Origin of the sequence: Bradyrhizobium sp. HKCCYLR20261 (genome assembly GCF_051168435.1) — a bacterium.
GTDB lineage: Bacteria > Pseudomonadota > Alphaproteobacteria > Rhizobiales > Xanthobacteraceae > Bradyrhizobium.
This window is the reverse complement of record NZ_JBNPUZ010000007.1, coordinates 1-103,849: the sequence shown is the minus strand read 5'-3', so window position 1 is coordinate 103,849 and position 103,849 is coordinate 1. Positions and strand designations below refer to the sequence as shown.

Sequence of the window (103,849 nt, the reverse complement as noted above, 5' to 3'; positions counted from 1 at the left end):
AGCTGGAGGCGCATGGACGTCAGCATAGTCGGAGAACCAAGGAGAGATCCTGGACGCGAATGGCTCGCTGCCGGCCGAATGTCCCGCATAAGGCACGGGCCGCTCAGCGCCGCGCTGAATTCGGATCGGCAGACTCTGGGGCATGTGGCCAGGCGCCGCGGACTGATCTGTCAACCCCATGATCGGGGTCAGCACGTATTTCCTGATGAAAGCGGCGATCTGCTCCGGTGTCGCCGTAAAATTCGCGCTGACACCGGGAAGTCCAGCTCCTACTCCGATCGACGATACTTTCGCCTTCCAGGGCAGCGGAACGCCGGATGCGTCCGGAATGGTTGCGTTGAGATTGAACGATGGCACGTTGACCGACGCTCCGTACCTGAGAGTATCTTCGGAGGACATGCCTCGTCTCAGGTGGATGAGGTGCACCCCGCCTCCTCCCTTGCCTACTCCTCCTGTCACCGTGATCCTCGGCGCGGACGGCGCCCCCGGATTCCAATAGTATGTCGCTCCAAGCCCGGACGGCAGCTCCAAGGAGATGCCGTCCGGCCGAAGATTGCCTTTCTCATTGACCGACATTAGACTACCTATCATCTATGACAACAACTCGATCAGGTTTGATCGACACCTCATCAGCTCCGCAGACATGTCCTACACGGCAATCGGCATCCTCTGTGTTTGGGCGATCGCAGGCCTGCCGCTGGGGGGACTATGGCTGAATGATATCCGCGTCATCCACAACCATATTGCCCCGAGCGCCTCGGATATGCGCTACCAAAAGCCGGGCTCTTGGTTTTGGACGTGGGCCGGCTTTTACTTCACGGCAATGGATCCCGCGAAGCTGACCGAGCCCGGTCGAGAACATCTGAGACTCGCGATCCGGCACGAGTGGATGCTGTGGGGATGGATTGTCGGATCCGCGCCGATTATCGTCGCTATAGCCATGCTGGGCTGATGCATTCGAACAAATGCGATGCGATAAGCCCTGCGACTTCCTGACGATACTAAAACAGTTGTTCGTCCCGAGGTCCGGTGAGCCTTGCGCAGTCCGGCTTGCGGGCATCGCTGCCCTCATCGGATGAGCATGCTCGCTGTCGGCTCAGCGCGGCCCTCGAGGCCGCCGTCCGACTTGATCCGGCGCGTTCGAGACGATCGTCGCACTCACCCGCGTCAGCTACTGTGGCGGGCTGCCGCATCGTTGTCGGCTCCGCGCAGATTGACGCTCTGCTCCGGGCCACGCATCGTATGCGCCACGATCCGCATCGCGCCGTCCGACTCCATGACGGACTGCGCCAGCAGCGCGAACTGGTCTTCGGTGAGATCATAGTAGGTCTCCCGGCTTTCCTCCTCGCGCTCTTCCCACCACACCTTGACGATGCCGACCTTGGAGAGAAGCGCATCCTTGATGAACGAGTAGAGGATCATGAAGCCCGGGTTCTGCTGCATGAAGACGTGGTTGACGTAGTCGGTTTCCTGCGACGCGGCGGCCTCGTCCTCGGGACCGACCGGCTCGAACCGCACGACCTCGTCCGAGCCCGCGAAGATGTCCATCAGATGCGGCATCAGGCCCTCGACCGTATCGGCGACGTCGGTCGAGACGGCGCGCGAGCGCCCCTCCTGCGCCGGCATGTCCTTCTTCATGTTTCCGAGATAGTAGTCCATGGCATCGGCGCGCTCCTCGGCGAGCCGCGCCGCCGAGATGGCAGCGAGCGCATCGGCCTTCTCGGCGGCGAGCATCGTCTTGAGATCGGCATCGGACATTTTGGGCATGATCGGAACCATATCGTTGGCAAATGGCGTTCACTGAAACAGGATTTGAATGCTGACGTTGACGGTGACCCGGACCGACGATGGGCTCACCACCGCAAACAGGCACCGGTGACGACTATCAGCGCGATAGATTCCACGGCAAGCGGGCCCCCCAAGATCCGGGCCACTCTTCATCAGCGGGCCCTGAGTCTCCGAACTCCGGAAGCGCGAACGGATCTCCCTGCATCTCGGCTCCAGTGGGCCGCCCGATCGGATCCGCAGACCAAGGCATCGGCGTGAGTTGCTGATGACGCCAGAGTGGCGCGCTCGCACCGTCCGTCGATCCCCAGCGGCCGAAACGGTCGTCAAACAACGGCGCCTGATCCGCGGCGGACGATTGCACGGGCATCGCCTGAACGGGCATCGTTGCTGTCGACCCTGGCGTCACCAGAGGTAACGGCTGGTCTGCACGACGGGAGCGCAGAACACGGATAGGCGCCCTGACCGCATCGGGCACTGCTGCGCCGCCATCTGTCGCGGCCAACGACGACCGCTGTCCAGCCACAAGCTCGCCAGGCGACGAAGAGCCGTCGGGCAAGACGGTGCGCGTTGCAGTCACCCCGCCACCGCGAAGGCGAGCGAGTTCGCGCAAGAGCGGCGCCTGCGGCATCTCGGCGTTGCCTGCCGCCGACGGCCAATGGCCGAAGCGCTCCGCCCACCCAGCAGGAACGCCATCAGCGATGGTCGTGTCTCGCTGTCCAGCCCGATCCCCTCGCTTGCCCGGCACCGACTGTCCGCCCTCGGCCGGATCGTCGGTGACCTCAGGCGCCGACCAATCATCCTTTTCCCATGCCTTCGCCTCGAACGCGCGCTTGGCATAATACGGCGTCGACTTGGTCTCCTTGTTCACATAGGTTCGATCGTGCGACAGGCCATTGTAGAGCGCGTAGATGTTCTCCACGCTTGGATCATCCAGCCGCTTGGCGATGGCCGCGATGAGCCTGGCCGTGAGCTCGATGTTGTCTCGCGGCTTGTGAACGTCGGAACCGGGAATGAGCTTTTCCCAGCTCGGATCGAGGTTGCCCGGAAGAATGGTCTTGGACAGCAAATCCTTAGGGAGCGGCAGCGACCATCGGATCACCCGATCCACCGCTTCAGCGGCGTAGCCGTATGCACCCCGCGAGATTTCGGTGTAGATGACGGCTCTCACCAGATCGGGATCGAGAGCATTGCGCTTGGCAGCGTCCTCGATCAGCGCATTGTATTTCTGGATCTCCCGAGCTGCGACACCGTGCGGCTGATAACGATTGTTGACCGGCGGTCGCCTCTCCTTCGGAATGTCCGAAAACTTCTGACTTTCGAACTCGAATTTGGTGTCCGGAAGATCTTTCAGGATGGCCTGCCTGCGGTCCTCAGCACGTCGCAAATATGTCGGCATGGAACTCCTCTACGAACGTCCATTCATGAACTTGATGGAAAGACTCGAAACAATCAGGATGGCGTAATACACTGCGGCGACGAAACCAGTTCCGACCCACATCCTCTCCCAGCCGTAATTTGGAATGTAGTTCAACATTGGAACGACCAGCAGATCCCACCCGCAGGTCCGGCACTGATAATACGTATTGTGCTGAAGTCCCCTGACCACCATATAAAAATTGACAGGCGCAGCAATCAGCGCCGGCACGAGCACCCAGAACCATCGGCTCAGACTCGATGTCAGTTCGACTCCAAGCCTCGCCCCTACAGCCGTCAACAGCAGAAGAAACACCGCAAGCAGAAATCCGGTCGTCACGACGGCCAGCACGAATTGCGCGACGCCCACCACGAATAGATATTGAACAGGAAACCAAACGGCGAGTAGGACGATCACGGAGATATATTTCAGGCGGTTCAGCAGATCACGCATCGTGCGAGCCATTCCAGAGCGGGTTGAGGCAACAGCAAAGTCCGCGGCCATCTACAAACCGCATCGTCGCTTCATGCAACGGCACCCTGTGCGGTCATGTGGGTTGACAACAATGTACACGATTTGTTCTGGTTTCGCCATCGCCTTCCGGTTGCAGAGCCCACCGAGTTTCGCCATCGCCGCCGCTGGTCACCGCCAACCTGCGTCCTGATATCGGATCGGTCGGTTGAAGCTCATGATGCGCCCCGGCGCTTCATAGCAGACCGCCATCATTCCGAGCGCGTCGGCGGCGTGTGACGACCAGTCGTGCTCGGGGCCGAGCCCGACGTTGCGCGTCTCGTCCTTTCGCTCATGATAGAAGCCGAGCGCTTCGCGTCCGGCCTCGGTCGTTGCGGCGTTGAACCACAGTTGTGGCCCGAGGCGGCGCAGCGCCTCGATCCGCATCATGGCGGCTCCCCTGCCCTGGTTCTTGAGCGGCGGCTCGACCGCGAAGCCGGCATCGCGCAGATGATCGGCGTAGCGCTTGCCCGTCACGGAGTTGGTCGCCAGCCCGTCATGCGGAAGATGGATGATGGCGCTCTGATAGCCCCGCTCGCGCAGCCAGTTGACATGGAAGGCCAGCACCTGGCCGACAGCCTCGTAGTAGTCCAGCACGCGGATCTCGTTGCCGACCCACTGCACGATCCAGATCGTGAAGGCATCGGCGGTCGCGCCGGCGCCGCCGATGTCGATGAAAGCGCGCAGCGGTAGCAACGGATCGGCGGCCACTTTGCCGATGCGCCCGTCACGTTTCGCCTGCGCCAGCAGATCAGCGTAATAGGCTCCTTCGAACGCGCGCACGTAGTCGCCCTCCCAGATGTGCTCGTAGCGGTCCGGATAGAGCGAAAGGTCGAGTCGCCGCTCTTCGTCGAGCACCGCCGGAAACCACGGATTGTCCCGCCAGCTCGCCTTGATCACGACGGCACCGTCCGGCTTGCGGCCGCGCAGAAAATCGTCGACGGCATCCGACTTGCGGCGCGGATTCCAGCTCGCCCACAGCTCCGAGCGCGGCGCACGGATCGTCGGCCGCAGCAACGACAACGACCGCGCGCTCAAGGTCTGCGCTTCGTCGACCCAGGCAATCCGAAACCCCTCGAGCGACTTGATCGATTCCGCCGTATGGTCCTGCATGCCGCGAAAGATGATCAGCCCGTCACCGGGGGTGGCGATGCGATCGCTGAAGGAGCGAAACCCCTGACCGAGGCCGAGGCCTGCAATCTTGGCCTCGATCAGCCGCTTGGACGATTGAGCCAGCGTGCGTTGCGCCTCGCGAATGCAGACCGCGAGCGTGCCACGCTCGGACTGGCAGGTCTCGACCAGGAGCTCGCCGAAAAAGTGCGACTTGCCCGAGCCGCGGCCACCGAACGCGCCCTTGTAGCGTGCGGGGGCAAGCAGCGGCTCGAACACTTTCGCGGTGGGGATCCTGAGGGTGGACAATGACGGCCCTCGCTAAGGTCGGGTCCGGGAAGCTGCTTCAGCGTGAAAGATTTCGCTTCGACGGAAGACTGTTTTCAGAGCTATCACGCCAGCCGTGTTGATCCATTGCGGACACAATCGTGCGTCCGGGCAGGACGCGCCCCTTTGCCACGTCAACGACTACAGCTATTGGATGGAGATTGGCCGGTAGTTGCCGGTTCCGGGCGCCCTTGCCGGATACATTGCTTCCGGATATCTGCGATGCAGCCGCGTCCTGCTTAGCAATGACTCGCGCGGGACTCTTATCCTGGTCGAACGACCTTTGCCTGGTCAAACGGTCGGACGGCTTCGCAGGTACCGCAGAGGCACGCCATCGCGCTGCAGTCGGAAGGTGGCCAGAGTCGTCGATGGGGCTCGGGACGCACTCTGCCCGGCACCGTTATTGCTCGCTTCTGGCCGGCCAACTTCCGCCGAGACATTGAGGTCCTTTTTCGGCTCTCTCCACGGCATACGCGGCGCGAACGGGCCACCAAACGGATCGATCTCTATGTTGTTCTGATCCAGCGTCTTCGGAGCAAGCTCGGGTGGCAGTTCGATTGCCTTGTCCCTTTGCATGCTCGGATCACTCCATTTCGCCATCGGAGCGAACGCGCCATTGAATTTCCTGAGTTCGTCTAGCACGTCCCCCATAATATTTGTCGGATCATTCAACTGCCGGCCCAGTTGCTCGACAGAGCTATAGAACCCCGTCAGATCATCCAACAAGGCATCCGGCTCCTTCTTGGTTCCGTCGGGATAGTACGATTCAGGCCCATTTAAGATAGCATCGAGCTGCTTCCCAATGATCCCGAAGATGCGCGATCTGTCGCCATGCTCAACAGTCGGAGCACCCGGCGGGGGGAGCGGAGCCCTTTCGATGAAGCTTCTTTCGTTTGCCATGTCCGATCTTTCCTCTCAATCTATTGCTCGACTGCTTCGCCTAATTGGTCTTCAGAAAGCGAAGGTGGATCGTCCCCTCTCGTTCGTACTGAACGAATGCGCTCCTTACAAACTCGTCCCTCCCTATCTCGACACGCCGATAGATCGCGAACCGCACTGAACCGGCGTCAAGGAATGCATGAAATTGCTGATCACCATCAACGCTGAAGCAACATCCGAGCGCCCCTCGAGCCCTCATGTCTATCGTCGAAAGGCTCCTTGCTCCTCGATGGAAAATCAACTCGATAATCAGATCGGCAGCTTGGATTTCGCAAATGCGCTCGTAGTCGCATGTCGTCAGCTTTCCTGTATCGATCGTTCCCTTGGCCTCGACCGCATAGGTGAGGACGAAATCGCTCGCGGAGGCCTCGTTCCATGGAAGAATGAGCAGCAAAATCATAACCGCCACGGCCGCCGGGACGAGGTGTAACGCGCGCTCCGTCTGAAGGCGTAACTCTGCTATCATGTGGACCAACCTGCAATTCGTGAGTCTGTGGCCAATGCGCCTCTTCCATTCATTTGCCGCTAGGGCACTTCGAAGCTCCTCCCGCGCCGCCTTCTCTGCATCAAGAGTGGGCCTGTCGCGGAATCTGCGGTTTCACCGACTAAGCGAATAGACGAGAGCGAAACTCACTGGTCAGATAGACGGCAGAGGATCAGATCACCACTTCCACTATTGCATGGAATTGGAACAAATCAAGAACTTTGTTCTGGGGCGTTTCTCATTTGCAGACGCCAGTCGTCCGATCAAACCATGCGCTCACAGCACACTCGCATCCAGGATCATTCATCCTCCTGCGCCTGGTCCTCTTCATCCGGATGCACGATGACGCGCTCGATGCGATGGATCAGCTCCAAAGCGCCGTCCTCGCCGTTCTGCAGCGCTTGCGGCGCCTTGCCCCAGCCGCGATCGAGGATGGCGTTGGCAGCCGACACGCGCGCCGCGTGGGTCGCCTTCGGCGAGCGCATCACGCCGACCAGCGTGTTGATCGCCGTCCGGGTATGTCCGCGGGCGATCGAGCGGATTTCAGTGATGGTCTTCGACATGGCCGTCTCCGGAAGAATGCGAGATCACGACAGCGCGTCGGCAGACGCCACCGCGATGAGAGCCAGCAAGGCGAGCGAGATCAGATAAGCGGTCATCCTGGCTCCAGATCAGATGAAGGAAAAGGCGCGGCAGATCGCGGCCAACGCGATCGTTTCGGGCGCGAACCCTATCCCCTCCACGAGGGACCGCAGCAAGCGCGGCGACGGTCGCCGCGCGCGCGGACCGTCCCGTTCGCGCGGGACGGCCGATATCCGGAAGACGGCAACGACGCGCGCGGTCCCGCAGGCTGGCGATCGACGGCGTCAGGCAAGAGTGCAGCTTTAACAACAGCCGTCAAACACCCGCGTGCGAAGCGCCGCGGACTGCCGATGCTGCGATTTCGGAAATTTCGATACTGGCAATATGCCGGTGATTTGCCCGACGTGTCAAATTTGATCAAAAGGTGGCAGTCGCAACCTTCGACTTCGCTAACCGCGCGAACAAGTCCCGCCGAGGACCAACAAAAAGCCCGCTGCCGATTTCGCGGCGCGGGCTCTATGATTTCTTCGATGGTGGCAGAATGAGGCTGATTTGCCCGACGTGTCAAGAGTCGCGGCGAATGGCGATTGTCACCGATCGAGAGCTCATCGGACCAGCTGAGAAGGAGGTTCCTCCGATGTACGTCGTCGCGGCCGTTCTGGCTGTCTTGTCCGCATTGTTCTATGCCGCCGGGCAGCATGAGCTCGGTGCCGTCAGCAGCGATGTCTGTCAGGTCGGCAGCCTGTTCTGCGACAAGCCGCATTACGTGATGGCGGGGGCCGTGCTGGCAGGACTATGGGGCAAGTTCGTCAGCATCCGCTGACCGTAGATGGCGCGCGCTCGATCAGTTCCTGATCGCGTAGAGTGGCGTTCTCACGGTCAACTGATAGACCGGCTTCGGAGCCCACGCGATCTGCGCGGTGATGCCGAACAGCCGGTTGTCGTCATCGTCCATGCGATCGAGATCGAACCGGACCAGGGGCTGTGTGTAGGACGGGATCGGCGTGGCGACGAGCAGCTGCGCGCCGGCGAACGACTGGAGCCCGACGCGCGCGGAGAGCTTCCAATTGTTGTCCCACTGATAGAAGCCGCCGACATAGCCCGCCGTCGTGCCCCCGACCCGCGCCAGCGTGGAGTCGACCTCGACATGGGTGTACTGGACGCCCGCGAGCCAGCCTCGCGTCTCCTCAGGATCGAGCGCGTATTTGGCCTCCACGACCGTGTTGAAGGAGGTGGTCGCCAGCGGCGAGGCCGGTACCGATCGCGTCATCGTCGACTGCAAGGTCAGCGTCGGAAACAGCCCGCCGTTCTGCTGGTAGACGTCCGCCTGGAAACCGAGAAACCAGCTCGTGACGGCCACGTCGGACCATCCGGAAAGGCCGTTGTAGGAGGCGCTTCCGGTGAAGCCGGCATAGAGCGACAGGGCTTCGCCAAGATCCACCGTCAGCGGAATATCGACGCCGACGCCCTGGTTGGTGGGCACCGAAAGCTGCGGCCGTCCCGGCAGGACGGGACGCTCCAGCAGCCGCCGCAACGTCGCGATCTGCGACAATGTCCCGAACAGCGACGTGTCGCCAAGGCCGGTCGATAGCGCTCCACCGGGCACATAGGCGTAGTTCGTGCGGAAATCGATGTAGACGTTGGCGAGGCCCGGCTCGGGCTGGTCATCATCCTCGTCCTTGGCAAGCGCGCTGCCCGCCGCGACCAATGCTGCCCCGACCACCAGAACGAACAGGCTTCGCAGCCCGCGCCGGCAGCCCGGCAACCATTCCTCGTCCGTCATCACGCGCCCCCCGCGCCCGAAACTACGCCGGACGGGCCTGCCCCTTCAAGGGCGGATCAGGACGGGAGCGGCATCGTCAGGGGACAGCTGCGATGAGCATCATGGCGACGCCGGCCGCGTGGCCGCGCCGCGTGCGGCCATGACCTGGCGCAGCACGCGTGACAGCTCGTCGACCGAATACGGCTTCTGGATCAGACTGAAGCCATGACGGTCGCCCTCAGCGAGCACGTGGCTATAGCCGCTGTTGAGCACGATCGGGATCATCGGCAGGCGGCGGCGGATCTCCTGGCCGAGCGTCACCCCATCCATGCCCGGCATGACGACGTCGCTCAGCACGAGATCGAAGCTGTCGGGCTTCTCCTCGATCATGCGCAGCGCGTCCGTTCCGCTGCGCGCCAGCACCGTGCGGTAGCCGAGGTCCTCGAGCAACTGGGTGGAGAATTCACCGACCTCGGGGTTGTCCTCGACGACGAGCACGTTCCAGCGCGCGTCGGGCGCTTCCGCCCTGCGCTCGCTTCTTTCCCCGGGACCAAGCGGCTTGTGGGTCAGTGGCAGGAGCAAGGTCAGGGTCGTCCCCCGGCCGAGCTCGCTCTCCGCCAGCACGCGACCACCGGACTGATGAACGAAGCCGTACACCTGGGACAGGCCAAGGCCCGTGCCGCGCCCGACCCCTTTGGTCGTAAAGAACGGCTCGAAGATCCGGTCGATCCGTTCGGGCGCGATGCCGCATCCGGTGTCGCTGACGGAGATCGAAACGAATTGCTGAGACCCGTCATCGGGTAGCATCTCGCCCCGGATGGTCAGCACGCCCTGGCCTTCCATCGCATCCCGCGCATTGGCGACGAGGTTCACGAGCGCAGTCTCGAACTGGTTGATGTCGACGTCGACGGGAAGCGGCCGCGAGCGGAGGTCGAGGTCGATCATGGCCGGCGCTCCGAGCACCGTCTGCAGCATTTCCGCAATCTGCTCGATATGCGCTGCCGCATCGAAGACGCGGCGCTCCATCGGCGTGCGGCGCGCGAAGGCGAGCAATTGGCCGGTCAGCTTGGCGGCACGATCGGCCGTGTCGGAGATCGCGTCCACGTAGCGTCGCATCCGCTCGGGCGGCAATTGCCGGCGGCGCAACAGGTCGGCCGATGATCGGATCACGGTCAGCAGATTGTTGAAGTCGTGCGCGACGCCGCCGGTGAGCTGGCCGATCGCCTCCATCTTCTGTGCCTGCCGAAAGGCCTCCTCGGCCTTGCGCCGCTCGGTCAGTTCGACCGCCTCCGGAACGATCGCGACCACCTGCCCGTACTCGTCGCGCACGGGACGCATCTGGAAGTCGAACAGGCGCAGGCCGCCGACCGGAAGCTCGAGCTGAAGTTCCTGCCGCGCCTCGTCACCGCGAGCCACGGCCTCCACCAGAGATCTGATCGTGTCGGGCATCTCGGGGGTGCTGGCAAACCACGGCGTCTCCCAGAATGCCATCCCCGCGACCTCGTGCAACGGCGCCGCGATCGCCTCGAGCGAGGTCGCGTTGGCGTCGAGCAGCGTGCCGTCCGCCGACAACAGCGCCTGGAACGTGTAGCTCGCCTCGAAGATGGTGCGCAGCCGCGCCTCCTTGGCCCGCAGCTCCGCCGTCCGCGCCGTGACCTGCTCTTCCAGCCGTTCATTCAATCCACGCAGCGCCATCTCGGCCTCGCGCCGCATCCGCGACATGTCGATGTTGGCACGCACCCGCGCCAGCAGCTCCCGCGCGCTGAACGGTTTGCTGAGATAGTCACTGGCCCCGGCGTCGAGTCCTTCGACCTTCGCCTCCTCGCCGGCGCGCGCCGACAGCATCACGACCGGAATGTCGTGCAGCTTCGGATCGGCCCGCAGCGCCTGCAGCAAACCAAAGCCGTCGAGCTGCGGCATCATCACGTCGGTGAGAACCAGATCCGGCCGGCTCCGCCGGATCGCTTGCAGCGCGGCGCGACCGTCGGCGACCGCCTCGACGTCATAGGTGTCCCCGAGCAAGCGCCGGACGTAGTCGCGCATGTCGGGATTGTCGTCGGCGAGCACGATGCGATCGCGACCGGGCACGGCCGCGATCGGCACATCGAGATCATCGGAGGATGATGGGTGGGGCAGATCCTCGAGATCGTCGCCGCTCAACCAGCCCAGCGCCTCGTCGACATAGGCCTGCGCTCGCGTGGTCGCGACAGCCTGCCCCCGCGGCCTCCCAAGCTGATCGGCAGGCAGGTGAGCCGATCCGAGCGGCAGCCGCACGGTGAACGCCGAGCCGTGTCCGAGCTCGCTCTCGGCCGTGATCTCACCACGATGCAGCTTCACGAGCTCCTGCACCAATGCGAGGCCGATGCCGCTGCCTTCGAAGGAGCGGCCACGCGCGCCTTCGATGCGGCGAAAGCGCTCGAACAGGTGCGGCAGTTCATCGGCGGGAATTCCCGTGCCCGTGTCGCGGACGGTGAGCTCGGCGTGGCGCCGATCGGCTGACAAGCCGATGGAGACCGTGATCTCGCCCTCGAACGTGAACTTGAAGGCATTGGAGACGAGATTGAGAACGATCTTCTCCCAGAGGTCGAGATCGACGTAGACGGGCTCGGGCAGATCGCCCGCGCGGATGACGAGCCCGAGACCGGCGCGGTTCGTCGCCGAACGAAAGTTGGAGACCAGCTCCGTCGTGAACGAGGCCAGGTCGACCGGCGCAAATCGCGCGGTCATCCGTCCGGCCTCGATCCGAGAGAAGTCCAGCAGCGTGTTCACGAGCTTCAGCAGACGAATGCCGTTGCGATGCACGAGGTCAAGAACCGATCGCGTGTCGCCGGGCAATTGGGTGGCGTCGCGACCGAGCAGGTCTTCGAGCGGGCTCAGCATCAACGTCAACGGGGTGCGAAACTCGTGGCTGATGTTGGAGAAGAACGCCGTCTTGGCGCGATCGATCTCCGCCAGCGCCTCGGCCCGACGCCGCTCCGCTTGATAGGCACCGCCATTGCTCACCGCCGCAGCGATCTGCCCGGCGACGAGGTCGAGGAAGCGGGCATAGCTCTCGTCATACAGCCGAAACGGATTAAGCCCCGCGATGACGAAACCACCCTGTCCCGCTTCACCGGACGAGGGTATCGGCAACACCACCGCTTGCGTCGGTGGTTGCCGCCAGCCCCCGGTCGGAAAGGGCACCCCGAACAGATTCGCCAGATCGCGAACAAGTACCGCGCCCTGCCGCCGCAACGCCTCCGCAAGCGGCCACGCTCCTTGAGGCCCGATGTGCAGCGTCCCCTGCACGGCCGGATGCTCGCGCCCGATGCCGGTCACGGACTCGAGATGTGCCGTCTCGCCGCCAGGTTCGATCATGTAGATCATGACGAAGGGGAGATCGAGCGAGTGCTGCGCCAAGGCGGAGGCGCAGCTCGCGCAGGCCTGCTCGATGCTGCGCGCCTCCGCGCCGGCATTCGCAAGCGCACGCAGCAGCGACAGCTGGCGCTCGCTGATCACCCGCAGCGTATCGTCCGTGTTCGCACAGAAGATGCCGCCGGGCGATCCGTCGTCATCGGGAATGGGGCTGTAGGAGAACGTGTAGTAGGTCTCCTCGGGAAACCCGTTGCGCTCCATGATGAGGAGCTGCGCCTCGACATAGGTGCCCTGATCGCCGCGGCTGGCCTTGGCCAGCAGCGGTCCGATGTCCTCCCAGATCTCGTGCCAGACCACCGACGTCGGGCGGCCCAGCGCCTGCGGATGCTTGCCGCCGATGATCGCCTTGTAGGGATCGTTGTAGAGATAGGTCAGCTCCTTTCCCCAGCCAATCCAGATCGGCTGCTGCGACGTGAGCATGATCCTGACCGCCGTCTTCAGACTTTGCGGCCAGCGCTCCGGCGGCCCGATGGGCGTCGCGTCCCAGTCCAACCGCAGCATCAAGCCGGCGAGCTCGCTGCCTCCGGAAAAGAGCCGTTCACGCTCGGCAACCGCCTCTCCCTGATCGTGCCCTGCTGGCACCTCGTCCGGCACGCGCTCCCCCCCTGGTCAAAACACGACGTGATCGTCAACGCCGGTACTCTCCTACGGTTCCAGAGACCGGAACAAAAGCGGCCCGTTTCGACTTCGAATGAGATACGTCCGCCTAGGACTGCTCGCCATGACCATCGCCGTCGAATCTGAGCCGAACAAGCCGAAGAAATCGGCAAGGAGCATCCTTCGACTCCTCGGGCCGGGCCTCGTGACCGGTGCGGCGGACGATGATCCCTCGGGAATAGCGACCTACTCCCAGGCCGGCGCACAGTTCGGCTACGGGCTGTTGTGGACGGTCTTCCTCACCGCGCCCTTCATGATCGCGATCCAATTGGTCAGCGCGCGCATCGGCCGCGTCACCGGCCAGGGCCTTGCCGCAAACATCTCGAAGCTGGCGCCGCGATGGATCGTCTTCGGGCTTGTTGCGCTGCTGGTCGGCGCGAACACGTTCAACATCGCGGCCGACATCGCGGCCATGGCCGAGTCGCTGTCGCTGGTGATCGGCGGCCTCAATCATGAGCATGCGCTGATCTTCGCGGCGCTGTCGACGCTGCTCCAGGTCTTTCTGCCCTACCGCCGCTACTCGCCCGTGATCAAGGTGCTCACGCTGAGCCTGTTCGCCTATGTGGCGACGGCGCTGCTGGTCAAGGTGCCCTGGGGCACGGCGCTCCTCGCAGCGGTCTGGCCGAGCCCCTCCACCGATGCGGACTACCTGTTGACGGTGGTCGCCGTCCTGGGCACGACCATCAGTCCCTATCTGTTCTTCTGGCAGGCGTCACAGGAAGTGGAGGAGATGAACCAGGGCAAGGTGGATCGCCCGCTGCGCGAGCTCTCGAAGCAGGACCATCCAGACCTCCGGCGGATCAGGATCGACACCACCATCGGCATGATCTTCTCGAATGCGATCGCCTTCTTCATCATCGTCACGACAGCCACCGTCCTGCACGCGAATGGTGTCACCAGGATCGACTCCGCCACCCAGGCGGCCGAGGCCCTGCGCCCCCTCGCTGGCGACTTCACCTTCCTGCTGTTTGCGCTCGGCATCATCGGCACCGGCATGCTGGCCATCCCGGTGCTGGCGGGATCGGCGGCCTATGGCGTCGCGGAGATCTTCGGCTGGCACGCGACGCTGGAGGCCAAGCCGGACGAAGCGGTCGGGTTCTACAGCATCATCGCCGCAGCCACGATCATCGGCTTCGGGCTCGGCTTCACCGGGATCGACTCGATCCACATGCTGGTCTGGAGCGCCGTGCTGAACGGCATCGCCGCGGTCCCGATCATGGCGATGATGATGGTCATCGTCTCCAATCACGGACTGATGGGGCGCTTCCGCGGCCGCTCATGGCTGATCGCCTTGGGGTGGATCGGCACAGGGATTATGGCGGTCGCCGTGCTGGCATTGCTGTGGTCATTCGTCACAGGGCGCGGCTAGCGCCCCTCGCTGTCCCGCAAGGTCCGCAACGCAGTTGCACAACGTCATTGCTGCAACGCGGAACGTAAACTGTGTTAACAGTCCGTTCCCGCCAATCCGCCGCGGTTGATCCCGATCAACGCCGATGCGCTCCGGTATGGCGAGGCTCGAATGAAGGACCTTGGAGACCGCCTTGACCCAACCGCAACGCATGAGCGCACCGACGCTGTCCACCTACTCCCCGCGCGGGCTCGCGCTGCTGCGCGATCCGCTGCTCAACAAGGGGACCGGCTTCACCGAGCAGGAGCGTGATGCGCTGGGACTGCGCGGCTTCCTGCCTGCCGGCGTGCTGTCGATGCAGGCCCAGGCCGAGCGGATCCTGGTCAACCTGCGCAGCCTGTCCAACGATCTCGAGAAGTATGTCGCGCTGAACGCGCTGCACGATCGCAACGAGGCGCTGTTCTTCCGCGTGGTCTGCGACAACATCGACGAGATCCAGCCGCTGATCTACACGCCGACTGTCGGCCTGGCCTGCCAGAAATACGGCCTGATCTTCCAGCGGCCGCGCGGCCTGTTCATTTCGGCCAATGACCGCGGACGGATCGCGGAGATCCTCGCCAACTGGCCGTATCGCGCCAAGCTGATCGTCGTCACCGATGGCGAGCGCATCCTCGGCCTCGGCGATCTCGGCGCCAACGGCATGGGCATCCCGGTCGGCAAGCTGTCGCTGTACTCGGCCTGCGCCGGCATCCACCCCGAAGAATGCCTGCCCGTCATGCTCGACGTCGGCACCAACAATGAAGAGCTGCTGGCAGATCCCTATTACATCGGTCTGCGCCAGAAGCGGCTCACCGGCGAGGCCTACGACTCGTTCGTCGACGAGTTCATGACGGCTGCCCGCGCGGCGTTCCCCGGCGTGCTGATCCAGTTCGAGGACTTCGCCAATCACGCGGCCTTCAAGCTGCTGCACAAATATCGCGACGAGGCCTGTGTCTTCAACGACGACATCCAGGGCACCGCGGCCGTGGCGCTCGCCGGCCTGTTCTCGGCGCTCCGCATCACCGGCGGCAAGCTGCGCGACCAGACCGTGCTGTTCCTCGGCGCCGGTGAGGCGGCGACCGGCATCGCCGATCTCGTGGTCTCCGCCATGATGGCCGAAGGCCTGCCGGAAGCGGAAGCCCTGCGGCGCAACTGGCTCACGGACTCGCGCGGCCTGGTCATCAAGGGACGCGACAATTTGCACGGCCATAAGCTGCGCTATGCGCATGAGCAGGCGCCGATCGGCGACTTCCTGACCGCGATCAAGACGCTCAAGCCGACGGCGATCATCGGCGTGGCTGCGGTCGGCGGCGCCTTCACCCCTGAGGTGTTGCAGACCATGGCAGAGCTCAACGAGCGCCCGATCATCTTCGCGCTCTCCAACCCGACGTCGAAGGCCGAGTGCTCTGCCGAGGCCGCCTATCGCCATACGCAGGGGCGCGCGCTGTTCGCCTGCGGCAGCCCCTACGATCCGGTCAAGCTCGACGGCAAGACCTTCGTGCCGCGCCAGGGCAACAACTCCTACATCTTCCCCGGCGTTGGCCTCGGCGCCATCGCAACCGGCGCGCGGCTGGTGACCGATGAGATGTTCATGGCCGCCGCGCACACGCTGGCGAACTGCGTCACCGGCGCCGATCTCGAGCAGGGCAGTCTGTACCCTGCCCTGCCGCGCATCCGCGAGGTGTCGGCGCAGATCGGCGCAGCCGTTGCCGGCGTGGCCTATCAGAACGGACTCGCCGCCGGACCGGCCCCGAACGACCTGCTCGGCTTCGTCGAAGCCAAGATGTACGACGCGCGCTACTGATCACGCGCGCTACTGATCATGATGGTCCGGATGCCTCGCGTGACGCGAGGCATCCGCGCTAGGGCTCCGGAACGATCGCGTTGGTCGGCGTCGGCCGATCCGTGATCTGCTGACCGAACAGGCTGGCGATCAGTTCGACCGCGACCCGCGCGGTCTTGCCGCGTTCGTCGAGGAACGGGTTGAGCTCGACGATATCGACAGAACGTACCAAGCCGGAATCGTGCAGCAGCTCCATGATGAGATGCGCCTCGCGATAGGTGGCGCCGCCCGGCACGGTAGTGCCGACTCCCGGAGCCACCTCCGGATCGAGAAAGTCGACATCGAAGCTCAGATGCAGGACGCCGTTGCGGGCCCGGACCTTCTCGATCAACCGCCGCATCAGCACGCCGACGCCGAACTCATCGATGGCGCGCATGTCGGCGATGCTGACGCGCCGCAGCCGCAGCAGCTCCTTCTCGGCCTTGTCGACCGAGCGGATTCCGAACAGCTCCAACTGGTCGGGGCTGATGCTCGCGCGCGCTTCGTCGCCGAGCAAACCGTCAAGTCCGGCCTCGCCGCACAGAAATGCGGCGGACATTCCGTGCATGTTGGCGGTGATCGTGGTTGCCGGCGTATTGTAGTCGGCATGCGCATCGAGCCAGAGCACGAACAGCTCCCGGCCGCTGTCGCGACAATGACGCGCGACGCCGTTCACCGATCCCATCGACAGCGAATGGTCTCCCCCTAAGAACACCGGAATGGCGCCGGTCTGCGCCAGCTCATAGCTGCGGCGCGCCAGGATCCGTGACCAGCGCTGGATCTGCCGATAATGCTTGGCGTTTCCCGGAGGCTCGTCGTTGAGCTCGCCGATCTCGGCAATGCCGACATCGCCATGGTCGATGACGTCGAGGCCCAGGCTCTCCAGCACGGTGAGGAGGCCCGCCGTGCGCAAGGCCGCCGGCCCCATCAGCGTGCCGCGCACGGACGCACCGAGATCAATCGGAGCGCCGAGGATGGCGATGCGTTGCGGCGGGGCCGGGTTTGAGCGATTCATGAGCGATCCTTTTTGATCGGGCCGACTCTAGCGGGTTCGGCGCGCGAATGCCGTGCGCGACAACACCGATCCACCGGATTCCGCACCATGCACCTCCGGCCGAGGGAACCAATCGCCCGAGCCAGCATTTTCCGGAGCGTCACGTCTCCCATTGGCCGGAGCGAGACTGGTGAATCAATCCGGCCGATCAGCGTCGAGAAGGCTACCAAAGTGAGCAGCGAAACGTTCGAAACTCCTCCGCAGCCGGGCGTCGCCGAACGCGCGCTCGATACCGCGACGGACATGTCACGCACCCTCGGCGAGGTGGTCGGCACCTTGAGTGCGGCCGTGGACCGGCTGAGCGAAGTCGCCAGGGACGCGCGACGACCCGGGACCGTGCTGTCGACCGTCAGCGCGGTCACGCGCGAAGCGCCGCTCGCGAGCCTGTTCGTCGCCTTCCTGTTCGGTGTCGCCGTCGCCCGCCGGCGCTGACGTGCTCAGAACAGCCGCGGCCCGCGCCGATCGAGCTGGGATTCCCAGGTCAGCAGCGTGGCTACGGCGATCATCATCGCAATTCCGACCACGCTGATCGCGCATTGCATGGCAAAGCCGCTCGCCACGTCGGCCAAGATGACTTGCCCGAGAAAAGCCAGCAGGACTCCCAGACAGTAGATCGAAAGCGAGTTCTCGCCGCATCTGATCATCGCGGTCATCAGCGGCCGGATCGGACCTCGCCATTCCGGCGGCGCCAGACGCGACACCACCAAGGCCAGCGCCAGAAAGTGCAGCAGCCGGACCGGCGCGAGGTGGCTCTTGTAGATTGGATAGATCAGACCGCTTACGGCCGACGGAATCAGGCTCTCCAGCACCTTGAACTCCCAACTCAGGGCCATGAAGAGGCTGAAGGCGAGATAGGCGAGCGCGGCAACGAGCAGCGTCCGCGAGTCGAGGATCGGACGCAGGCTCCTGGTCCCGACAAAGCCGTACCAGGCGCCGATCACGAACAGGAACTGCCACGCGAATGGATTGAAATAGAGCTCGCCGCTCGGCCACGCCGGGACCTGCCAGCTGAACAATTGCACCATCATGTACACGACGAACGAGAGGGCGAGCGTCAGCGTCGCGCTGCTCATCATCGCGAACAGCACGATGGGAAAGCAGATGTGCAGGATGGCGAACGTCAGGAGAATATCCGTGTTCACCGGCGCGAACTGCAGCATCGCGACGTGCAGCAGGGTCGGCCCGGGCTCGCGAAAGAAGAAGCCCGTGTTGGTCTCGTCGACGAAGCGCGTGCCGCCGCCGACCGCCCAGACCAGCGCGGCATAGGCGAGCAGCAGCACCAGGAACGCCGCGTAGATCTCCCAGGCGCGCCGCAGCGCGCGCACCACCGTCGTCGCCCAGCCCTGCGTCGGCAGCGCCCCCCCATAGGCCAGCATGCAGGTATAGCCGGAGATGAAGACGAACACTTCGGACGTGTCGCTGAAGCCGTAGTTGCGCAGCGTCAGCCAGGCCAGCGAATTATCGGGCACGTGGTCGATGAAAATGAACCACAGCGCGAGCCCGCGACACGCGTCGAGCCTGAGGTCGCGATGCACCTTGCCGGTTTCAGAGACGCGATCCGCGGTCGACGGCTCTCGATGCGCGACACTCAACAGCGGCCTCTTCCCGTCGAGCGAACCGGCTTTGCAAAGCTCATCCTAGACCCCTCGTGAGCGACGGCCATCCTGCACACTGCATCGGCAGCATACGTCGTTCAACCGTCGGGCCCGCTGCGCAGCGCGCGCCCGCCAGCGCGGCGCATCCTGCAATCCTCCAGCACAATCCGACCTGGTATTCCACCGGTGCACAGAACCGCGAATCCAGGAATGACGCACGTCATCCGCGCAACGGCGGAACATTACCGGGACGGCGGTGTTAACCAATTTGCCTTTGCGGCTCTGGCAATTGTTCCAGTCCCGTAGTTGCCCGGATTGATTGTAGGTTCGGAAGACGTTGACTTGGAGTGGAAGTATGAACAGGGGGGTTCCGTGATCCACCGAGGTGTCCAATATACGGTCGTGGCGACTGCTGAACCGGACATTTGGGAATGGCGGTACGAGTTCGGTGACCAGATCAAAACCGGACGCACCCAAACCAGGCTCGCCGCGCTCGCCGCACGCCGCGTGAAATCGAAGATCGATGCCGCCCTCCGCGCGGCCCAGACCGGTTCCGTTACGCCGGTCAATGTGGCGGAACGTTTGGATCTCGCCAAAGCGTCGCACGGGCTGACCTGACACATCCCTCTCCGCCTCTTTAGGGCCAGCGCACCCGCGCCGGCCCCATTCGTCTGTTGAGACAGATCAAGGCGTGAACGCCCGGGTTTGTCATGTTCAGGCGATGGAAACTCTCGTTTTTCGCTGCTCCCAGACGGGATCGAACGTGCAGATCGGACTGGCCGTCCCGGCCATGGCCGACGAGTTCGACGCCTATGAGGCGGTCGCGTGCCCCGCGTGCGGCCGCATGCACCTCGTCAACAGGCTGAGCGGAAAGACGCTGAGCGACAGGGAGGGCCGGACATGTCCTACATTGCCGAAGAACTGACGGTCGCCCCCGTGCCGGACTCATCCTGGCTTCGCCGGCTCCGCATGCTCCTGAAAGCGATCGTCAGCAAGATCGACCTGTCGCACTTTCCTAAGTCGTGCTGCAACTGACGTCGATACGCTCCTCGGCGGGGCGAACGTCCGCCCCCATGAGATGCCCGCGTGCGCAGCCGACACGATGTCCATCATCCAACAGCCCAATGATCGGAGTGTCTTGATGCGCGCCCTGGTGACGAGAGTTATGGCGATCGCGGTCGCAACCGCAGTGACGACATCGGCAAGAGCCGCCGATGCAGATCACGGGGCCGATCTCGCCCGTCGCTGGTGCGCCTCGTGCCACCTGATCGAGGGAACGCAGAAGCAGGCCAGCGCCGACGTCCCGTCCTTCGCCCAGATCGCGCAGAAGGCCGACTTCACCCCGGAGAAGGTTGCCTTCTTCCTGCTCGATCCGCATCCGAAAATGCCGAGCTTCCCGCTCAATCGGCTGGAGGCGGCCGACATCGCCGCCTACATCGGCACGCTGCGAAAATAGCGCGGCTCATACCTGTCGTCGTGCCGGCGGCTGGCTCGCCGCCGATCTCCATCGCTGCGGGTCCCGGTTTCGAGACGGGCGCTTGAGAATCAGCTCTTCGGCTCGGTCGCCTTGGTCGCGGCCGACATGATGCTCGACGTGATCGTCTTCATGTGCTCGCCGGCGTTGGTGAACTGACTGCGCAGGAACTCGGACTGGATCCGTATCGCCTCTTCGAGCTCAGTGGCGTGCACCAGCTTCCGGGCGTGCTCGAATGCCGTCTTGATGTTCTGCTCGGTCAGGGTAAGCGCCTGCTTGGACATGTCGGCGGCGGGTCCCGGAACCGTACCGATCGACTTGCCGGCGGCATCGAAGAACATCTCGAAGGCCCTCTCGGCCTGGGCAATCGTCTTCTCCGCAAGGTCTCGCAGCTCCGCGGGCACTTCCAGTTTGGTTTGGGTCATCGTTGCGTCCTCCACGAGCGACCCAACTACCACATTCGGCTTTCGGCGTCCCCGTGCAAATGCACAGGTCGGGCACACGGCAAAGGACCTCAGAGCGCCGACAGGCGCTCACGCGCAATCTGCAGCGAATACTCGATCGAGGCGAGATGACGGTCATAGATCCGGCGCATGCGCTCGTCCGTGACCATGTCGGACAGTTCTCGCGCATGTTGCAGAGCAAGGTCGAGCAGGATCACCGTCTTCCTGATATCTTCTCGACACTCCGATGTGCCAGAGTGAACGACCTCGAGCCGAACGGTGCTGGCAACCGCGACCGCAAGCTCCCGACGAGGTACCGCGACGTGTGGCGACGGCACGATCTTCTTGCGGAAGGGAACGATGTTCGTCATTGGCCTCTCCCCGCTTCACGCAAGGATTTGCATCTAATTTTCCACTTTCATACGCGCAGCATTTTACGGAAGCCTTAGAGCGATTGCAGACGGCACGGCCGTTCCGGTCCGACCGTGGGCACCTCGATTAACCGCAATGCAAGCCGAAAGCCGCGAACCGCGGCGAAACGGCTGAGATATCCCGGAATCGGGGACGACGCCCTCAGCTCGAGAACCGCCGCCGATACTCCGACGGCGACACACCGAGATGCCGCAGGAACGCCCGCCGCATGCGCTCGTCGTCGCCGAAACCGGCCCGCTTGGCCACCTCGACCACGCTATCGACCTGGCGGCTTTCCAGCAGAAGGCGCGCCGTCTCGACCCTGAGCGCCTCGACGCCCTGGGCGGGCGTCATGCCGGTTCGCCCGACATAGGTGCGGGCAAAGGTCCGGGGCGTCATGCCGGCCTTCGCCGCCAGCGTCTCGACGCGGAGGTCGCTGGCGATGTTCTCGATGATCCAGGCATGCAGCGCACTGAACCGCCCCTCGACGTCGGACGCCTGCGCGGCGAGCACGGTCGAGAACTGGCTCTGACCGCCGGGACGCTTGAGAAACACGACGAGGCGGCGCGCCACGTCGAGCGCGATGGTGTGACCGAAATCCTCCTCGATCATCGCCAGCGCGAGGTCAATGCCGGCACTGACGCCGGCTGACGACCAGATTCGGCCGTCCTGGACGAAGATGGCGTCCGGCTCGACCTTGACGTTGGGGAAGCTGTCCTGCAGCCGCGGACAGTAGCGCCAATGTGTCGCAGCCCGCTTGCCTTCGAGCGCCCCCACCCACGCGAGGGCAAAGGCGCCGAGGCAGACTGAGGCGATCCGCCGCGCACCCGGGAGCACTTCGCCGATCCAATGCATAGCGGCTGTATCCTGCCGCAGCTTCCAGATGCCAGGGCCGCCCGGAATGAGCAACGTATCCACCTCGGTCGGCTTCAGCGACGAGATCGGCGCAGTGTCGATCATCAAGCCGACATCGGTCGGCACCAGCCCGCCATCCCTGGACACGTAGGTCAGCGCGTAGCCGGGCGCCGGCAGCTCGATCTCGCTGAGTTCGGCGAAGACCTGCGCGGGACCGGAGACATCGAGCAGAGTCACGCCGGGAAACGCGAAGATGGCGAGCCGCCGCTCCGCGCCGTCGCGGCGCACCGCAAAACGCCGAGCTGAGTTGGCAGATTTCGAGGGCATATTGTCCTTTAAGCCATCGAATAGCGGCCTGTATAGCTCGACGTGCAGTGCTGGAGTTCACGCGATGTCGCGAAACCTGGATGGCCGCTATCCGACCATCGCCTCGCCCTGGGACGACTACACCGTCTACAGCTTTCACGACGCGTCGCAGATCCAGGCGCCGGATCGGCAGCCGATCATGGATGCGATGAATTCGATCATTGCTATTAACTGGAAAGCAATCGAACCGCACTGGACCGCCGCCTCTTCGCCATTCGACAGCAAATACAGCCTCGTTCTCGTCTACGATCATATCGGCTTGGTCGCCTTCTCCGTCTATCGCGTGATGACCGTCGCGGGACGGCTGGCGATCTATCGCAGCGGGACCGAAGTGCTGCCGGCGCATCAGGGGCGTGGCCTGTATGGATTCTTTACGTCGCAGATCCTCAAGCATCCCGGTGCTGTGAGCGATGAAGGCATTCTGTACGGTTGGCGCACACGCAATCCGATCGTGTGGGCCGCCAACGCCAAGATCTGCGAGAAGGTCGCCCCGTCGCTGCTCGGCGAACCGGCCGATGCCGCGTTGCAGGCAGCCTGCGTCGAGATGTGCGCCACGATCTATCCGGGCAAGCCGCTCGAGGTGCCCGGCATGATCATGCGCGGCGCCTACGGGCACATCCAGCATATCAAGCAGGACTATCACGGCAGAGCCTCCCTGGTGGAGACGGCGATGTCCCAGATCATCCCGAACTCGGCCGACGCGCTGTTCTCCGTCGGCTATGCGAGGCTGTGATGGCGGTTCTCGGACATCAGGCGGTCGCAGCGTCACAACCGAGATTTGCCGATCGCGCCTATATCGCGTGGGGGACGGTGGCGTTCGCCTACGCCATCGCCTTCCTGCAGCGGATGTCGCCGCAGACCGTGGGCCTCGGCTTCGTCCGTGATTTCGGCACCGACGCATCCGGCGTCGCGATGCTCGCCTCGAGCTACTTCTGGGGCTACACCCTGATGCAGATTCCTGCGGGCGTGCTGGTCGATCGCTACGGCGTCAAGCGTGTCGTCCTTTGCAGCATGGCCGCGTCCGCGCTCGGCAGCGCCGCCTTCGCGCTGTCGCCGACGCTGTTCGATGTCTTCATCGCGCGCGTCGTCGTCGCCTGCGGCGACGCGCTGGTGTTCACGGCGCTGTTGAAGCTCGTGGCTCAAAGCTTCTCCGATCAGCGCTTCGGCCTGATGTCCGGCATCTCCCAGGTGTCAGGCTATGCCGGCGGCGTCATCGCGACCACGCCGCTCGCGGCTGCGATCAGCGGCTTCGGCTGGCGCGCCTGCTTCCTGTTCATCGCCTGCGTCGGTGTCGCCAATCTTGCCTGCGCATCCACGGTGCTCAAGGCTGCGCCGGCGAACAATGCCGCCAGGACGCTCAAGAGCGTGCTGATCGCGAGTTGGCACGCGCTCGGATCGGCGGCGAACTGGGGCTGCGCCATGAGCTTCGCGGCGCATTTCGCGGTCGTCACGACGCTGGCCGGCGTGTGGGGCATCCCGATGGTCGCCCATTACTTCGGCCTCTCGTCCTCGGCGGCCGGGGGCCCGCTGCTCGCCTTCATGGTCGGCAATGCGGTCGGATCGATCTTTCTCGGTCACGCGGCAGACCGGACGCGGTCGCTGCACGGAGCGCTGATCGCCATCACCCTGTTGCGCATGCTGCTCGTCGCACTCCTCCTGCCGGCCTTCGCGCATGCGCTCGGCTTCTTCTATGTCGGCGCGGTGTTCGCGGTGCTGGGCCTGGTGGCCGGCGGCACCGTGCCGCTGATCCTGAAATGCACCAAGTCGCTCTATACGGCGGAGCGCATCGGCGTAGGCGCGTCGATCAACACGACCACCGCCGGCGTGTTCGCCGGTCTGGCGCAGCCGGTGATCGCGCTTGCGATGGTGGCGGCGAGCGGCCTCGGCGCGGACGCCGGCGGCAGCCTGCGCACGGTGGCCAGCGACGGCAGCTACGCCGCGCTGATCGAGATCCTTCTTTTGATGTCGCTTCCTGGACTGCTCGGGCCGCTGATGATGAGGCACAAGTTGATACTTCGTACTTAAATCATAAGAAAACAGAGAGGGTCAGTATGTCGCGTTTGTACTTGAGAAAGGACGAAGTCCGATCCGGCCATGCAGCCGGGAGCTGGCAAAGCGTCCTGTTTTCTGAATTCGAAGCTCAGATGAGCAGCGAAGCAAGACCCTTTCCTTGCGTATTCGGCGTCGCGGGCTATCGCCACGATCAGTTGCGCTATCTGTTTCTCGACCCGATCGACATCGACGTTCTCGGCCAGCAACTCGCTCTATTCGTATCCGAGAGCAGATCTCACGGGCCCAACACGTCGCTGATCCTCTTCACCCGGCCGCGTCCCGTGCAGACGATGGACGCCTACTACAAGAAGTTCTGGCAGATCCTCGATCAGCTCGCTCAGATCGACAAGCAGGCCTGGCCTGCAGAGATTCCGGAGACGGTCGACCATCCGATGTGGGAATTCTCGTTTGCGGGCGAACCGATCTTCGTCGTCTGCAGCACGCCGGCGCACGTGATGCGGCAGAGCCGACGCTCGAGCGCTTTCATGCTCACCTTCCAGCCGCGCTGGGTGTTCGAGCGCATGCTCGGCACGGACGAAGCCGCGGCCAAGGCCTTCGACGAGGTGCGCAAGCGGCTGATCCCGTTCGACACGACGAGGCCTTCTCCCCTGCTCGGCCGCTACGGCAATCCGGAGGGCCGGGAGTTCAAGCAATACTTCCTCTACGACGACAACCAGCCGCCGCCGGCCTGTCCCTTCCACAAGCTGGCCCAGGGCAAGCCATCGTCCATCGGAGATAAGGAGCAAGCCGCATGACCCAGATCATCGCTGCAACGAAAACCGATTTCGCGATCGATCCCGACATCCTCGCGCTTCTGCCGAGCCAGGGCTGCATCGAGTTGCAGCACGATGCGGCCGGAAAGGTTCACGCCTTCCACACCCACCCGGTCGACGAAATCCTCGTCGTGATCAAGGGACGGCTGACGTTTCGCTGGGAGGGCGGCGAGCGCGTCTGCACCGCCGGTGACAAGATCCTCTTGCCGGCTGGGACGCTGCACGAATCGGAAGCGCTTGACGATGCAATCTACGCGATTGCTACGCGGCCACCCGCATCTCTTGCTTGCAGTCAGGAGACATAGCTTCAGGAGAGAGGACAGTCCGTTTCCGGACGAGGGGCGGAATTCAACCGCTCGACCATTTCGATCACTTCGATGCGCTGGCCCGGAGCCAGCTTCAGGAAAGCCTTCAATAGACGAAGGCTCTCCACGGCTTCGCTCGATGGGGCTCCGAGCTTGGTGTGCAGCTCCGCGATGAATGTGGGATTCTTCATCTCGCACCTTTGGCAGGAAACAGTAATGCCAGTCCTTAGCAAACGTGAAGGCCTTGCACGCAAGGTAGATACTGCAGCAATCGAGGCGGAGAGTCTCGGTCTGACGACTGCGACGCTGATCCTCAGGATGGCCCGGCTGGAAATCGACCGCGCGGAACCCGAAGAGGTAGAAAGTATGCCAGTGAACAACTCCTGCAGCAAGCCGAACTGACCGATAGGTTGAATTCGGCGGCGCAATTTGAGCTTTGTGGCAGTTTCCGGCTAACGACGCCAGGGGAAACGGTCATTTACCGAACGCAACAGGGGAATTCCGGCAGCGGTAAGCTTGTCCTCCACATTAGAGGTCTTCTATAGTTTGGCCCTGGGGGAGCATGGGGGCGGGTCCTGCGTCGGGTCCGCCCCCGCTCCCGCACGACAGCGGCTGCGGGAAGACCATGCGCACTTACTATTTCGATATGAAGGATGGCATTCCAACCCGGGACCGGACCGGCCTGGAATTCGCGACAAGTGCGGGGGCCATCGAGCACAGCCGGGATTTGGCCCGGCGGTTGCGGCACGATCCCCGCATTACAGACCGCAGGCTTTCGATCGTCGTGGTCGACGAGTCCGGCGCGGAAATTCACCGCGAGCCGGTCTATCCAGCAGCGGTGAAGGCGAGCCTGTCCTGATTTTTCCGGGCCCGTCGGCGCGCAAGAGCATCCGGCAGAAGTCACAACCTTTCGTAGAATTTGGCGCCACGGCCGCAACTTATCAGAGCATCTCGGCGGCCTCGAATCCGCAATCACCGCCACTGCTGGTCATCGCGCTGCACGTGGCACCGAAGAGATCGAGCAGCCGATCGCGAGCATCTATTGCTGCTTTTCCCAGAACGACAGCAGTCCCTGCGAGGCTGAGCCGCCGATCACGCAGGGAATGCCGACCGCGACCTGCCCCAGCGCAGCGGCCGAGACGCATCCGAGCGCCAGGGCCCCGACCCCAAGTTGTCCCCAGAAATCCATGTTGCGCCGGGCATCGGAGCCCTTGGTCTTGAGCTCTTCGACGGCGGCGACGGCATCCTTGCGCACCGCACCCAACTGCACCGTGTCGGCAGCCTCCACGACTTCCCTCAACGGCTCCTTGACGGGTCCTGACTGACGCGCCAGTTCCTCGCGCAGATAGTCGCGCAGACCGGCGTCACGCACCGAGTAGCTGGCGAGCGTGTAGCGCGCCATGCTGCCGACGGTGAGCTTGTCGACGGTGTCGCGGCTCTTCGCCCAGGGCAGCATCTGCACGATGCGCTGGATCGGGATGCGCGAGCCGGTTGCGAAGTAATAGCCCCAGAGGATGTCGAGCAGATCCTGGTGCGTCGCGTAGCTCAGCCTTGTGTCGAGCTTGCGCTCCTCCTTCTTGAACGGATTCTGCGTGAACGCGCCGCGCAGCTTGTCCATCATTCCCGGCTTCGCCTCCTCCAGCGGAATCTCCATCAGCGTCGGCTGCGTGCCGCTGAGATAGCCGTCGATCATCACGCGGCGCCCAGGCATCCGCGGCGCCACTTTGCGCAGGAGGTTGCGCCATTCCGGCACGCCTGAATAGGCGATGGCCCGGACGATCACCCACTCCTCCTCCGGAGGCACAGGAAAGAAGCTGTTGATCAGTTGCTCGGCCTTGGCCGGATTGGAGCCGATCGCCCCAGCGATGAAGCCGAGATAGATTCCCGAGTTTTCCGGCTCCTTGAAGGTCTGCGAGTGGAACAGCACGCGCACGGCAGCCGGCACGTGAGCATAGTCCGGCTTTGTCCGATAATTGTAGATCCACTGCTGCACGACGCCGAGCGAGGCGCGCGGGTCGATCTCCGGAACGATCGCCGCAGCCAGGGCCGATTGTACGAAGGTACAAACAATGAGGGCCAGAGCGATCGCACGCATGGTCTGTTCCCACCTGGTTTGCGACGCCAGCGCCTTGCCGGCGCCAGCAGATGTCGAACGATGTTGACTGGCGTTTGAATCGACTCTGCGTCGATTCTGCGGCCTCCATCGGTTCCGATCCCCTGGCGCTTTCGCAGGCGTGATTCATGGCCCGCAAGTCTCCATGGCCCTGACATGATTTGGCCGTCCGCCCGCTCTTGCATCCTGCCGATGACGAGCAGGCAGGACGTAGAGACATGACCGCCCGGGACGATCGTCTCCCTGCCTTCGGCAGATCGCGCAGCAGCAGAATGCTGTTGGCGGCACTGGCGGCAACAGCGTTTCAGTGCGGAACGGCATCAGCGGAAACCCTTGTCGTAGAAGGCAATCGACGCGTCGATGCCGACACGGTGCGCGCCTATTTCCATGCCGATGCCAAAGGACGCTACGACGCCGCCGCGCTCGACGCGGGATTGAAGTCGCTGATTGCCACGGGACTGGTGGACGACGTGAAGCTCGCCCGTACCGGCGGCCGGATCGTCGTCCGCCTCCGGGAAGCAAAAGTGCTCGATCGCGTCGTCTTCGAAGGTAACAAGAAGGTGAAGGACGCCGACCTGACAGCGGCCGTGCTATCGAAGCCGCGCGCAGGTCTGCGAGGCGCGACCGTGCAGGACGACGTCGTCCGCATCATTCAGGCCTACCATCGCGTCGGCCGTGACGACGTCCGTGTCGTGCCGGAAATCATCGATCGCGGCAACGATCGCGTCGATCTGGTCTTCACCATCACCGAAGGCAAGAAGACGCCGGTCCGCGCCATCAGCTTCGTCGGCAATCATGCCTATGGCGCGCGTCAACTGCATGCCGTGATCAAGACCTCGGCGACCCACGTGCTGAGCTTCGTGACCGGCGGCAACGTCTATGACGCCGATCGGGTCAATGAAGATCGCGAGCTGCTGCGGCAATACTATCGTAGCCACGGTTATGCCGACGCCGAGGTGACGAATGTGAGCGTCGACTACGATGCGGCGAACAGCGGTTACAATCTCGTGTTCTCGATCGAGGAAGGCGGGCTCTACAAGTTTGGAGCAATCGACGTCGCATGCAACGTGCAGGGTCTGTCCTGCGACAGCCTGCGGGCGCTGGTGCCGGCGCAGCAAGGCGACGTGTTCGACGAGAGCAAGCTCGACAAGACCTCGGAGGTGCTGACGGCCGAACTCGGCAGGCTCGGCTTTCCATTCGCGCAAATCGAGCCCAAGATCACCCGAAATGCTCCGGCAGGCCTGGCCGACATCACCATCCAGGTCGAGCAGGGACGGCGCAGCTACGTCGAGCGCATCGAGATTCACGGCAATACGAACACCCGGGACGACGTCATCCGCCGCGAATTCGATATCGGTGAAGGCGACGCCTACAACAGGACGCTGGTCGATCGCGCCGAGCGGCGTCTGCGCAGCCTGAACTATTTCAAGACCGTCAAAATCACCACGCGGCCGGGATCGACGCGGGATCGTATCGTGCTGGACGTCGAAGCCGTTGACCAGGCCACCGGCGACTTCAACGTGTCCGGCGGCTATTCCTCGACGGACGGACTGCTCGCCGAGGTCAAGATCGGCGACCGCAACGTGCTTGGCACAGGCAACACGGCGCAGGCGAAATTCACCTACGGCCAGTTCGCGCGCGGCGCCACCCTGTCCTTCACGTCGCCCTATGCGCTCGGCCGGACAACACCCGGCCTGGAGTTGTTCGCACGCCAGAACATGGTGAGCAACTTCCAGGCGTTCGGCAGCAATACCTATGGCGGCGCTCTCACTCTGGGCATGCCGGTCAGCGAGCAGACCGCCATGCTGTGGCGCTACTCGCTCTACGACCAGAAGGTGGTGCTCGCGCCTGGGATCTCGCCGGCGGCGGCTTCGTTGCCGGTGCGACAGGCGGTCAATGCGGGACGGCAGACCGTGTCCTCGCTCGGCAATACGATCACCACCAGCACGCTCGACAACAACAAGTTCCCAACCAGCGGCATCCGGTCACAACTGACGCAGAATCTCGCTGGCCTCGGCGGCGACGTGCGCTTTCTGCGGACGACCGGAGACGTCCGCTACTACCGCGCCGTCAATCGGGACCTGACCGCGATGGTGCGCGCCCAGGGCGGCTACATCACCGGATGGGGCGGCCAGCAGGCGCCGCTTCTCAATAGCTTCTTCGGCGGTCCCACCATGGTGCGCGGCTTCGCGCCCGGCGGCTTCGGTCCGCGCGATCTCACGCCGGGATCGACGCGCGACAATGTCGGCGGCAGCATGTATTGGGCGACCACCGCGGAGCTGCAGGGCAACATTCCCGGCCTGCCGCAGGAGTACGGCCTGCGGGCATCCGCCTTCGTCGATACCGGCACCGTGTTCGGCTATCGCGGACCAATGCAGAACGCGCAGGTCGCGAACCGGAATGTGCTGCGGTCATCGGTCGGCGTGGGCATGACCTGGGCCTCGCCGTTCGGGCCGCTCACGGTCGACTATGCGGTTCCGATCAGCAAGGCGGCTTACGACGTGGTGCAGCCATTCCGCTTCAGCGCCGGCGGCTTCTAGGCGAAACGCCGGCGCCCGGACGGGCCTCATCGCCGCAGCATCCGTTCAGTACGGATGGTAGTAGTGAACGCGCGGCCCATAATATGGGTGGCCGTAGTACGGATGGCCGTAATAGGGCTGCGGTGCATAGTACACCCTCGGCGGCCCGTAGTAGCCGGGTCCCGCATAGTACCCCGGCCCATAGTAGTAGTCGTCGTCGTGCTGATGCGCGGCAATCGCGCCGATCGTACCGATCATCGCGCCCATGATGGCAAGGCCGGCGGCGGGGTTGCCCCGGTAGACACGACGATGGCGTCGACGCGCGCTCAGATCCGTGACGTCGCTCGACGCCACCTTGGCGACCGCTGCCTTGCTGGCCGGGCCAGCCCCCCGCGCGCCGGCCGGCACCGGGTCGGCCGCTGTGAAGGCGATCGCCGCGACAGCTGCAAGCGCGGCCTTGCCGCCGGATGAACGGAACAGATAGTTACCTGTGAACATGGCATCCCCCGTCACTTCGCGCGTCTCTGATACGACAAGCCGAAGCAGGCAGCTTGACCTGCGTCAACAAGGGATTCAACCCGGGACGAACAGCTTTTCGTTTGCACATGAGAGTGCTTAGACTCGGCTCGCGCCACCTGGTTCAAATCTTCGCCGCAATTATTTCAAGCATTTTCCGCGAACCGAAAGCCACCTGCAGACCACCAAAGCCTGCGCGCTCAGCGACGACGATATGATGACGAGCAGGAGACCTCATGACTTCATTGACCCGCCCCATGTTCGGCGCTCTCGCCACGCTGGCGTTGACTGCGTCCGCCGCGCTGGCCGAGGAGGCCAAGACGTCCTTGTTCAAGGTGGTGACGGTCAAGGACGAGATCGTCATCGGGTTGACGGCCGACGAGATGAAGACGATCGGCGGCAATGATGCCGGTGCGATCGCGCACGCGCTGTCCCAGAAGGGCGATCTCACGGCCTGGCAGTACAATGTCCATCGTGGACCAAATGGCGAGCTGCAGATGGCTCCGTCGGCCAAGATCGCCCTGCTCGCCCATGCGTCGCTGCGGGTCGAGCCCTACAGCACGACGTACACCGTCGCGCCGCATCCCTGAACGCCGGACACCTCGACTGAGGAGGCGACCGGCGCTCGCTGCGCTGGTTGGAGATGCCTTTAGGTCTCGCGCCGCGGGCTCGATCGCAGCGTTTGCCCAGGCCGGAGCGCCGTGCGCTCCGTTGCAAGACCGTACACCACCGCCAGCCGGTCCAGGCACTCCTTGAAGCGGCGGGCGAAATAGTCGTTCCAGCGTTGGCTGGCCAGCCCGCGCTTGTGCCCGACCTGCTCCATGGTCAGACCTTGCACCAGAACGTCATGGGTGATGGCGGCCCCATCAGCGCCAAGCTCGCGCTCGGCGCGATTGAGACGCAGGACCGCCTGCCGCTGCGCTTCAGTGACCGGCTCGCGTCCGCGCGCGCCATCGACATGGTCGCGCGACGGGTCGATCGCCTGCGGCCCGCGCTCGGCCCGCTCCCAGTCGTTCTGAAACGCACGTCCGGCCTGGTACTGGGCGTCGTCGAGCTGCTTGTGCGCGTGCAGCCGTCCCAGCGGATCGCCGCGCACGGAGCGCAGCGCGACGATTTTTTCACCCGGTTCGAGCGCGAGGGGATCGTCGATTTCGACCGGAACGACATCCGCGTTCCGCGGCAGCTGGGCTGCCCGGCGGTCGTGCGTCTTGGCAATACGAATGGATTTGCTGCGTCGAGGGCGCGCCATGTCTCGTCTCCGGAACTGTGAAGGAAATCAGGTCTGTGGCAGGGACTGCGTCTCAGACCGCGTCTCACGCGGCGGCGACGAGCCGCAGGGTCAGAGGGCCCGTCGGCCGGTCGGTCGCCGGCTCGGCGGGCTCACGCGTGAGATGAAAATGCGGCGTGCAATAGCAGGAGCCGGGCTGGCGAGGATGACCGCAGAAGGTGATGGGATCATCATCGCGGTCGCCGCCATAGGGGTAGCGGCAATCGCCGGGCTCGAGCTGGTCGAGCGACAGCAGCCGCGGGCTGATGCCGACCGAGCGCAGCTTGACCCGGGTCTTGCGCTGCGGCGCCGACACCGGCCGGTCCGGGGCCTCGGCGCGTCGATGGCGGGTTCCCGACGCCGCCGACATCGGCCGGGCTTCGGAGCGAGCGATTCTGGGGGCTGCCGGCGCGACGAGACCGAGCCGCTTGCCGCGGCCGAGCGTCGCATTGCGGGTATAGGCCGTACCGAACTGCGCATTGAGCGCCCGGGCGATCTCGGCGTAGGAGAGCCCCCTGGCATGGAGCTCGCGGAGCGCGCTGGAATGTGAATCGGGCCAATCGGTGGACTGCATTCTTGCCTCTTTCTTCTGGATTTCGACCGCCGGCTCTTGCATGCCGGCTTAATTTCCGTTATTCCGAAGGAAAAGTCAAGCTTGAGTTCTGATAAATCGAAACGTATAATCCTTTCCGAGATTCGCAAAAGGGGTCAATGCCATGTTGGACGTCGCCATGATCGAGCGTGCACTCGAGAAGCCGGGAAAAACGAAGGGAGGGCTGGCCCGCGCCATGGGCGTGCGGCCCGGCGCCGTCTCCGAGATCCTCGGAGGCCAGCGCCTGATCAAGGCCGCCGAAATCCCGCTGATCACCGAATATCTGGAGCTGAACTCCGTTCCGATCATGGGCCGGGTCGGCGCCGGCTCGGTGATCGAGCCCGATTTCGAGCAGGTGCCGCTCGAAGGCATGGGCGAGGTCGCCCTGCCGTTCCCGATCTCCGAGGAGACCATCGCCTTCGAGGTCATGGGCGATTCGATGCTGCCGAAATATGAGAATGGCGACGTCATCGTCGTCTATCGCGAACAGCGACATCCGCTGTCGAGCTTCTACGGCGAGGAAGCCGTGGTGCGCCTCAAGTCCGGCGAGCGCTATCTGAAGACGATCGAGCGCGGCAAATCGCCGTCCGTGGTCAATCTGAAGAGCTTCAACGCCAAGCCGATCGTCGGCGTCAAGCTGGACTGGATCGGCGAGATCTTCGTGACCCTGCCGCGCGGCCAGATCTCGCGGATCCGCGCCAAGGCGGCCGCCAAGTCACGCGCCCGCGCGGCGAACAAGGAACGTTGAAAAAGAATGCGCGAGGAGGACCTCGGGCCTCCTCGCGCGCGGTGCCTGAGACGGCAAGACGATTCGCCTTGACATTTTCTTATTTTCAGAAATAATGCAGCGGCCGATTTGGTCCGGAGGCGAACTGGCGCTTCATGCAGTATTCGTCGTGATGATCGACTATGGCCGCCGCGGGCGCGAGGCCGTCGTCGATCCTGAACTGACCCGGCGCGACGTCGTCGCGCGGGTCACGTCGGGAGAGTATTCGAACATTAGCTTCATTCACGAGATCGTCGGCCACTCGGTCGCGGACATCACGCGCGACGTCATGTCCGAAGCCGCAGTGCCGGAGATCGACGGGCAAGACGCCGATCTGCAGGCGGCCCGGTTCGACCACCTGCGCGATCTGCGCAAGCACGAGCAGGTCTGATCGAAAGACGTCCCTCCGCGCGAACGGGCGGGGGCGGCTTCATCAGGCGACGCCTTGCGGACGCCCCGCTGTGAGCTCAGACGAGCAGGACGGTGGATCCCGTCGTCTTCCGCGCGGCGAGATCGGCGTGGGCCCTGGCGGCTTCCTTGAGAGGATAGGTCTGGTTGACCTCGATTTTCACCGCGCCCGACTTGACGACATCGAACAGCTCATTGGCCATCGCCACCAGACTCTCGCGTCTGGCCGCATAGGTGAACAGCGTCGGCCGCGTCACGAACAGCGAACCCTTCTGGGCGAGAAGCCCGAGATTGAGCGGATCGACCGTGCCGGAGGACTGACCGAACAGCACCGCATATCCGAGCGGCGCAAGACAATCGAGCGACTTCAGGAACGTATCCTTGCCGACGGAATCATACACCACCGGCACCTTTTTGCCGCCCGTGATCTCGTTCACGCGCGCGACGAAGTCCTCCCGCGTATAGACGATGGTGTGGTCGCAACCATGCGCCCTCGCCTGCTCCGCCTTCTCGTCGCTCGACACGGTGCCGATGACGGTCACGCCGAGATGCTTGGCCCACTGGCTGAGGATCAGGCCGACGCCGCCCGCGGCGGCATGCAGCAGAATGGTGTCGCCCGCCTTGACGCGGTAGGTCTGCCGGATCAGGTATTGGGCGGTCAGCCCCTTCAGCATCATCGCTGCCGCGGTCTTGTCGTCGATCTCGTCGGGCAGCTTGAGCAGTTGCGCAGCCGGGATCAGCCGCGCCTCCGAATAGGCGCCGAGCGGCGACGAGCCATAGGCGACCCGGTCACCCACCTTGAGATCGGTGACCCCCTCGCCCAGTTCCTCAATCACGCCGGCGCCTTCGCTGCCGAGGCCGCTTGGCAGCTGGACCGGATAGAGCCCGGACCGATTGTAGATGTCGATGAAGTTCAGGCCGACCGCGGTTTGACGGATTCGCGCTTCGCCGACACCGGGCTTGCCGACCTCGACCTGCTCCCAGGTCAGGACCTCTGGGCCGCCGGTCTTGTGGAAACGAATGGCGTGGGTCATCTGCTGTCCATCCTCCCTTGTCGAATTGCGCTTGTGCAACTGCGCGCTCTCGCGCCCTCGGCTGCGCCGCCGAAGTTTGAATCCGTAGCCGCAGTCGGTTCGGTTTGGCAATCGGCTTTGCTGCGCCCTGCGCGGCAGCCGAGGAACCACGCTCGCCGTTCCAGCGTTCTCCGGCGAATGCGGAGGACAGGCTGATGCCGCCGAAAAGACGCAGCGCCGTGGCCAAGCCGGCCATCCTGATCGAGCTTGCCTGCCACACCTTCATGGGCGCCGCGCTGGGGCTCGGCTTCGCCTTCGCGCTGACCCAGCTGGACGCCTTCGGCATCTCGACGCTGATCGAGCACAGCCTCGACCCGCACATCACCTTCATGATCTTCGTCGGTGTGCTGACGTTGTCCTTCACGGTCGGCGCCACGCTGACCGGCTTCGTCTTCACGATGATGGAGGAGCGATAGTCCGCAATCCTCGCCCCGACTTCATCATCTGTCATATGCGCGTCGTGCGAACGATGCACATGGAGGGCAGCTGCGACCCGCGCGGGGGGTGACGGAATGATCGGACTGTTTCGCGCAAAAGCTCTGCTTGTCCGGGACGCAGGTCCGAGGCCGCGCGCGTCCGCACGACCCAGTGAGCCGTTCCCATGAGCGGCTGGCTGTTCCTGCTCGCAGCCGGTCTGCTCGAGATTCTCTGGGCGCTCGGCCTCAAGCATTCCGATGGTCTGACGCGGTTCTGGCCGACCGTCGCCACCGTGATCGCGATCCTGCTCAGCTTTGGGATGATGTCGCTGGCGCTGCGCTCACTGCCGTTTGGCACCGCCTATGCGGTATGGACCGGGATCGGCGCCGCCGGCAGCATCCTTGTCGGCATGGCCCTCTACAGCGAGCCCGCCGATCCAATGCGGCTGTTCTGCCTGACGCTGATCATCACCGGCATGGTCGGACTGAAGCTGAACTCGCCAGTCTGATTCCGCTGCTGGCTTCCGATGCGATCGAAACAACTCCACACCGCCGAACAGGAGGAGCGCAAGCAGGAACGGCAGCAGGTGATAGAGAACACGAAATATCAACAGCGCCGCGAGCAGCCGCTCCTGATCCGCGCCGGCGAGCCCTAGCAGGATTGTCGCGTCGAATAGCCCGATCCCGGCGGGCGCGTGACTGGCGAAGCCGAGCAAGGTCGCCGCGATGAACACCGCCATGAGCCTGACGACGCCGATGTTCAGTTCGGCCGGGATGAGCACATACATCGCGAGCGCCGCGCTGCTCAACTCGAACACGCCGACCAGGATCTGCAGCAGCACCGCCGGACCGGATGGGAGACGAACCGGCCAACGCCGGCTGCGCCGGCCCGGCCAGCTCCAGATCACGAAGACGAACACGGCGCAAAGCAGCGCGGCTGCCACGCCCCGGTTGAGCGCGGGCGGCCAATACTCCACCCATCCGAACGCATCCGGATCGATCATCAGGCTCAGGCCGAGCGCGGTGAGATTGCCGAGCCAGAAGGTCAGGCCGGTCAGGAAGCTGATATTGGCGATGTCGATCGCGCGGAGCCGGTAAGGCGCGTAGATCCTGTAGCGAACCAGTGGCGAGATCAGCGCGACCGCGCCTATTCCATGCGCGATCGGATAGCTCGTGAAGCTGCCGATCGCCGCAGCGCGATAGGGAATATCGTGACGGCCGATGGTGCGCAGCGCGAACAGATCATACAGGGTCAAGCTCGCATAGGAGAGCACGACCAGCGCCAGCGCGATCGCGATCAGATGCTTGTCCGTCGCCTGGGCGATCGACAGCACATGCGAGATATCGAGCTTCTTGACGGCGCGCGTCAGCACATACACCGCCAGGCACGCGATCGAGAGGCTCAGCGCAAGACCTCCGAGGCCGCGCAACCAGGTTCTGCGGTTCGCCTGCGGCAGCGGGGCGTCGTTCAAGTCAGCCATTCGACGCGTTTTCGAGTCACGGATGCGCACCGGCCGATTCGAGCAGGACGATGGCGCCGTTTGACACACGCATGTGACAGTGGCGTTACCGCTCCTCCACGAACCCTTGCCTTAATGTTCGGTTAACCCGCGACCATTGTTCACCGCTAACATCGGCGTCCATGCGGCACCGCACATTCGAGATCATTCAAATTTGAATTAATTCACCGCAGCTTCCGGCGTAATGAACGGCCGTAGCACTACGGATGCATGAAGGTCGCATCTTCGTCACGCTGACTTTCTAAGACGAAGGCTGGACGGCAACATTCGAGGCCCCATGAACGCAGATGTCGAACACGAGCTCACGCCGGATCAATGGGAGACGCTGAAGGCGCTTCGCATTCCCGCGCGTGACCGCCGGCGGCTGAACGGCATGATCGTCGAACAGCTGACTGTCCTCGGCCTTGCGCACATCAGCAACGGCGCCGCGACGCTCACCGTTGACGGGCGCAAGACCCTCGTCAGGGGGTCATCGCGCCTGCTCGACGTCGCCGCCTGATCATTCCAGCCGAATTGCTCCAGCGCGCGCCGCGCCGGATTCACCACATGGATTGGCGCGCACGCTCGGGCCACTCGCGGTCATATGCGGCCCCGTCGATATCGGCCGTCATTGCCGCCAGGATCTGACCGGGCGTGGGCAACTCTCGTGCATCTACCCGCTTGTCCGGGTTCCAAAGATCGGCTCGAACGATGGCCCGCGCGCACTGGAAGTAGATTTCCTCCACGGTCATCACGAGCACGGACCGCGGCAGCTTGCCTTCCATGCGGAAGGATTCCAGCAGGTCGGTCGCCGTCGAGAGATGACCACGGCCGTTCACGCGCAGCGTGTTGCCGGATCCCGGAATCAGGAACAGCAGGCCGATCCGCGGATCACGAACTATGTTGCGCAGTGAATCGACCCGATTGTTGCCTCGTCGATCCGGCATCATCAGCGTCTTGTCGTCGTGAATACGGATGAAGCCGGGCAGGTCGCCGCGCGGCGAGCAGTCGAGCCCCTCGGGACCGCAGGTCGCGAGCGCCACGAACGGCGATTTCTCGATCATCACCCGATAATGCGGCGTGACGCGATCAGCGACCTTCGCCGTCGAGGCCAGCCCGGTTTCGCCATAGATCGCCTCGAGCTGTTCAATCGTGGTGATGATCGACATGGCTGCTTCCCTCGTTAGCTATGATCGGCGCTCCGTCACTCCGCCCCTTGATGATCTCGGCCAGGCGGCGGCCGTGCGGCGCGGGATCACCGACATTGACGATCGTGACATCCGCTGTCACGTCGTCGTCGCTTACGGCACGGTGGAGACGCTCGCCGATGTCGCCGTCACTCGCACGATGCCGCTTGCCCAGACGCTCGGCGAGAACGTCGGCCGGCGCGGTGATGGCGACGACGATGACATGAGCATAGTCGCGACGCGCAGCTTGAATCACCGTGCGGGAGACATTCACGACGACGGTTCGGCCGGCCAGGATGTCGTCGTTGATCGAGCGCGGCACGCCGTAGCCGTGGCCGTGGGCATCCCAATGCAGCGCGAAATCGCCGGCGGCGAGCGCTTCGCGAAAGCCGGCTTTGCTCATTTCCAGATTGTCTTCGAAGGCGGAGGCTTCGCGCGTGACGACCCGCCGCGGAAAGACGACGCGGTCATCGGCGGCGCATTCGCGGCGCGCGACATTGAGCAACGTATCCTTGCCCGCGCCGCTCGGCCCAACCACGAGGACCAAGTGCCCCGGACCGAGCCTCTCTCGCAGATCCAGCGATGCAGCCCGCACCTCGCTCATGCCACCCGAGTTCCTTCCCGCCAGACGCTGCGCACGACGGGCACCTGGCCGGCAATGTGAACGCGGATCAGGTCCGCGCGCTTGCCGGCGGCGATCTCGCCACGGTCGTTCAGCCCGACCGCATCGGCCGGCGCCTTCGTCACGGTCCGCACGGCTGCAGCGAGATCGATCGACGGGACGCGCTCAGGCAATTGCAGCGCGCCCATTAGGAGGCTCGATGGCACGTAGTCCGACGACAGGATGTCCAGCAATCCCTCGCGGGCGAGATCAACCGCGGCGATGTTGCCCGAGTGCGAGCCGCCGCGAACCACATTCGGCGCCCCCATCAGGATGCTGATGCCCGCGTCATGCAGGCCGCGCGCCGCCTCGATCGTGGTCGGAAATTCGGCGACCGCGATGCCGTCCTTGATCGCGTCGGCGACGTTCTCCTCGGTGGTGTCGTCATGGCTCGCCAGCGGCACGCCGTGCGCCTTGGCCAGCGCGACGATGTCCCGCATGTTCGGCGCCGCATAGGCCTGCTGATAGGCGAAACGTCGCGCAAACATGACGTCGAGCTCGGCATCGGTCTTGCCGCCGCTCTTGCCGCGGTAGTAGTCGCGGAGCTTGCCCTCGTCGCGAAACTGACGCTGCCCCGGCGTATGGTCCATCAGCGACATCAGCCGCACGTCGGAACGCCCGGCCAGCTGACGCGCTTCCTCGACCACGGTCGGCATCGGCACCTCGCAGCGCAAATGCAGGAAGTGACTCGTGCGCAGCAGCCCGCCATCACGCGCGGTCGCGATGGCATCGGCAAGCACGTTGGCCTGACCATCCACGCCCTCGGCGCCCTCCTCGCTCCACACCCGCAGCGAGTCCAGCACGGTCGTGATCCCGGCGGTCGCAAGCTGACCGTCGTAGGAGATCACGGCCGCCACGGGATCCCAATAGACCTTCGGACGCGGCACGAAATGCGCTTCAAGATGATCGGTGTGCAACTCGACCAGGCCGGGCATCAGCAGGTCGCCGCCGGCATCCAGGCTTCCCGCGGGAGAGGCGCCCTCGCCGAGTTCGACGATGCGGCCGTCGGCGATCGTCACCCACCCCTGCTCGATCACCTGGTCGGCCAGCACCAGCTTCGCGTTGCCTATCACGATGTCGGACATGTTCGCGCTCATCTGCAATCCATCACCTCTCAGGCGGCCGCTGCGAATGTCGTGACGTCGACCGTGCGATCCGCGATCTGCGCGCGGATCTCGTCATCATGGACGATCGCCAGCATCGCCACGCCCTGTTGCTTCTTCCCCGCGATCAGATCGACCACGACGGCACGGTTCGCCGCATCGAGCGAGGCGGTCGGCTCATCCAGGAGCAGCACGGGCAGATCGGAGATGAAGCCGCGCGCGATGTTAACGCGCTGTTGCTCGCCGCCGGAGAAGGTTGACGGCGGCAGCGACCACAGCCGCTCGGGAATGTTCAGTCGGCCGAGCAGCTCACCCGCCCGTGCCCGCGCCTCGTCGCGTGACAGCCCAGCCGTCAGCAGCGGTTCGGCAACGACATCGAGCGCCGCCACGCGCGGCACCGCGCGCAGGAACTGGCTGACATAGCCGATGGTCAGGCGCCTGGCGTTGAGGACCTGACGCGGCTCGGCACTGGCGAGATCGGCCATCTCGCCCTGATGCCGGACCGCGATACGGCCGGCGTCGCAGCGATAGTTGCCGAAGATCATCTTCAGGATCGACGACTTGCCCGCGCCCGACGGACCCGACAGGACCACGCATTCGCCTGACATCACCTGGAACGAGACGCCGCGCACCACGGGCAGCGAAATGCCGCCCTGCAGATGCATGGTGAAGGTCTTCTCGGCCTTTTCGATATCGATCATCACGGTCATTGCGGTCTGGCTCATGGCGGAAGGATCGAGGAGACGAGAAGCTGCGTGTAAGGCTCGCGCGGATCGTCGAGCACCTGGTCGGTGAGGCCGGTCTCGATCACCCGCCCCTCCTTCATGACCATCACACGATGGGACAACAGCCGCGCGACCGCAAGATCATGCGTCACGACGATCGCCGCGAGGCCGAGTTCGTTGACGAGGCTGCGCATCAGGTCGAGCAGGCGCGCCTGCACCGACACGTCGAGCCCTCCGGTCGGCTCGTCCATGAACACGAGCCGCGGCTCGGTCACCAGATTGCGCGCGATCTGCAGCCGCTGCCGCATGCCGCCCGAATAGGTGCGCGGCGCGTCATCGATTCGCGCGACGTCGATCTCGACGCGTTCGAGCCAGGACGATGCGGTCTGACGGATCCGCCCGTAATTGTTCCAGCCCACCGCCATCAGCCGCTCGCCGACATTGGCGCCGGCAGAGACCGCCATGCGCAGGCCCTGCGCAGGATCCTGATGCACGTAGCCCCAATCGGTCCGGAACAGGAAGCGGCGCTCGGCCTCGCCAAGCTCGGCGAGATCACGCAGCACACCGTCACGCATCCGGTAGGACACGCGCCCCGCGCTCGGCGCAAGCTGCGCCGACAGCATCTGCAGCAGCGTCGACTTACCCGAACCGGATTCGCCGACGATGGCGAGCACCTCGCCCGGATAGAGCACGAAGGACACGTCGCGGCAGGCGGCGAGACGGCCATAGCTCTTGGCAAGCCCCTCGGCGACCAGCAGCGGCTGGTCGGATGCGCCGATCGTCTCAGCCATGAGCGATCTCCTTATGCGGAGCGGCGCTCTGGACGCCGCGATGCCCCGCGGCCTGCCGGCCCTCGCAATAGTCGGTATCGGAGCAGACGAACATGCGGCTGCCTTTGTCGTCGGTCACGATCTCGTCGAGATAGGAATCCTCCGCGCCGCACAGCGCGCAGGGCGCATCGAACTTATAGCGGGTGAACGGGTGGTCCTCAAAATCGAGCGAGACGACCGGTGTGTACGGCGGAATGGCATAGATCCGCTTCTCGCGGCCCGCGCCGAACAATTGCAGCGCCGGACAATTGTCCATCTTGGGGTTGTCGAATTTCGGCGTTGGCGACGGATCCATCACGTAGCGCGCATTGACCTTGACCGGATATGCATAGGAGGTGGCGATATGGCCGAAGCGCGCGATGTCCTCATACAGCTTGACGTGCATCAGGCCATATTCGGCCAGCGCATGCATGCGCCGCGTCTCGGTCTCGCGCGGCTCGAGGAAGCGCAGCGGCTCCGGAATCGGCACCTGATAGACCAGCACCTGCCCGTCGCGCAGCGGCGCCTCGGGAATGCGATGCCGGGTCTGGATCACGGTCGCGGCTTCCGTCGAGGTCGTGGTCTCGACCCCCGCCGTCTTGGCGAAGAACTTGCGGATCGAGATCGCATTCGTCGTGTCGTCCGACCCCTGGTCGATGACCTTGAGCACATCGGCCGGTCCAAGAATGGCGGCTGTGACCTGCACGCCGCCGGTGCCCCAGCCATAGGGCATCGGCATCTCGCGGCTTGCGAAGGGCACCTGATAGCCGGGGATCGCGATCGCCTTTAGGATCGCACGGCGGATCATGCGCTTGGTCTGCTCGTCCAGATAGGCGAAATTGTAGGTCGGCGCGTTCATTCCGCGGCCTCCTTCATGGCCGGAGCCGCATGGGCGTCCGCGAACTCCTGACGCAGCTTGCGCAACAGGCCAAGCTCGGACTGGAAATCGACATAGTGCGGCAGCTTCAGATGCTCGACGAAGCCGGTCGCCTGCACATTGTCGGAATGAGACAGCACGAATTCCTCGTCCTGCGCCGGCGCGATCACGTCCTCACCCAGTTCACGCGCGCGCAGGGCGCGGTCGACCAGCGCCATCGACATCGTCTTGCGTTCGCTCTGGCCGAAAGCGAGGCCGTAGCCGCGGGTGAAGCATGGCGGCTCGGTGGCCGAGCCCTTGAACTGATTGACCATCTGACACTCGGTCAGCTCGATGGAGCCGAGCGGCACGGCAAAGCCGACCTCCTCGGCGAAGAACTCGACCTCGACCTCGCCGAAGCGAATCTCGCCGGCGAACGGATGGTTGCGGCCGTAGCCGCGCTGCGTCGAATAGCCAAGCGCAAGCAGAAAGCCTTCGTCACCACGCGCGAGATTCTGCAGCCGCAGATCGCGCCCCGCCGGAAAGCCGAGGGGATCACGCGTCAGGTCCCCAACGGGAGCGCCGGCTTCCGCCTGCGGCGACGGCTCGATGAGACCATCCTGGCCAAGAATGTCGGTCACTCGCGGCGTCGGCGCAGTCGAGGCCTCGGCCATCGCAGGGGACTCGGGATCGGCCCCTTTCGCAAGCTGCGGATCGAGCAGGCGGTGCGTGTAGTCGAAGGTCGGGCCGAGCACCTGCCCGCCCGGGATGTCCTTGAACGTCGACGATACCCGCCGCTGCACCCGCATCGCACCGGTATCGACCGGCTCACTCGCACCGAAGCGCGGCAATGTCGCCCTGAAGGCGCGCACCAGGAAGATCGCCTCGATCAGATCGCCGCGGGCCTGCTTGATGGCCAGCGCGGCGAGCTCGCGATCATACAGCGAGCCCTCGCTCATCACGCGATCGACAGCGAGGCCGAGTTGCTCGGAAATCTGCGCCAGCGACAGATCCGGCACATTGCGATCGCCGCGACGCTCATGCGCCAGCAGCCGATGCGCATTCTCGATGGCGCGCTCGCCACCCTTGACGGCGACATACATGCCTCAACCTCCTGCGGCGACGAGCCGCGCCGTGCGCGGGATGGCAACGATCGACGAACCGTCGACCAGCACCACATCGATTCCGCGCGGAAACAGTCTCTCATTGATCGACAGCCGCTCGAACAGATCGGCCGGCGCGATCGACGCGGCGAATGTCGCCGTTCCGTCGATGCCCGGGCCGCGCAACTGAAAGGTCCGGCCAGCGGACAGGCTCGCCACCTGCAGGATCAACGTCGTCGAACGGTCGGGATATTCGGCGGAACCTAGCGCGAATGAGCTGAAATCAGGCAGCGTGTCGGGCGCGGCCACCAGCGCGAAGCTCGCCTGCGAGGGCTTGCCAGTGATCGGCGCCCCCGTGTGAAATTTGAGCCAGGCACCGACCTCCGCGGCTGCGGCCAACGGCGCATCGAGCCAGATCGGGGTGTCGTGATCGAACAGCGTCAACGCGATCGCGGCGGTACCGTGCATCAAGCATGCTGGCCGCCCCACAGGAGCCTCGATGTGTCGCACGCTGCCGGGCCGCGCCATGGCTTCCATCACCGTGCGGAACGTCGACTGCGCTGCCAGAACCTTGTCGGAAAACCCGGGCTGAAGCTCGGACGTCACAATGGCCATCAGCCTTCTCCTCGGACCATCGTGTAGAAGTCGACGCGCGTCGCCGCAGCCTCCTGGGCCTGGCGCCGGCGGTCTTCCTGCAGTTGCGCCTGCAGCGGGGCGACCACTTGCGTGAGGACGCCTTGAGCATGGGCCTGCGATTGAATCATCGCGTCGCATAGCGCGATCAGCCGCGCCTTGCCGCCATCGCGCCCGAGCACGTAGCCGAAGCCGACCTCGCCGCTCCCGAGCCGAACCGCCGCACGCGACACCGTCGCCTCACCGAGATTGAACGGGGCACCATCGCCACCGACCCGGCCGCGCAGCATCACGAGACCATTCTCCGCCGCGCGCAGATCCTGATGATCCGGCAGCGCGAGGCTTTCCAGCCTGGCTGCGATATCCGCATGCGAGGCGTGTGCGAGGACCTGCATCGCCGTCCTGCGCCGATCCTGCATCGTGTTGCCGTCCATCTCCATCCGCTCTTGCCGTCGTAAAGTTGTCTATGATATTAGACAACTTCGTAACGGGGCGCCATGACTGTTTGATGACATGGACGTGATTTTCGCGACCCGAAAGGCGGAGAGCCGGTGATGAGCATGCAGGACGCTCCTTCGGGCGTCGCGTTGTGGCGGCGCGTGGCCGACGGGATCGAGCGCGACATCGCCGGCGGCCGCTTCGCGCCCGGGACGCGTCTGCCGGGCGAGACCGAAATCGCCGAGACATACCGCGTCAACCGCCACACGGTGCGCCGTGCGCTCGCGACGCTCGCGGAGCGCGGCCTGGTGCGGGCCGAGCGCGGCAGCGGCACCTATGTCGAGGCGCCGCGGCTGTCCTATCCGCTGCGATCGCGCACGCGCTTTTCCGAGATCGTCGGCGCCGGCGGCCGCGAACCGCGCGGACAGATGCTCGCCGCCAGCGAAGAGCCGGCGACGCGCGACCTCGCGCGCGTGCTCGGCGTGAAGGCCGGCGCTTCGCTGACACGCATCGACGCGCTGCGCTTTGCCGACAAGACGCCGATCTGCGTGAGCACGTCATGGCTGTCGACTGAGCGGTTTCCCGACGCCGGCTCGATCTTCGCCTCGGCCCGTTCGATGACGGCGCTGCTCGCGCATTTCGGCATTCGCGACTATCGCCGCGGATCGACCCGCATCACCGCCGACATCGCCGACGCAAGCGACGCGGCGCGCCTGGATCTCGCACTCGACCGCCCCGTGCTCGTGGTCGACAGCACCGACATCGACGCCGACGGGACGCCGCTGGTCGTCAAGCGCTCACGCTTTGCCGCGGAGCGCGTGGCCTTCGAGGTGGAGAGCTAGACGCGACGGTGGGTCTGGGGCTCAGTCGATCAGAGAGCCATCCGGATTGAAGAAGGGATGCGGTCCGTCGAACGCACCGATCGGCACCTGATGCGTCACGACGGTGCCGAAGCCTGCGCCTGGAAACCAGACGTGCAAGTGGAAGGCGGGCGGCTCGACCCGGAAGGATGGCGGTTGCAGCTCGGCGAGATCAAGCGCGACGGCGTGGTTCGGCGCGGGACAAATCGTGCAGGGAATGCCGGCGAACCGGGTCAGCGTGGCACGATGCACGTGGCCGCAGCCGATCAACTGCAACCGCGGGTGACGCGCAACGACCGCGGCGAGATCGTCGGCATTGAGCAGGTTCTGCCGGTCCATGTGCCAGATGCCGGTGGCCAACGGCGGATGATGCAAAAACATCAGCGCCGGCTTGTCGGCACGCGCGGACAGCCTGTCGTCGAACCAAGCGAGAGTGGCCGCGTCGAGCTCGCCATGCGGATGACCGGGCACGCTGGAATCGAGCAGCAGCAGATCGAGCTCCGGCAGATCGACATGCCGGTTCAGCGGACCGGACGCGCCGGCATCAAAATGATCCGGAAACGCCGCGCGCATCAGCTCGCGTGAATCATGATTGCCGGGCACCGCGACGTAGGGAATCGAAAGCTCCGCCAGCAATCCCGCGAGATGCTCGTACTCGACCGCCGACGGCGTGTCGGCGAGATCGCCGGAGATCACGACGAGATCAGGCTTCGGCGCGAGCCGGTTGAGCTCCGCAATGCAATGCGCCAGTGCCCGCGCGGTATCGACGCGGCGATAGGCGAGCCGGCCGGGCGCCTTGATGTGCAGGTCGGAGATCTGAGCGATGATGATGGGGCGCTTGCTCATGCCGTTCAGCCTTCCTCTGGCAGCAGACGAATGGCGTTCGCCGCAATGGACAGACCGACGCGCTCCCCTGCTCCGACCCTGATCGTGTTCGGCGCGTCCACCGTCAATGCGACGGATGCGGCATCACGCACGACGATGCGCTGGCGGTCGCCGGCGAAGCGAACGCTATCAACCACGCCGGTCAAGCACGAGGCCGACACGTCGGCGATGCCGATCGTCTCAGGGCGGACCATCGCGACAGCGTTGGGTTTCGAACCACCGCCGGATACAGGCTGGCGGCCTCCCGGCAGCACGAGATGGCCGTCCGCGATCGGCGCCTCGATGATGTTGGCCGCGCCGACGAACTCCGCGACGAAGCGGCTGGCGGGCTCGAAATAGATCTCGCGCGGCGTCCCGACCTGCGCGATCGCGCCCTTGCGCATCACGACGATGCGGTCCCCAAGCTCCATCGCCTCGGCCTGGTCGTGGGTCACATAGATCGCGGTAATGCCGAGGGTGCGCAGCAGGCTGTTGAGCTCGCCGCGCAGCCGCTCGCGCAAGGCGGCGTCGAGCGCCGTGAGCGGCTCGTCGAGCAGCAGTACGCTCGGCCTGACGGCAACGGCGCGCGCGAGCGCGACGCGCTGGCGTTGTCCGCCCGACAGCTGATCGATGCGGCGGTCTTCGAGACCGGCCAGATTGGTCAGCGCCACCAGCTCGGCGACGCGCGCGGCGCGTTGCGCCCGCGAGACGCCGCGAATCTTGAGCCCATAGCCGATGTTCTCTGCGACAGACATGTTGGGAAACAGCGCATAGGATTGGAACACCATGCCGACATTGCGCTTCTCGATCGGCTGCCTGGTCTGGTCCTTGCCGTCGAACAGCACGCGGCCGCCGGCGTCGGGCGTCTCGAGACCGGCGACGATCCGCAGCAAGGTGGTCTTGCCGCAACCGGACGGGCCGAGCAGCACCAGCGTTTCGCTCTGCGCGATGTCGAGCGTGGCGCGCGCGAGCGCGTTGGTGCCGTCTGCGAATGTCTTGCCGCAATTCTCAACCTTCAGCGCCGCGCCGTGACGGGTCATCGTGCTCACCTTGCACCTCCCCTTTCGCCGATCCACTGCATGGCGACCAGGAGCGGAATGATCAGGACGAAGAAAATCAGAGTATAGGCCGAGGCCACCTCGAGGCGCATCGACGCATAGGCGTCGGCGAGGCCGACCGGCAAGGTCTTGGTCAGCGGCGTGTGCAACATCCAGGTCAGGTTGAATTCTCCGAGCGAGAGCGTGACGACCATGAGGCTGCCGGCCAGGATTCCCGGCGCGGCATTGGGAACGATGACGTCGACGAAGCGGCGCCACGGCGAGGCGCCGACGGAGGCGGCGCCTTCGTCGAGCGATTTGACGTCGATGGTGGCGAACACGGCCATCACCGAGCGCACCATGAATGGCATCGTGAAGACGACGTGGCCAGCGAGGATGAACAGCCACGAGCGGCGGAAGCTGCCGAAGCCGCCATAGGTCAAGAGCAGCGCCAGCGCGATCGCAAGCCCGGGAATAGCGAGCGGCAAGGTGATGATCTCCTCGACCATCCGCGCGAGCCGTCCACCGCGGACATACAGCGCGTAAGCGGCGGGAACGCCGACCACGAGCGTGACGGCGAGCGTGCCGAGCGCAATCATGATCGACGCCAGGATCGTGCCGGCATAGAGCTCCCAGACCTGCACGACCCATTGCAGCGTCACGCCGGACTGGATCCCGCGGAAGTAGTTGACGGTGACCCCGGCCGCGATCGAGAGGCCGGCGGGCACGGCCAGGAACGCCGCGACGAGCAGCGTGAACAGGAACTGAAGCGCGAAGAGGATTCGGCTGCGCACGCGACTAGCCCGCCGCCGCGACAGAGGTACCGGCGAAGCTGCGCGCCAGCGCCAGGATCAGCCACGTCATCACCCCCAGCCCGACCGACAACGCCGCCGAGGTCGCGAGATTTCCCGCCAGAGTGAATTCTGTGTAGATCAGCATCGGCAGCACGTCGATGCTAGTCGCAAGCGTGAACGCCGTGCCGAACGCGCCCATGGCGGTGGCAAACGCGATCGCGCCCGAGGCGACCAGGGCCGGCGCAAGCGCCGGTAGCACTACGTCGCGCAGCACCGCCCATGGGCTCGCGCCGAGCGAGCGAGCCGCCTCCTCCAGGCCGGGATCGAGCTTCTGTGCCGCGGCCATGATGGTGAGAATGACCCTCGGAATGGAAAAGTAGAGATAGCCGAGGAAAAGCCCATAGATCGAATAAGCGAACACGATCTTGTCGCCGAGCACGCGCGAGGAAACGTCGCCGATGAGACCCTGGCGGCCGGCGAGCAGGATGATCATGAATCCGATCACGACGCCGGGAAAGGCGAGCGGGAACGTCAGGACGGCAACCAGGACGGCGCGTCCCGGAAAGCGATGGCGCTGCAGGAACAGGCCGGCGATGGTGGCAACGATCAATGTCGCGACCGTGGTCGCCGCAGCCAGCAGCACCGTATTCAGAAGCGTCGCGCGGTAACGCGGCTCGATGATGATCGCGAGATATTCGATCAGTCCGCGCGGCCCTTCGGCGCCCGCGATGAGAAGCCGGGCCATCGGCAGAAGAAAGAAGGCCGCGGTCACGGCGGCCAGCGGCAACAGGCAGGTCCAGACGAAGGATTTGTGCGACATGAGATCAGGCATGCCCCGCCGGATTTCCGCCCAGCGGGGCACAGGGCTCCTTAGCGGACTTCGGACAGATAGCGGTCGACGAAGCCCTTCTGCGCGGTCTCCATGTCGCCCCAGTTCACGCTCTTGGCGCGAGCGTAGTCGCTGTCCGGCAGGAACTTCGCCTTGACGGCCTCAGGCAGCTCGATCGGACGCGCCGGACGCAAATACGCGTTGGTCCAGATCGCCTGGCCCTTGTCCGAGAGCAGGTAGTCGATGACCTTCTTCGCCTTGTCCTTGTCGGGCGCGTTCTTCACCAGACCAACGACGTAGGGAAACACGACCGAGCCTTCGCAGGGAATGATGAACTCGAAATTGCCCTTCTCGGTGTACTTCGCGCGGTACGCATTGAAGTCGTAGTCGAACAGGATCGGGATTTCGCCCGAGACCACACGGGCATAGGATGTCTGCTTCGGCACGATCGGGTCGTTCTTGCGCAGGTCCTTGAAGAAGCTCAACCCCGGATCGAAGTTCGAGGGCGAGCCGCCGAGCGCGAGATTGACGGCGACGGCGCCGACATAGCCGACGGCCGCCGAGCTCGGATCGAGATAGCCGACCATGCCCTTGTAGTCGGGCTTGAGCAGATCCTTCCAGCACGCCGGCACAGGCTTGCCGCCGAGCGCGTCCTTGTTGACGAACAGGCCGAGCGTGCCGGAATGAATCGTGGTCCAGTAGCCGTCGGCGTCCTTCAGACCGGCCGGGACCTGGTCCCAATTGACAGGCTTATAGGCCTCGAGCGCATCCTGCGCCTTCGCCTTCATGCCGAAGGTCACGCCGAAATAGCCGATGTCGCCGACCGGATTGGCCCTCTCGGCGAGAATCTGCGCCAGCGCCTGGCCGGAGTTCTTGTTGTCGTGCGGAATGTCATAGCCGAGATCGGTCTTGATCGCCTTGAGCATCGAGGCCCAGTCGGCCCACTCCGGCGGGCAATTGTAGCAGATGACGTCGGCGGCCTTGGCCTGCTGCGGCGGCGCCAGAACGATCAGCGCGACGAGCGCAAGAACGAGGCGGGTGACCTTCATGTGAATGAAACTCCGTATGTCCGACCCGGCGGCCGGTTCCGGAGCCCCATTACGGCCGGCACATGAAAGATTTGCGACACCGCGCAGGGGACACACAGGCATCCGCGCAGCCTGATCGTTCGCCTACGAATGACCGCAACCTTCGGGTGCCGCTCCCGTCAGGCGACGGCGCGACGTCCGATGATGGCAAAGCGCAGCTTGCTCGAGATCCAGTCGATTGCAGCCACGGCCACAAGGATCATCAGGATCAGGAACGACACCTTCTGCCATTCCAGCACGCGGATCTGCTCCGCGAGCTGCAGGCCGATTCCGCCGGCGCCAACGATGCCTATGATGGTCGCCGAACGCGTGTTGGACTCGATGAAATACAGCACCTGCCCGGCGATCACCGGCAGCACCTGCGGCAGCAGGCCAAACCGGACCTCGTGCAGCGCGCTGCCGCCGGCCGCGCGCACGCCCTCGACCTGCTTGCGGTCGGCGCTCTCCAAGGCTTCCGAGAACAGCTTACCGAGCGCCCCGAAATCCGACACCGCGATCGCCAGGACACCGGCGAACGGGCCGAGGCCAACGACGTTGATCCAGACCAGCGCCCAGATCAGCGTGTCGACGCCGCGGATGGTATCGAACAGCCGCCGCACCGGAAAGCGGAAAATCGCCGAAGGAATGATGTTCCTGGCGGCCAGCAGGCTGACGGGCAGTGCAAAGACCGCGGCGAGCGTCGTGCCGAGCACGGCGATCGACAATGTCTCGCCGAGCGCCTTGAGATAGACCGGCAACGAGGAGCCCGGATCGGGCGGCAGCATCAGGAGCGAAATCCAGCCGAGCTGGCTCAGCCCGGCAAGCATCCGCGCCGGCGAGAATTGGAGATCGACCAGGCCGAAGATGAAGATCGCCAGCGCCAGGACCAGCATCGCCGGTGTCGCCAGCCGGGCCGACAGCGGCCGATCGAAGACATGCGGATAGCGCTGCCGCATCTGCTGCGGGTCCTGCGCGTCCATCGTGCTCATGTCCGGGCCTCCGCGCCGAACAGCCGGCCGCGCAGCCAGCCGGTCGCGATATCGATGAGGAACACCGTCACGACGATCATGACGAGGATCGCGCTGACGTCCGAGTAGTAGAACTTGCGGATCGCGACCACGAGCTCCTGCCCGATGCCGCCGGCGCCGACGAAGCCCATCACCGAGGCCTCGCGGACATTGATCTCGAAGCGCAGCAGGCTGTAGCTGGAGAAGCCCGCGACGACCTGCGGCAGAACGGCGAAGCGCATGCAGGACAGCCAGCTCGCCCCCGTCGCGCGAACGCCTTCCACCGGCTTCATGTCGGCATTCTCGACCACTTCGGAGAACAGCTTGCCGAGCGCGCCGCTGGAGTGAACGGCGATGGCGAGCACGCCGGGGATCGGGCCAAGACCGAAGGCGATGACGAAGATCAGCGCGAACACGATGCCCGGCACGGTACGGGCGAATTCGAGCAGCCGCCGCACGGTGAAACGGACCCACGGCGCGGGCGAGGTGTTTTCCGCAGCCAGGAAGTTGAGACAGAACGCCACGACGATTCCGGCCATGGTGCCGACATAGCTGATCAGCAGGGTCTCGCCGAGCAGCTTGAGCCACTTCTTGAAGCCCCAGAACCACTCCGGGACATTGGTCCAGACGCGGTGGCCGTCATCGAGCGTGAAGATGCGATCGAAATAGCTGACGAAGTTTCCGAAATACGTATACAGCGTCCGCAGATTGACCTCGGCCCCGACCGCGGCGACCAGCAGCACGGCCAGGAAAGCGGCAGCGGACAGCGCGAGCCGCAGGCGCCGGCGCGCCACCGCCCGACGGTAGGCGTCGTTCAGAGCCTCAAGCTGCTGGCTCGGCAGGATCGAAATGGCGGTCGCCATCGTATCGGGCTGCTCTCGTTCGAAAGAGGTCACGTCTCATACAAAAGGAGCCGGGCCATGCCCGGCCCGGCTCCCGCGTGGTTAAGGATGTCGATCAGGACGCCTTCTTGCGCAGGCTGTCGACGAACTTGATCAGATCGATCGTGCCATCCCAGTCCTTGGTCGTGGCCGGGTGGAAGCCCTTCTTCTGGCCATCCGACAGGCGATCGAACGCCGCCTTGTCCTTGGTGGGGGCGTCGAAGAACGCCTTGGCGATCGCCGTTTTCAGCTCGGCCGGCAGATCGGAATTGTAGGCGTAGGGGCCGTTGATGATCGGCGCCGACTTGTGGATGATGCGGAAATCGTCCTTCTTCATCGGCGAACCGTCGGCGTTCTTCAGCATGCCCTTGGTGAGCATCTGCGCCAGCGTCGAATCGTTGTCGCTGGTCCACTGGTTGGCGGCGACGTCGACGGTGCCCTGCGCGAGCGCGAGGATCGCGTTCTCGTGGCTGCCGGCGAAGACGACCTTGCTGAAATAGGTTTCAGCGTCGGTCACGCCCATCTTGTTGAGCTCGAAGCGCGGCACGTTGTTGCCCGAGGTCGAGTTCGGATCGACCAGGCCCAAATTCTTGCCCTTGAGGTCGTCGACTTTCTTGTACGGGCTGTTTGCCTTGACGAAGAACACCGAGTAATAGCCGGTGCTGCCGTCGGCGTTGATGTCGTTGGCGAAGGCGTCGATCTTGACGCCGGTCAGGCGCGCCCGCGCGAACGAGGCTGAGCCATAGCTCGCGATGTGGATGTTGCCGGCGCGCTGCCCCTCGATCACGGCCGCGTAGTCGTTGGCGATGCGGAGCGTCACCTTGGTGCCCAGCTCCTTGGAGAGATAGTTGACGAAGGGCGTCCAGCGCTCGGTGACGCCTGAGGCGTTCTCGGCAGGAATGACCGCGAAGGTCAGTTCCGGATACTTCGCCTTCCAATCCTCGGCCGAAGCGGAACCGGCAAAAGCCAGCGCGGCGACACCGGCCAGAACGATGCGACGATTGATCATGACATGCCCTCTTGTTGAACGAAGTAAACAGGCCTCGTCCCCCGCACCATGCGAGATCCGAGGTGACCAGAATCGGTTTGTCAGGCGACAGCGGCTTCGCTGAGCGCCGGAATGGCAGCGGCCGGGACCGGATGGACCTTGTCCATCACCTCATCCGCTTCGAGATCGTAGAGCTCGCGCGCGATCTGCGCGGTCAGCGCCGAGGGAACGTCGTCGAACACGATCCGTCCCGTCGCCATGCCGATCAGGCGATCGCAATAGCTGCGGGCGAGATCGAGCGAATGCAGGTTGCAGATCACCGTGATGCCGAAATGCTTGTTGATGCGCAGCAGGGCATCCATCACGATCTTGGTATTGCGGGGATCGAGCGAGGCGATCGGCTCATCCGCAAGGATGATGTCGGGGTTCTGGACGAGCGCACGCGCGATCGCGACGCGCTGCTGCTGTCCACCGGAGAGCTGATCGGCGCGCTGTGCCGCGAGGGACGCCATGTCGAACTGCTCCAGGGCCGACATGGCCACCGCCACGTCCTGCGCCGGCCATAGCTGCGCCAGGGAGCGCCAGGATGGGATCTCGGCCAGCCGCCCCATCAGCACGTTGGTCAGCACGTCGAGGCGGCCGACCAGGTTGAACTGCTGAAAGATCATCGCCGAACGCGCGCGCCACAGCCGCAGGTCGCGGCCGCGGAGCGCCGTCACATCGAGATCCTTGAACAGGATGCGCCCGTCACTCACCGGGCTCAGCCGGTTGATGGAGCGCAGCAGCGTCGACTTGCCGGCGCCGGAACGCCCGATGACACCGACGAACGAGCCGGGCGCAACCGAGAATGATGCATTATCGACCGCGGCTTTCGCGCCGAACCGGCACGTCAAACCATCCACCACCAGCATGGACTTCTCCAGACGCCTCGCTTTGACTCCACCGCTAGCGTCGGGATTCTACAGTTGTGTGACAGTGACGCTGCGGTGCGACACTCGTCCACATCCAAGGTCCTCCGCCGCGAACGTCATGGAGACGTCATGCATCTGTCACACAGCGCACCCTAGACAGAAGAGCCGTGAAGACAGACAGGACGTGAGATGGCCGGCAAGTCCCTTTCGATCGACCCTACGGTTGATTCCTCCGCAAGACTCCAGGGTGTGACACTCGGCGCCTATTGCGAGGTCGGCGCGCGCACCATCCTCCTTGACGTGGCGATGGGCGACTATTCCTACGTGGTCAACGATGCGCAGATCACCTACACGACGATCGGAAAGTTCTGCTCGATCGCGGCGATGACCCGGATCAATCCGGGCAATCACCCGATGCACCGGGCGACGCAATCGCATTTCACCTATCGGGCCAGCGCCTATTTCCCAGGCGAGCCTGATGATGCCGAGTTCTTCGCCTGGCGGAAGGAACATCACGTCACCGTCGGTCACGATGTATGGATCGGACATGGTGCCGTCGTTCTCCCCGGCCGCAGCATCGGCACCGGCGCCGTCGTCGCAGCAGGCGCCATCGTCACCAAGGACGTGCCTGCGTATACGATCGTCGCCGGCAATCCCGCGCGCCCAATCAGGCGCCGTTTTCCGATTGAGATCGAGCAGCGCCTGATCAATCTCGCCTGGTGGAATTGGGATCACGAAGCGCTGCGCCGGGCGCTGCCGGATTTCCGCAAGCTGGAGATCACCGCGTTCCTGGACAAATACGAGGCCGCTCTCGACGGCGACCGCGCGCTGCGGCAGAGTGCCGCCCATGACTGATCTCTCGATTTTCCACGGCCGGTGCCTGATCGGGTCCGGCCTTGCCGATGCATCACTGATCGTCTCCGACGGCAAGATCGCCGCGATCGACGCGGGACGACCTGACGCGGGACTTGCGCTTGACGCCAGCGGGCTGACGGTGCTGCCCGGAATCGTCGACATCCATGGCGATGCTTTCGAGCGGCAGATGATGCCGCGCGCGGGTGTGGATTTCCCGATCGACGTGGCGCTGCTCGACAGTGATCGCCAGGCCATCAGCAACGGCATCACGACCGTGTTTCATGCCACCACCTGGTCGTGGGAGCCGGGCTTGCGCAGCGCCGGCAACGCGCGCCGCCTGCTGGAGCAGATCGAGGCGCTGCGGCCGCGGCTCGCGGCGGATACGCGCTTTCATCTGCGCCACGAGACGTACAATCTCGACGATGAGGACGAGATCCGCGGGCTGCTCGCGGCCCGGCGCATCGATCTGTTTGCCTTCAACGACCACATGGATTCGACCGTCGCGAGCCTGGACAAGCCGCACAAGCGTCAGCGCATGGTCGACCGCACCGGCCTGTCCGGCGATGAGTTCGATATCCTGGTGGCCCGCATCGCCTCGCGAGCCGATGCCGTGCCGGCGTCGATCGCCCGCCTGGCCGAGACCGCGCGCGCGGCCGGCGTGCGCATGCTGTCACATGACGACGACAGCCCGGAGATGCGCAAGGCCTTCCGCAGCCAAGGCGTCACCATCGCCGAGTTTCCCGTCAACGAAATCACCGCGCGCGAGGCAGCTCACGGCGGCGACGCCATCGTGTTCGGCGCCCCGAACGTGGTGCGCGGCGGCAGCCATACCGGATGGACCAGGGCGAGCGACATGATCGCGAAGGGTCTCTGCTCCGTACTGGCGTCGGACTATTATTATCCAGCCCCCCTGCTCGCCGCCTATCGGCTGGTCGCCGACGGCATCCTTCCGCTGGCGCAGGCCTGGAGCCTGATCTCGGCAGCCCCGGCGCGAGCAGCCGGCCTGCCGGACCGAGGCTCGCTCGCGAGCGGCCAGAGCGCGGACATCCTCCTCGTCGACGATCGCGAACCGATGCGCCCCCGTGTCGTCGCGGTGGTTGCGGCGGGCCGCGTGGTTCACCTGACAGAGGCCGAACGCCTCTCCACCGCCGCCACGCCGCGAGCGGTCGCGGCGGAGTAAGCAGGACATGACCGGTTTTCCGCGCTATGCGATCTACTACACGCCGGCGGCCGACGCCGCGCTGACCGTGTTCGGTGCCAGCCTGCTGGGCTACGACGCCTGGACCGCCCGGGAACGCGGCTTTCCGGAGGGCGTGCTGGATGCTGCGCCGGATTGGGGCGACCTCACCACTGACGCGCGGAAGTACGGCTTTCACGCGACCCTCAAGGCCCCGTTCAACCTGGTCGAGACACGTCCCGAGGCCGAGCTGCGCGACGCCTGCGCGGCGTTTGCGGCAGTGCCGAGAGCCGTTCCGATCATCCGGCCAGTTGTCGATGCGATCAGCGGCTTCATCGCGGTGATCCCGGGAGAGGCGTCGCACACCTTGCAGGATTTGGCCGCCGACTGCGTGCGCGCGTTCGAGCCGTTCCGCGCCCCGATGACCGCCGAGGATCGCGCCCGGCGCAAGCCGGAGCTGCTCTCAGCGCGCCAACGAGACCATCTCGATCGCTGGGGCTATCCTTACGTCATGGAAGACTTACGCTTCCACATGACGCTGACTTGCCGCCTGTCCGACGATCGGCGCGGGCCGATCCTTGGGATGCTGCGTGACCGTTTCGCGGCGCTCAGCCTGACATCGCTGCCGATCGACCGTATCGCGCTGTTCCGCCAGCCGAGCGCGAGCAGCCGGTTCAGCATCATCGACAGCTGGCCGATCACCGGGAGATAGCGGCCCTTCAATTCGCAGCGCCGGCGAAATGCGGCGGCGACTGCGGATTGAACAGCGACAGCGGCGGAGAGATATCGGCGCGGTCGCGCGGCAGGGCTTCGCGCATCTCCCGCTGCAGGAAGGCGATCAGCTTTTCGCGCACCTCGCAGCGCAAGTCCCAGGCCTGCGGAGCATTGCGCGCGCTGACGAGCGCCCGAAGCTCCATCGTGCGCGCATTGGTGTCGACGACCTGAAGATTGACCACCGCGCCGTCCCAGATCTTCGACTCCTTCGCGACCTTCTCCAACTGCTTCCGGATGCGCGGCACATCCGCCTGGTAGTCCACGTGCAGCACCACGGACCCGATCAGGGAAGCCGCATCGCGCGTCCAGTTCTGGAACGGACGCTCGATGAAATAGGACAGCGGCACCACCATGCGGCGCCAGTCCCACAGCCGGATCACGACATAGGTCGAGGCGATGTCTTCGACCCAGCCCCACTCGTTCTCGATGATCACGGCATCCTCGATGCGGATCGGCTGCGTCACGGCGATCTGGACGCCGGCTATCAGGTTGCTGAGCAACGGCCGCGCGGCGAGACCGACGATCAGACCGGCCGCGCCGGCCGATGCGAATAGACTCACGCCGTATTGCCTGACGGAATCGAAGGTCATCAGCGCAGCCGAAACGGCGACGATGATGATGAGCGTGTCGATGACGCGCTTGAAGACGCGGACCTGCGTCACATGCTTGCGCGCGAGGAAATTCTCCGCGATGTCGTCGCGAAAGCGTTTGACATATCGGGTCGACACGAGATCAACGACGCGGATGGTGATCCATCCGATCAGCGCGATGGTCGTCACCACGAACAGATGCGCGAGCGCGCGGCGCCAGCCTTCGTTCAACGGCGCGAGCGGCAGCACCAGCGCCACGGCCACCAGGCAAAGCGCGAGACGCGCGGGACCCGCGGTTCTCTGCAGGATGGGAAACAGGATCGAGTTCTGTGCGCCGATCGCGCGCTTCACCAAAGCGCGCGCGACGCTATAGACCAGCAGCGCGCCGAGAATGGCCCCGATGATCAAGGCCGGTCCGACCATCCAGTCCGGAAACAGTCCGGATAGCTGCTGCACGAGTGCCTGCATGCCTTGCTCTCCCTTGGGGATCTCGAGCGCTCTCAACGCCCGAGACCACCGGGAGAGTCGGACGGCAGCCGCAGTGCAGCATCCACATGCTGCATGGCTCGTCTGCCGTCCGTGCGAGGAACTAGACCGCCTTGGTCAAGGCGCCGTCGACGATGAGGTTGGTTCCCGAGATGCGGCTCGCCAACGGGCTCGCCAGCATCACCACGCCATAGGCCACCTCTTCGGCCGTTCCCATGCGTCCCGTCGGATTCAGACCCATCGCCATTTTGAACAGATCGGGCGATCCGTTCTCGATGTTCTGCCAGATGCCGCCTTCGAAATAGGTGTTGCCGGGAGAAACGGCGTTGACGCGGATACCCTTGCTCACGAGCTGATGCGCAAGCCCCTTCGCATAATGGATCAGAGCGCCCTTGATCGCGCCGTAGGATCCCGCCGCGAAATCGACCTCGAAGCCGGACACGCTGGAGATGATGCTGATCGAAGCCGACGTCGACTGCTCCAGATAGGGAACGGCCGCCGCGACCGAGTTCACGGTGTGCATCATGTCGACGCGGAAGGATTTGTCCCAAGTCTCCGGCGTGTCGCCGACGGCGAGCGCACTGACGTTGCAGATCAAGCTGTCGACGCCGCCGAACTGCTTCGCCGCGCCATCCACCCAGCCCTTGAGCGCCACGGGATCGGCGACGTCGATGCCCTGCCCCCACGCCTTGACGCCCTTGGCCGCGAGCTTCGTCACGACCTTGCCGACCGCTTCTGCATCGCGCGCGCAGATTGCGACGTTGGCGCCCTCGGCGGCGAACAGCTCGGCGATCGCAAGCCCGATGCCTTTGCTGCCGCCCGTGATCAGCACGCTCTTGCCGGCCAATCCCAGATCCATGATGTTCTCCTTTTCGAATGTACGGCGTCAGCCGTGATAGCCAGCGAGCAAGGCCTTGTTGACCTTGCAGATGTAGGTGTATTTCGGATTGACCACCTGGGTGCAGCGCGCCTCGGCGATCTGGCCGAGCAGCATGTAGGCCTCCGGCGCCGGAATCTTCCAGTCGTCTTCCAGCCAGTTGATCATCTCCTCGAACGCGGTCCGCATCGCGTCCTCCAGGGGACGCGCGCAGCCGAGCGTGCAGATGTGCGTCGGCGTCTCGATCCTCGGATGGTTCAGGCGCGCGGGCGCCTTGGCGAGCGAGACCTTGACGGTGAGGTTGGCCGCGATCTCGATCGCGCCCATGCCGTTGGCTTCGCCATCGCCCTGGATCGCGTGGCAGTCGCCGAGGAAGAGATGCGCGCCGTCCTTGTTCACGCGGAAGAACACCGAATTGCCTGACGTGATCTCCTGGACGTCGAGATTGCCGCCGTGCGGACCGTTATCGACCGTCAGCACCGCGCCATGCACCGGCGCCACGCCGGCGACGCCGATCATCGGCCGCACCGGCAGCTTGACGTGCTCGTTCCACAGCACCTGGCCATCCTTGACCTCGACCACGCGGGTCTGGATGCCGAACTCCTTGCGCCGGACCCAATCCGGGAACATGCCGATCCCCGGCCACAGCGCGGTGAAGCCGAGCCGGTCGAGCTCCATGTCGAGGATGTCGAGCCGCAGCATGTCACCCGGCTTGGCCCCGCGCACCTCGATCGGCCCGGTGGCGCCGTTGACATAAGGCAAGGTCACGTCGCTCTCGACCAGTTGCTGGCCGAGCGCGCGGATCGTGCCGTCATTGACGTTGATCGCGCATTCGACCACGAAGGTCTCACCCGGCTCGACCGACGCAATGAAGGCGTCGTCGCCGGAGAGCGCGTATTTGATGTTGCCGGCCTTACTGACGCGCTTTGACATGATCACTCCCTGTCATCCGTTCGGATTGCTTGTTTCATCGCAGCTGCCGCCGCCACGGCATCAGCAGCTGCTCGATCTTGCCGACTGCGAAGGTCAGCGCAAAGGCAAGCGCAATGGTCGCAACGAGCGCGGCGAAGACCTTCGGGATGATGTACAGCGATCCCGCCTTGAAGATCGCGTGTCCCAGCCCTTCCGATGACGACATGAACTCGCCGACGATGGCGCCGATCAGGGCGAAGCCGACTGTCAGCTTGAGCCCGGCAAAGATGTCGGTGAGCGAGGCCGGCACGACAAGCTTGCGGAAGATCTGGAACTTCGAGGCGCCGAGCGTGCGCAGAAGATTGATCTGATCGGGATCGACGCCGGTCGCGCCCTTATAGGAGGTGACGAGCGCGACGATCACGACTGACAGCGTCGACATCGCAACCTTCGAGATCAGCCCCGTGCCGAACCAGATGATGATGATCGGCGCCAGCGCGATGATCGGGATCGAGCCGAGCGCGATCACGAACGGCTCGACGACGCGGGAGACGAAGCGTGAATACCACAGCGACAATCCGATCACCGTGCCGATGCAATTGCCGACGAAGAAGCCGAGCAGCGTCTCCAGGCCCGTGACATAGGTGTCGCGCCACAGGCTGCCGTCAATGGCCATCTGCGACAGGAACTTGAAGATCGCCGACGGCGAGCCGAACATGAAGGCCGCCGCCTTGTTCTGACCGGTCGCATATTCCCAGAAGGCGAGGAACGCCGCGAGGACGACGAGCTGCGTGGCCAGCACCGCCAGCGTGCTGCGCAGGCGCAGCCAGCGCCGCCCCGGCGCCGCCATGGCCTTGGAAGCCGGCGCGGACGCCGGCGCACTGTCGATGTCGGCCGTCATTGCAGCACCACGTCGAGATCGGCCCAGATCTGGCGGACATAGTCGCTGAAACCGGACGTCTGCCGCACGGCCATCATATCACGGCGATCGCCGCCGAGGGCGATATCGTAGACGGCCTTCACCCTGGTCGGTCGCTTCGACAGCACGATGACGCGGTCGGCCAGCGACACCGCCTCCTCGATGTCATGGGTGATCAGCAGCAGGGAGCGCCGGCCCTCCCGGACCAGACCGACCGTATCGTTCTCGATCAGGAGCTTACTCTGGAAATCCAGCGCGGCGAACGGCTCGTCGAGCAGCAGCACGTCCGGCTCGTTGACGAGCGTGCGTGCCAACGCGACGCGCTGCCGCATCCCGCCGGACAGGGTCGATGGATAATGATCGGCAAAGCCATGCAGCCCGAGCTGGTCGAGCATCGCGCGGCAACGGTCCTCGGCCTGGGCCGCCGGCACACCGCGGATCTCGAGGCCGAGCATCGTATTGCCGAGCGCGGTCCGCCACGGCAGCAGCAGATCCTTCTGCAGCATGTAGCCGACATTCTGCGGCTGGCCCGAGACCTCGCGGCCATGCCAGCGAATGCGGCCGGCATCGGGCGCGAGCAATCCGCACAGCGTGTTCAGGAGCGTCGTCTTCCCGCAGCCGGACGGACCGACGATGCTGATGATCTCCCCTTCCCGCAAGGTGAGGCTGAGATCGCCGATGACGGGCACGGTCTGGCCACCGTCGAGCTCATAGCTCTTGGCCACGTGCTCGACGACGAGCGGAGGCGCGGGCGCCGCGACGGCGCCCGGCCCTGTTTGCACCGTACCGCTCACCTCAGTCATTTGAGACTGGCGATCGCCTTTTCCGCAAACGAATTGTCGATGATCTGATCGAACGGTACCGAGCCCTTGGCATTGCCGAGATAGACCTGCATCTCCATCAGGTTCGCCCACTGATCCTTCTTGGTGATGACCGACTGCGCCGGGATCAGGTATTTCAGCTCGGCATCGATCGCCTTGTCGACGACCTCGCCGGGCAGATCCGGAAACTCCTTGCGTGCGACCTCTTTCGAGAACGCCGGGTCGGCGTAGGTCTTGCGCGAAGCCTCCTCGAACGAGGTGACCAGCGCCTGCACCATCTCCGGGTCCTTCTGGATCGTGGTCGGCAGCACCATGATGCCGGTGTTGCAGAACGGGCCGATATAGTTGGAGAAGTCGAACACGACCTTCGCGCCCTGCGCTTCGGCGGCGGCGACGCTGGGCTGATAGGCGATGGCGATATCGGCCTGTCCCGCCAGCATCGCGGCGATCTCGGTGCCGGGATTGACCGGCACGATGGTCGCATCGACGCCCACCTTCATGCCCGCTTTCTCCAGCAGGCGCTTGGCGACGCTGAAATTGGTGTTGGGTTCGGGCGAGGTCACGATCTTGAGACCCTTGAAGCCCTTGGGATCGGTGATCGGCTCGAGCGTCTTCGACACGCCGAAATAGTGCGCGCGCTGGACGACCGTGCCGACGACGACGCCGGGGCCGCCGTTCTCGCGCGAGATCTGCGCCATGGTCGCGTCGCCGATGGCGAAATCAGCGGAGCCACCGAGCACGGCGGCAAAGGTCTGGGTGTCGCCGCCCGCGGCGCTCACCTGCATGTCCAGACCGTTCTTCTTGAAGATGCCGGCATGCATGCCGACGTAGAGATTGATGTAGCCGAGATTGTGCACGGCCTCGCTGAAGCGGACCGTCTTCAGGCCGGCCGCTGCAGCCGTTCTGGTGCCCAACAGCGCAGGCGCGCTGAGGCCGGCGGCCACCGCCGCAGACGTCATCAGAAAACGACGTCGATCGATGAATGGATTTGCGCTCGCGGATGATGCCGAGACACGTTCGCTCATGGTGCAGAACTCCTCCCAGGCGTTGAAAGTTCGTGAGGAGACTATGGTCAGGGCGCCGCGCAGCAAGGCGAAATAACAGACGGGATCTGCTGAAAAGCTGACAAAAACAAGGGCCTCGGCGACCGGCATCACTGCGCGACGCTGCGCGCTGCCGAGCCCTTGTCACCTTGCTGCCGCTTCCGAAGCCGCCCTGGTCAAACGTGCATCGCAGCAAGGGCGATAATGTCAATTTTGCCATTCCGGCCGCACAAAGAAATTGCACGTTCGGATCGCGGGCCGCTGCCGCCAGACCTCACGTAAGCGCCACGACGCCCGCCACATCAACCTCATTGTGCGCTGACCGCGACGCGCACCTTCCACATGCAACTCCACGCGTTCACGCGAGTGTCACGAATCGCACGCGGTGGTTTGAGCTTCCCGCTTCCTGGTCAGGTCTCGAACACTGCAATTATTCGCAGTCGCAACATCCGCAAAACGAGTGTTGCGTTTCCGACAAAGCATTGATGTTGATAGCTAATGGCATATCGCTTGCAATGCACAATGCGCCTCGCTATTGCAGCGCAGAAATTTCTTGGAGTGCGACATGCTGGGAATTGGAAGTAAGCTGCCTTCGTTCGAAATCGTCGGTGTGAAGCCCGGTTTTCACCTGCAGGAGGAGAAGGGCGAGAGCGCCTTCGAGACCCTGACCGAAACCAGCTTCCCGGGAAAGTGGAAGATCATCTTCTTCTATCCGAAGGACTTCACCTTCGTCTGCCCGACCGAGATCGCCGAGTTCGCGCGCCTGTCGAGCGACTTTGCCGATCGTGATGCCGTCGTGCTCGGCGGCTCGACCGACAACGAATTCTGCAAGCTGGCTTGGCGCCGTGACCACAAGGATCTGCACAAGCTCCCGATCTGGCAGTTCGCCGATACCAAGGGCTCCCTGGTCGATGGCCTCGGCGTCCGCTCGCCGGATGGCGTGGCCTATCGCTACACCTTCATCGTCGACCCCGACAACACGATCCAGCACGTCTACGCGACCAACCTCAACGTCGGCCGCGCACCGAAGGACACGCTGCGCGTGCTCGACGCGCTGCAGACCGATGAGCTCTGCCCGTGCAACCGCGAGGTCGGCGGCGAGACCCTGAAGGTCGCTTGATCATGTCGATCGAGCAGCTCAAGGATCAGATCCCGGACTTCGCCAAGGACGTCAGGCTGAACCTGTCGTCCATGGCGTCCGACGAGACGCTCTCGCCGCAGGCCAAGTATGGCCTGTTCGTCGCCTGCGCGATCGCGACCCGCAATCCGACGGTGACGGCGGCGTTCGAATCGGTCGCGGCCGCGCAGCTGTCGCCGGCGGCCCTGACGGCGGCGAAATCGGCCGCCGCGATCATGGCGATGAACAACGTCTACTACCGCTTCGTGCACCTTGCCTCGAACAAGGACTACGCCACGATGCCGGCACGGCTGCGGATGAACGTCATCACCAATCCCGGCGTCGACAAGGCCGATTTCGAGCTGTGGTCGCTCGCGGTCTCCGCCATCAATGGCTGCGGCACCTGCATCGACTCGCATGAGAAGGTGCTTCGGGACGCGGGCGTTGCCACCGCCACGATCCAGACCGCGGTGCGCTTCGCTGCCATCATTCAGTCGGTTGCCGTCGCGATCGAAGCCGCGGGTGTGACCGTCGCGCTGGCGGCCGAGTAGAAATCGACCCGATCTGTGAATGCGGCCGGCATCGTCCGGCCGCATTTCATTTTGCCCGCCTCGTGCATGAGTTGCATGTCATTCTGCCGCGCCCCGTTCTCATCGGTCGGCTAAGCCCCTGACCTCGCGGCAAAGTTGAAGACGCTGCGGCACCCTAATACTCCTGATAACCATCTTCATCCCGGCCATGCTTTTCCCTTGGCTCGCGCAATGCGTGTATTCATCCATGTGACACGCCGGGAAATTTCCACTAAATAGCCTTACCAACTCACCCTTCCCGCCAAGAACATTGATCAGCTTAGGGCCTAAGCAACATCGATTGTGACCAGGGCGCGCGAAAACGGTGGCGCGCATGTCGGAAGGAAATCGGACCTGTCAGTCTCGACGGAAGCGTTGGCGCAATCTCGCCGATGTCGCATGATGCGCACTTCGGACCGGCGGTGCGCGCCCGACGCCCTGAAGCTATCTCCCACGGCAACGCCGTTGGAGACCGGAGGCTAGTGATGAGTGCTCCAGATCAGAACGATCAGGCCAAGCCGGCGCCGCCTTGGGCCAGCGAAGAGCTTCGCCGTTATGCCCCGCGCCGGCATCAAGCGGACGCCGGCTTGGTGTCGGACCAGCCTGAGCAGGGCGTCCCGCTGCCGCATCATCTGGTCGCCCGGCAGAACTTCCTTCCCGCCCGGCCTGCTGCGCTCGATCTCGACGATGAAGACACCCGGCGCGCCTGGAGCGCCCAGCTCGATCCGGTGGTCATGCCGCTCCCGCCGGACGATTCGGACAAGGCCACCCGGGTTGGCGGGATCATCAAGGTCGCCGCAGCCATTGGCGTTGCGGCGTCCGTCGCGATGATCGTGGCGAACATGGTCTCTTTCGACAACGGCGCGGCGACACCGGGCGGCAAAAGCACGATCATGCCGTCCACCGTCTTGGAGAGCCTGGCCCAGATCGACCCGGCGGAAGCCAAGGTCGCCCAGGAGGATCCGCCGCAGACCGTTGCCGCACTCGCCCCCTCGACTGGCGAGACCACGATGCGGCCATGGCCGTCGGCGCCCGCTTCGCCTGCCCCGGCCGCAGCACCACCGCCCATGTCCAATCTGTCCCCGGCTCTTCCCGCAGCTCCGCCCCGCGCCGTCGCTCCACTGCCCCGAGACGAAGTGGATGCGCTGATGAAGCGCGGCCGCGACCTGCTGGCGGCAGGGGATGTCGCAAGCGCGCGCCTGATCCTGACGCGGCTGTCGGAGGCCGGCGTGGCGGATGCGTCTCTGCTGCTGGCGCGCACCTACGATCCTGCCGAGCTGGCCAAATCGCGGCTCCTCGGCGCCGTCCCGGACGCCGCCAAGGCGCGGACCTGGTACCTCAAGGCCGCGGAGCAAGGATCGCCGGAGGCCAGCCGCCGCGTCTCAGTACGCTGATGCCGCGAACGAGGCTCCGATGCAGGCGTGGCGCGATCATGCCGCCGGCGGCTTCCGCGAGATTCGCACCTGCACATCGCGCGGGCGCGCCAGAAAGGGCGCGGATGTCACCAGCAGATCGGCACCGGCTGCGGCATAGTCAGCTGCATTGCCGGCGTTGACGCCGCCAGCGGCTGCGATGATCGGTCGCCTCGGCAAGGCGGCCATCGTCTCGACCCGTTTCACGAGCGCGCCGATCTCCGCCGGCGGAAACTTCTCGGCCTGGATGACGTCGAAGCCGGCCACGGCCGCCGCAACCGCCTGCTCGATCGTCGTGACTTCGATGACCAGCCGCTTCTCCGGCGCTCCCCGCCGCAGCCGCTCCGCAATGTCGGCCAAGGGCACATCGTCGAGAAAAGCCCGATGCTCCGGAAAGACCAGAAGCGTCTCCGACAGGCCAAGCCGATGCATCACCGCGCCGCCGGCCTTCACGGCGGCAACGGCGAACGGTTTGGTGCCGGGCACGTTCTTGCGGGTGCAGGCCACGGCGATCCCAGGCTTCACTGCACGCGCCGCGCCGACGATCGCGGCCGCCTCGGTGGCAACGCCAGACCAGATCTCGATCAGCGTCTGTGCCACCTTCCAACTGCGCAGCAGGCCGGCAGCGTCGCCCTCTGCGCGCAGGATCTGAGCGCCCTCCTCGAGCACCGTCCCGCTGCCCGACAACAATTCGACGCGGCAGCCCGTCAGCTCGATCAGCGCGGCCGCATCCTCCGCCAGCGCCAACACCATCCGTCCGCGCGCCGCGAACTGCATCACGCCGGGCCCGGCTCCGATTCCGAGCGTCTCCGTCGTCAGGTCGCCATAGGGGACATCATCGCGCAGGAGCGCTTCGAGATCCTGTTTCGTAGCGGTGGTCGGCACGCGCGACATCTCCTCTTGGTCCCCAGGACCGTTTCTCGATATATCTCCAGCGCGCTGCTCGACCTCGATCGCCGGACCGACATGGTCAGGCGGGAGGACGGCAGCCATCCGAGGTCGCCCCATGACGCCGCACGAACTTGCCGAACCGGCCGAGCTCGATCCGCCCCGCCTCGCGGCGATTCTCTACGGACCGGGCGACGATGCCGACACCCTGCTCGACGATTTCGTGCAAGGCCTGATGCAGCGCGGCGTGCGCGTCGGCGGCATCGTCCAGCGCAACACGCGGGACGAGATCGGCCGCAAGAGCGGAATGGATGTCATCGACCTGACCAATGGCGATACGATCTCGATCTGCCAGGACCTCGGCAGCGGGTCCACCGCCTGCAAGCTCGACTCCGCGGGCCTCGCCGAAGCCGGCATGGCCGTCCACCGCGCCATCGCCGCTCATGCCGATCTCATCGTGGTGAACAAGTTCTCCAAGCAGGAATCGGCTGGCGGCGGATTGCGCGGCGAGCTCGCTGACGCGATCACGTCCGGAATTCCGGTGCTGACCGCCGTGCCGCAGAAATGCATCGAAGACTGGCGGACCTTCACCGGCAATCTCGGCACCCTGCTGCCCCCGTCGCGCTCCGCAATGGAGTCCTGGTGGCTGGACCTCAGCACGGTTCGTACCTCCGCCGGCTGACCGGCGCCGGCGCATAAGGCTGGCCGCTACTTGCCGATCATCACATCGGACGACTTGATCACGGCCGACACAGTGTCGCCGACGGCGAGCCCAAGCTCTTCCACGGCTTCATTGGTAATCGCCGAAAACACCGTCAATCCCGGCGCGAGCTCGACCCTGACATGGGCCGTGGTCGCGCCCTTGGACACCGAGACGACCGTCCCCGGCAAAACATTCCGTGCGCTCAGCTTCACCTGCCGCTCCTCATTCCCCCGCAGCTCCATTGCTGCGATCGGATGTAAGCAGAGACGGCACAAGGACTCAATGACCTATATCAATTATGATATAGGATAGACCGGACGGCCACACGCGTCATGCGCTACGCCGTCCCTGGCCTCTGCCAATCTCAACCGAACTTGAACAGCACGCCGTAACCGCCGCGCGGATAGCTCCACTCGATGTCGCCGCTGGCCTCGCCGATCACCCGGCAGGTGCCGCATTCGATGCAGCCGTCGACGGTGATCTCGACCTGGCCGGAATCGTTCAGCTCATAGCACCGGGCCGGGCAGGCCTTGAGCAGCGCCTTGAGCTGCGGGCTCGGCGTCGTATGCGGACGGACCTTGATATGGGCCCGGCCGGGATCGACCTGGTAGCGATTGTAGAACAGCTTGTCTTCGACCCGCACTGCGACATCCGTGCTCATGTCCGTTCTCCCTTGGGTTCGGTTGCTTCGTTCATTCCTCGACTAGCGCCACGCCCGCGCGAACTTGAAGGCGTCGCCAAACAGGCCCGTCCATGACCGCGCACTCACGAAGGAGCGCAGCGTGCTGCTCTCCTTCTCCTTCTTCGGCGTGCCGTCGACGCGCACGAAGTTCTGCATTGCCTTGGAGACGAGCTGCGGATAGGTGAGGAAGAAGTTCTGCGACTGGTTGTGCAGCAGCGCCGGCATGTCCTTGTACTTCTTCAGATCCTTGATGACGAAGGACTCCTCCAGCATCTTCTTGTAGAGCGAAAGGTTAGCCTTGGTCATCGGATCGCGGCGCGACTTGACCTGGAAGATCGCCTCGGCCGCGATGCGGCCGGAGGTCATGGCAAGGTTCGATCCCTCGCGATGAATCGCATTGTTGAGCTGGGCGGCATCGCCGACCACCACCCAGCCATCGCCGCAGAGCTCGGGAATCGCGTTGTAACCGCCTTCGGGGATCAGGTGCGCCGAGTACTCCTTCACCTCCGAGCCCTCGATCAGCGGCGCCACCGACGGATGCCGCTTGAAGTTCTCGAGCAAGCCGTAGGGCGTCTCGCCGGTCTTCTGGAAGTCGGAGACGAGACAGCCGATGCCGAGCGAGATGCACTCCTTGTTGGAGTAGATGAAGCCCATGCCGGTCATGCCGCGGGAGATCGTGCCGGCGGCCTCGATCACCGCGCCTTCGTCGCCCTTGAGGTTGAAGCGTGCCTCGATCGTCTCGCGCGGCAGGAAGTGCATCTCCTTGACCGCAAGCGCAACGTTCTCCGGCTTCGGCCGCTCGCGCAGGCCGGCGCGCGTGCCGAGCAGGCCGTTGACGCCTTCGGCCAAAACGACCACGTCGGCGTGGATCTCACCATCGCGGCGATCGGTCCTGACGCCGATCACCTTCCCGTAGGCATCCTGAGCCAGCTCCGTTACCGTGGTCTCGCACAGCACCGTGGCGCCGGCTTCCTTGACCTTGGACGAGAACCATTTGTCGAACTGGGCGCGGATGATGGTGTAGCGGTTCGGCTTCTCCTCGTTGAAGTCGTCCGACTTGTAGTGCAGACCGACATGCGACTTGTCGTCCAGCATCCAGAAGCGCTGCTCGACCAGGTGCCGCTCCAGCGGCGCCTCCTCGCGGAACTCCGGGATCAGCTTCTCCAGCATGTCGGCATAGAGGATCGCGCCCTGCACGTTCTTCGAGCCGGAATACTCGCCGCGCTCGAGCTGCAGCACCTTCATGCCGCGCTGGGCCATGGTCAGCGCAGCCGCATTGCCGGCCATGCCGGCGCCCACGACGATCGCGTCGAAACGTTCCTCGATCATTGCCCTGCTCCTCTGGTGCCTAGCTAGCGATGCGGTCGCGCGAATGCGGCGACAGACGCGCGCGGAATGCTTCGGTCAGCGCCGGCAGTAGCCGGATCGCGTCGGTGACGATGCCGATATGCGCGAAGTCGAAGATCGGCGCGTTCTTGTCGGTGTTGATGGCGACGATCAGGTCTGCGCCCTCGACGCCGACCCGATGCTGGATCGCGCCGGAGATGCCGGCGGCGATATAGAGCTTCGGACGGATGGTCTTGCCGGTCTGCCCGATCTGGCGGTCGGAGGTGACCCAGCCCTTCTGCACCAGCGGCCGCGAGCAGCCGAACTCGGCGCCGAGCACCGCAGCCAGCCCCTTGACGAGCTGGAAGTTCTCGGGCGAGCCCAGGCCCAGACCGCCGGCGACGACGATGTCGGCATAGGCCAGATTCGATTTGGCGGAGTCGCGGTCCGGAATGAAGGACAGGATCTTGGTGACGATGTCCTCCTCGACCAGGCCGAGCTTGTGCTCGATGATCCGGGTCGCGGGCTTCTCGACGCGCTCGGGCATCGGCATCACGCGGGGGCGGACGGTCGCCATCTGCGGCCGGTAGTTCAGCGTGTAGATCGTGCAGAGCAGCGAGCCGCCGAAGGTCGGCCGCGTCGCCGCCAGCGAGCCGTCGGCATCGACGTCGAGCTCGGTGCAGTCGGCGGTGAGACCGGTCAGCAAGGTGGTCGCCACCGAGCCGGCGAGATCACGGCCCAGGGTGGTGGCACCGAGCAGCAGGATCTCAGGCTTGAAGGTGTTGACGGTGTCCGTCAGCGCCTTGGTGTAGGCTTCGTTGCGATAGTCGGTGAGCACCTCGTCGGCGACGATATAAGCGAGATCGGCGCCGTAGCAGAACGATTCCGCCGCGGCATGCTGCACGGCCTCTCCGGGCGGTCCGATCACCACCGCTGCGAGATCGACCTTCAGCTTGTCTGCGAGCTTGCGGCCGGCGCCCATCAGCTCCCAGGAGACAGGATGAACCTGGCCACGCTCCTGCTCGATGAACACCCAGACGTGCTTGTAGGCCTTGAAATGCTCCGGCAGCTCCTTCTTGGTCGCGGCGCGACCGGCTGCGGCGGGCGGTGCTTTGGTGGGTTCGCTCATGGTCGTCGTTCCCTCGATCCGTCAGAAGCCGTTGGTCAGAAGCCGTGCGCCGACGAAATCAGTTCGGCTTCGAGCTTCGGCTGGCGCTTGAACAGTTCTTCGATCAGCGCCTCCGCCGGCGGCTTATTGGCGAAGTCGACGAAGACCGCCTTTTCGGCGCGTGCCGACGGCGCGAACACGCGCTTGACGATGGTCGGCGAGCCCTTCAGGCCGCACTTGGAGATGTCCTCGACGCCTGCGTCCTTGGCGCTCCAGGTCACGATCTGCGCCCGCGCGGCGCGCAGTGCGTCGGCCATGGCGCCGCGGCGAATCTCGTTGGTCGCCTCCAGCATCGTCACGAGACAAGGCAGCTTGGTCTTGAGCACCTGCACGCCGCCTTCCGAGCGGCGCTCGGCCTCGATGGTGCGCGCGACCGGATCGACCTCGTTGATCTTGGCCACATAGGTGAGTTGCAGCAGCCCGAGCCGCTTGGCGATACCGGGCCCCACCTGTGCGGTGTCGCCGTCGATGGTCTGCTTGCCGGTGAACACGATATCCGGCGCACCGAAGGTCTCGCTGATCTTGCGGATGGCGGTCGCCAGCGCATAGGTCGTCGCCAGCGTGTCGGCACCTGCAAAGAAGCGGTCGGTGAGCAGCACCGCGCGATCGGCCCCGTAGGTCAGCGCGCGGCGCAACGAATCCTCGGCCGAGGGCGGACCCATGGTCAGCACGGTCACTTCGCCGCCGAACTTGTCGCGCAGCTGCAACGCGGCTTCAAGCGCAAACAGGTCGTAGGGATTGATGATGGTCGGCACGCCCTGGCGCATGATGGTATTGGTCACCGGATGGACGCGGATCTGCGCGGAGTCCGGGACCTGCTTGATGCAGACGACGATATGCATGCGATCTCTCCGGTGTAGGGCCTGCAATCAGGACAGCAATTGTCGTACCAGTTTCGAGCACGATGAATCTCATCGCCGATTCAATGCCTTGACCGAGACACTTGAAATTCTGCCGAGACGTCCTGCAGAGGTCCGACACGTCGCAAGCAACACGCGTCGGGAATACGACAGGAGCTCAACTCGCTTAGCTCGTTAGCAAACAGAAGCGCCGCCGGCAGAACCGGCGGCGCTTGCGGATATCATGATGAGTTCGTCTGCTACTTGAGAGTCGTCAGCGACACGAACGGCTTGGGCGCCGGCTTCGGCGGCGCCACGGCTTCCTTGAGCACCTTGAAGACGCGCTGGTCGAGCGGCGTCGACACCACGAAGTCCTGATAGGCCTGCTCCAGGAACGATTTGCAGCGGGTTGCGATCTCCTCGTTGGAGACGCCCGAGAAGTCCTCGCTGACGAGATACTGGCCCATCCGCCTGAGAATGTGCAGACGGCAGACGTTCAGGACCTTGGGATCGTAGTCGACGCCGAGCAGCTTGAAGAATTCTTCGGCCGCGGACGTCTGCTTCAGTTGCTCGAGCACATTCGGTGTTGCCGCACTCATTGCTTCGCTCCTTGAGTCAAAGTCGGGTCAACTTCGCATCCGTTGATCGGCGCCGGCGGCGGCGGCCCCTGGCGGACCTTCTGCCGGACATGCGCGAGCTGCGCTTCGAGGAACTCGATGCGGTCGAGCATCACCGACAGCGCCTCTCCCACGGGATCAGGCATCAGATGATGATCGAGATCGATACGGCCGACGGTGCGACGGTGCGTGAACTCCGGCCGCACCACCTTCGCGGGGATTCCAACCACGGTCACATCGGGAGGCGTGCTTTGGATGACGACGGAGTTGGCTCCGACCCGGGTGCGCGGGCCTATCGTAATCGGACCGAGGATTTTTGCGCCGGCCCCGACGACGACGCCATTCTCAAGCGTCGGATGCCGCTTGCCCGGCGACCAGGACGTGCCGCCGAGCGTGACGCCGTGGTACAGGGTGACGTCGTCGCCGACCTCGGCCGTCTCGCCGATCACGACGCAGGCGCCGTGGTCGATGAAGAAGCGGCGGCCGATCTGCGCGCCCGGATGGATGTCGACATTGGACAGGAAGCGTCCGAGCCACGACAACAGCCGCGCCGGAAAGCGCCAGCCGCTGATCCAGAAGCGATGCGCGAGGCGATGCCAGATCAGCGCATGAATGCCGGGATAGGTCAGCAAGGTCTCGATCTCGCTGCGCGCGGCCGGATCGCGCGAGCGGACGCAGCCGATGTCCTCGCGGATCAGCCGGAACAACGAGGGCGGGCTCGCTTCGGCGGCGACGGGCTTGGCGATCGGGTTATCCACGATGTCGGTCATGATCAGGCAAAGCTCGCGTGCGGGTGATCACAGACTTCGCGCCAGATGGCGGCAACGGCTTCCTTCGGCACCGGCCCCTTGTGCGCGACCGCATGCTTGCGCACCCGCGCGAGGATGCGTTGCGCCTGGTCGGCGCTCGCCGGCAGGCGCAGATCCGACAGCAGCGAGGTGATCGCCGAGAGACCTGAATGCTTGCCGATCACGATCCGGTTGGAACGGCCGAATAGCATCGGATCGAGCGCCTGATAGGTGCGCTGGTCCTTGAGCAGACCGTCGACGTGAATTCCCGACTCGTGGGTGAAGACATGCTCGCCGACGATCGCCTTGTTGAGCGGAATCGCGCGCGCCGCGGCGGCGGCCACGACATTCGCGACATGGTCGAGCTCGGCCAGCACGATTCCGGTCTCGCGGCCGTACAGCTGCCGCAGCGCCACGGCGACCTCTTCCAGCGGCGCATTGCCGGCGCGTTCGCCGAGCCCGATCACCGTGACGGATGCATGCGTCGCGCCGGCCTTGACCGCGGCCAGCGTGTTGGCGGTGGCGAGACCAAGATCGTCATGGCCATGAAACTCGATTTCCAAGTCGGTCGTCGCACGCAAGGCACCGACCAGCGCGGAGGTCGCGTCGGGATCGAGCACGCTCAGCGTATCGGCGACACGGAAGCGGCGCGCACCGAGCGCCTTCGCGGTCGCGATCACCTCAGCGAGAAAACCGACATCCGCGCGCGACGAGTCCTCTCCGCCAACGGCGACCGCCAATCCTCGGCTCCTGGCATAACCCACGACGCGCTTGAGCAGATCCAGCGCAGCACTCCGGCCACCGCCGAGCTTGGCGGCGATCTGCACGTCCGATGTCGGGATGGAGACATTCACCATCGACACGCCCGCGGCGATGGCGGCATCGACGTCCGCCTCCCGCATACGGCACCAGCCGATGATGGTTGCCGGCAGATCGGCCTCGACGATGGCGCGGATGGCGGCGATCTCGTCGGCCCCCATCGCGGGCGTGCCGGCCTCGATCTCGGGAACGCCGGCCCGCGCCAGCGCGCGGGCGATCGCGACCTTCTCGGTGAGGGCGAAAGCGACGCCCGGGGCCTGCTCGCCATCGCGGAGCGTGGTGTCGTTCAGGATGACCCGGGGCATCGGGCTCCCGGACGTCGAACTCCCAAAACCCTTGCTCCCGAAAGCAGAGCCGGCATCCCGGGCACTCCTGATGCCATTCTTGGGCCCGCGCGGTCCGAGGACGTCAGGCATTCACTTGCTCCGTCGCAACCTGTGTCGACCGCCAGAGCTCGACGCTCCATCCACGGCCTGTCAGTCACTCAGCAACGGCCATGCCAGGGCCGGCCACCGCTTTAATCGCTTGAGTTTGCGTGTGTTTTCCGAACGACCGAGATTGTCGGCTTTGTAACAGGGTCGGAAATCGGACGTGCCGGAGATGGAAAGACTTGCGGTCGACGCGGTGGCCCGTGCCTCAGCCGTGGCGATTACGGCGCAGGTGAATGACGACGTCGACCCGCTCCATGGCATAGCCCGGCAGCGGCTCGGGCAGTTGCTCGAACGCGACGACATCAGGCACGTCGACGAGCTCGCCCTCGTCCTCGTAGAAGAAGTGCGGATGCACCGTGGTGTTGGTGTCGAAGAACGACCGGGAGCCGTCGACGCCGATCTGCCTGAGCAGACCGAGCTCCACGAACTGATTGAGCGTATTGTAGATGGTCGCCTGCGAGATCTTCATGCCGGTCGCGACCGCCTCGGCATAGAGCACGTCGGCGGTGATGTGACGGTTGCCATTGCCGAACAGGATGCGGCTGAGCTGCTGGCGCTGCTGGGTCGGACGCAAGCCGGCCAGCCTCAGCGCGTCCTCGCAGCGGCGCATCAGGGCCTCGCCAGCCTCGCAGGTCTCCGCTTCGGGACAGCGTCCGTGGTCGGAGTTGCAGGGAGATCCAAGCTGGGGGTCCATCAACATCGTCGCAGTCCTTGACTTTACATGGCGGCGTTGGCCGCCTCCTGCAGCGCCACCTCGCGGCGCCGCTCGGCCATCCGGCTCTCACCGCTCTCCTCGCCAAAGCAGAGCGCGAAATCGTTGCATTGGGTGCAGACCGGCGTCGTGCACATCACGAAGCCGTCGTCCTCGCACAGCATGCGGTAGAAGAAGCGCTTCCAGCGCATGTTTCTCGTGTTGCGGCTCGCCAGCGGCCCGAAATGGCGCATCAGCAGCCGCGACAATTCGGACCGCTCGCGCAGGCCGAGGTCTTCCCAGAGATGGTTCGGCTCCATCGCGCGCCGAGCGACCATCGCCGCGAGCCAGCGGCTGACGTCGCCATCGGTCGAGCGCTGTGCCGTCAGCAGATCGCGCACCATCGCGATCTCGTCGTCATCAGGCGCTGGAGCTGCGCCGTTGATCGGCAGCCAGGTCGAATCGATCGCGGCAGCGGGAAACAACTGCGCCAGCAGCGCGATCAGCTCGACGGTCGAAAGCCCTGCGCGCTCAGCGAGCGCGCCATGCTCCATCGCCGACACTGCGAGGATCGATGCGATCACGTGGCGGTCGAAGTCGAAGTCGTCGTCGATCACCGCCTCGGCTGGGTCGTTCCCTGTGAGCAGGCGGTAGATCTGCCGGCCATGATGCCGCTTGTCGTCCTCGAAAGCGAGCGGTGCTTGCAGGTTCACCGCGGCGGCATGCGACGTATCGACGATTGCGATGGTCATGGCGCGATCTCCTATCGAGGCCGATGAGAGTTCGAAGAAGAGGTACCGGCCTTCCGACGGGAGGAAGGCCGGTACCAAGACTGCTTAAGCCGTTGCGGCGAGTTCGGCGGCAGTCTTTCCGATCTGGCTCTCGTCGACCGCCTTCATGATGCCGTGCTCCATCAGCATGTCCTCGAGCTCGTCCATCGTGATCGGGGTCGGGATGATGCCCTTGCCGGCATTGCCGTGGATCTTGGTCGCCAGGTTGCGGTAGTGGTTGGCCTGGACCGACTCCGGCGCGTATTCCAGAACGGTCATGCGGCGCAACTCGGCGTGCTGCACGATGTTGTCGCGCGGCACGAAGTAGATCAGCTGGGTGCCGAGCTTCTTGGCGAGGGCCTCAGCCAGCTCCAGCTCCTTGTCGGTCTGGCGCTCGTTGCAGACCAGGCCGCCCAGGCGCACGCCGCCGGAGTTCGCATACTTCAGAATGCCCTTGGAGATGTTGTTGGCGGCATACATCGCCATCATCTCGCCGGACATCACGATGTAGATCTCCTGCGCCTTGTTCTCGCGGATCGGCATCGCGAAGCCGCCGCAGACCACGTCGCCGAGCACGTCGTAGGACACGTAGTCGATGTCCTCATAGGCGCCGTTCTCTTCCAGGAAGTTGATCGAGGTGATCACGCCGCGGCCGGCGCAGCCGACGCCCGGCTCCGGACCGCCGGACTCGACGCAACGGATGTCGCGATAGCCGACCTTCATGACCTCTTCGATCTCGAGGTCCTCGACGCTGCCGGCGGCAGCGGCCAGGCTCAGGATGGTGTCCTGCGCCTTGGCGTGCAGGATCAGGCGGGTCGAATCCGCCTTGGGGTCGCAGCCGACGATCAGGATCCGATGACCCATCTCGGCCAGCGCGGCCAGGGTGTTTTGCGACGTCGTCGACTTGCCGATGCCGCCTTTGCCGTAGAATGCGATTTGTCGCAGGGATGCCATTCTGCTCTCCATCAACCGATTGCTATGGCCGCGCCCGCTTGCAGCGGAGCGTGACCGCGTCCTCTCATGTGTCCGAACCGGCAGACGGGTTATTGGGAAGGAGAGCATCGCTCGTCCGAAGCGTCGGCGTGCACTCAGCCCTCAACCATTGCCTGACCAGAGTTTTGCAACGGCTGTGCCAGCGCGCCCCGCGCTACAAAATGATCGTGTTTAGAAGGAGATGCCAAGCAAACCGCCCAGCGATACGGGTTGTTGCAAACCCGACATCGGAACGCTTCGCAAGATCGCACGCGGTGCCGCGCTGTCCGAAACGACACAACGGCTACTGTTTTCCTGCGGAATCCGAGCCGGAACGGGATTTGCTAGATCCTCATCGCAGCCTTGCGGCCAAGGATCTTGCGATTTGAGGAGGATGCGATGCAGATCGGAGTTGAAACGGCGAAAGCGGTGGACCAGCGGCGCGTGTTCGTGATCGATGATGACGAGATCACCCGCGCCGCCCTGCAGTTCATGCTGCACGATGAGATCGAGACTCACGAGCTGGCGACACCGGAAGAAGCCTATGAGAAGGGCGTCGACTGGCTGGCGCCGAACGTGGTCCTGCTCGGGGTCTCCTTTCTCAAGCAGCGCGGGCCTGAGCTGGTGCGCGAGATCGCCGCCAAGTTCAAGGGCGTTCGGATCCTGATCGTGACCGCGAAGGCGGACGAGGCGATCGCCATCGAAGGGCTGAAGGCGGGCGCGCATGGCGCAGTGGTCAAGCCGCTCACCATCGAGTCCGTGCGCAAGAAGGTCGACACCATTCTCGGCCGCGCCGGCGGCGCGCAGTTGGTCCAGCTCGGCGGGCTCTGACGTGGCCACCGTCGTGTTCTACGAGAAGCCGGGCTGCGGCACCAACGCCCGGCAGAAGCTGATGCTAACGCGCGCCGGCCACGAGGTCGTCGCGCGAAATCTCCTGACCGAACCGTGGACCGGCGAGCGGCTGCGCGCCTACTTCGCCGGAACGCCGGTGTGGTCCTGGTTCAACCCGGCCTCGCCGCGCGTCAAATCCGGAGAAATCGAGCCGGAGGCGACCAACGCGGTCGCAGCCATCGACCTGATGCTGGAGGACCCGCTGCTGATCCGGCGTCCCCTGATCGAGGCCGGCGGCCAGTGCTGCGCCGGCTTCGATCGCGAGCCGGTGCTGTCGCTGCTGCAGCGGGAGGATGATCTCGACGACGTCCAGGGCTGCACGCGGCCCGAGGCCTCACCCTGCCCGGAGCCGCGCTGAGCGGCTCCGGTCGAAGCCTCAGCGCTTCAGCACCATCACCAGCCGGTCGACGCGCTTGCCTTGCTTGAAGTGGGATTCGACGATCTCGTCGATATCCTCGGGCTTGGTCGGCCGATACCAGATGCCATCGGGATAGACCACCATCATCGGCCCGGCGCTGCAGAAGCCGAAGCAGCCGGCCGCGGTGACACCGACATCCGTCAGCCGCTGCGCCTCGATCGTCTTGGTCAGCCGGTCCCACAGCGGCTGCACGCCGAGCGCGCCGCAGCTGCCGCGCGGATGGCCCGGCGGACGCTGCGTCAGGCAGACGAAGGCGTGATATTTGTAGAGCTGCGGAATCTCGAAATCGTCATCCGCCTCTGCGACACCGCCGTCGCTCATGATGCGGCCGCCTTGATGCCCTTGTCGGCCAGCAGGGTCGCGAGCTCGCCGGCCTGGAACATCTCGCGCACGATGTCGCAACCGCCGACGAACTCGCCCTTGATATAGAGCTGAGGAATGGTCGGCCAGTTGGAGAACTCCTTGATGCCCTCGCGGATGAAGGGATCCGCCAGCACGTTGACGCCTTCATAGGGGACGTCGAGCTTAGCCAGGATCTGCGCAACGGCAGCCGAGAAGCCGCATTGCGGCGCCGCCGGCACGCCCTTCATAAAGAGAACGATGTCATTGCTGTCGATCAGCTTCTGAATGCGTTCGGATGTCGACATTGTATTATCCTTTCGTCCCTGGATGTGTCGCGGCAGCGATCATTTCGGCAATGACGTCTCGAGCGCCAGCGCATGCAGCACGCCGCCCATCTGGCCCTTGAGGGCCGAATAGACCATCTGATGCTGCTGCACCCGGCTCTTCCCGGCGAAAGCCTGCGAGGTGACGCGTGCCGAATAATGGTCGCCGTCACCGGCCAGGTCTTCGATCACGACGACTGCATCCGGGAACGCCTCCTTGATCAGACGTTCGATATCAGTTGCTGCCATCGCCATCGTTGTGTCTCCCGCTGGATTGATGATGGCGTCATGCAAGCTCCGAACCAGCGATTTGCGGGTACCGGACGCTGTCCCGGCTCTGCTCAAGCGGCGATTTGACGACGAGCGCGTCGGCTTTGCGACAAGGACGACGATGCGACCCAGGCTCGGCGTTCAAAATCCAACAGGCCCGCGCGTTTTCGCCGGCTTCGCGGCGATGACGGCCTCTGCTGCACCACCGCAAAAACGGTCCGCGTCTTGCAATGATTTGATCGAGGTCAATGCAGATGCTCGAACTCGTCAGCGAACCCGACACGATCAACTTCGGCGATCTTCCCGAGGAGATCGACGCGCTGCTGCAGCAGGGCGTGGCGGCCTATCGCCGCGACCACGCCCGCGCCGACCGGCTGTTTCGTCAGGCGCTCGCTGCCGCCCCGCAGGAGCTGCCGACCTATTTCTGTCTCTATAAGATTCACACTTATCAAGGCCACCTCGACGAGGCCAAGGCCGTTGCCGAGCTCGGCCTCGCCGAGGCGGCGCGCCAGGCTGGCTGGTCTTCGGATTGGCGGCAATGGGTGCCGCATGATCCGCTGCCCGACGGCGCCGGCCGCTTCGCGCTTTACACGTTGAAGGCACTGGCCTTCATCCATCTGCGCAAGAACGATCCCGACAGCGCGGCCGAGATGCTGGCAGCGCTGCGCCAGCTCGACCCGTCCGGCGCGGTCGGATGGCCGGTCGTGGCGGCGCTCGCCGACGGGCTCGATGCGGAGTGAGTCCCCGGCCATGCAGCATCCCACGCGCGATCTCGACAGGACTTCCAACGACCATCCCCCGGTGCGAACCAGGACAATGAGAGGACCCAACGCATGATGAGCATGCACGCCGCTCCCCCTCCCTCCCCGTCGCAGAGCCCGCTGGCGACCGGCTCCCAGGATGCCGCCGAGAGCGTGATCGCCGCGCTTCGGACAGTGTACGATCCGGAGATTCCGGTGAACGTCTACGACCTCGGCCTCGTCTATCGCATCGCGCATGAAGGCGGCGGCGCGGTCGAGATCGACATGACGCTCACGGCGCCGGGCTGCCCGGTCGCGAGCGAGATCGTCCGCATGGTCGAAGATGCCGTGCAGTCGGTCGACGGCGTCATGTCGGTCAAGGTCACGCTCGTGTTCGAGCCGCCGTGGGACAAGTCGCGGATGTCGGAAGAGACCGCCCTGGAGCTGGGCTTGTTGTAACGCGCGCAAACCGCGCCAACGACGCAGGAGCATCACATGGCTACCGAAAGCACCATCAAGCTCACCGCCAACGACGGACATACGTTCCAGGCGTTCCGTGCCGATCCAGCCGACACGCCCAAAGGCGCCATCGTCGTGCTGCCGGACGGCAACGGCAGCAGCAAGGTCCGCAAGGTCGCCGACGCCTTCGCCGCGAGCGGCTATGTCGTGATCGCGCCGGAGCTGACACCGCCGGCGGCGGTCGAGACCACGGCAGACGGCGAGGCGCCGGCGGCGGCACAGGATCCGGTCGCCCCTCTGCTTGCAGAAATCCAGTCGACCGTCGACAGCGTCAAGGACTGCGGCAAGGTGGCCGTGGTCGGCTACGGTGCCGGCGGCGGCCTCGCCTACAACGCCGCGAACCGCGTGTCCGGGCTTGCCTGCGCCGTCAGCTACTACGCGACCGGCGTGGTCGACGCCGCCGGCGCCAAGCGCAAGGTCCCGACCTTGCTGCACTTCGGCGAAGCCGATGCGGTCGTGCCGTTTCCAGCCGTGAGCATGTTCCGCGCCGACCATCCCGAGGTCAGCGCCTTCTCCTATCCGAACGCCGCCCACGACTTCGACGCCGAGGGCGAGACCTATGATGAGACCGCCAGTGCGCTGGCGCAGGAGCGCACGCTCGCCTGGATCTCGCAATATGTCGTCGGCCAGCCGCCGATCACCCTGAAGAACGCCGGCGCCTATGCGCTCGCCAAGGTCGACAAGAAAAAGAAGAAAAAGGCGGATGACGACATGGGTCCGCCCGCCGATTGACACCCGATGGAGCGAGCGTCGCAATGCAGCCGACCACCATCCTGATCGACGAGCGGCCGCGCTGTGTGGTGCGGCCCAACGACACCAAGGACCTCAACCGCTTCATCCGCAACGGCAAGACCTATCTGCTGGCGGAGATGCCGGAGGGCAAGATCACCCACCGCAACGCCAGCGAGACCGAGATGGCGCAATGGCAGAACGCGCTGGCCTTGCACCGGGCCTGGGGCGGCGATGATGAAAACTTCTTCGGGGTGCCGTTGTATTAGCCGAGGTCGCGTAGGGTGGGCAAAGGCGCCACTGGCGGTGATAACTTAGCACCGCTTGACGCGCGCCGTGCCCACCATTCCAACGGCGGTGTCTGCGGATCTAGCGGCCGGTGGGCACGCTTCGCTTTGCCCACCCTACGCCTACGCCTCGTGTCTCCGTCATTGCGAGCGAAGCGAAGCAATCCAGAGTCCCGCGACGACTCTGGATTGCTTCGTCGCCTTCGGCTCCTCGCAATGACGCCTGAGACGGTGACCCGGCCTCACGGCCGCGCAGCCCGCGCGTCATGGGGATTGCCGGCCTGGTTGCGCATCCAGTCGGCGAGCTTGGTCATCGCGGCATCGATGTCCTGCCGGGCAGCAACATCAGCCACCGTCTCCTCGAGCGCGCCGCGCATGCACAGCAGCCAAGCGTCGCGCTCGGCGTTGCCGATCGGAAAACCCATGTGGCGCTGGCGCAGGCGCGGATGGCCCTTCTCCGGCGAATACAGTTTCGGCCCGCCAAGCCATTCCGAGAGATAGCGCTTCAGGACGACCTTGATCGGCCCAAGATGGGTGCCGTGCATGTCGCGGATCGTCTTGGCCTCCGGCAGCGTATCCATCCGGTGATAGAACGACTCCACCAGGCGATCGACCACGACGGCGCCGCCAATCCGCTCATAGGGCGTGATCACCGGCCCTGCCGCCGACGTGTCAGTCTCTGTCGTGCCTGCATCCGCCATCAAACCAGTCCCGTCTCTATTCGTCCAAGCTCGGCTGCAGGATCACCTCGGCCGGCGCACCTGGCCCCTGCTCTGTCACGAGCTCCAGAGCGTCGACCCGGGACAATCCTGCGCCGGAATCCATCAGCACGATAGCGTCCTTGGGCATGCAGGCAAGAGCCTCGATCAGCTTGGCGACGGTCACGGGGCCTCCTTCATGCGGCGTCCTGGCCGGCAGCAGCCGCGCCGGTCTCATCGAAATGCAGCGTCACCGGTTCCTCGTCGAGCATGACGATCTCGGCGCTGCGCAGCGCTCCGTTGGCATGGTAGCTGTAGTGGTGCGTCAGCTCGACCTCGCCATAGACCACTTTCTCGAAGCCGGTCAGCGCGCCGGCGGCATTGAAATAGCCGCGGATGAACGTGTTGCGGTTCGAGAGCTGCTCCGGCGCGATCGGCGTCACCAGACGCAGCGGCAGCTTGACGCCCGTATACGAGACGAAGAACTGGCAGTCCTGTCCGGTATCCGTCATCTCGCCGCCACTTCGCTTCTGGTTGAGGATGCAACCGGTCAGGCCGCGGTCTTCAAGGCCTCGATCTGGTCGCGTGTCGTCTTGAACACGCCCCGGCCGCCGGCGAAGGTCTGATAGGCCTTCAGGCCGATCGCTTCGCTGAGCTTGTTGAACCACTGCTGCGGCGTCAAGGATGCCGGCCGCTCGCTGATCTCGGCAACGGTGCCATCCGGGGCGAAACGAACGTGAAGCGTGACGTTGTCCATGATGTCCTCCTGTTACAGACCTGACGAGAAGCCGAGCAGCTCGATCTTGACGTTCTCGGTGCCGAGGATCGTCGCCTGGCACGCGAGGCGGGACTTGGAGCCGACGCCGACGATGGTATCCAGCTTCTCGTTCTCGAGCTTGCTGACCTTCGACACGCCCTTGCGTCCCTCCTGAAGGAAGATGTGGCAGGAGCCGCACTTGGCCTGGCCCTCGCACTTGTGCGGGATCTCGACCTCGGCCGCGAGCAGCGCCGCGAGAATGGTGGTGCCCTCGCCCACCTCGATCGTCTTTCCAGAGGGCATGACCGTCAGAGTTGCCATTGATGTTCTCCTTTAGTGGGTTGAGTTCATTTCACGTCAGTAGATCGCAGCGCCCGCTCCGACATTGACCGAGGCGTCCTTCATCGTCGCGACGATGAAGGCGATCTGGTCGGTGGTCAGATGGACGTGGAACGGCAGGGCCACCACGCGATCGGCGACCTTCTCGGTCACCAGATAGTCGCCGCGCCTGTAGCCCATGTCGAAATAGTGGCGCTGCAGGTGCAGCGGATTGGAATAGGCGACAGCCTCGACCTGCTCGACGCGGAGATCCTCGACGATCGAGTCGCGGCTGGACTTCGAGAACCGAGTCCCCAGATGCACCTGGTACAGGAACCAGTTCACCTCAGTGACATCTGGACCGACATAGGGATCCTTGATGCCCTCGAAGGACTGCACCTGGCTGTAATAGATCTGCTCGATCAGCCGGCGCCGTTCGAGGATCTCGTCGATCCGCTTGAGCTGCGCGAGCCCGAGCGCCGCGGTGACGTCGCTCATGACCGCCTGATGCGACGGCGTACCGCTGACCACGACCGAGCTCCGCTCGTCGAGCCGGTGCGAGCGGTGGCGCCGCACCGCCACGGCGATGTCGACATCGTCGGTCACGACCATGCCGCCCTCGCCGCAGGTCAGCGCGAATGGCTGCGAGAAGTCGAACACCGAGGCCGCGCCGAAGGTGCCGACCAGCGCGCCCTTGTATTTCGAGCCGATCGCCTCGGTCGAATCCTCGAGCAGCGTCAGGCTGTGCGTCTTGGCGATGGCCTGCAGCTCCGACCATTTGGCCGGATGGCCATTGGTGTTGCCGGCCAGGATCGCCTTGGTCTGTGCCGTGATCCGCGCCTCGATCTTGCTCGGCGCCAATGTGCCGGAATAATAGTCGATGTCGGCAAACACCGGCTTGGCGCCGACGATGCTGATCGCATGCGCGACCTCGCGGAACGAATAGGACGACGCGATCACCTCGTCGCCTGGGCCGATTCCCAGGCCCTTCAAGACCAGGACAAGGCCCAGTGTCCCGCTCGGCACAGCAATGGCGTATTTGCGCCCGAGATAGGCGGCGAACGCCGCCTCGAACTCCTCGACCAGCGGCCCGTGGGACAGCCGCGGCGAGCGCAACGCGGCATCCACGGCCGCGATCTCCGCCGTCGTGATATCCGGATCGGACAGCGGTATGAAGCTCGCCTCGACCGGCGTCAGCTCCGCCTCATCCTGCTCCTGCCGGTCGGCGTCATGCACGAGATAGGGCTTGGTCATGATCAGCCCCGCTTCGCCAGGATGAGGCCGGTGGCCTTGGCCGGGTCATCGGTGACGCCGGCGCAGTGCTCGCTGGCGTCGAGCAGATGCAGGTCGAACGCCGCGTAGCTGCGGAACGGCGCTTCGGTGACATCCGAGGCATCGCACCGCGTCAGAACCAGCTTGGGAAAGCGGCGGCGCAGCTCGCCGAACGCGGTGCTCCCGGCGTCAGGTTGCTCGAGCACCTGTGCGATCTCATTCAGTTCCTGCTCGGCCAATGCCATCTCACCCGTCCTCCTCGTTACTGCCAGAAGATCCGCTCGGGGTCGGCGTTCAGCTCGTCGACCGCCGCGGTCAACCGCTGGTGCACACTGTGCAGCTCCCAGATCCCCTTCGCGTGATCTCTCCAGAACAGCTTCCACATCGTCTTCGCCGGGTCGTGACGCAGCAGCGCCACGTCGATCACTCCGCCGTCCTTGTCGATGTTGCGCGAGCAGCACGGACTGCGGACCTGATAACCTTCATCGACCGGCACGACCGTCGGCTCGACGTAGCGGTAGCGTTTGCGCGACTTCAGCGCGCGCTCGATCCGCTTGCGATCCAACTCGTTGGGATGCGCAGGCAGGACGAAGCTGGGCTTAAGCGCGGCTGCCACCATGATCGATCATCGCCCTCAGACCGGGACGATCTCCTCCTCGAGACACCCGACGACGAGCTGCTCGCCGAATTCGACGAGATAGATCGGCATGTTCGCTTCGGTATGGGTGCCGACCTGCACGATCTCGCCCATGTCGCCGATGCCGACCAGCTTGGCTTCCGCCGGCGCATTCGGGAACGAGCCGTCATTGACGAGGTCGATCAGCGCCTTGACGCGCTGGCCCCATTGGTACTTCGGCATCCGCGGTTCGATCATAATCTGTACGCTCCCGGCAGCGGCAGCTCGTCCTCGGCCTCCCCGCGGGGAACGGTGGATTCGAGCTCCTTGCGTTTCATGCCGACGCGGTTTCCGCTTTCGAGAAACTCGACGCCGTAGATGTAGAACTGCTGCAGGAAGGTGCCGATCGAGACGACGTAGCCGATCTCCCCCTTCTTCGCGAGGATCTCGCCGATCTCCTTGCCCGCATAGGTGCCGTCGTTGCGGATGGTCCGCTTCGCCTTCACCTTCTCGCCGAACGTGAAGTAGGGCGGCGCCGACAGCTCGACGACCTCGCTGTCACGAACGATGTTGCTCATGCCGGTTTCTCCATCGCAGCTCCCGAACGGTTCTCGAGCCGGCCGCGCGCCATCTCCTGCACCAGCGGATCCTCATCCCGCGCGAGTTCGGCGAGTTCGCCGAGCGGGATGCGGCTCGCGACTTCGTGGCGCACGCGCCAGTCGGCATCCTTGCGCATCGCTGTCAGCAGATCCGGCGCCAGGCGCTCGGCGATCTCCAGGCGGACCCGCGCATCGGGATCGCTGATCATGCCGAGCAGCCAGTCGCTCGGAATGCGGCGCGCGACGACCCGGCGGACCTCGGCTTCGGGATCGCCCATCATGCGGCCGAGCACGGACGGCACGATCCGGCGCGCGACGACCAGACGGACGTAATAGTCGTCATCCATCATCATCGGCATCAGGTCTTCGGGATCGAGCACGGTGGCGATACGGATGCGGACCTCGCGATGCGGATCATGGCGCAGACGCAGCACCAATCGCTTCGGCAGCCGCCGCGCCGCATTCCAGCGCACCGTCTCCTCCGGGTCGTCGAGCAGCGGCGGCAGATAGAACGGGCTCGCATGCTTGGCCGCGATCGCCCGCACCTCGAAATGCGGGTGCTTGACGTAATCGTTGGCGAGCCCCGGATTCCAGTTGAAGAAACGGTCGATGCGCCGCGCATAGCGGTCGTGCACGCAGGCGTGGCGGAGCTTGCAGCCACCGGTCGCGCTCAGCTGCTCGTGGGCGCAGCCGGTGCAGCTGATCTCGTTACCCTGCCAGTCAATGGCTTCGTCGATGTCGTCACTCATCGTCGAGCTCCACCCGGTCGACGACCTCGAGCAGCACGCGCGCGCCGATCTTGTCGGTAGGATCGAGGTCGAGCAGCTTCTGCACCGCAAGCCGCCCCTCGACGAGATTGCCGAGCCGCATCTGCAAGTAAGCGTAGCCCTTCAAGGTGAACATGAAGAAGCGCGGCAGCATGTGGTCGAAGCTGCCGAACTCGGCATGCTCCGGCCGGACGTCGCGCCAATGCGGCGGCAGATGGTTTTCAATCGCGGCCTTGGCGAGGCAGCGCTTGGCGATGCGCAGCGCGTCGTTGAGCCGCCCCTTGTAGAAATAGAACCGATAGAAGCCGATCAGGACCGCGGCATGATCCGGCGCCAGCGCCTCGGCCTGCTTCAGATGCGCCTCGGCGATGTCGTCGAGGTGATAGCTTTGGCCCGCCTCCCAGAGATGTCGCTCGGCCTCCTCCGGCAGTCCGCCACCGAGCAGCGCGTCGGCAAGCAGCGCGTCCTCGATGGCAGTCTGGGAGCTGGGCCGGGCATCGGTCGGCATTGTTGGTTGTCCTAGTCCTGCAGCGCCTTCAGCGCGTGGCTGGAGCACGACACCTGCTTCGGGTCGTGGAACACGAGGCCGGTCTGGGTCGCGGTGTCAGCGAAATCGATCGTGACGCCGTCGAGCAGCAGGCGGCTTTCCGCCGGCAGGAACAGCTTGACGCCGTCGCGCTCGACCACGGCGTCGCCGGCGAGTGGCGTCGCGAGCACGCTGATGTCCGCGGCGAGACCCGAGCAGCCGCCGGGCGACACCGCGAGGCGGAAGCCAGCACCGGCGCCGCCGTCGGCCCTCAGCATCATGCGCATGAATTTCTGCGCAGCTGGCGTGAGCGTAAAGTTCATCGGGGTCTCCTCAGGCCGGCGGCTGATAGCGCGGGAACGAATTGTCGATGACGCAGGTGTTGTCGACCGGGCAGACCGCGGCGCATTGCGGCTCGTCGAAATGGCCGATGCACTCGGTGCACTTCTTGGGGTCGATCACGAAGGTGCCGTTCTTCTCGGAGATCGCCACGTTCGGGCATTCGGGCTCGCAGGCCGAGCAGCTCGTGCATTGCGAAGCAATGATCTTCAAAGTCATGAAACGCTCCTGTCGAAAGGGGCCGGCGGCGCCGGAGCGCCGCCGGGATCGGATCTCACGCCGCCGAGGTCAGAGCGCCCTGGCGGATCTCGGCGTCACCGCGCACGACGTGCTGGATCTCGCCGCTGTTGACCTTGTCGAGATAGCTCTTGAACCAAGCGATCGCCGACTTCTCGATGAACTCGTGGGCGAACTGGTCGACCGGCTCGATGCCGGCGGCCTGCAGGTCGCTCTTCGGGCAGCCGCCGATCTTGGCCACGAACACCGCATGGCAGTCGTTGATGGCGCGGATCACGGTCTCCAGGCTGTCCTCGTCGCCATAGCCGCCCTGGCAGTACAAATCGACGCGGCGGTGACCGACGAACTTCGCACCGGCCGTGGAGAGTTCGTAGACCTGGAACTCCTTGGCGTGGCCGAAATGCTCGTTGATCAGGCCCGAGCCCTTGGTCGCCACCGCGACCAGCAGCTTGATGTCGCTGGACTGGCCGGCGAGCGAAGCAAGCTCCTCCTGGCGGGCGACGACCTTGGCGACGCGCTCGCTTTCGACCGCCTCCTGATAGGCCTTGCGGCTGTCGATGTCGTAATTCACCTCCATCGCCATGATCTTGTCAGTGGTGAACTCCGCCGAGCGGTCCTCGCCGAGCAGGCCGACGGCGTCGGCGCGGCACTGGCGGCAGTGCCGCATCATGTTCATCTCGCCTTCGCACTCGTCCTGCAGAGCCTTCAGCTCCTGCGCGGTCGGGCCGCGCTGGCCGGTCAGGCCGAACACGGTGCCGTGCTCTGGCGAGGAGATCAGCGGCATGATGTTGTGCAGGAAGGCGCCACGCGACTTCACCGCCTTGTTGACCTCGACGAGGTGCTTGTCGTTGACGCCGGGGATCATCACCGAGTTGACCTTGCAGAGGATGCCGCGCTCGGTCAGCATCTCCAGGCCCTGCAGCTGGCGGTCGGTGAGCAGCTTGGCCGCTTCGACGCCGGTATAGCGCTTGTGCTTCCAGAACACCCAGGGATAGATCTTGGCGCCGATCTCGGGATCGACCATGTTGATGGTGATCGTGACGTGGTCGACGTTGAAGCCGGCGATGGTGTCGACATGGTCGGGCAGCGCGAGACCGTTGGTCGACAGGCAGAGCTTGATGTCGGGCGCGGTGCGCGCGATCAGCTCGAAGGTCTTGAAGGTCTTCTCGGGGTTGGCGAGCGGATCGCCCGGGCCGGCGATGCCGAGCACGGTCATCTGCGGAATGGTCGAGGCGACGGCCAGCACCTTCTTGGCGGCCTGCTCCGGCGAGAGCTTCTCGCTGACGACGCCCGGACGCGACTCGTTGGCGCAGTCATATTTGCGGTTGCAGTAGTTGCACTGGATGTTGCAGGCGGGCGCCACCGCGACGTGCATGCGCGCGTAGTGATGATGCGCCTCCTCGCTGTAGCAGGGATGGTTCTTCACCTTCTCCCAGATCTCCGGCGGGAGGTCGTTCTCGCCGGCGCCGGAGCCGCAGCTCGCCTTGCCGCTGCCGCCCGAGGTGCCGCAGCCCTTGTGTTCTGCGATGGTCTGCATCACCGAGCTCAGCTTGTCGCTGTCCGGTATCGTCGCCTGTTCGTGCTGCACTGACGCGTCCATGTCCGCTCCTTAACGTTGCTGGCGAGCCGCAAACCGCCTTGGTAAGGAGTTCAGCAACTCGCGTGCCACGCGCCGGACAAGATCATTCCTGCGAACTATCAACGCCTTAGCAAAATCATCGCGGCTGTCGCCTTGCCAACATGCGAAAGCCTCTCGTTTGATGCGTTGTTAGAAACGTTACAGACTCGGATCGCGGAGACGACGCACAGCAAAACAGCGCGGCCTTGGGCCGCGCTGTTCGTGATTGAAACGCATCGCGTTCAGCCGCCGATGATGATCTCGGTGGCGCGGGCCAGCGGAATCGCGATCGGCGTCAGCCGCTCGGCGATGAAAAATTTCAGCTCGTTCTTCGACAGCGTATCAGGCTCGACCAGGACGTAGTGCTCGGTGCCCGACCGCTTGATGACCTGGCGGCCGTAGGTGCGCAGCAGCTGGTCGTTGAAGCGGCAGCCGATGAACAGGAATCCGCGATCGGTGCGGCGATCCTTCACGGTGTCGGGAATCGGCGTCTGGATGTCGATGTCGGTCAGGACCTCGACATAGTCGGCGTCGGTGATCAGGAAATTCTTCGCCGGCGTGATGCCGCCATGCGGCTTGTACAGCAGCGTGGTCCAGCCGTTGGCCTTCTCGCGATCGCTCTCGCCGCCATCAGCGTCGTAGAAGCGATACCAGCGGTCTTCGCCGATATGGGCGCGGGTGATGCCCTGCACCTCGCCCCAGTCGCTGCGGCCGGCCAACGCAGTGCGCATCGCGCCGTCATACCAGCTGTCGACGATCATCGGCAGCGGCAGCGACGCGAGATGCTGCTGCAGCGGCGTCGGCGCGACCGGCGCCGCGAAAGCTTCCGCCATCAGCGCTGTCACCGTCGAGCGGTGCCGCGTGCTCTCGATATGCTGTGCCGAGGCCCAGGCATTTCCCTTCGCGCGGCGCGGCAGCGCCACCTTGGTGCCGAAGAACGCGGCCAGCGCCTCCGGATTCATCGGCACGGCGGCGCCGGACTGCTCCGACACCGCGGGACCGAGGAACGGAACGATTTTGCCAGCCTTGAGCTTGGCGACGACGTCCTTCAGCAGCGCCTCGGCGTCGGCCTGCTTGATGATGTCGATATGAGGAAGCGGCGCATTCATCACTCGTCCCCTTCTCCACCGCGCTTGCGCGCATTGATCGTGATCGGCAGCCGCGTGTCGGCGGCCATCTGCGGCAGCTCGAGCACCCAGCCATTGGCGATGCGGATCCAGCCGCCCCACAGGGTCTCGTGCTCGGTCTCGACGATCGGCTCCTCCAGGTCCTTCTTGGGGACGTAGATGGAGAGGCCGGTTTCCGGCGAGCGGCGGATCATGACTTTCATTGCGTAAGCTCCGTGGGACGAAGGGCGTCCGCCGCGTTTGACGGATGATGTTGCAGCCAGGACGGCGAGGTCTCGCGGAGACGGCTGACGATGTCGGGCAGCACGGCCAGCACGCGCGTGATGTCGTCGTCGGTGGTGTCGCGCGACAACGAGAAGCGCACCGCGCCGCGCAGCAGCTCCGGCGGCACGTTCATTGCCCTGAGCACGTGCGACGGCTCCATCGAGCCGGAGGCGCAGGCGGAGCCGAGCGAGGCGGCGATGCCGGCCTGGTTCAGCCGCATCACGATCGGCTCGCCTTCGAGATGCAGGAACGCGATATTGGCGGTGTTCGGGAGGCGCTGCGCAACATCGCCGAGCACGGCGCAATGGCCGACGCCCTGGATGATGCCCTGCTCCAGCCGGTCGCGCAGCGCGCGCACCCGGCCCTGCTCGTCGGCGAGATGCTTCGCGGCGAGTTCGGCCGCCTTGCCGAGGCCGATGATGGCGGGAACATTCTCGGTGCCGCCACGCCGGCGGCGCTCCTGGGGGCCACCGCGCACCAGCGGCGCGAACGGCGTGCCTTTCCTGACATAGAGCGCACCGATGCCCTTGGGCCCGTGCAGCTTGTGTCCGGACAGCGACAGCATGTCGACGCCGGCAGCTTTCAGATCGATCGCGATCTTGCCGACGGCCTGCACGGCATCGGTATGGAACAGCGCACCAGCGTCATGTGCGAGCTTCGCCAGTTCCGGAATTGGATTCAGAGTACCGGTCTCGTTATTGGCCCACATCACGGAGGCGATCGCGGTGCGCGACCCAAGCGCGCGCTTGTAGGCGTCGACATCGAGCCGCCCGGCGGCATCCACACCGATCAGGTGCACCGTCACGCCACGCTTGTCGCGGAGATACTCGACCAGGGTCAGGATCGCAGGATGCTCGACCGCTGTGGTGACGATCTCGTCGCGACCCTCTTGAGTCTCGAGCGCCGAGAGGATTGCGGTGTTGTCCGATTCCGTCCCGCCCGAGGTGTAGACGATCTCGTGGTCGAAAGCGGTGCCGAGCAGCGCCTGCAGGCTCTTGCGCGCCTGGCGGACGGCGCCCGCGACCTCGCTGCCGAAGGCATGCGAGGACGAGGCATTGCCGAACTGGTCCGTGAAGAACGGCAACATCGCCGCGACGACCTCGGGGTCGACGCGCGTCGTGGCGTTGTTGTCGAGGTACACCGGACGCACGGCCGCTCCTTAATGCCGCGCCTTCGCAGCGCCAGCCACCGGAATGAGACGGACGAATTCGCCGAGCTTCTCGATCATGCGGGCCTGGATGCCTTCCAGGGTCGCGCTGGCGAGCTTGCAGAAGATGCAGGCGCCGGCGAGCTTGACCATGATCTTGTTGCCGTCGATCTCGACGAGCTCGCAATCGCCGCCGTCGCGCTTGAGGTTCGGACGAACCTCCTCGATCACGGCCCGGATGATCCGCTCGCGTTCGCTCATCTGAGCCGGCGCCTCGACGACGCCCTGGGTTTCGACCAGCATGATGTCACTTCTCTCGTGTTGATGGATCAAGCGAAGGATTTAAGCGAACGACTGCTTAGGCGAAGGACTTGCCGCAGCCGCAGCTCGACTTGGCGTTGGGGTTCTCGAAGGTGAAGCCGGAGCCCTCCAGCGCGACGACGAAATCGATCGTCGTGCCCTCGAGATATTCGAGGCTCTTGTGATCGACGAGCACGCGCACGCCCTCGCGCTCGATCACCGTGTCCTCGGGCTCGCTGCCGCTGACGAGGCCCATGTTGTATTTGAGCCCGGCGCAGCCGCCGGCTTCGACCATGATCCGCAGGCCGTCGACCGGCTTGTCGGAGGTCGTGATCGCGTTGCGGACCGCATTGATGGCGCTGTCGGTCAGGTTGATCATCATCGTCTGGCCTTTCCCATTCGGCTGTTGCGAACGGAATTGGCAAGTCTCGTGCCATGCAACAAACAGCTGAAACACTTGGACTTTTCCGAGTGTCGCTGTGGCGTTTCCGACGCGTGTCGGCTTTGCGACAGGCGCGGTTCACGCCGTGTCGCGCCCGTGACGCCACGATGTCGCGGCGCAAATCCGACAATCGACCAGCCCGACGGGCAAAAATTCCAGGCAAATCAACGCGCAACACACATCGGCAGACAACTTGCATCATCGCCCTTTTGACCGCGCCGTGCGGCGAACGGCTCATGAAGGACATGCGAGGGGATTTGCTGATGACGACATTGGAGAAGACGGTTGCGATCGAGACCACCGCGCTCGCGCAGCTCGACAAGGAAGGGCGGCTGCTCAACGCCGTGCTGAAGGCGCCGACCACGAAGCCCGGCCGGTTCGGCTTCCGCGGCGACATCGCGCTGAAATTCCAGACCCAGGTGGCCGACGAGAAGCGCCCGCCGGATTTCTCGATCGAGCAGGTGCTGACGATCGTCAATGACGGCGAGCCGACGATTCCTGTGCTGGTCGGCTACATCCACTCGCTCGCCTATCTCGAGACGGCGGTGGAGGTGCTCAAGGGCCTGCTGAAACCTGACGGCAGCTACTTCATGTTCTGCAACAACATCGACCTGCTGGCGAAGTATCGCATCAAGATGGGCGATGTAACGTTCTACGTCCTGCCGTGCGATGAATCGACGGTCTGGAAGGAGATGATGGATCTCCTGGGCATCGACAAGAACGACATCAAGAAGCTCGATACCGCCGGCAAGCTGGACTACGTCCTCGACGCCGCGGTTAAGTTCAGCGAGAGCTACGAGCTCATCGCCTATGCCGACGCGCTGGCCAAGATGGAGCCGGTGAAAAACCGGAACGAAAACCGGCCGGTTTGACCGCCGTCTCCTCCTCACACGCCAAGTGAAGTCCCGGCCCTCGCGCCGGGACTTCATGTGAGATCTCAGCCTCCCTCACACTGCATACCGGCCTCTTCCTCGTCGTCCTCGTCATCCTCCACCAGGGTCACGCCGGTGACGCAGATGTCGCCGTCGATGACCGACAGCGCCACTGGCGTCAGGCTCTCGCCCTTGCACGGGCCGTCGACACACATCCCGGTGCCGATCTCGAACAGCGAGCCGTGCTTGCCGCAGAGGATGCGCAGGCCGTTGCCGTCCATGAACTGGTTGCGCTCCCAGTCCAGATTCACCTTGTCGTGCGGGCACATGTTCAGATAGCCGAACACCTGCTTGCCCCAGCGGATCACGAAGATCGGCCACGGGCGGTGGCTGCCGTCCTCCGCGACGATCATGAGCTGGAAGCCCATGGCGCGGCGGCTCGGGATGTCGTTGAAGCTGCAAATGGCGTAGGCGACGTCGGTCGTCATGTCAGGCCTCATCGATGTCTGGCGCATGTCCGACATCGCCGCTTTCAATGCGATGAGAGCGACGGTCGGCTTGCTGAGGGACCACGTTGCAAGATTCGCGCAACTCCGCGTTCCGGCATCTGTCTCGCGATTGCGAGAGACTGGCACAGAACTTGAAAATTTCTCCTGCAAAGGCCTCTCTTTGTAAGGAGATCGACATGAACGTGACATTGGACTTCGTCGAAAGCTCGCTCGACGACATCAAGGCGGCGTTGGACGGCGGCACGCTGACGGTCTACTCGGTGGCGCGCCCGACCACCGCCGACAAGGCGGTCGACCGCAGCGGCGTGCTCGCGACCTTCACCTTCGCCTCGCCGGCCTTCGGACCCGCGGTCGACGGCCTGGAGCAGCCGAACTTCGTCGCCGCCGCCGTGCCCGCCGCCACCGTCGGCACGCCCGGCTTCGCCCGCGCCCGCAAGGCCGACGGCACCACGGTCGCCGATTTCTCGGCCGGCCCCGGCGAGCGCGAGATCAAGTTCACCGAAGTGTCCTGCTCGCCCGGCGCGCCGGTGACGGTCGCGACCTTCAAGATCATCGCCGATGGCGGCTGGCCGGAGCGCCCGGAATATTACGACAGCCATCCGCGCCCGGGCTACGCGATGCCGAAAACGCTCTGACGCGCTTTGCGCGTCAGCCTTTCCGTTGGCCCCTCATCGAGAGCGCATGCATGAGCAGAGATCCTTCCGACGCCCTGGTCAGCTCCGAATGGCTGGCGCAGCATCTCGCCGATCCCGGCATCAAGATCCTCGATTGCACCTGGCATCATCCGAGCACCAATCTCGACGGCCGCACGCAATATCGCGGCCGGCACCTGCCGGGCTCGGTGCATTTCGACATCGACCAGGTCGCCGACAAATCCAACCCGCTACCGCACATGCTGCCGACGGCGGAGGATTTCGCCCACAAGGTCGGCCTGCTCGGCATCAGCAATGCCGACCGCGTCATCGTCTATGACCGCCACTATGGCGGCTCGGCCGCAGGCCGCGTGTGGTGGATGTTCCGCGTGTTCGGCCACGACAACGTCGCCTTGCTCGATGGCGGTTTCGGCAAATGGACGAAAGAGAAGCAGCCGGCGGAGATGACGCCGGTGCGTCCCGCGCCGGCGAGCTTCACGGCGAGCTTCCGGCCCGAGCTGGTCGCGACCTCGGCGCAGGTGCAGGGCGCGCTGCAGAGCGGCGCGCAGCTCGTCGACGCCCGCGGTCCCGGCAAGTTTGACGGGACGCAGCCCGACGTCTTCACCTTCAAGCGCCAGGGCCACATTCCCGGCGCCATCAACCTGCCCTGGGCCGATCTGGTCGATCCCGATACCGGCGTGCTGCTTCCACCCGACGCGCTCGCCGCCCGCTTCGCGGCCGCCGGCATCGATCTGGCGAAGCCGATCGTCACCACCTGCGCTTCGGGCATCACATCATGCATGCTGGCGCTGGCGCTGTACCGGCTCGGCGTTCCCACTGTCGCCGTCCATGACGGCGCCTGGGCGGAATGGAGCCAGCGCGACGACACGCCGGCGGCGGCGTGACCTCAGGATCTCAATGACGGGAGCACACGCATGGCAAAGACGTTGGTCAAGACCACGCAGGACGGCCGTAAGGTCGAGGTGATCGGCCTCGCGATCTGTCTGGACGGCGAGCTCGAGGCGTTCGAGCTGGTCGAGGTCAAGCTGCATCCGAACCGGCGCAAGATCTGGGAGGCCGCCCCCGACGCCACCCACATGGCCGGCCGGATCACGTTGACGAAAGAGGAAGCCGCGATCGTCGAGGGCGCCTTCGCCGGCGCCCAGTCCGAGATCCTGGCCAGCCCCGCCGCGATCAGCGAACGCTTCCGGATCGCCGCGATGTGGAAGGCGCGGGAACAGGGGATCGAGTAGGTCCCCGCTTCACGGCTGCGCCCCGCCTCTCTCCACCGTCATTCCGGGGCGCGCGCAGCGTGAGCCCGGAATCCATAGCCACGACTGGCTATGAGGCGAGAGATGCCTGTGGCGCTTGTCTTCGAAAACAACAGCCGTTCGTGGTTATGGATTCCGGGCTCATCGCTGCGCGATGCCCCGGAATGACGGGCGGATAGATAACGCTCTCAATCTCGCACAGTCGTATCAGTGCGAGGGTGCACACAGTCACAGTTGAAATCGTAGGGTGGGCAAAGCCAGCGGCCGGCGCGGAGCGCCGCGCGATGGCGTGCCCACCATTTTTGTTCGACACACGCGGACGGACGGTGGGCACGGCGCGTGAGACCGAGCTCCTATCGAGAGACCGCCCAGGCGCCTTTACCCACCCTACCGATCACCGGCGTCATCGCGAGCGCAGCGACGCGATCCAGGGCTATGCAAGGATTCTGGATTGCTTCGTCGCCTGCGGCTCCTCGCAATGACGACTGTGGCTGGGTAACCGGTTAACTACTGGAAGATCCGCCCGCGGTAATGATAGCTGCCGCCGTCATCGATATCGAACAGCTCGCCGATGTCCGGATGCTTCACCGGCTCGCCTGACACATCCGCCACCAGGTTCTGCTCCGGCACGTAGGCGATGTAGCTGCTATCGCCGCATTCGGCGAGCAGGTAATAGAACGGCTGCTCCTTGTCGAGCCGCTTGTCCATCGTGATGGCGCGCCAGCCTTCCTCCTCGGAGAAGGACAGGTCGACATCGAACACGACACCGCGCAGGTCGTAGACGCGGTGCCGGGTCACCTGGCCGATCGTGAATTTTGCTTCCATCCGCAGCATGCCCGCACGCTCGATAGGATCACGCCGGCGAATGGGTCTGGCAGTTGGTCGGGCAGACCCGGGCGCAGGCGCCGCAGCCGATGCAGGCGCCGGTGTCGTGCATGACCATGATCTTCTTCTCGACCTCGTCATCCTCGTCGTCGTCGAGCTCGACGAACTCGCCCTCGTCGTTGATGCCCTTCAGGGTCATCACCTCGCGGCCGCAGACCTTGTAGCAGCGGCCGCAGCCGATGCACTTGGCCGCGTCGATGGCGACCAGATAGTCCGGCCGCCAGTCGCGGCCGTCGCGGGTTGAATTGGACATGGTGACAGGTCCTTGTGCGGGCTTTACGCGGCCTCGAGCTTCTTCAGCTCGGCCCGCTTCTTCTCCAGCTCGGCGAATGCCTCGTGCGCCTTCTGCGCGGTCGGCAGGATCTGGTCCCAGTTGACGGGCAGTTCCTCCGACAGATCGTGCAGGTTCATCTTGGCATCCATGGCGCGGGCCGACAGCTTCTTGATCTCGGCCTTCAATGTATCCAGGTCGCTCATCTCTCTCATCCTCGCCGTTAGTAATTCGCGACGTCCTTGAACTTTTCGATCATCTCGACGCCGGCCTTGACGAACTTGTCGCCCTCGTCGGCCAGCTTGCCGAGATTGTCGAAGCCGAAGCGGTGCACGTCGCGCAGCTGCTTGTTGACCACGATCAGCCGGCCGCCGATCAGCACCATGCGGCCAAAGCCCTCATGGCTCATCTTCAGCATCGGCGAGATCATCACGCCGGTGGCCTTCTCGATCGACAGCGCGATCGCGTTAAAGAACAGCTCGAGCCGCCAGATCGTCTCCGGATCGGGGTCGCCGATGATCGGCAGCGCACGGCGCTTCTCCTTGTCCAGGATGTAGGGCTCGAGCAGCTCGACGTCCTTCTTGCCCTCCCAGGCGCCATGGGTGTCCTGGGCGCGCCAGACCTTGATCAGCTCCTTGACGAAAGGCCGCTGCTCGGCGGGGACGACTTCTTCTACGACTGCGGTATCAGACATGTTCGTTTCCTCATTCCTCGAAATCGAGCGCGCGTTCCTGGCCTTTTGCCAAGGCTTTGCGCAGCCACGGCGGCGGCGTGCCCTTCAGCACCGCCTGCAGCTTGCCGAGGAGATCGGTGATGTCCTCGGGCTGGGTGACCTTCATGGGGTGGATGTTGTTGGCGACCACGCGCGCCGCGCCGGAGCCGCCGATCGCGGCGACATAGAGGATCGCGCAATCCTTGATCGCCTCGATCTTCGGCGCCAGCTTGTCCTCGTTGCCGTCTTCCTTGAGATCGCCGTCGAACTCGACGGTCTCGACGAAGCGGTAGCCTTCGGGATCGAGATCGTAGATCGCGATGTTCTTGGCCCAGCCGAAATGGGCGTCGACGCGTTTCAGATCCTGGGTAGCGAATGCGACTTTCATGTCGTCGGTCCTTTCTCCTGACGCGTCAATGCAGCGGTGCCACGACCGCCGGCTCCGGCGAGACCTGCTGGAAATCCTTCCAGGGATCGATCCAGGTGTCCGGCGTCGGCTGATGGTTGTCCTCGCGGTCGGCGATGATCAGGTTGGCGAGCGCAAACACCAGGTCGCGGGTGCCGCGATAGCCGACGGTCAGCAGATGCCCAGCGCCCAGCCGGTCGAACATCGGGAAGCCGACCCGGTAGAACGGGATCTTCAGCCGCGCCGCCGCCTGGCGGCCGTGCGAATGCGTCATCATCAGGCCGCAGTCGCGCGCCTTGGCGAGGTTCTCCAGATCCTCGAGGTCGCCGATCAGCACCTCCTCGCAGGGCATCCGCTCCAGCACCGGCGACTGCGTGGTGGTGACAGCGACCGAGATCTCGGCGCCCATGTCGTGCAGCATGCTGGCGACGTCGAACAGCAGGTCCGGCTCGGCGCCGATGGCGAGCTTGCGGCCGCCGATGTGAAAATGCGCGTCCAGCATCGCGTCCGCGAGCTGGCCGCGCTGGCGGCGATATTTCGCCGGCACCGGACGGCCCGAGATCTCGCTCAGGAAGGACATGAACTCGTCGTTCGGCAGCAGGCCGCAGAGCCGCTCGAACAGCCGGTACGGCACGCCGGTCTTCGCCTGCATCGCCTCCGCCGCGCGCTTCATCTGCGCGCCGATCGCGATCGTCCAGGACGCACTTCCCATGGTCGCGATCTCTTCGAGACCGATGCCGCCGATCGTGGTCGGCGTGAACTCGTCGGGGATGTGGCCGTCGAGCGAGCCGCCGATATCCGGCAGGAACGAGGGCTCCAGGCCGAAATCCTCGAAGATGGTGCGGAGCTCCTCGATATCGCCGGGTGTCAAATGGCAGCCGGGCAGCACGTTGACCCTGGCAGGATCGCGCCGGGTCGAGGTCGGCTTGTCGACGAGCACCTCGACCATCTTGGCAACCGTCTTGTCCCAGCCGTCCTGGAACGCATCCTTGAAGTCGGGCGTCGAGACGTAGACCAGCGGGTAGGTCGCGAGCTCCGGATGCTTCTCGCGGATCAGCTTGATGTAGCCGTCGACGTCGTCGCCCTTGGTCTCGGTGACGCCGGTCGAGCAGATGCCGATGATCTCCGGCTTCTGCTTCTTGTAGATGTTGAGAATCGCCTGCTCGACGTTCTCGTAGCCGCCGAGCACAGTGGCGACCTCGCTCATCGCCGTCGTCTGCATCGGCACCGCTTCCTTGAAGTGGCGCACGAACAAAGTGAGGCCGAACGAGGTGCAGCCCTGCGAGCCGTGCAGCAGCGGCATCGCGCCGCGCAGGCCGAGGAAGGCGAACGAGCCGCCGATCGGCTGGCTCATCTTGAGCGGATTGACCGCGCAGGCCTTCTTTCCAATGGTGACCTTGGCCATGAGCGCCGCCCTATTCCGCTGCCTGCAAGAGCGGCGCAGCCGGTGCCTTCTGCGCCGCAAGAATGTCCTCGACCCGGCCGGCGCAGGCGCCGCAGCCGCCCGAGGCGTTGGTGTGGGTCCGGACGCCGGCGACGTCGGTCAGGCCGTGCGCCTTGATCGCATCCTCAATGGTGCCGAGATCGACCGACTTGCAATGGCAGATCTTCTTGGCGCGGCGCGCGGCTTCCGCCGCCACGGGATCAGCCGCGAGCGCAGCAGCTTCCGCATCGGCCTGCGCAATCGCCTTGGCCTGCCAGTTGTTGCTGGCGCTCTCCCAGGGCGCCCGCTTGCGCAGCTGCTCCCACATCGGGTTGTAGATCGCCTTGTCGATCTCGGCGACCAGCTTCACCATGCCGATATAGCCCATGAAGGCGTGCGAGCGCTCCTGGTTGATGTCGAGCCAGGGCATCGCGGCCTTCAGCGCCACGAACTGCGACTTGCCGCCGGAGAGCATGATGTCGGCCTTGGCGTCCTTGAGCATCTTGTACATCTCGCGGGGCGCCATATCGTCGATCATGTGAGCGTCCTGGCCCATCAGTTCCTTGATGCGCTCCTTGTCCTCCTTGGTGGACTTCTTCACGGAGGTGCCGACCAGCTCCATGCCGGCCTCCTGCAGCGCCGCCACGACCGACCACGACTTCACGCCGCCGGTGATCAGCAGGACCTTCTTGCCGGTGAGCCGCTTCTTGAACGGCTCGATCGCGGCCCAGGCTTTGGCTTCTTCGCGGGCGATCACCGCCTCGGTGCGGTCCAGCAGATCCGCCGGCGCGCCGCGCTCGACCAGGAGACGCGCGATCTCGCGCAGCGAGTCCGAGGAGTCCTGGATGCCGTAGAACGAGCCCTCGAAGAACGGAATGCCGTAGCGCTCCTCCATCTTGCGGGCGACGTTGATCATCGCCTTGGAGCACACCATCATCGCCGCGCGGGCGCGGTGCGACGACGCGACCTCCTTGTAGCGGCCGTCACCGGAGATGCAGGCGGAGATGCGGATGCCGAGTTCGTCGAACAGCGGCTTCACCTGCCAGAGCTCGCCGGAGAGATTGTATTCGCCGATGATGTTGAGGTCGTAGGGCGTCGTGACCTCCGGCTCGACGGTGCCGATGACGTGGTCGAGCAGCGCCTCGCCGGCCAGCTTGTTGCCGAGATTCTTAGGGCCGACGAAGCCGGGCGAGTTGACCGGAATGCAGGGCTTGCCGAACTTGGCCGAAGCCGCCTTGCAGACCGCGTTGATGTCGTCGCCGGTCATGGCGGGCACGCAGGTCTGGTAGACGAAGACCGCCGGCGGATCGTATTTCTCAATGATTTCCTTGATCGCCTTGTACAGGCGCTTCTCGCCGCCGAACACGACGTCGGTCTCGTTGATGTCGGTGGTGAAACCGGTGCGCCAGATCTGCGAGCCAGACGAGGCCGCGCCGCGGTTGTCCCAGGAATTCCCTTCGCAGGCGATCGGTCCGTGCACGAGATGCGCGACGTCGGTCAGCGGCTGCAGGGCGACCTTGGCGCCGTCGAAGGCGCAGCCACCGGCCGCGCCGCCCGGCTGCAGCTGCTTGGTGCAGCCCTTCTTGCGCTCGGCCTCGGACTTGTTGGCGTTCTTGCCGCAACCCGGCTCGTTGAAGACGTTCTGGATCGTGGCAGACAGCGAGCTCATCGGCTTCTCCTGTTGGCGGACGTTCGGCGCGTCTTGGTGGAATGAGGCGGCTCAGGCTTGGTGCCTTCCCACGAGCCGCATCGTCCAGAGCGAAGCGCGGCGGCCCCTGGGGACCGCCGCGCGCCGTGACTTAGCGGATGATGTCGAAGCTGTAGTCCGACTTGGCCGGCACGTTGGTGTTGCGATCGATCTCGTCGAAGATCTTGTCGAGGATCGTGACCAGCACGTTCAGGCCGCCCTGATAGCCCCACACCGGATAACGGTGCTTGTGGTGGCGATCGAAGATCGGGAAGCCGATGCGGATCAGCGGCGTGCCGGTGTCGCGCTCCAGATACTTGCCGTAGGTGTTGCCGATCAGGAAGTCGACCGGCTCGGTGAACAGCAGCGAGCGCATGTGCCAGAGATCCTTGCCGGGATACACGTGGCAGTTCTTGCCGAACGGCGAGGCATCGAACACCGCCTGCACGCGCTCCGCCCACTCCTTGTTGCCGTTGGTGGCGAGCACATGGGTCGGCTCGGCGCCGAGTTCTAAAAGGAACGAGGCCAGGCCGAGGCAGAGGTCCGGATCGCCGTAGATCGCGAACTTCTTGCCGTGGATGTGGGCGCTGGAGTCGGCGATCGCGTCCACCAGGCGGCCACGCTCGACGGAAAGCGATTCCGGGATGTCCTTGCCGGAGATGCGCGACAGCGCCATCAGGAAGGCGTCGGTGCCGGAAACGCCGACCGGGTGATGGAACGAGACCACTTCCTGGCCGTGATTGCCGATGAAGGGCAGCGTCTTCTCGGTGCAATAATGCTGCATCGAGATGGTCGCCTTGGCGTGCACGGCATTGGCCGCGTCCTCCAGGGTCGTGCCGCCCTCATACATGCGGAACTCGCCGTCGGTCGGCGTGTCGAACACGTTCGAGTTGTCGCCGAGTATAGTGTACTCGATGCCCATCTCCTCGAAGATGTGCTTGACCTCACGGATGTTGCCGACGGTGTAGCCGTCGAAGCCGCCGATGAAGTTGATCTTCTCGTTCGGAACGCGCTCCAGCTTCGGCGCGGTGCCGGCCTTGCCGTCCCAGAAGTGCTCGAGAATGCCCTTCATCGCATTGTCGTAGCCGGTAACGTGGCTGCCGACGAAGGCGGGCGTGTGGGCGAAGGGAACGTCGTACTCGGCTGGAACCGAGCCCTTTTCCTTCGAGGTCTTGATGAAGGCGTTGAGGTCGTCACCGATGACTTCCGCCATGCAGGTGGTCGAGACCGCGATCATCTTCGGCTTGTACATGTTGTAGGCGTTGGCGAGGCCGTCGATCATGTTGTTGAGGCCGCCGAACACGGCCGCGTCCTCGGTCATCGACGACGACACGCAGGAGCTCGGCTCCTTGAAGTGGCGCGACAGATGGCTGCGATAATAGGCGACGCAGCCCTGCGAGCCGTGCACGAACGGCAGGGTCTTCTCGAAGCCGACGGCGACGAACACGGCGCCGAGCGGCTGGCAGGCCTTGGCCGGGTTGACGGTCAGCGCCTCGCGGGCGAAATTCTTCTCGCGATATTCGGGCGTCTTGGCCCATTCGCGGATGCGCTCGACTTCCGCGGGATCGCGCGGATTTTCGAACATCTTCTTCTTGTTGGCCAGCATCTGCTGGTATTCGGGACCACGGAAAAGCTCGAAGTGATCGAGCACATGTTCGGCAGACTGTGTCATGGGAAAACCCTCTCTATGTTCCTGTGTCGATCAGGGAGCGCTGGCTCTCCGCCGAAGGAGAGCCAGGCCGTGGGTGGTGGTGGTTACTCGGCCGCCTGGAGCAGCGGCTTGGGAGCTTGCTTCCAGGGAGCCTTGGTCATCTTCCAGACCGGCGAGTTGATCGCCATGTCCATGTCGCGGGCGAAGATCGCGAACCCGTCATAGCCATGGTAGGGACCCGAGTAGTCCCAGGAGTGCATCTGGCGGAACGGCACGCCCATCTTCTGGAACACGTACTTTTCCTTGATGCCCGAGCCGACCAGGTCCGGCTGGACCTTCTCGACGAACTTCTCGAACTCGTAGCCAGTCACGTCGTCATAGATCAGCGTGCCGTCCTTGACGTAGTGCTGGGCGGTGCGCTGATAGTCGTCGTTGTGGGCGAACTCGTAACCGGTGCCGACGACCTCCATGCCGAGGTCCTCGTAGGCGCCGATCACGTGGCGCGGACGCAGACCGCCGACGAACAGCATCACGGTCTTGCCTTCCAGGCGCGGCCGGTACTTGGCGATCACGGCGTCCATCAGGGGCTGGTACTTGGCGATGACGCGCTCGGCACCTTCCTTGATCTTGTCGTCGAAATAGCTGGCGATCTTGCGCAGCGATTCGGCGATCTTGCTCGGCCCGAAGAAGTTGTACTCGCACCACGGAATACCGAACTTCTCTTCCATGTGGCGTGAGATGTAGTTCATCGAGCGGTAGCAGTGCAGCACGTTCAGCTTCGCCTTCGGCGTCGCCTCGAGCTCGGCCAGCGAGCCGTCGCCCGACCACTGGGCGATCACGCGCAGCCCCATCTCCTCGAGCAGGATGCGCGACGACCAGGCGTCGCCGCCGATGTTGTAGTCGCCGATGATCGCGACGTCGTAATCCGACGGCTCGAAGCGCGGCGCGGCGTCGGCCGGCAGCTTGTCGAACACCCAGTCCCGGATTGCGTCGTTGGCGATGTGGTGGCCGAGCGACTGCGACACGCCGCGGAAGCCTTCGCAGCGGACGGGGACGATGGTCTTGCCGTCATACTCCTTGGACTTCGTCTTCGACACCGCCTCGATGTCGTCGCCGATCAGGCCGATCGGGCATTCCGACTGCACGGTGATGCCGTTGTTCAGCGGGAACAGCTCCTGGATCTCGTCCATGATCTTGGCGAGCTTCTTGTCGCCGCCGAACACGATGTCCTTCTCCTGGAAGTCGGAGGTGAACTGCATCGTGACGAAGGTGTCGATGCCGGTCGTGCCGATGTAGTAGTTGCGGCGCGCCGCCCAGGAGTACTGGCCGCAGCCGACCGGGCCGTGGCTGATGTGGATCATGTCCTTGATCGGACCCCAGACCACGCCCTTCGAGCCGGCGTAGGCGCAACCACGGATGGTCATGACGCCCGGGATCGACTTGATGTTCGACTTGACGCCGCAGTCCGACTTGCCGGACTCGTGGACGTTGAGATGCTTGGCGCGGCGCTTGGCGGTCTTCTCAGGGTAAACCTTGAGGACCTCGGCAATCAGTTCCTTGTTGCGTGCCTTGATCTCGGCAACGCTTTGTTTCTCGATAACGCTCATCTGGCTTTTTCCTCGATGATCGGTTGCGGAGATCGCCCGGCCCGTCGAACAGACGGGCCGGATGACCGGTGACGCTTTACGCCGTGGCGGCGAGCTCGGCGGCGGTCTTGCCGATCTGGCTCTCGTCGACCGCCTTCATGATGCCGTGCTCCATCAGCATGTCCTCGAGCTCGTCCATCGTGATCGGAGTCGGGATGATGCCCTTGCCGGCATTGCCGTGGATCTTGGTCGCCAGGTTGCGGTAGTGGTTGGCCTGGACCGACTCCGGCGCGTACTCCAGCACGGTCATGCGGCGCAGCTCGGCGTGCTGCACGATGTTGTCGCGCGGCACGAAGTAGATCAGCTGGGTGCCGAGCTTCTTGGCCAGGGCCTCAGCCAGCTCCAGCTCCTTGTCGGTCTGGCGCTCATTGCAGACCAGGCCGCCCAGGCGCACGCCGCCGGAGTTCGCATATTTCAGAATGCCCTTCGAGATGTTGTTGGCGGCATACATCGCCATCATCTCGCCGGACATCACGATGTAGATCTCCTGCGCCTTGTTCTCGCGGATCGGCATCGCGAAGCCGCCGCAGACCACGTCGCCGAGCACGTCGTAGGACACGTAGTCGATGTCCTCATAGGCGCCGTTCTCTTCCAGGAAGTTGATCGAGGTGATCACGCCGCGGCCGGCGCAGCCGACGCCCGGCTC

The 103,849-nt window shown here is 64.6% G+C and carries 130 protein-coding genes (1 of these 130 cut by a window edge); 39 read left to right on the top strand and 91 right to left on the bottom strand.

Translation table 11 applies throughout. From position 1 onward, the window contains the following. Positions 1–399, bottom strand: partial view of a hypothetical protein gene (locus tag ACQR1L_RS18575; RefSeq protein ID WP_434859358.1) — the 5' portion only. Its footprint begins 216 nt before the window's first position; 399 of the gene's 615 nt are visible here — the first part of the coding sequence; the start codon lies at positions 397–399; its stop codon lies beyond the left edge, outside the window. Between the two features lie 244 nt (positions 400–643). On the opposite strand from ACQR1L_RS18575, the gene ACQR1L_RS18570 reads away from it, so the two are divergent. Then, complete coding sequence (locus ACQR1L_RS18570) at positions 644–952, top strand: hypothetical protein (RefSeq protein ID WP_434859357.1); 309 nt, start codon at positions 644–646, stop codon at positions 950–952. A 215-nt stretch (positions 953–1,167) separates the two neighbouring features. Here ACQR1L_RS18570 and ACQR1L_RS18565 read toward each other — a convergent pair whose 3' ends face one another. The 7 genes from ACQR1L_RS18565 to ACQR1L_RS18535 all read right to left on the bottom strand — a co-directional run bounded on the left by ACQR1L_RS18565 (position 1,168) and on the right by ACQR1L_RS18535 (position 7,135). After that, positions 1,168–1,767, bottom strand: a complete 600-nt coding sequence (locus ACQR1L_RS18565; protein WP_434859356.1) for a portal protein — start codon at positions 1,765–1,767, stop codon at positions 1,168–1,170. A 118-nt stretch (positions 1,768–1,885) separates the two neighbouring features. After that, positions 1,886–3,184: a hypothetical protein gene (locus tag ACQR1L_RS18560; RefSeq protein ID WP_434859355.1), complete on the bottom strand. Its 1,299-nt coding sequence runs from the start codon at positions 3,182–3,184 to the stop codon at positions 1,886–1,888. 9 nt (positions 3,185–3,193) lie between these two features. Then, positions 3,194–3,655: a hypothetical protein gene (locus ACQR1L_RS18555; RefSeq protein WP_434859354.1), complete on the bottom strand. Its 462-nt coding sequence runs from the start codon at positions 3,653–3,655 to the stop codon at positions 3,194–3,196. A 189-nt stretch (positions 3,656–3,844) separates the two neighbouring features. Next, the gene (locus tag ACQR1L_RS18550) at positions 3,845–5,131 is read right to left on the bottom strand and encodes a PBSX family phage terminase large subunit (RefSeq protein ID WP_434859353.1); all 1,287 of its coding nucleotides are present in this window, start codon (positions 5,129–5,131) and stop codon (positions 3,845–3,847) included. 309 nt (positions 5,132–5,440) lie between these two features. After that, complete coding sequence (locus ACQR1L_RS18545) at positions 5,441–6,049, bottom strand: hypothetical protein (protein ID WP_434859352.1); 609 nt, start codon at positions 6,047–6,049, stop codon at positions 5,441–5,443. Between the two features lie 40 nt (positions 6,050–6,089). Further along, complete coding sequence (locus tag ACQR1L_RS18540) at positions 6,090–6,554, bottom strand: hypothetical protein (RefSeq protein WP_434859351.1); 465 nt, start codon at positions 6,552–6,554, stop codon at positions 6,090–6,092. Between the two features lie 317 nt (positions 6,555–6,871). Continuing rightward, positions 6,872–7,135 carry a hypothetical protein gene (locus ACQR1L_RS18535; protein ID WP_434859350.1) on the bottom strand — a complete coding sequence of 88 codons (264 nt, stop codon included), beginning with the start codon at positions 7,133–7,135 and terminating at the stop codon, positions 6,872–6,874. Positions 7,136–7,791: 656 nt separating this feature from the next. Here ACQR1L_RS18535 and ACQR1L_RS18530 point away from each other — a divergent pair. Then, positions 7,792–7,977 carry a hypothetical protein gene (locus tag ACQR1L_RS18530; protein WP_434859349.1) on the top strand — a complete coding sequence of 62 codons (186 nt, stop codon included), beginning with the start codon at positions 7,792–7,794 and terminating at the stop codon, positions 7,975–7,977. 21 nt (positions 7,978–7,998) lie between these two features. Here the strand turns inward: ACQR1L_RS18530 and ACQR1L_RS18525 are convergent, their stop codons facing one another. Both ACQR1L_RS18525 and ACQR1L_RS18520 read right to left on the bottom strand, forming a co-directional pair. Next, on the bottom strand, positions 7,999–8,937 hold the full coding sequence (locus ACQR1L_RS18525; RefSeq protein WP_434859348.1) for a hypothetical protein: 939 nt from the start codon (positions 8,935–8,937) through the stop codon (positions 7,999–8,001). Positions 8,938–9,036: 99 nt separating this feature from the next. Continuing rightward, positions 9,037–12,831 carry an ATP-binding protein gene (locus tag ACQR1L_RS18520; protein WP_434859347.1) on the bottom strand — a complete coding sequence of 1,265 codons (3,795 nt, stop codon included), beginning with the start codon at positions 12,829–12,831 and terminating at the stop codon, positions 9,037–9,039. Between the two features lie 220 nt (positions 12,832–13,051). Between ACQR1L_RS18520 and ACQR1L_RS18515 the strand changes: the two genes are divergently transcribed. Together ACQR1L_RS18515 and ACQR1L_RS18510 are read left to right on the top strand one after the other, a co-directional pair. Next, complete coding sequence (locus ACQR1L_RS18515) at positions 13,052–14,356, top strand: NRAMP family divalent metal transporter (RefSeq protein WP_434859346.1); 1,305 nt, start codon at positions 13,052–13,054, stop codon at positions 14,354–14,356. 190 nt (positions 14,357–14,546) lie between these two features. Continuing rightward, positions 14,547–16,178 carry an NAD-dependent malic enzyme gene (locus ACQR1L_RS18510; RefSeq protein ID WP_434859596.1) on the top strand — a complete coding sequence of 544 codons (1,632 nt, stop codon included), beginning with the start codon at positions 14,547–14,549 and terminating at the stop codon, positions 16,176–16,178. A gap of 58 nt (positions 16,179–16,236) precedes the next feature. Here the strand turns inward: ACQR1L_RS18510 and rocF are convergent, their stop codons facing one another. Beyond that, complete coding sequence (rocF, locus tag ACQR1L_RS18505; RefSeq protein ID WP_434859345.1) at positions 16,237–17,211, bottom strand: arginase; 975 nt, start codon at positions 17,209–17,211, stop codon at positions 16,237–16,239. Positions 17,212–17,421: 210 nt separating this feature from the next. Here rocF and ACQR1L_RS18500 point away from each other — a divergent pair, with 210 nt between their 5' ends. Further along, complete coding sequence (locus ACQR1L_RS18500) at positions 17,422–17,682, top strand: hypothetical protein (RefSeq protein ID WP_434859344.1); 261 nt, start codon at positions 17,422–17,424, stop codon at positions 17,680–17,682. Positions 17,683–17,687: 5 nt separating this feature from the next. On the opposite strand, the gene ACQR1L_RS18495 is transcribed toward ACQR1L_RS18500, so the two are convergent. Beyond that, positions 17,688–18,842, bottom strand: coding sequence for an OpgC domain-containing protein (locus ACQR1L_RS18495; protein WP_434859343.1), 1,155 nt, complete (start codon positions 18,840–18,842; stop codon positions 17,688–17,690). Between the two features lie 375 nt (positions 18,843–19,217). Between ACQR1L_RS18495 and ACQR1L_RS18490 the strand changes: the two genes are divergently transcribed. From ACQR1L_RS18490 to ACQR1L_RS18480, 3 genes are all read left to right on the top strand, one after another. Further along, positions 19,218–19,463: a hypothetical protein gene (locus tag ACQR1L_RS18490; protein ID WP_434859595.1), complete on the top strand. Its 246-nt coding sequence runs from the start codon at positions 19,218–19,220 to the stop codon at positions 19,461–19,463. Positions 19,464–19,745: 282 nt separating this feature from the next. Further along, positions 19,746–19,880 carry a hypothetical protein gene (locus tag ACQR1L_RS18485; RefSeq protein ID WP_434859342.1) on the top strand — a complete coding sequence of 45 codons (135 nt, stop codon included), beginning with the start codon at positions 19,746–19,748 and terminating at the stop codon, positions 19,878–19,880. A gap of 106 nt (positions 19,881–19,986) precedes the next feature. Beyond that, positions 19,987–20,301, top strand: coding sequence for a c-type cytochrome (locus tag ACQR1L_RS18480; RefSeq protein WP_434859341.1), 315 nt, complete (start codon positions 19,987–19,989; stop codon positions 20,299–20,301). Between the two features lie 89 nt (positions 20,302–20,390). Here the strand turns inward: ACQR1L_RS18480 and ACQR1L_RS18475 are convergent, their stop codons facing one another. The 3 genes from ACQR1L_RS18475 to ACQR1L_RS18465 form a co-directional block, all read right to left on the bottom strand. Further along, positions 20,391–20,744 carry a phasin gene (locus tag ACQR1L_RS18475; RefSeq protein ID WP_434859340.1) on the bottom strand — a complete coding sequence of 118 codons (354 nt, stop codon included), beginning with the start codon at positions 20,742–20,744 and terminating at the stop codon, positions 20,391–20,393. An 89-nt stretch (positions 20,745–20,833) separates the two neighbouring features. Next, positions 20,834–21,133 (bottom strand): hypothetical protein, encoded by a 300-nt coding sequence (locus tag ACQR1L_RS18470; protein ID WP_434859339.1) that lies wholly within the window; start codon positions 21,131–21,133, stop codon positions 20,834–20,836. 202 nt (positions 21,134–21,335) lie between these two features. Further along, positions 21,336–22,355 carry a GlxA family transcriptional regulator gene (locus tag ACQR1L_RS18465; protein ID WP_434859338.1) on the bottom strand — a complete coding sequence of 340 codons (1,020 nt, stop codon included), beginning with the start codon at positions 22,353–22,355 and terminating at the stop codon, positions 21,336–21,338. Here ACQR1L_RS18465 and ACQR1L_RS18460 point away from each other — a divergent pair. The 4 genes from ACQR1L_RS18460 (at position 22,282) to ACQR1L_RS18445 (ending at position 25,524) form a co-directional block, all read left to right on the top strand. Then, positions 22,282–23,127 carry a hypothetical protein gene (locus ACQR1L_RS18460; RefSeq protein ID WP_434859337.1) on the top strand — a complete coding sequence of 282 codons (846 nt, stop codon included), beginning with the start codon at positions 22,282–22,284 and terminating at the stop codon, positions 23,125–23,127. The two genes, ACQR1L_RS18465 and ACQR1L_RS18460, sit on opposite strands and share 74 nt — an antisense overlap. Beyond that, a complete protein-coding gene (locus ACQR1L_RS18455) occupies positions 23,127–24,419 on the top strand; it encodes an MFS transporter (protein WP_434859336.1) in 1,293 nt (430 codons plus the stop codon). The genes ACQR1L_RS18460 and ACQR1L_RS18455 overlap by 1 nt, the downstream gene beginning before the upstream one ends. A 119-nt stretch (positions 24,420–24,538) precedes the next feature. Further along, positions 24,539–25,201 carry a YqcI/YcgG family protein gene (locus ACQR1L_RS18450; RefSeq protein ID WP_434859335.1) on the top strand — a complete coding sequence of 221 codons (663 nt, stop codon included), beginning with the start codon at positions 24,539–24,541 and terminating at the stop codon, positions 25,199–25,201. Then, complete coding sequence (locus ACQR1L_RS18445) at positions 25,198–25,524, top strand: cupin domain-containing protein (RefSeq protein ID WP_434859334.1); 327 nt, start codon at positions 25,198–25,200, stop codon at positions 25,522–25,524. The genes ACQR1L_RS18450 and ACQR1L_RS18445 overlap by 4 nt, the downstream gene beginning before the upstream one ends. Positions 25,525–25,526: 2 nt before the next feature. Here ACQR1L_RS18445 and ACQR1L_RS18440 read toward each other — a convergent pair whose 3' ends face one another. Then, complete coding sequence (locus ACQR1L_RS18440; RefSeq protein ID WP_434859333.1) at positions 25,527–25,715, bottom strand: hypothetical protein; 189 nt, start codon at positions 25,713–25,715, stop codon at positions 25,527–25,529. Between the two features lie 25 nt (positions 25,716–25,740). Here ACQR1L_RS18440 and ACQR1L_RS18435 point away from each other — a divergent pair, with 25 nt between their 5' ends. Beyond that, positions 25,741–25,926, top strand: a complete 186-nt coding sequence (locus tag ACQR1L_RS18435) for a hypothetical protein (RefSeq protein WP_434859332.1) — start codon at positions 25,741–25,743, stop codon at positions 25,924–25,926. 223 nt (positions 25,927–26,149) lie between these two features. Beyond that, positions 26,150–26,383, top strand: a complete 234-nt coding sequence (locus ACQR1L_RS18430) for a DUF6894 family protein (RefSeq protein WP_012028945.1) — start codon at positions 26,150–26,152, stop codon at positions 26,381–26,383. A 180-nt stretch (positions 26,384–26,563) separates the two neighbouring features. Here ACQR1L_RS18430 and ACQR1L_RS18425 read toward each other — a convergent pair whose 3' ends face one another. Continuing rightward, positions 26,564–27,619, bottom strand: coding sequence for a hypothetical protein (locus ACQR1L_RS18425; protein WP_434859331.1), 1,056 nt, complete (start codon positions 27,617–27,619; stop codon positions 26,564–26,566). 290 nt (positions 27,620–27,909) lie between these two features. On the opposite strand from ACQR1L_RS18425, the gene bamA reads away from it, so the two are divergent. Continuing rightward, complete coding sequence (bamA, locus tag ACQR1L_RS18420; RefSeq protein WP_434859594.1) at positions 27,910–30,177, top strand: outer membrane protein assembly factor BamA; 2,268 nt, start codon at positions 27,910–27,912, stop codon at positions 30,175–30,177. A gap of 45 nt (positions 30,178–30,222) precedes the next feature. On the opposite strand, the gene ACQR1L_RS18415 is transcribed toward bamA, so the two are convergent. Beyond that, positions 30,223–30,654, bottom strand: coding sequence for a hypothetical protein (locus ACQR1L_RS18415; RefSeq protein WP_434859330.1), 432 nt, complete (start codon positions 30,652–30,654; stop codon positions 30,223–30,225). A gap of 254 nt (positions 30,655–30,908) precedes the next feature. On the opposite strand from ACQR1L_RS18415, the gene ACQR1L_RS18410 reads away from it, so the two are divergent. Next, positions 30,909–31,262 carry a hypothetical protein gene (locus tag ACQR1L_RS18410; RefSeq protein ID WP_434859329.1) on the top strand — a complete coding sequence of 118 codons (354 nt, stop codon included), beginning with the start codon at positions 30,909–30,911 and terminating at the stop codon, positions 31,260–31,262. 59 nt (positions 31,263–31,321) lie between these two features. On the opposite strand, the gene ACQR1L_RS18405 is transcribed toward ACQR1L_RS18410, so the two are convergent. Both ACQR1L_RS18405 and ACQR1L_RS18400 read right to left on the bottom strand, forming a co-directional pair. Continuing rightward, entirely contained in the window at positions 31,322–31,921 is a 600-nt protein-coding gene (locus ACQR1L_RS18405; RefSeq protein WP_434859328.1) for a DUF6456 domain-containing protein, read from the bottom strand. Positions 31,922–31,985: 64 nt separating this feature from the next. Continuing rightward, positions 31,986–32,513 (bottom strand): GcrA family cell cycle regulator, encoded by a 528-nt coding sequence (locus ACQR1L_RS18400; RefSeq protein ID WP_434859327.1) that lies wholly within the window; start codon positions 32,511–32,513, stop codon positions 31,986–31,988. Positions 32,514–32,655: 142 nt separating this feature from the next. Between ACQR1L_RS18400 and ACQR1L_RS18395 the strand changes: the two genes are divergently transcribed. Together ACQR1L_RS18395 and ACQR1L_RS18390 are read left to right on the top strand one after the other, a co-directional pair. Next, positions 32,656–33,279, top strand: coding sequence for a LexA family transcriptional regulator (locus ACQR1L_RS18395; RefSeq protein WP_434859326.1), 624 nt, complete (start codon positions 32,656–32,658; stop codon positions 33,277–33,279). 151 nt (positions 33,280–33,430) lie between these two features. Continuing rightward, on the top strand, positions 33,431–33,688 hold the full coding sequence (locus ACQR1L_RS18390) for a hypothetical protein (protein WP_434859593.1): 258 nt from the start codon (positions 33,431–33,433) through the stop codon (positions 33,686–33,688). A gap of 76 nt (positions 33,689–33,764) precedes the next feature. Here ACQR1L_RS18390 and ACQR1L_RS18385 read toward each other — a convergent pair whose 3' ends face one another. Then, on the bottom strand, positions 33,765–34,739 hold the full coding sequence (locus ACQR1L_RS18385; RefSeq protein WP_434859325.1) for a quinone oxidoreductase family protein: 975 nt from the start codon (positions 34,737–34,739) through the stop codon (positions 33,765–33,767). Positions 34,740–34,933: 194 nt separating this feature from the next. On the opposite strand from ACQR1L_RS18385, the gene ACQR1L_RS18380 reads away from it, so the two are divergent. The 3 genes from ACQR1L_RS18380 to ACQR1L_RS18370 all read left to right on the top strand — a co-directional run bounded on the left by ACQR1L_RS18380 (position 34,934) and on the right by ACQR1L_RS18370 (position 37,213). Beyond that, positions 34,934–35,194 (top strand): hypothetical protein, encoded by a 261-nt coding sequence (locus tag ACQR1L_RS18380; RefSeq protein ID WP_434859324.1) that lies wholly within the window; start codon positions 34,934–34,936, stop codon positions 35,192–35,194. 185 nt (positions 35,195–35,379) lie between these two features. After that, complete coding sequence (locus tag ACQR1L_RS18375) at positions 35,380–35,703, top strand: DMT family transporter (protein WP_434859323.1); 324 nt, start codon at positions 35,380–35,382, stop codon at positions 35,701–35,703. A 1,288-nt stretch (positions 35,704–36,991) separates the two neighbouring features. Next, on the top strand, positions 36,992–37,213 hold the full coding sequence (locus ACQR1L_RS18370) for a hypothetical protein (RefSeq protein ID WP_434859322.1): 222 nt from the start codon (positions 36,992–36,994) through the stop codon (positions 37,211–37,213). Between the two features lie 40 nt (positions 37,214–37,253). Here the strand turns inward: ACQR1L_RS18370 and ACQR1L_RS18365 are convergent, their stop codons facing one another. The 9 genes from ACQR1L_RS18365 to phnG are packed head-to-tail and all read right to left on the bottom strand — an operon-like array spanning position 37,254 to position 44,204. Next, a complete protein-coding gene (locus ACQR1L_RS18365) occupies positions 37,254–37,862 on the bottom strand; it encodes a pyridoxamine 5'-phosphate oxidase family protein (protein ID WP_434859321.1) in 609 nt (202 codons plus the stop codon). Further along, on the bottom strand, positions 37,840–38,484 hold the full coding sequence (phnN, locus tag ACQR1L_RS18360) for a phosphonate metabolism protein/1,5-bisphosphokinase (PRPP-forming) PhnN (RefSeq protein ID WP_434859320.1): 645 nt from the start codon (positions 38,482–38,484) through the stop codon (positions 37,840–37,842). The genes ACQR1L_RS18365 and phnN overlap by 23 nt, the downstream gene beginning before the upstream one ends. Next, positions 38,481–39,638 (bottom strand): alpha-D-ribose 1-methylphosphonate 5-triphosphate diphosphatase, encoded by a 1,158-nt coding sequence (locus ACQR1L_RS18355; RefSeq protein WP_434859319.1) that lies wholly within the window; start codon positions 39,636–39,638, stop codon positions 38,481–38,483. Before ACQR1L_RS18355 ends, phnN begins: the two co-directional genes overlap by 4 nt. A gap of 17 nt (positions 39,639–39,655) precedes the next feature. Then, a complete protein-coding gene (gene phnL, locus ACQR1L_RS18350; protein WP_434859592.1) occupies positions 39,656–40,354 on the bottom strand; it encodes a phosphonate C-P lyase system protein PhnL in 699 nt (232 codons plus the stop codon). A gap of 11 nt (positions 40,355–40,365) precedes the next feature. Further along, the gene (gene phnK / locus ACQR1L_RS18345) at positions 40,366–41,160 is read right to left on the bottom strand and encodes a phosphonate C-P lyase system protein PhnK (RefSeq protein ID WP_434859318.1); all 795 of its coding nucleotides are present in this window, start codon (positions 41,158–41,160) and stop codon (positions 40,366–40,368) included. Beyond that, entirely contained in the window at positions 41,153–42,037 is an 885-nt protein-coding gene (locus tag ACQR1L_RS18340) for an alpha-D-ribose 1-methylphosphonate 5-phosphate C-P-lyase PhnJ (RefSeq protein ID WP_434859317.1), read from the bottom strand. Before ACQR1L_RS18340 ends, phnK begins: the two co-directional genes overlap by 8 nt. Next, the gene (locus ACQR1L_RS18335) at positions 42,034–43,137 is read right to left on the bottom strand and encodes a carbon-phosphorus lyase complex subunit PhnI (RefSeq protein ID WP_434859316.1); all 1,104 of its coding nucleotides are present in this window, start codon (positions 43,135–43,137) and stop codon (positions 42,034–42,036) included. The genes ACQR1L_RS18340 and ACQR1L_RS18335 overlap by 4 nt, the downstream gene beginning before the upstream one ends. A gap of 3 nt (positions 43,138–43,140) precedes the next feature. Beyond that, a complete protein-coding gene (phnH, locus tag ACQR1L_RS18330) occupies positions 43,141–43,752 on the bottom strand; it encodes a phosphonate C-P lyase system protein PhnH (RefSeq protein ID WP_434859315.1) in 612 nt (203 codons plus the stop codon). Next, positions 43,752–44,204 (bottom strand): phosphonate C-P lyase system protein PhnG, encoded by a 453-nt coding sequence (phnG, locus tag ACQR1L_RS18325; RefSeq protein ID WP_434859314.1) that lies wholly within the window; start codon positions 44,202–44,204, stop codon positions 43,752–43,754. The genes phnH and phnG overlap by 1 nt, the downstream gene beginning before the upstream one ends. A gap of 120 nt (positions 44,205–44,324) precedes the next feature. Between phnG and phnF the strand changes: the two genes are divergently transcribed. Then, entirely contained in the window at positions 44,325–45,050 is a 726-nt protein-coding gene (gene phnF, locus ACQR1L_RS18320) for a phosphonate metabolism transcriptional regulator PhnF (RefSeq protein WP_434859313.1), read from the top strand. A 21-nt stretch (positions 45,051–45,071) separates the two neighbouring features. Here the strand turns inward: phnF and ACQR1L_RS18315 are convergent, their stop codons facing one another. The 9 genes from ACQR1L_RS18315 to phnC all read right to left on the bottom strand — a co-directional run bounded on the left by ACQR1L_RS18315 (position 45,072) and on the right by phnC (position 53,446). Continuing rightward, positions 45,072–45,914, bottom strand: a complete 843-nt coding sequence (locus ACQR1L_RS18315; protein WP_434859312.1) for a phosphodiesterase — start codon at positions 45,912–45,914, stop codon at positions 45,072–45,074. A 5-nt stretch (positions 45,915–45,919) separates the two neighbouring features. Beyond that, positions 45,920–46,972, bottom strand: coding sequence for an ABC transporter ATP-binding protein (locus ACQR1L_RS18310; RefSeq protein ID WP_434859591.1), 1,053 nt, complete (start codon positions 46,970–46,972; stop codon positions 45,920–45,922). A 5-nt stretch (positions 46,973–46,977) separates the two neighbouring features. Continuing rightward, positions 46,978–47,763, bottom strand: a complete 786-nt coding sequence (locus ACQR1L_RS18305) for an ABC transporter permease (RefSeq protein ID WP_434859311.1) — start codon at positions 47,761–47,763, stop codon at positions 46,978–46,980. 4 nt (positions 47,764–47,767) lie between these two features. After that, on the bottom strand, positions 47,768–48,583 hold the full coding sequence (locus ACQR1L_RS18300; protein WP_434859590.1) for an ABC transporter permease: 816 nt from the start codon (positions 48,581–48,583) through the stop codon (positions 47,768–47,770). 50 nt (positions 48,584–48,633) lie between these two features. Beyond that, positions 48,634–49,641 carry an ABC transporter substrate-binding protein gene (locus ACQR1L_RS18295; protein ID WP_434859310.1) on the bottom strand — a complete coding sequence of 336 codons (1,008 nt, stop codon included), beginning with the start codon at positions 49,639–49,641 and terminating at the stop codon, positions 48,634–48,636. A 158-nt stretch (positions 49,642–49,799) separates the two neighbouring features. Then, positions 49,800–50,648, bottom strand: a complete 849-nt coding sequence (gene phnE / locus ACQR1L_RS18290; protein ID WP_434859309.1) for a phosphonate ABC transporter, permease protein PhnE — start codon at positions 50,646–50,648, stop codon at positions 49,800–49,802. Further along, positions 50,645–51,529, bottom strand: coding sequence for a phosphonate ABC transporter, permease protein PhnE (gene phnE / locus ACQR1L_RS18285; RefSeq protein ID WP_434859308.1), 885 nt, complete (start codon positions 51,527–51,529; stop codon positions 50,645–50,647). Before phnE (ACQR1L_RS18285) ends, phnE (ACQR1L_RS18290) begins: the two co-directional genes overlap by 4 nt. Before the next feature lie 94 nt (positions 51,530–51,623). Next, the gene (phnD, locus tag ACQR1L_RS18280; RefSeq protein ID WP_434859307.1) at positions 51,624–52,556 is read right to left on the bottom strand and encodes a phosphonate ABC transporter substrate-binding protein; all 933 of its coding nucleotides are present in this window, start codon (positions 52,554–52,556) and stop codon (positions 51,624–51,626) included. A gap of 80 nt (positions 52,557–52,636) precedes the next feature. Further along, positions 52,637–53,446: a phosphonate ABC transporter ATP-binding protein gene (gene phnC / locus ACQR1L_RS18275; protein WP_434859306.1), complete on the bottom strand. Its 810-nt coding sequence runs from the start codon at positions 53,444–53,446 to the stop codon at positions 52,637–52,639. A gap of 189 nt (positions 53,447–53,635) precedes the next feature. Here phnC and ACQR1L_RS18270 point away from each other — a divergent pair, with 189 nt between their 5' ends. The 3 genes from ACQR1L_RS18270 to ACQR1L_RS18260 are packed head-to-tail and all read left to right on the top strand — an operon-like array spanning position 53,636 to position 56,190. Continuing rightward, a complete protein-coding gene (locus ACQR1L_RS18270; protein ID WP_434859305.1) occupies positions 53,636–54,301 on the top strand; it encodes a DapH/DapD/GlmU-related protein in 666 nt (221 codons plus the stop codon). Continuing rightward, positions 54,294–55,481: an alpha-D-ribose 1-methylphosphonate 5-triphosphate diphosphatase gene (locus ACQR1L_RS18265; RefSeq protein ID WP_434859304.1), complete on the top strand. Its 1,188-nt coding sequence runs from the start codon at positions 54,294–54,296 to the stop codon at positions 55,479–55,481. Before ACQR1L_RS18270 ends, ACQR1L_RS18265 begins: the two co-directional genes overlap by 8 nt. A gap of 7 nt (positions 55,482–55,488) precedes the next feature. Then, positions 55,489–56,190, top strand: a complete 702-nt coding sequence (locus ACQR1L_RS18260; protein WP_434859303.1) for a DUF1045 domain-containing protein — start codon at positions 55,489–55,491, stop codon at positions 56,188–56,190. Between the two features lie 7 nt (positions 56,191–56,197). Here the strand turns inward: ACQR1L_RS18260 and ACQR1L_RS18255 are convergent, their stop codons facing one another. The 6 genes from ACQR1L_RS18255 to ACQR1L_RS18230 form a co-directional block, all read right to left on the bottom strand. Continuing rightward, positions 56,198–57,310, bottom strand: a complete 1,113-nt coding sequence (locus ACQR1L_RS18255; protein WP_434859302.1) for a mechanosensitive ion channel family protein — start codon at positions 57,308–57,310, stop codon at positions 56,198–56,200. 121 nt (positions 57,311–57,431) lie between these two features. Further along, complete coding sequence (locus tag ACQR1L_RS18250; protein ID WP_434859301.1) at positions 57,432–58,187, bottom strand: SDR family NAD(P)-dependent oxidoreductase; 756 nt, start codon at positions 58,185–58,187, stop codon at positions 57,432–57,434. A 27-nt stretch (positions 58,188–58,214) separates the two neighbouring features. Further along, the gene (locus ACQR1L_RS18245; RefSeq protein WP_434859300.1) at positions 58,215–59,138 is read right to left on the bottom strand and encodes an acetamidase/formamidase family protein; all 924 of its coding nucleotides are present in this window, start codon (positions 59,136–59,138) and stop codon (positions 58,215–58,217) included. A gap of 34 nt (positions 59,139–59,172) precedes the next feature. Then, positions 59,173–60,018 carry an ABC transporter permease gene (locus tag ACQR1L_RS18240; RefSeq protein ID WP_434859299.1) on the bottom strand — a complete coding sequence of 282 codons (846 nt, stop codon included), beginning with the start codon at positions 60,016–60,018 and terminating at the stop codon, positions 59,173–59,175. Beyond that, positions 60,015–60,839, bottom strand: a complete 825-nt coding sequence (locus ACQR1L_RS18235; RefSeq protein WP_434859298.1) for an ABC transporter ATP-binding protein — start codon at positions 60,837–60,839, stop codon at positions 60,015–60,017. The genes ACQR1L_RS18240 and ACQR1L_RS18235 overlap by 4 nt, the downstream gene beginning before the upstream one ends. Next, on the bottom strand, positions 60,836–61,882 hold the full coding sequence (locus ACQR1L_RS18230) for an ABC transporter substrate-binding protein (RefSeq protein WP_434859297.1): 1,047 nt from the start codon (positions 61,880–61,882) through the stop codon (positions 60,836–60,838). Before ACQR1L_RS18230 ends, ACQR1L_RS18235 begins: the two co-directional genes overlap by 4 nt. Before the next feature lie 583 nt (positions 61,883–62,465). Between ACQR1L_RS18230 and ACQR1L_RS18225 the strand changes: the two genes are divergently transcribed. The 3 genes from ACQR1L_RS18225 to ACQR1L_RS18215 all read left to right on the top strand — a co-directional run bounded on the left by ACQR1L_RS18225 (position 62,466) and on the right by ACQR1L_RS18215 (position 64,980). Further along, positions 62,466–63,020 (top strand): peroxiredoxin, encoded by a 555-nt coding sequence (locus tag ACQR1L_RS18225; protein WP_006609715.1) that lies wholly within the window; start codon positions 62,466–62,468, stop codon positions 63,018–63,020. 2 nt (positions 63,021–63,022) lie between these two features. Continuing rightward, positions 63,023–63,568 carry a carboxymuconolactone decarboxylase family protein gene (locus ACQR1L_RS18220; protein ID WP_434859296.1) on the top strand — a complete coding sequence of 182 codons (546 nt, stop codon included), beginning with the start codon at positions 63,023–63,025 and terminating at the stop codon, positions 63,566–63,568. 608 nt (positions 63,569–64,176) lie between these two features. After that, complete coding sequence (locus ACQR1L_RS18215) at positions 64,177–64,980, top strand: sel1 repeat family protein (protein WP_434859589.1); 804 nt, start codon at positions 64,177–64,179, stop codon at positions 64,978–64,980. Positions 64,981–65,016: 36 nt separating this feature from the next. Here ACQR1L_RS18215 and modD read toward each other — a convergent pair whose 3' ends face one another. Next, positions 65,017–65,883: a ModD protein gene (modD, locus tag ACQR1L_RS18210; RefSeq protein WP_434859295.1), complete on the bottom strand. Its 867-nt coding sequence runs from the start codon at positions 65,881–65,883 to the stop codon at positions 65,017–65,019. Positions 65,884–66,004: 121 nt separating this feature from the next. On the opposite strand from modD, the gene ACQR1L_RS18205 reads away from it, so the two are divergent. Next, positions 66,005–66,568 carry a DUF2478 domain-containing protein gene (locus tag ACQR1L_RS18205; RefSeq protein ID WP_434859294.1) on the top strand — a complete coding sequence of 188 codons (564 nt, stop codon included), beginning with the start codon at positions 66,005–66,007 and terminating at the stop codon, positions 66,566–66,568. Between the two features lie 26 nt (positions 66,569–66,594). On the opposite strand, the gene ACQR1L_RS18200 is transcribed toward ACQR1L_RS18205, so the two are convergent. The 11 genes from ACQR1L_RS18200 to nifH (ACQR1L_RS18150) form a co-directional block, all read right to left on the bottom strand. Beyond that, on the bottom strand, positions 66,595–66,801 hold the full coding sequence (locus tag ACQR1L_RS18200; RefSeq protein ID WP_434859293.1) for a TOBE domain-containing protein: 207 nt from the start codon (positions 66,799–66,801) through the stop codon (positions 66,595–66,597). Positions 66,802–66,953: 152 nt separating this feature from the next. Beyond that, positions 66,954–67,250 carry a ferredoxin family protein gene (locus ACQR1L_RS18195; protein WP_006609708.1) on the bottom strand — a complete coding sequence of 99 codons (297 nt, stop codon included), beginning with the start codon at positions 67,248–67,250 and terminating at the stop codon, positions 66,954–66,956. Between the two features lie 42 nt (positions 67,251–67,292). Beyond that, positions 67,293–68,600, bottom strand: coding sequence for an FAD-dependent monooxygenase (locus ACQR1L_RS18190; protein WP_434859292.1), 1,308 nt, complete (start codon positions 68,598–68,600; stop codon positions 67,293–67,295). A gap of 19 nt (positions 68,601–68,619) precedes the next feature. Next, positions 68,620–69,726, bottom strand: coding sequence for an electron transfer flavoprotein subunit alpha/FixB family protein (locus ACQR1L_RS18185; RefSeq protein ID WP_434859291.1), 1,107 nt, complete (start codon positions 69,724–69,726; stop codon positions 68,620–68,622). 35 nt (positions 69,727–69,761) lie between these two features. Beyond that, positions 69,762–70,607 (bottom strand): electron transfer flavoprotein subunit beta/FixA family protein, encoded by an 846-nt coding sequence (locus ACQR1L_RS18180; RefSeq protein WP_434859290.1) that lies wholly within the window; start codon positions 70,605–70,607, stop codon positions 69,762–69,764. Between the two features lie 257 nt (positions 70,608–70,864). Then, positions 70,865–71,203, bottom strand: a complete 339-nt coding sequence (gene nifW, locus ACQR1L_RS18175; RefSeq protein WP_434859289.1) for a nitrogenase stabilizing/protective protein NifW — start codon at positions 71,201–71,203, stop codon at positions 70,865–70,867. Continuing rightward, on the bottom strand, positions 71,200–71,991 hold the full coding sequence (gene cysE / locus ACQR1L_RS18170; protein ID WP_315721302.1) for a serine O-acetyltransferase: 792 nt from the start codon (positions 71,989–71,991) through the stop codon (positions 71,200–71,202). The genes nifW and cysE overlap by 4 nt, the downstream gene beginning before the upstream one ends. Before the next feature lie 2 nt (positions 71,992–71,993). Continuing rightward, positions 71,994–73,133, bottom strand: a complete 1,140-nt coding sequence (gene nifV / locus ACQR1L_RS18165) for a homocitrate synthase (protein ID WP_434859288.1) — start codon at positions 73,131–73,133, stop codon at positions 71,994–71,996. A gap of 331 nt (positions 73,134–73,464) precedes the next feature. Next, positions 73,465–73,959 carry a Fur family transcriptional regulator Irr gene (gene irr, locus ACQR1L_RS18160; protein ID WP_434859287.1) on the bottom strand — a complete coding sequence of 165 codons (495 nt, stop codon included), beginning with the start codon at positions 73,957–73,959 and terminating at the stop codon, positions 73,465–73,467. A 17-nt stretch (positions 73,960–73,976) separates the two neighbouring features. Next, the gene (locus ACQR1L_RS18155) at positions 73,977–74,702 is read right to left on the bottom strand and encodes a nitrogen fixation protein NifQ (protein WP_434859286.1); all 726 of its coding nucleotides are present in this window, start codon (positions 74,700–74,702) and stop codon (positions 73,977–73,979) included. An 84-nt stretch (positions 74,703–74,786) separates the two neighbouring features. Further along, a complete protein-coding gene (gene nifH, locus ACQR1L_RS18150) occupies positions 74,787–75,674 on the bottom strand; it encodes a nitrogenase iron protein (protein ID WP_012045780.1) in 888 nt (295 codons plus the stop codon). A gap of 417 nt (positions 75,675–76,091) precedes the next feature. On the opposite strand from nifH (ACQR1L_RS18150), the gene ACQR1L_RS18145 reads away from it, so the two are divergent. Both ACQR1L_RS18145 and ACQR1L_RS18140 read left to right on the top strand, forming a co-directional pair. Then, on the top strand, positions 76,092–76,523 hold the full coding sequence (locus ACQR1L_RS18145) for a response regulator transcription factor (protein WP_041756928.1): 432 nt from the start codon (positions 76,092–76,094) through the stop codon (positions 76,521–76,523). A 1-nt stretch (position 76,524) separates the two neighbouring features. Then, entirely contained in the window at positions 76,525–76,941 is a 417-nt protein-coding gene (locus tag ACQR1L_RS18140; protein WP_434859285.1) for an ArsC/Spx/MgsR family protein, read from the top strand. Between the two features lie 18 nt (positions 76,942–76,959). Here the strand turns inward: ACQR1L_RS18140 and ACQR1L_RS18135 are convergent, their stop codons facing one another. The 3 genes from ACQR1L_RS18135 to ACQR1L_RS18125 are packed head-to-tail and all read right to left on the bottom strand — an operon-like array spanning position 76,960 to position 77,921. Beyond that, a complete protein-coding gene (locus ACQR1L_RS18135) occupies positions 76,960–77,322 on the bottom strand; it encodes a (2Fe-2S) ferredoxin domain-containing protein (RefSeq protein WP_434859284.1) in 363 nt (120 codons plus the stop codon). Then, positions 77,319–77,648 carry a Grx4 family monothiol glutaredoxin gene (grxD, locus tag ACQR1L_RS18130; RefSeq protein WP_434859283.1) on the bottom strand — a complete coding sequence of 110 codons (330 nt, stop codon included), beginning with the start codon at positions 77,646–77,648 and terminating at the stop codon, positions 77,319–77,321. Before grxD ends, ACQR1L_RS18135 begins: the two co-directional genes overlap by 4 nt. A 39-nt stretch (positions 77,649–77,687) precedes the next feature. Further along, positions 77,688–77,921, bottom strand: a complete 234-nt coding sequence (locus ACQR1L_RS18125) for a BolA/IbaG family iron-sulfur metabolism protein (protein WP_006609694.1) — start codon at positions 77,919–77,921, stop codon at positions 77,688–77,690. 263 nt (positions 77,922–78,184) lie between these two features. Here ACQR1L_RS18125 and ACQR1L_RS18120 point away from each other — a divergent pair, with 263 nt between their 5' ends. The 4 genes from ACQR1L_RS18120 to ACQR1L_RS18105 all read left to right on the top strand — a co-directional run bounded on the left by ACQR1L_RS18120 (position 78,185) and on the right by ACQR1L_RS18105 (position 80,193). After that, complete coding sequence (locus ACQR1L_RS18120) at positions 78,185–78,676, top strand: tetratricopeptide repeat protein (protein WP_434859282.1); 492 nt, start codon at positions 78,185–78,187, stop codon at positions 78,674–78,676. Positions 78,677–78,772: 96 nt separating this feature from the next. Further along, positions 78,773–79,135: an iron-sulfur cluster assembly protein gene (locus ACQR1L_RS18115; protein WP_434859588.1), complete on the top strand. Its 363-nt coding sequence runs from the start codon at positions 78,773–78,775 to the stop codon at positions 79,133–79,135. Positions 79,136–79,171: 36 nt separating this feature from the next. Beyond that, positions 79,172–79,927, top strand: coding sequence for a dienelactone hydrolase family protein (locus ACQR1L_RS18110; RefSeq protein ID WP_434859281.1), 756 nt, complete (start codon positions 79,172–79,174; stop codon positions 79,925–79,927). Between the two features lie 23 nt (positions 79,928–79,950). Beyond that, positions 79,951–80,193, top strand: coding sequence for a hypothetical protein (locus tag ACQR1L_RS18105; RefSeq protein WP_434859280.1), 243 nt, complete (start codon positions 79,951–79,953; stop codon positions 80,191–80,193). Between the two features lie 260 nt (positions 80,194–80,453). Here ACQR1L_RS18105 and ACQR1L_RS18100 read toward each other — a convergent pair whose 3' ends face one another. The 20 genes from ACQR1L_RS18100 to ACQR1L_RS18005 all read right to left on the bottom strand — a co-directional run bounded on the left by ACQR1L_RS18100 (position 80,454) and on the right by ACQR1L_RS18005 (position 91,175). Beyond that, positions 80,454–80,912 carry a group II truncated hemoglobin gene (locus ACQR1L_RS18100; RefSeq protein WP_434859279.1) on the bottom strand — a complete coding sequence of 153 codons (459 nt, stop codon included), beginning with the start codon at positions 80,910–80,912 and terminating at the stop codon, positions 80,454–80,456. Between the two features lie 16 nt (positions 80,913–80,928). Beyond that, entirely contained in the window at positions 80,929–81,096 is a 168-nt protein-coding gene (locus tag ACQR1L_RS18095; protein WP_434859278.1) for a hypothetical protein, read from the bottom strand. 10 nt (positions 81,097–81,106) lie between these two features. Then, on the bottom strand, positions 81,107–81,421 hold the full coding sequence (locus ACQR1L_RS18090) for a DUF6156 family protein (RefSeq protein WP_434859277.1): 315 nt from the start codon (positions 81,419–81,421) through the stop codon (positions 81,107–81,109). A 38-nt stretch (positions 81,422–81,459) separates the two neighbouring features. Continuing rightward, positions 81,460–81,666 (bottom strand): hypothetical protein, encoded by a 207-nt coding sequence (locus tag ACQR1L_RS18085; protein WP_434859276.1) that lies wholly within the window; start codon positions 81,664–81,666, stop codon positions 81,460–81,462. A 12-nt stretch (positions 81,667–81,678) separates the two neighbouring features. After that, entirely contained in the window at positions 81,679–81,987 is a 309-nt protein-coding gene (locus ACQR1L_RS18080; RefSeq protein ID WP_172185768.1) for a 2Fe-2S iron-sulfur cluster-binding protein, read from the bottom strand. A gap of 36 nt (positions 81,988–82,023) precedes the next feature. Beyond that, entirely contained in the window at positions 82,024–83,238 is a 1,215-nt protein-coding gene (locus tag ACQR1L_RS18075; protein WP_434859275.1) for a DegT/DnrJ/EryC1/StrS family aminotransferase, read from the bottom strand. Between the two features lie 2 nt (positions 83,239–83,240). Further along, positions 83,241–83,501, bottom strand: a complete 261-nt coding sequence (locus ACQR1L_RS18070) for a hypothetical protein (protein ID WP_009032130.1) — start codon at positions 83,499–83,501, stop codon at positions 83,241–83,243. Positions 83,502–83,518: 17 nt separating this feature from the next. Next, the gene (locus tag ACQR1L_RS18065) at positions 83,519–83,875 is read right to left on the bottom strand and encodes a DUF3024 domain-containing protein (RefSeq protein ID WP_434859274.1); all 357 of its coding nucleotides are present in this window, start codon (positions 83,873–83,875) and stop codon (positions 83,519–83,521) included. Positions 83,876–83,890: 15 nt separating this feature from the next. Next, entirely contained in the window at positions 83,891–84,130 is a 240-nt protein-coding gene (locus ACQR1L_RS18060) for a nitrogen fixation protein NifZ (protein ID WP_012029017.1), read from the bottom strand. Further along, entirely contained in the window at positions 84,127–84,450 is a 324-nt protein-coding gene (locus ACQR1L_RS18055) for a nitrogen fixation protein NifZ (protein WP_434859273.1), read from the bottom strand. The genes ACQR1L_RS18060 and ACQR1L_RS18055 overlap by 4 nt, the downstream gene beginning before the upstream one ends. Beyond that, positions 84,447–85,220, bottom strand: coding sequence for a 4Fe4S-binding leucine-rich repeat protein (locus ACQR1L_RS18050; protein WP_434859272.1), 774 nt, complete (start codon positions 85,218–85,220; stop codon positions 84,447–84,449). The genes ACQR1L_RS18055 and ACQR1L_RS18050 overlap by 4 nt, the downstream gene beginning before the upstream one ends. Next, positions 85,213–85,746, bottom strand: a complete 534-nt coding sequence (locus tag ACQR1L_RS18045; protein ID WP_434859271.1) for a hypothetical protein — start codon at positions 85,744–85,746, stop codon at positions 85,213–85,215. Before ACQR1L_RS18045 ends, ACQR1L_RS18050 begins: the two co-directional genes overlap by 8 nt. A gap of 11 nt (positions 85,747–85,757) precedes the next feature. Next, positions 85,758–86,087, bottom strand: a complete 330-nt coding sequence (locus ACQR1L_RS18040) for a HesB/IscA family protein (RefSeq protein ID WP_315721320.1) — start codon at positions 86,085–86,087, stop codon at positions 85,758–85,760. Positions 86,088–86,097: 10 nt separating this feature from the next. Continuing rightward, positions 86,098–86,322, bottom strand: a complete 225-nt coding sequence (locus ACQR1L_RS18035; RefSeq protein ID WP_006609676.1) for a YfhL family 4Fe-4S dicluster ferredoxin — start codon at positions 86,320–86,322, stop codon at positions 86,098–86,100. 55 nt (positions 86,323–86,377) lie between these two features. Next, entirely contained in the window at positions 86,378–87,940 is a 1,563-nt protein-coding gene (nifB, locus tag ACQR1L_RS18030; RefSeq protein WP_434859270.1) for a nitrogenase cofactor biosynthesis protein NifB, read from the bottom strand. Between the two features lie 260 nt (positions 87,941–88,200). Next, positions 88,201–89,067, bottom strand: a complete 867-nt coding sequence (locus ACQR1L_RS18025) for an SIR2 family NAD-dependent protein deacylase (RefSeq protein ID WP_434859269.1) — start codon at positions 89,065–89,067, stop codon at positions 88,201–88,203. Next, positions 89,067–89,288: a putative nitrogen fixation protein NifT gene (gene nifT / locus ACQR1L_RS18020; RefSeq protein WP_012029022.1), complete on the bottom strand. Its 222-nt coding sequence runs from the start codon at positions 89,286–89,288 to the stop codon at positions 89,067–89,069. Before nifT ends, ACQR1L_RS18025 begins: the two co-directional genes overlap by 1 nt. Beyond that, positions 89,285–90,499, bottom strand: coding sequence for a cysteine desulfurase NifS (gene nifS / locus ACQR1L_RS18015; protein ID WP_434859268.1), 1,215 nt, complete (start codon positions 90,497–90,499; stop codon positions 89,285–89,287). Before nifS ends, nifT begins: the two co-directional genes overlap by 4 nt. A gap of 9 nt (positions 90,500–90,508) precedes the next feature. Further along, positions 90,509–90,799: a NifU family protein gene (locus tag ACQR1L_RS18010; protein WP_434859267.1), complete on the bottom strand. Its 291-nt coding sequence runs from the start codon at positions 90,797–90,799 to the stop codon at positions 90,509–90,511. 55 nt (positions 90,800–90,854) lie between these two features. Next, positions 90,855–91,175, bottom strand: a complete 321-nt coding sequence (locus ACQR1L_RS18005; RefSeq protein WP_008960276.1) for a HesB/IscA family protein — start codon at positions 91,173–91,175, stop codon at positions 90,855–90,857. Positions 91,176–91,501: 326 nt separating this feature from the next. On the opposite strand from ACQR1L_RS18005, the gene ACQR1L_RS18000 reads away from it, so the two are divergent. Beyond that, positions 91,502–92,110, top strand: a complete 609-nt coding sequence (locus ACQR1L_RS18000) for a hypothetical protein (protein WP_434859266.1) — start codon at positions 91,502–91,504, stop codon at positions 92,108–92,110. 65 nt (positions 92,111–92,175) lie between these two features. On the opposite strand, the gene ACQR1L_RS17995 is transcribed toward ACQR1L_RS18000, so the two are convergent. Then, positions 92,176–92,598 carry a Rieske (2Fe-2S) protein gene (locus ACQR1L_RS17995; protein WP_434859265.1) on the bottom strand — a complete coding sequence of 141 codons (423 nt, stop codon included), beginning with the start codon at positions 92,596–92,598 and terminating at the stop codon, positions 92,176–92,178. Positions 92,599–92,795: 197 nt separating this feature from the next. Between ACQR1L_RS17995 and ACQR1L_RS17990 the strand changes: the two genes are divergently transcribed. The 3 genes from ACQR1L_RS17990 to ACQR1L_RS17980 are packed head-to-tail and all read left to right on the top strand — an operon-like array spanning position 92,796 to position 94,504. Beyond that, positions 92,796–93,254 carry a hypothetical protein gene (locus ACQR1L_RS17990; RefSeq protein ID WP_006609667.1) on the top strand — a complete coding sequence of 153 codons (459 nt, stop codon included), beginning with the start codon at positions 92,796–92,798 and terminating at the stop codon, positions 93,252–93,254. Positions 93,255–93,304: 50 nt separating this feature from the next. Next, positions 93,305–94,156, top strand: a complete 852-nt coding sequence (locus ACQR1L_RS17985) for a sulfurtransferase (RefSeq protein ID WP_434859264.1) — start codon at positions 93,305–93,307, stop codon at positions 94,154–94,156. Between the two features lie 30 nt (positions 94,157–94,186). Then, entirely contained in the window at positions 94,187–94,504 is a 318-nt protein-coding gene (locus ACQR1L_RS17980; protein WP_434859263.1) for a hypothetical protein, read from the top strand. A 525-nt stretch (positions 94,505–95,029) separates the two neighbouring features. On the opposite strand, the gene hspQ is transcribed toward ACQR1L_RS17980, so the two are convergent. From hspQ to nifH (ACQR1L_RS17930), 10 genes are all read right to left on the bottom strand, one after another. Continuing rightward, complete coding sequence (hspQ, locus tag ACQR1L_RS17975) at positions 95,030–95,356, bottom strand: heat shock protein HspQ (protein WP_434859262.1); 327 nt, start codon at positions 95,354–95,356, stop codon at positions 95,030–95,032. Positions 95,357–95,375: 19 nt separating this feature from the next. Then, positions 95,376–95,660 carry a ferredoxin III, nif-specific gene (gene fdxB, locus ACQR1L_RS17970; protein WP_434859261.1) on the bottom strand — a complete coding sequence of 95 codons (285 nt, stop codon included), beginning with the start codon at positions 95,658–95,660 and terminating at the stop codon, positions 95,376–95,378. A gap of 23 nt (positions 95,661–95,683) precedes the next feature. Further along, positions 95,684–95,884 (bottom strand): CCE_0567 family metalloprotein, encoded by a 201-nt coding sequence (locus tag ACQR1L_RS17965; RefSeq protein ID WP_009032148.1) that lies wholly within the window; start codon positions 95,882–95,884, stop codon positions 95,684–95,686. Positions 95,885–95,901: 17 nt separating this feature from the next. Further along, entirely contained in the window at positions 95,902–96,372 is a 471-nt protein-coding gene (locus ACQR1L_RS17960; RefSeq protein ID WP_006609661.1) for a NifX-associated nitrogen fixation protein, read from the bottom strand. Between the two features lie 10 nt (positions 96,373–96,382). Next, positions 96,383–96,778, bottom strand: coding sequence for a nitrogen fixation protein NifX (gene nifX, locus ACQR1L_RS17955; RefSeq protein ID WP_172134705.1), 396 nt, complete (start codon positions 96,776–96,778; stop codon positions 96,383–96,385). Between the two features lie 25 nt (positions 96,779–96,803). Beyond that, positions 96,804–98,201: a nitrogenase iron-molybdenum cofactor biosynthesis protein NifN gene (nifN, locus tag ACQR1L_RS17950; protein ID WP_434859260.1), complete on the bottom strand. Its 1,398-nt coding sequence runs from the start codon at positions 98,199–98,201 to the stop codon at positions 96,804–96,806. A 10-nt stretch (positions 98,202–98,211) separates the two neighbouring features. Next, positions 98,212–99,888 (bottom strand): nitrogenase iron-molybdenum cofactor biosynthesis protein NifE, encoded by a 1,677-nt coding sequence (nifE, locus tag ACQR1L_RS17945; RefSeq protein ID WP_434859259.1) that lies wholly within the window; start codon positions 99,886–99,888, stop codon positions 98,212–98,214. A 130-nt stretch (positions 99,889–100,018) separates the two neighbouring features. Further along, the gene (gene nifK / locus ACQR1L_RS17940; protein ID WP_434859258.1) at positions 100,019–101,578 is read right to left on the bottom strand and encodes a nitrogenase molybdenum-iron protein subunit beta; all 1,560 of its coding nucleotides are present in this window, start codon (positions 101,576–101,578) and stop codon (positions 100,019–100,021) included. A gap of 83 nt (positions 101,579–101,661) precedes the next feature. Beyond that, positions 101,662–103,164 (bottom strand): nitrogenase molybdenum-iron protein alpha chain, encoded by a 1,503-nt coding sequence (gene nifD, locus ACQR1L_RS17935; protein WP_012045819.1) that lies wholly within the window; start codon positions 103,162–103,164, stop codon positions 101,662–101,664. A gap of 76 nt (positions 103,165–103,240) precedes the next feature. Next, positions 103,241–103,849 (bottom strand): nitrogenase reductase (gene nifH / locus ACQR1L_RS17930; RefSeq protein ID WP_434859257.1); only part of this gene is annotated, 609 nt, incomplete at its 5' end.

Bases quoted from the DNA above. Each gene is read 5' to 3' on its own strand.
- ACQR1L_RS18570 (WP_434859357.1), top strand. From the start codon at position 644: ATGTCCTACACGGCAATCGGCATCCTCTGTGTTTGGGCGATCGCAGGC.
- ACQR1L_RS18565 (WP_434859356.1), bottom strand. From the start codon at position 1,767: ATGCCCAAAATGTCCGATGCCGATCTCAAGACGATGCTCGCCGCCGAG.
- ACQR1L_RS18560 (WP_434859355.1), bottom strand. From the start codon at position 3,184: ATGCCGACATATTTGCGACGTGCTGAGGACCGCAGGCAGGCCATCCTG.
- ACQR1L_RS18555 (WP_434859354.1), bottom strand. From the start codon at position 3,655: ATGCGTGATCTGCTGAACCGCCTGAAATATATCTCCGTGATCGTCCTA.
- ACQR1L_RS18545 (WP_434859352.1), bottom strand. From the start codon at position 6,049: ATGGCAAACGAAAGAAGCTTCATCGAAAGGGCTCCGCTCCCCCCGCCG.
- ACQR1L_RS18540 (WP_434859351.1), bottom strand. From the start codon at position 6,554: ATGATAGCAGAGTTACGCCTTCAGACGGAGCGCGCGTTACACCTCGTC.
- ACQR1L_RS18535 (WP_434859350.1), bottom strand. From the start codon at position 7,135: ATGTCGAAGACCATCACTGAAATCCGCTCGATCGCCCGCGGACATACC.
- ACQR1L_RS18530 (WP_434859349.1), top strand. From the start codon at position 7,792: ATGTACGTCGTCGCGGCCGTTCTGGCTGTCTTGTCCGCATTGTTCTAT.
- ACQR1L_RS18525 (WP_434859348.1), bottom strand. From the start codon at position 8,937: ATGACGGACGAGGAATGGTTGCCGGGCTGCCGGCGCGGGCTGCGAAGC.
- ACQR1L_RS18520 (WP_434859347.1), bottom strand. From the start codon at position 12,831: ATGCTGCGGTTGGACTGGGACGCGACGCCCATCGGGCCGCCGGAGCGC.
- ACQR1L_RS18515 (WP_434859346.1), top strand. From the start codon at position 13,052: ATGACCATCGCCGTCGAATCTGAGCCGAACAAGCCGAAGAAATCGGCA.
- ACQR1L_RS18510 (WP_434859596.1), top strand. From the start codon at position 14,547: ATGAGCGCACCGACGCTGTCCACCTACTCCCCGCGCGGGCTCGCGCTG.
- rocF (WP_434859345.1), bottom strand. From the start codon at position 17,211: ATGAATCGCTCAAACCCGGCCCCGCCGCAACGCATCGCCATCCTCGGC.
- ACQR1L_RS18485 (WP_434859342.1), top strand. From the start codon at position 19,746: ATGTCCTACATTGCCGAAGAACTGACGGTCGCCCCCGTGCCGGACTCA.
- ACQR1L_RS18480 (WP_434859341.1), top strand. From the start codon at position 19,987: ATGCGCGCCCTGGTGACGAGAGTTATGGCGATCGCGGTCGCAACCGCA.
- ACQR1L_RS18475 (WP_434859340.1), bottom strand. From the start codon at position 20,744: ATGACCCAAACCAAACTGGAAGTGCCCGCGGAGCTGCGAGACCTTGCG.
- ACQR1L_RS18470 (WP_434859339.1), bottom strand. From the start codon at position 21,133: ATGACGAACATCGTTCCCTTCCGCAAGAAGATCGTGCCGTCGCCACAC.
- ACQR1L_RS18460 (WP_434859337.1), top strand. From the start codon at position 22,282: ATGGCGAGCCGCCGCTCCGCGCCGTCGCGGCGCACCGCAAAACGCCGA.
- ACQR1L_RS18465 (WP_434859338.1), bottom strand. From the start codon at position 22,355: ATGCCCTCGAAATCTGCCAACTCAGCTCGGCGTTTTGCGGTGCGCCGC.
- ACQR1L_RS18455 (WP_434859336.1), top strand. From the start codon at position 23,127: ATGGCGGTTCTCGGACATCAGGCGGTCGCAGCGTCACAACCGAGATTT.
- ACQR1L_RS18450 (WP_434859335.1), top strand. From the start codon at position 24,539: ATGAGCAGCGAAGCAAGACCCTTTCCTTGCGTATTCGGCGTCGCGGGC.
- ACQR1L_RS18445 (WP_434859334.1), top strand. From the start codon at position 25,198: ATGACCCAGATCATCGCTGCAACGAAAACCGATTTCGCGATCGATCCC.
- ACQR1L_RS18440 (WP_434859333.1), bottom strand. From the start codon at position 25,715: ATGAAGAATCCCACATTCATCGCGGAGCTGCACACCAAGCTCGGAGCC.
- ACQR1L_RS18435 (WP_434859332.1), top strand. From the start codon at position 25,741: ATGCCAGTCCTTAGCAAACGTGAAGGCCTTGCACGCAAGGTAGATACT.
- ACQR1L_RS18430 (WP_012028945.1), top strand. From the start codon at position 26,150: ATGCGCACTTACTATTTCGATATGAAGGATGGCATTCCAACCCGGGAC.
- ACQR1L_RS18425 (WP_434859331.1), bottom strand. From the start codon at position 27,619: ATGCGTGCGATCGCTCTGGCCCTCATTGTTTGTACCTTCGTACAATCG.
- bamA (WP_434859594.1), top strand. From the start codon at position 27,910: ATGCTGTTGGCGGCACTGGCGGCAACAGCGTTTCAGTGCGGAACGGCA.
- ACQR1L_RS18415 (WP_434859330.1), bottom strand. From the start codon at position 30,654: ATGTTCACAGGTAACTATCTGTTCCGTTCATCCGGCGGCAAGGCCGCG.
- ACQR1L_RS18410 (WP_434859329.1), top strand. From the start codon at position 30,909: ATGACTTCATTGACCCGCCCCATGTTCGGCGCTCTCGCCACGCTGGCG.
- ACQR1L_RS18405 (WP_434859328.1), bottom strand. From the start codon at position 31,921: ATGGCGCGCCCTCGACGCAGCAAATCCATTCGTATTGCCAAGACGCAC.
- ACQR1L_RS18400 (WP_434859327.1), bottom strand. From the start codon at position 32,513: ATGCAGTCCACCGATTGGCCCGATTCACATTCCAGCGCGCTCCGCGAG.
- ACQR1L_RS18395 (WP_434859326.1), top strand. From the start codon at position 32,656: ATGTTGGACGTCGCCATGATCGAGCGTGCACTCGAGAAGCCGGGAAAA.
- ACQR1L_RS18390 (WP_434859593.1), top strand. From the start codon at position 33,431: ATGATCGACTATGGCCGCCGCGGGCGCGAGGCCGTCGTCGATCCTGAA.
- ACQR1L_RS18385 (WP_434859325.1), bottom strand. From the start codon at position 34,739: ATGACCCACGCCATTCGTTTCCACAAGACCGGCGGCCCAGAGGTCCTG.
- ACQR1L_RS18380 (WP_434859324.1), top strand. From the start codon at position 34,934: ATGCCGCCGAAAAGACGCAGCGCCGTGGCCAAGCCGGCCATCCTGATC.
- ACQR1L_RS18375 (WP_434859323.1), top strand. From the start codon at position 35,380: ATGAGCGGCTGGCTGTTCCTGCTCGCAGCCGGTCTGCTCGAGATTCTC.
- ACQR1L_RS18370 (WP_434859322.1), top strand. From the start codon at position 36,992: ATGAACGCAGATGTCGAACACGAGCTCACGCCGGATCAATGGGAGACG.
- ACQR1L_RS18365 (WP_434859321.1), bottom strand. From the start codon at position 37,862: ATGTCGATCATCACCACGATTGAACAGCTCGAGGCGATCTATGGCGAA.
- phnN (WP_434859320.1), bottom strand. From the start codon at position 38,484: ATGAGCGAGGTGCGGGCTGCATCGCTGGATCTGCGAGAGAGGCTCGGT.
- ACQR1L_RS18355 (WP_434859319.1), bottom strand. From the start codon at position 39,638: ATGAGCGCGAACATGTCCGACATCGTGATAGGCAACGCGAAGCTGGTG.
- phnL (WP_434859592.1), bottom strand. From the start codon at position 40,354: ATGACCGTGATGATCGATATCGAAAAGGCCGAGAAGACCTTCACCATG.
- phnK (WP_434859318.1), bottom strand. From the start codon at position 41,160: ATGGCTGAGACGATCGGCGCATCCGACCAGCCGCTGCTGGTCGCCGAG.
- ACQR1L_RS18340 (WP_434859317.1), bottom strand. From the start codon at position 42,037: ATGAACGCGCCGACCTACAATTTCGCCTATCTGGACGAGCAGACCAAG.
- ACQR1L_RS18335 (WP_434859316.1), bottom strand. From the start codon at position 43,137: ATGTATGTCGCCGTCAAGGGTGGCGAGCGCGCCATCGAGAATGCGCAT.
- phnH (WP_434859315.1), bottom strand. From the start codon at position 43,752: ATGGCCATTGTGACGTCCGAGCTTCAGCCCGGGTTTTCCGACAAGGTT.
- phnG (WP_434859314.1), bottom strand. From the start codon at position 44,204: ATGGACGGCAACACGATGCAGGATCGGCGCAGGACGGCGATGCAGGTC.
- phnF (WP_434859313.1), top strand. From the start codon at position 44,325: ATGAGCATGCAGGACGCTCCTTCGGGCGTCGCGTTGTGGCGGCGCGTG.
- ACQR1L_RS18315 (WP_434859312.1), bottom strand. From the start codon at position 45,914: ATGAGCAAGCGCCCCATCATCATCGCTCAGATCTCCGACCTGCACATC.
- ACQR1L_RS18310 (WP_434859591.1), bottom strand. From the start codon at position 46,972: ATGACCCGTCACGGCGCGGCGCTGAAGGTTGAGAATTGCGGCAAGACA.
- ACQR1L_RS18300 (WP_434859590.1), bottom strand. From the start codon at position 48,583: ATGTCGCACAAATCCTTCGTCTGGACCTGCCTGTTGCCGCTGGCCGCC.
- ACQR1L_RS18295 (WP_434859310.1), bottom strand. From the start codon at position 49,641: ATGAAGGTCACCCGCCTCGTTCTTGCGCTCGTCGCGCTGATCGTTCTG.
- phnE (WP_434859309.1), bottom strand. From the start codon at position 50,648: ATGAGCACGATGGACGCGCAGGACCCGCAGCAGATGCGGCAGCGCTAT.
- phnE (WP_434859308.1), bottom strand. From the start codon at position 51,529: ATGGCGACCGCCATTTCGATCCTGCCGAGCCAGCAGCTTGAGGCTCTG.
- phnD (WP_434859307.1), bottom strand. From the start codon at position 52,556: ATGATCAATCGTCGCATCGTTCTGGCCGGTGTCGCCGCGCTGGCTTTT.
- phnC (WP_434859306.1), bottom strand. From the start codon at position 53,446: ATGCTGGTGGTGGATGGTTTGACGTGCCGGTTCGGCGCGAAAGCCGCG.
- ACQR1L_RS18270 (WP_434859305.1), top strand. From the start codon at position 53,636: ATGGCCGGCAAGTCCCTTTCGATCGACCCTACGGTTGATTCCTCCGCA.
- ACQR1L_RS18265 (WP_434859304.1), top strand. From the start codon at position 54,294: ATGACTGATCTCTCGATTTTCCACGGCCGGTGCCTGATCGGGTCCGGC.
- ACQR1L_RS18260 (WP_434859303.1), top strand. From the start codon at position 55,489: ATGACCGGTTTTCCGCGCTATGCGATCTACTACACGCCGGCGGCCGAC.
- ACQR1L_RS18255 (WP_434859302.1), bottom strand. From the start codon at position 57,310: ATGCAGGCACTCGTGCAGCAGCTATCCGGACTGTTTCCGGACTGGATG.
- ACQR1L_RS18250 (WP_434859301.1), bottom strand. From the start codon at position 58,187: ATGGATCTGGGATTGGCCGGCAAGAGCGTGCTGATCACGGGCGGCAGC.
- ACQR1L_RS18245 (WP_434859300.1), bottom strand. From the start codon at position 59,138: ATGTCAAAGCGCGTCAGTAAGGCCGGCAACATCAAATACGCGCTCTCC.
- ACQR1L_RS18240 (WP_434859299.1), bottom strand. From the start codon at position 60,018: ATGACGGCCGACATCGACAGTGCGCCGGCGTCCGCGCCGGCTTCCAAG.
- ACQR1L_RS18235 (WP_434859298.1), bottom strand. From the start codon at position 60,839: ATGACTGAGGTGAGCGGTACGGTGCAAACAGGGCCGGGCGCCGTCGCG.
- ACQR1L_RS18230 (WP_434859297.1), bottom strand. From the start codon at position 61,882: ATGAGCGAACGTGTCTCGGCATCATCCGCGAGCGCAAATCCATTCATC.
- ACQR1L_RS18225 (WP_006609715.1), top strand. From the start codon at position 62,466: ATGCTGGGAATTGGAAGTAAGCTGCCTTCGTTCGAAATCGTCGGTGTG.
- ACQR1L_RS18220 (WP_434859296.1), top strand. From the start codon at position 63,023: ATGTCGATCGAGCAGCTCAAGGATCAGATCCCGGACTTCGCCAAGGAC.
- ACQR1L_RS18205 (WP_434859294.1), top strand. From the start codon at position 66,005: ATGACGCCGCACGAACTTGCCGAACCGGCCGAGCTCGATCCGCCCCGC.
- ACQR1L_RS18195 (WP_006609708.1), bottom strand. From the start codon at position 67,250: ATGAGCACGGATGTCGCAGTGCGGGTCGAAGACAAGCTGTTCTACAAT.
- ACQR1L_RS18190 (WP_434859292.1), bottom strand. From the start codon at position 68,600: ATGATCGAGGAACGTTTCGACGCGATCGTCGTGGGCGCCGGCATGGCC.
- ACQR1L_RS18185 (WP_434859291.1), bottom strand. From the start codon at position 69,726: ATGAGCGAACCCACCAAAGCACCGCCCGCCGCAGCCGGTCGCGCCGCG.
- ACQR1L_RS18180 (WP_434859290.1), bottom strand. From the start codon at position 70,607: ATGCATATCGTCGTCTGCATCAAGCAGGTCCCGGACTCCGCGCAGATC.
- nifW (WP_434859289.1), bottom strand. From the start codon at position 71,203: ATGAGTGCGGCAACACCGAATGTGCTCGAGCAACTGAAGCAGACGTCC.
- cysE (WP_315721302.1), bottom strand. From the start codon at position 71,991: ATGACCGACATCGTGGATAACCCGATCGCCAAGCCCGTCGCCGCCGAA.
- nifV (WP_434859288.1), bottom strand. From the start codon at position 73,133: ATGCCCCGGGTCATCCTGAACGACACCACGCTCCGCGATGGCGAGCAG.
- irr (WP_434859287.1), bottom strand. From the start codon at position 73,959: ATGTTGATGGACCCCCAGCTTGGATCTCCCTGCAACTCCGACCACGGA.
- ACQR1L_RS18155 (WP_434859286.1), bottom strand. From the start codon at position 74,702: ATGACCATCGCAATCGTCGATACGTCGCATGCCGCCGCGGTGAACCTG.
- nifH (WP_012045780.1), bottom strand. From the start codon at position 75,674: ATGGCATCCCTGCGACAAATCGCATTCTACGGCAAAGGCGGCATCGGC.
- ACQR1L_RS18145 (WP_041756928.1), top strand. From the start codon at position 76,092: ATGCAGATCGGAGTTGAAACGGCGAAAGCGGTGGACCAGCGGCGCGTG.
- ACQR1L_RS18135 (WP_434859284.1), bottom strand. From the start codon at position 77,322: ATGAGCGACGGCGGTGTCGCAGAGGCGGATGACGATTTCGAGATTCCG.
- grxD (WP_434859283.1), bottom strand. From the start codon at position 77,648: ATGTCGACATCCGAACGCATTCAGAAGCTGATCGACAGCAATGACATC.
- ACQR1L_RS18125 (WP_006609694.1), bottom strand. From the start codon at position 77,921: ATGGCGATGGCAGCAACTGATATCGAACGTCTGATCAAGGAGGCGTTC.
- ACQR1L_RS18120 (WP_434859282.1), top strand. From the start codon at position 78,185: ATGCAGATGCTCGAACTCGTCAGCGAACCCGACACGATCAACTTCGGC.
- ACQR1L_RS18115 (WP_434859588.1), top strand. From the start codon at position 78,773: ATGAGCATGCACGCCGCTCCCCCTCCCTCCCCGTCGCAGAGCCCGCTG.
- ACQR1L_RS18110 (WP_434859281.1), top strand. From the start codon at position 79,172: ATGGCTACCGAAAGCACCATCAAGCTCACCGCCAACGACGGACATACG.
- ACQR1L_RS18105 (WP_434859280.1), top strand. From the start codon at position 79,951: ATGCAGCCGACCACCATCCTGATCGACGAGCGGCCGCGCTGTGTGGTG.
- ACQR1L_RS18100 (WP_434859279.1), bottom strand. From the start codon at position 80,912: ATGGCGGATGCAGGCACGACAGAGACTGACACGTCGGCGGCAGGGCCG.
- ACQR1L_RS18090 (WP_434859277.1), bottom strand. From the start codon at position 81,421: ATGACGGATACCGGACAGGACTGCCAGTTCTTCGTCTCGTATACGGGC.
- ACQR1L_RS18085 (WP_434859276.1), bottom strand. From the start codon at position 81,666: ATGGACAACGTCACGCTTCACGTTCGTTTCGCCCCGGATGGCACCGTT.
- ACQR1L_RS18080 (WP_172185768.1), bottom strand. From the start codon at position 81,987: ATGGCAACTCTGACGGTCATGCCCTCTGGAAAGACGATCGAGGTGGGC.
- ACQR1L_RS18075 (WP_434859275.1), bottom strand. From the start codon at position 83,238: ATGACCAAGCCCTATCTCGTGCATGACGCCGACCGGCAGGAGCAGGAT.
- ACQR1L_RS18070 (WP_009032130.1), bottom strand. From the start codon at position 83,501: ATGGCATTGGCCGAGCAGGAACTGAATGAGATCGCACAGGTGCTCGAG.
- ACQR1L_RS18065 (WP_434859274.1), bottom strand. From the start codon at position 83,875: ATGGTGGCAGCCGCGCTTAAGCCCAGCTTCGTCCTGCCTGCGCATCCC.
- ACQR1L_RS18060 (WP_012029017.1), bottom strand. From the start codon at position 84,130: ATGATCGAACCGCGGATGCCGAAGTACCAATGGGGCCAGCGCGTCAAG.
- ACQR1L_RS18055 (WP_434859273.1), bottom strand. From the start codon at position 84,450: ATGAGCAACATCGTTCGTGACAGCGAGGTCGTCGAGCTGTCGGCGCCG.
- ACQR1L_RS18050 (WP_434859272.1), bottom strand. From the start codon at position 85,220: ATGAGTGACGACATCGACGAAGCCATTGACTGGCAGGGTAACGAGATC.
- ACQR1L_RS18045 (WP_434859271.1), bottom strand. From the start codon at position 85,746: ATGCCGACCGATGCCCGGCCCAGCTCCCAGACTGCCATCGAGGACGCG.
- ACQR1L_RS18040 (WP_315721320.1), bottom strand. From the start codon at position 86,087: ATGAACTTTACGCTCACGCCAGCTGCGCAGAAATTCATGCGCATGATG.
- ACQR1L_RS18035 (WP_006609676.1), bottom strand. From the start codon at position 86,322: ATGACTTTGAAGATCATTGCTTCGCAATGCACGAGCTGCTCGGCCTGC.
- nifB (WP_434859270.1), bottom strand. From the start codon at position 87,940: ATGGACGCGTCAGTGCAGCACGAACAGGCGACGATACCGGACAGCGAC.
- ACQR1L_RS18025 (WP_434859269.1), bottom strand. From the start codon at position 89,067: ATGAATGCGCCGCTTCCTCATATCGACATCATCAAGCAGGCCGACGCC.
- nifT (WP_012029022.1), bottom strand. From the start codon at position 89,288: ATGAAAGTCATGATCCGCCGCTCGCCGGAAACCGGCCTCTCCATCTAC.
- ACQR1L_RS18010 (WP_434859267.1), bottom strand. From the start codon at position 90,799: ATGCTGGTCGAAACCCAGGGCGTCGTCGAGGCGCCGGCTCAGATGAGC.
- ACQR1L_RS18005 (WP_008960276.1), bottom strand. From the start codon at position 91,175: ATGATCAACCTGACCGACAGCGCCATCAATGCGGTCCGCAACGCGATC.
- ACQR1L_RS18000 (WP_434859266.1), top strand. From the start codon at position 91,502: ATGACGACATTGGAGAAGACGGTTGCGATCGAGACCACCGCGCTCGCG.
- ACQR1L_RS17995 (WP_434859265.1), bottom strand. From the start codon at position 92,598: ATGACGACCGACGTCGCCTACGCCATTTGCAGCTTCAACGACATCCCG.
- ACQR1L_RS17990 (WP_006609667.1), top strand. From the start codon at position 92,796: ATGAACGTGACATTGGACTTCGTCGAAAGCTCGCTCGACGACATCAAG.
- ACQR1L_RS17985 (WP_434859264.1), top strand. From the start codon at position 93,305: ATGAGCAGAGATCCTTCCGACGCCCTGGTCAGCTCCGAATGGCTGGCG.
- ACQR1L_RS17980 (WP_434859263.1), top strand. From the start codon at position 94,187: ATGGCAAAGACGTTGGTCAAGACCACGCAGGACGGCCGTAAGGTCGAG.
- hspQ (WP_434859262.1), bottom strand. From the start codon at position 95,356: ATGCTGCGGATGGAAGCAAAATTCACGATCGGCCAGGTGACCCGGCAC.
- fdxB (WP_434859261.1), bottom strand. From the start codon at position 95,660: ATGTCCAATTCAACCCGCGACGGCCGCGACTGGCGGCCGGACTATCTG.
- ACQR1L_RS17965 (WP_009032148.1), bottom strand. From the start codon at position 95,884: ATGAGCGACCTGGATACATTGAAGGCCGAGATCAAGAAGCTGTCGGCC.
- ACQR1L_RS17960 (WP_006609661.1), bottom strand. From the start codon at position 96,372: ATGTCTGATACCGCAGTCGTAGAAGAAGTCGTCCCCGCCGAGCAGCGG.
- nifX (WP_172134705.1), bottom strand. From the start codon at position 96,778: ATGAAAGTCGCATTCGCTACCCAGGATCTGAAACGCGTCGACGCCCAT.
- nifN (WP_434859260.1), bottom strand. From the start codon at position 98,201: ATGGCCAAGGTCACCATTGGAAAGAAGGCCTGCGCGGTCAATCCGCTC.
- nifE (WP_434859259.1), bottom strand. From the start codon at position 99,888: ATGAGCTCGCTGTCTGCCACGATCCAGAACGTCTTCAACGAGCCGGGT.
- nifK (WP_434859258.1), bottom strand. From the start codon at position 101,578: ATGACACAGTCTGCCGAACATGTGCTCGATCACTTCGAGCTTTTCCGT.
- nifD (WP_012045819.1), bottom strand. From the start codon at position 103,164: ATGAGCGTTATCGAGAAACAAAGCGTTGCCGAGATCAAGGCACGCAAC.